The 115,343-nt window shown below is 56.7% G+C and carries 100 protein-coding genes, 2 tRNA genes and 1 other RNA gene (2 of these 103 running past the window's edge); 45 read left to right on the forward strand and 58 right to left on the reverse strand.

Features of this window, described 5'->3' with window-relative positions:
* Positions 1-727: the start of a hypothetical protein gene (locus tag ACOKCT_RS18365; RefSeq protein WP_420193757.1), read on the reverse strand. The gene continues 1,073 nt to the left of window position 1, outside the view; the window shows 727 of its 1,800 coding nt (coding positions 1-727); its start codon is at positions 725-727; its stop codon lies off the left edge, out of view.
* Between the two features lie 125 nt (positions 728-852).
* A tRNA-Sec gene (locus tag ACOKCT_RS18370) sits at positions 853-947 on the reverse strand.
* A 282-nt stretch (positions 948-1,229) separates the two neighbouring features.
* On the opposite strand from ACOKCT_RS18370, the gene ACOKCT_RS18375 reads away from it, so the two are divergent.
* Positions 1,230-2,624 (forward strand): glycoside-pentoside-hexuronide family transporter, encoded by a 1,395-nt coding sequence (locus ACOKCT_RS18375; protein ID WP_420193758.1) that lies wholly within the window; start codon positions 1,230-1,232, stop codon positions 2,622-2,624.
* Positions 2,625-2,636: 12 nt separating this feature from the next.
* Positions 2,637-4,955: an alpha-xylosidase gene (gene yicI / locus ACOKCT_RS18380; RefSeq protein WP_420193759.1), complete on the forward strand. Its 2,319-nt coding sequence runs from the start codon at positions 2,637-2,639 to the stop codon at positions 4,953-4,955.
* 353 nt (positions 4,956-5,308) lie between these two features.
* On the opposite strand, the gene ACOKCT_RS18385 is transcribed toward yicI, so the two are convergent.
* Entirely contained in the window at positions 5,309-7,009 is a 1,701-nt protein-coding gene (locus tag ACOKCT_RS18385) for an AsmA family protein (RefSeq protein ID WP_420193760.1), read from the reverse strand.
* A gap of 119 nt (positions 7,010-7,128) precedes the next feature.
* Positions 7,129-8,520, reverse strand: coding sequence for a nucleobase:cation symporter-2 family protein (locus ACOKCT_RS18390; protein ID WP_159340418.1), 1,392 nt, complete (start codon positions 8,518-8,520; stop codon positions 7,129-7,131).
* A gap of 225 nt (positions 8,521-8,745) precedes the next feature.
* Between ACOKCT_RS18390 and gltS the strand changes: the two genes are divergently transcribed.
* Positions 8,746-9,948: a sodium/glutamate symporter gene (gene gltS / locus ACOKCT_RS18395; RefSeq protein ID WP_156653678.1), complete on the forward strand. Its 1,203-nt coding sequence runs from the start codon at positions 8,746-8,748 to the stop codon at positions 9,946-9,948.
* On the opposite strand, the gene recG is transcribed toward gltS, so the two are convergent.
* From recG to gmk, 5 genes are read right to left on the reverse strand one after another with little or no spacing between them, the layout of a single operon-like run.
* Entirely contained in the window at positions 9,949-12,030 is a 2,082-nt protein-coding gene (gene recG / locus ACOKCT_RS18400) for an ATP-dependent DNA helicase RecG (protein WP_159340417.1), read from the reverse strand.
* A gap of 3 nt (positions 12,031-12,033) precedes the next feature.
* A complete protein-coding gene (gene trmH, locus ACOKCT_RS18405) occupies positions 12,034-12,723 on the reverse strand; it encodes a tRNA (guanosine(18)-2'-O)-methyltransferase TrmH (RefSeq protein WP_159340416.1) in 690 nt (229 codons plus the stop codon).
* Between the two features lie 4 nt (positions 12,724-12,727).
* Positions 12,728-14,839, reverse strand: a complete 2,112-nt coding sequence (gene spoT / locus ACOKCT_RS18410) for a bifunctional GTP diphosphokinase/guanosine-3',5'-bis pyrophosphate 3'-pyrophosphohydrolase (protein WP_103177696.1) — start codon at positions 14,837-14,839, stop codon at positions 12,728-12,730.
* Positions 14,840-14,858: 19 nt separating this feature from the next.
* Entirely contained in the window at positions 14,859-15,134 is a 276-nt protein-coding gene (rpoZ, locus tag ACOKCT_RS18415) for a DNA-directed RNA polymerase subunit omega (RefSeq protein WP_039030179.1), read from the reverse strand.
* A gap of 54 nt (positions 15,135-15,188) precedes the next feature.
* On the reverse strand, positions 15,189-15,812 hold the full coding sequence (gmk, locus tag ACOKCT_RS18420; protein WP_103177697.1) for a guanylate kinase: 624 nt from the start codon (positions 15,810-15,812) through the stop codon (positions 15,189-15,191).
* Positions 15,813-16,062: 250 nt separating this feature from the next.
* Here gmk and ligB point away from each other — a divergent pair, with 250 nt between their 5' ends.
* Entirely contained in the window at positions 16,063-17,733 is a 1,671-nt protein-coding gene (ligB, locus tag ACOKCT_RS18425; RefSeq protein ID WP_290567180.1) for an NAD-dependent DNA ligase LigB, read from the forward strand.
* On the opposite strand, the gene ACOKCT_RS18430 is transcribed toward ligB, so the two are convergent.
* The 3 genes from ACOKCT_RS18430 to ACOKCT_RS18440 form a co-directional block, all read right to left on the reverse strand.
* A complete protein-coding gene (locus ACOKCT_RS18430) occupies positions 17,730-18,347 on the reverse strand; it encodes a trimeric intracellular cation channel family protein (RefSeq protein WP_103177699.1) in 618 nt (205 codons plus the stop codon). The two genes, ligB and ACOKCT_RS18430, sit on opposite strands and share 4 nt — an antisense overlap.
* Positions 18,348-18,512: 165 nt before the next feature.
* On the reverse strand, positions 18,513-20,450 hold the full coding sequence (locus ACOKCT_RS18435; protein ID WP_159340414.1) for an acyltransferase family protein: 1,938 nt from the start codon (positions 20,448-20,450) through the stop codon (positions 18,513-18,515).
* 173 nt (positions 20,451-20,623) lie between these two features.
* Positions 20,624-21,487, reverse strand: a complete 864-nt coding sequence (locus ACOKCT_RS18440; RefSeq protein WP_103177713.1) for a YicC/YloC family endoribonuclease — start codon at positions 21,485-21,487, stop codon at positions 20,624-20,626.
* Between the two features lie 125 nt (positions 21,488-21,612).
* On the opposite strand from ACOKCT_RS18440, the gene rph reads away from it, so the two are divergent.
* Both rph and pyrE read left to right on the forward strand, forming a co-directional pair.
* A complete protein-coding gene (gene rph / locus ACOKCT_RS18445) occupies positions 21,613-22,329 on the forward strand; it encodes a ribonuclease PH (RefSeq protein WP_159340413.1) in 717 nt (238 codons plus the stop codon).
* Between the two features lie 67 nt (positions 22,330-22,396).
* Positions 22,397-23,038 (forward strand): orotate phosphoribosyltransferase, encoded by a 642-nt coding sequence (pyrE, locus tag ACOKCT_RS18450; RefSeq protein ID WP_103177715.1) that lies wholly within the window; start codon positions 22,397-22,399, stop codon positions 23,036-23,038.
* A gap of 70 nt (positions 23,039-23,108) precedes the next feature.
* On the opposite strand, the gene slmA is transcribed toward pyrE, so the two are convergent.
* From slmA to coaBC, 3 genes are all read right to left on the reverse strand, one after another.
* Positions 23,109-23,705: a nucleoid occlusion factor SlmA gene (gene slmA / locus ACOKCT_RS18455; protein ID WP_103177716.1), complete on the reverse strand. Its 597-nt coding sequence runs from the start codon at positions 23,703-23,705 to the stop codon at positions 23,109-23,111.
* A 116-nt stretch (positions 23,706-23,821) separates the two neighbouring features.
* Positions 23,822-24,280, reverse strand: a complete 459-nt coding sequence (gene dut / locus ACOKCT_RS18460; RefSeq protein ID WP_168191994.1) for a dUTP diphosphatase — start codon at positions 24,278-24,280, stop codon at positions 23,822-23,824.
* A complete protein-coding gene (gene coaBC / locus ACOKCT_RS18465; RefSeq protein ID WP_156655424.1) occupies positions 24,258-25,469 on the reverse strand; it encodes a bifunctional phosphopantothenoylcysteine decarboxylase/phosphopantothenate--cysteine ligase CoaBC in 1,212 nt (403 codons plus the stop codon). The genes dut and coaBC overlap by 23 nt, the downstream gene beginning before the upstream one ends.
* 174 nt (positions 25,470-25,643) lie before the next feature.
* On the opposite strand from coaBC, the gene radC reads away from it, so the two are divergent.
* The 4 genes from radC (at position 25,644) to mutM (ending at position 27,836) form a co-directional block, all read left to right on the forward strand.
* Positions 25,644-26,309, forward strand: coding sequence for a RadC family protein (gene radC / locus ACOKCT_RS18470; protein ID WP_156653683.1), 666 nt, complete (start codon positions 25,644-25,646; stop codon positions 26,307-26,309).
* A gap of 218 nt (positions 26,310-26,527) precedes the next feature.
* The gene (gene rpmB / locus ACOKCT_RS18475; RefSeq protein WP_002436699.1) at positions 26,528-26,764 is read left to right on the forward strand and encodes a 50S ribosomal protein L28; all 237 of its coding nucleotides are present in this window, start codon (positions 26,528-26,530) and stop codon (positions 26,762-26,764) included.
* A 22-nt stretch (positions 26,765-26,786) separates the two neighbouring features.
* Positions 26,787-26,954: a 50S ribosomal protein L33 gene (gene rpmG, locus ACOKCT_RS18480; protein WP_013094893.1), complete on the forward strand. Its 168-nt coding sequence runs from the start codon at positions 26,787-26,789 to the stop codon at positions 26,952-26,954.
* A gap of 72 nt (positions 26,955-27,026) precedes the next feature.
* Positions 27,027-27,836, forward strand: coding sequence for a bifunctional DNA-formamidopyrimidine glycosylase/DNA-(apurinic or apyrimidinic site) lyase (gene mutM, locus ACOKCT_RS18485; protein WP_103177718.1), 810 nt, complete (start codon positions 27,027-27,029; stop codon positions 27,834-27,836).
* Positions 27,837-27,876: 40 nt separating this feature from the next.
* On the opposite strand, the gene coaD is transcribed toward mutM, so the two are convergent.
* From coaD to ACOKCT_RS18520, 7 genes are all read right to left on the reverse strand, one after another.
* Positions 27,877-28,356: a pantetheine-phosphate adenylyltransferase gene (coaD, locus tag ACOKCT_RS18490; RefSeq protein ID WP_159340412.1), complete on the reverse strand. Its 480-nt coding sequence runs from the start codon at positions 28,354-28,356 to the stop codon at positions 27,877-27,879.
* A gap of 3 nt (positions 28,357-28,359) precedes the next feature.
* On the reverse strand, positions 28,360-29,130 hold the full coding sequence (locus tag ACOKCT_RS18495; RefSeq protein ID WP_159340411.1) for a glycosyltransferase family 2 protein: 771 nt from the start codon (positions 29,128-29,130) through the stop codon (positions 28,360-28,362).
* A complete protein-coding gene (gene waaA / locus ACOKCT_RS18500) occupies positions 29,130-30,404 on the reverse strand; it encodes a lipid IV(A) 3-deoxy-D-manno-octulosonic acid transferase (protein ID WP_103181012.1) in 1,275 nt (424 codons plus the stop codon). The genes ACOKCT_RS18495 and waaA overlap by 1 nt, the downstream gene beginning before the upstream one ends.
* Before the next feature lie 154 nt (positions 30,405-30,558).
* Complete coding sequence (locus tag ACOKCT_RS18505; RefSeq protein WP_159340410.1) at positions 30,559-32,193, reverse strand: sulfatase-like hydrolase/transferase; 1,635 nt, start codon at positions 32,191-32,193, stop codon at positions 30,559-30,561.
* Between the two features lie 18 nt (positions 32,194-32,211).
* Positions 32,212-33,183, reverse strand: a complete 972-nt coding sequence (locus ACOKCT_RS18510) for a glycosyltransferase (RefSeq protein ID WP_103177722.1) — start codon at positions 33,181-33,183, stop codon at positions 32,212-32,214.
* A gap of 8 nt (positions 33,184-33,191) precedes the next feature.
* A complete protein-coding gene (locus ACOKCT_RS18515; RefSeq protein ID WP_103177723.1) occupies positions 33,192-34,175 on the reverse strand; it encodes a glycosyltransferase in 984 nt (327 codons plus the stop codon).
* 124 nt (positions 34,176-34,299) lie between these two features.
* Complete coding sequence (locus ACOKCT_RS18520; protein WP_159340409.1) at positions 34,300-35,670, reverse strand: O-antigen ligase family protein; 1,371 nt, start codon at positions 35,668-35,670, stop codon at positions 34,300-34,302.
* Positions 35,671-35,926: 256 nt separating this feature from the next.
* Between ACOKCT_RS18520 and ACOKCT_RS18525 the strand changes: the two genes are divergently transcribed.
* Complete coding sequence (locus ACOKCT_RS18525) at positions 35,927-37,030, forward strand: glycosyltransferase family 4 protein (RefSeq protein ID WP_103177725.1); 1,104 nt, start codon at positions 35,927-35,929, stop codon at positions 37,028-37,030.
* Here the strand turns inward: ACOKCT_RS18525 and ACOKCT_RS18530 are convergent.
* Genes ACOKCT_RS18530 through rfaD form a run of 5 tightly spaced genes read right to left on the reverse strand, consistent with a single transcriptional unit; the run spans position 37,009 to position 42,179 of the window.
* Positions 37,009-38,118, reverse strand: coding sequence for a glycosyltransferase family 4 protein (locus ACOKCT_RS18530; RefSeq protein WP_103177726.1), 1,110 nt, complete (start codon positions 38,116-38,118; stop codon positions 37,009-37,011). The genes ACOKCT_RS18525 and ACOKCT_RS18530 overlap by 22 nt on opposite strands.
* Positions 38,115-39,218, reverse strand: a complete 1,104-nt coding sequence (gene rfaQ, locus ACOKCT_RS18535) for a putative lipopolysaccharide heptosyltransferase III (protein ID WP_420193761.1) — start codon at positions 39,216-39,218, stop codon at positions 38,115-38,117. The genes ACOKCT_RS18530 and rfaQ overlap by 4 nt, the downstream gene beginning before the upstream one ends.
* Positions 39,211-40,194, reverse strand: a complete 984-nt coding sequence (gene rfaC, locus ACOKCT_RS18540; protein WP_103177728.1) for a lipopolysaccharide heptosyltransferase RfaC — start codon at positions 40,192-40,194, stop codon at positions 39,211-39,213. Before rfaC ends, rfaQ begins: the two co-directional genes overlap by 8 nt.
* A gap of 3 nt (positions 40,195-40,197) precedes the next feature.
* Positions 40,198-41,244 (reverse strand): ADP-heptose--LPS heptosyltransferase RfaF, encoded by a 1,047-nt coding sequence (gene rfaF, locus ACOKCT_RS18545; RefSeq protein WP_103177729.1) that lies wholly within the window; start codon positions 41,242-41,244, stop codon positions 40,198-40,200.
* Between the two features lie 2 nt (positions 41,245-41,246).
* Positions 41,247-42,179 carry an ADP-glyceromanno-heptose 6-epimerase gene (gene rfaD / locus ACOKCT_RS18550; protein WP_103177730.1) on the reverse strand — a complete coding sequence of 311 codons (933 nt, stop codon included), beginning with the start codon at positions 42,177-42,179 and terminating at the stop codon, positions 41,247-41,249.
* Between the two features lie 215 nt (positions 42,180-42,394).
* Between rfaD and kbl the strand changes: the two genes are divergently transcribed.
* The 3 genes from kbl to ACOKCT_RS18565 all read left to right on the forward strand — a co-directional run bounded on the left by kbl (position 42,395) and on the right by ACOKCT_RS18565 (position 45,569).
* Positions 42,395-43,591 carry a glycine C-acetyltransferase gene (kbl, locus tag ACOKCT_RS18555; RefSeq protein WP_103824320.1) on the forward strand — a complete coding sequence of 399 codons (1,197 nt, stop codon included), beginning with the start codon at positions 42,395-42,397 and terminating at the stop codon, positions 43,589-43,591.
* A gap of 9 nt (positions 43,592-43,600) precedes the next feature.
* Entirely contained in the window at positions 43,601-44,626 is a 1,026-nt protein-coding gene (gene tdh, locus ACOKCT_RS18560) for an L-threonine 3-dehydrogenase (RefSeq protein WP_103177732.1), read from the forward strand.
* A 139-nt stretch (positions 44,627-44,765) separates the two neighbouring features.
* Positions 44,766-45,569 carry a glycosyltransferase family 2 protein gene (locus tag ACOKCT_RS18565; protein ID WP_103177733.1) on the forward strand — a complete coding sequence of 268 codons (804 nt, stop codon included), beginning with the start codon at positions 44,766-44,768 and terminating at the stop codon, positions 45,567-45,569.
* A gap of 21 nt (positions 45,570-45,590) precedes the next feature.
* Here the strand turns inward: ACOKCT_RS18565 and ACOKCT_RS18570 are convergent, their stop codons facing one another.
* The 3 genes from ACOKCT_RS18570 to gpmM are packed head-to-tail and all read right to left on the reverse strand — an operon-like array spanning position 45,591 to position 49,379.
* Positions 45,591-46,535 (reverse strand): divergent polysaccharide deacetylase family protein, encoded by a 945-nt coding sequence (locus ACOKCT_RS18570; RefSeq protein ID WP_103177734.1) that lies wholly within the window; start codon positions 46,533-46,535, stop codon positions 45,591-45,593.
* A 3-nt stretch (positions 46,536-46,538) separates the two neighbouring features.
* Entirely contained in the window at positions 46,539-47,822 is a 1,284-nt protein-coding gene (envC, locus tag ACOKCT_RS18575; protein WP_103177735.1) for a murein hydrolase activator EnvC, read from the reverse strand.
* 9 nt (positions 47,823-47,831) lie between these two features.
* Positions 47,832-49,379, reverse strand: a complete 1,548-nt coding sequence (gpmM, locus tag ACOKCT_RS18580) for a 2,3-bisphosphoglycerate-independent phosphoglycerate mutase (protein ID WP_156653693.1) — start codon at positions 49,377-49,379, stop codon at positions 47,832-47,834.
* Between the two features lie 248 nt (positions 49,380-49,627).
* Between gpmM and ACOKCT_RS18585 the strand changes: the two genes are divergently transcribed.
* The 5 genes from ACOKCT_RS18585 (at position 49,628) to cysE (ending at position 52,745) form a co-directional block, all read left to right on the forward strand.
* Positions 49,628-50,059: a rhodanese-like domain-containing protein gene (locus tag ACOKCT_RS18585; RefSeq protein ID WP_103177737.1), complete on the forward strand. Its 432-nt coding sequence runs from the start codon at positions 49,628-49,630 to the stop codon at positions 50,057-50,059.
* 14 nt (positions 50,060-50,073) lie between these two features.
* Positions 50,074-50,325, forward strand: coding sequence for a glutaredoxin 3 (gene grxC, locus ACOKCT_RS18590; protein WP_103177738.1), 252 nt, complete (start codon positions 50,074-50,076; stop codon positions 50,323-50,325).
* A 32-nt stretch (positions 50,326-50,357) separates the two neighbouring features.
* Positions 50,358-50,825, forward strand: a complete 468-nt coding sequence (gene secB / locus ACOKCT_RS18595) for a protein-export chaperone SecB (protein WP_032615746.1) — start codon at positions 50,358-50,360, stop codon at positions 50,823-50,825.
* Complete coding sequence (gpsA, locus tag ACOKCT_RS18600; RefSeq protein WP_420193762.1) at positions 50,825-51,844, forward strand: NAD(P)H-dependent glycerol-3-phosphate dehydrogenase; 1,020 nt, start codon at positions 50,825-50,827, stop codon at positions 51,842-51,844. Before secB ends, gpsA begins: the two co-directional genes overlap by 1 nt.
* Positions 51,845-51,923: 79 nt before the next feature.
* Positions 51,924-52,745, forward strand: coding sequence for a serine O-acetyltransferase (cysE, locus tag ACOKCT_RS18605; RefSeq protein ID WP_103177740.1), 822 nt, complete (start codon positions 51,924-51,926; stop codon positions 52,743-52,745).
* A gap of 39 nt (positions 52,746-52,784) precedes the next feature.
* Here cysE and trmL read toward each other — a convergent pair whose 3' ends face one another.
* The 8 genes from trmL to ACOKCT_RS18645 all read right to left on the reverse strand — a co-directional run bounded on the left by trmL (position 52,785) and on the right by ACOKCT_RS18645 (position 61,401).
* The gene (gene trmL, locus ACOKCT_RS18610; RefSeq protein ID WP_159340405.1) at positions 52,785-53,258 is read right to left on the reverse strand and encodes a tRNA (uridine(34)/cytosine(34)/5-carboxymethylaminomethyluridine(34)-2'-O)-methyltransferase TrmL; all 474 of its coding nucleotides are present in this window, start codon (positions 53,256-53,258) and stop codon (positions 52,785-52,787) included.
* A gap of 86 nt (positions 53,259-53,344) precedes the next feature.
* Positions 53,345-54,532 carry an FMN-dependent L-lactate dehydrogenase LldD gene (lldD, locus tag ACOKCT_RS18615; RefSeq protein ID WP_103177742.1) on the reverse strand — a complete coding sequence of 396 codons (1,188 nt, stop codon included), beginning with the start codon at positions 54,530-54,532 and terminating at the stop codon, positions 53,345-53,347.
* Positions 54,532-55,302, reverse strand: a complete 771-nt coding sequence (lldR, locus tag ACOKCT_RS18620; RefSeq protein WP_114316219.1) for a transcriptional regulator LldR — start codon at positions 55,300-55,302, stop codon at positions 54,532-54,534. The genes lldD and lldR overlap by 1 nt, the downstream gene beginning before the upstream one ends.
* Positions 55,299-56,954, reverse strand: coding sequence for an L-lactate permease (gene lldP / locus ACOKCT_RS18625; protein WP_103177744.1), 1,656 nt, complete (start codon positions 56,952-56,954; stop codon positions 55,299-55,301). The genes lldR and lldP overlap by 4 nt, the downstream gene beginning before the upstream one ends.
* Before the next feature lie 271 nt (positions 56,955-57,225).
* Complete coding sequence (locus ACOKCT_RS18630; protein ID WP_103177745.1) at positions 57,226-57,588, reverse strand: YibL family ribosome-associated protein; 363 nt, start codon at positions 57,586-57,588, stop codon at positions 57,226-57,228.
* A gap of 59 nt (positions 57,589-57,647) precedes the next feature.
* Positions 57,648-58,238 (reverse strand): mannitol operon repressor MtlR, encoded by a 591-nt coding sequence (mtlR, locus tag ACOKCT_RS18635; RefSeq protein WP_420193763.1) that lies wholly within the window; start codon positions 58,236-58,238, stop codon positions 57,648-57,650.
* Positions 58,235-59,398 carry a mannitol-1-phosphate 5-dehydrogenase gene (gene mtlD / locus ACOKCT_RS18640; RefSeq protein ID WP_420193764.1) on the reverse strand — a complete coding sequence of 388 codons (1,164 nt, stop codon included), beginning with the start codon at positions 59,396-59,398 and terminating at the stop codon, positions 58,235-58,237. Before mtlD ends, mtlR begins: the two co-directional genes overlap by 4 nt.
* A 95-nt stretch (positions 59,399-59,493) precedes the next feature.
* Positions 59,494-61,401: a PTS mannitol transporter subunit IICBA gene (locus ACOKCT_RS18645; RefSeq protein WP_103177748.1), complete on the reverse strand. Its 1,908-nt coding sequence runs from the start codon at positions 61,399-61,401 to the stop codon at positions 59,494-59,496.
* A 658-nt stretch (positions 61,402-62,059) separates the two neighbouring features.
* On the opposite strand from ACOKCT_RS18645, the gene ACOKCT_RS18650 reads away from it, so the two are divergent.
* The 5 genes from ACOKCT_RS18650 (at position 62,060) to selB (ending at position 67,599) form a co-directional block, all read left to right on the forward strand.
* Positions 62,060-62,416, forward strand: coding sequence for a DUF3302 domain-containing protein (locus ACOKCT_RS18650; RefSeq protein ID WP_103177749.1), 357 nt, complete (start codon positions 62,060-62,062; stop codon positions 62,414-62,416).
* A gap of 2 nt (positions 62,417-62,418) precedes the next feature.
* Complete coding sequence (locus tag ACOKCT_RS18655; protein ID WP_420193765.1) at positions 62,419-63,555, forward strand: HlyD family secretion protein; 1,137 nt, start codon at positions 62,419-62,421, stop codon at positions 63,553-63,555.
* 93 nt (positions 63,556-63,648) lie between these two features.
* Entirely contained in the window at positions 63,649-64,257 is a 609-nt protein-coding gene (locus ACOKCT_RS18660; RefSeq protein ID WP_103177751.1) for a glutathione S-transferase, read from the forward strand.
* A gap of 103 nt (positions 64,258-64,360) precedes the next feature.
* Positions 64,361-65,746: an L-seryl-tRNA(Sec) selenium transferase gene (gene selA, locus ACOKCT_RS18665; RefSeq protein WP_159340403.1), complete on the forward strand. Its 1,386-nt coding sequence runs from the start codon at positions 64,361-64,363 to the stop codon at positions 65,744-65,746.
* Positions 65,743-67,599 (forward strand): selenocysteine-specific translation elongation factor, encoded by a 1,857-nt coding sequence (gene selB, locus ACOKCT_RS18670; RefSeq protein WP_420193766.1) that lies wholly within the window; start codon positions 65,743-65,745, stop codon positions 67,597-67,599. The genes selA and selB overlap by 4 nt, the downstream gene beginning before the upstream one ends.
* Here selB and ACOKCT_RS18675 read toward each other — a convergent pair.
* A complete protein-coding gene (locus tag ACOKCT_RS18675) occupies positions 67,596-68,483 on the reverse strand; it encodes an ROK family protein (RefSeq protein ID WP_103177754.1) in 888 nt (295 codons plus the stop codon). The two genes, selB and ACOKCT_RS18675, sit on opposite strands and share 4 nt — an antisense overlap.
* A gap of 166 nt (positions 68,484-68,649) precedes the next feature.
* Between ACOKCT_RS18675 and aldB the strand changes: the two genes are divergently transcribed.
* Entirely contained in the window at positions 68,650-70,188 is a 1,539-nt protein-coding gene (aldB, locus tag ACOKCT_RS18680) for an aldehyde dehydrogenase AldB (RefSeq protein ID WP_103177755.1), read from the forward strand.
* Here the strand turns inward: aldB and ACOKCT_RS18685 are convergent.
* On the reverse strand, positions 70,158-71,147 hold the full coding sequence (locus ACOKCT_RS18685; protein WP_420193767.1) for a LysR family transcriptional regulator: 990 nt from the start codon (positions 71,145-71,147) through the stop codon (positions 70,158-70,160). The genes aldB and ACOKCT_RS18685 overlap by 31 nt on opposite strands.
* Positions 71,148-71,266: 119 nt before the next feature.
* On the opposite strand from ACOKCT_RS18685, the gene ACOKCT_RS18690 reads away from it, so the two are divergent.
* The gene (locus tag ACOKCT_RS18690) at positions 71,267-72,007 is read left to right on the forward strand and encodes a MipA/OmpV family protein (RefSeq protein ID WP_103177757.1); all 741 of its coding nucleotides are present in this window, start codon (positions 71,267-71,269) and stop codon (positions 72,005-72,007) included.
* A gap of 50 nt (positions 72,008-72,057) precedes the next feature.
* On the opposite strand, the gene ACOKCT_RS18695 is transcribed toward ACOKCT_RS18690, so the two are convergent.
* Together ACOKCT_RS18695 and ACOKCT_RS18700 are read right to left on the reverse strand one after the other, a co-directional pair.
* Positions 72,058-74,025, reverse strand: a complete 1,968-nt coding sequence (locus tag ACOKCT_RS18695; RefSeq protein ID WP_420193776.1) for a glycoside hydrolase family 127 protein — start codon at positions 74,023-74,025, stop codon at positions 72,058-72,060.
* Positions 74,026-74,035: 10 nt separating this feature from the next.
* Positions 74,036-75,436: an MFS transporter gene (locus ACOKCT_RS18700; protein WP_156653699.1), complete on the reverse strand. Its 1,401-nt coding sequence runs from the start codon at positions 75,434-75,436 to the stop codon at positions 74,036-74,038.
* Between the two features lie 226 nt (positions 75,437-75,662).
* On the opposite strand from ACOKCT_RS18700, the gene ACOKCT_RS18705 reads away from it, so the two are divergent.
* Together ACOKCT_RS18705 and ACOKCT_RS18710 are read left to right on the forward strand one after the other, a co-directional pair.
* Positions 75,663-76,481, forward strand: coding sequence for an AraC family transcriptional regulator (locus ACOKCT_RS18705; protein ID WP_114316205.1), 819 nt, complete (start codon positions 75,663-75,665; stop codon positions 76,479-76,481).
* A gap of 125 nt (positions 76,482-76,606) precedes the next feature.
* A complete protein-coding gene (locus tag ACOKCT_RS18710; protein ID WP_420193768.1) occupies positions 76,607-77,077 on the forward strand; it encodes a 4Fe-4S dicluster domain-containing protein in 471 nt (156 codons plus the stop codon).
* Between the two features lie 4 nt (positions 77,078-77,081).
* Here the strand turns inward: ACOKCT_RS18710 and avtA are convergent, their stop codons facing one another.
* Both avtA and ACOKCT_RS18720 read right to left on the reverse strand, forming a co-directional pair.
* Positions 77,082-78,338, reverse strand: a complete 1,257-nt coding sequence (gene avtA, locus ACOKCT_RS18715) for a valine--pyruvate transaminase (protein WP_420193769.1) — start codon at positions 78,336-78,338, stop codon at positions 77,082-77,084.
* Between the two features lie 172 nt (positions 78,339-78,510).
* Positions 78,511-80,541 carry an alpha-amylase gene (locus ACOKCT_RS18720; protein ID WP_420193770.1) on the reverse strand — a complete coding sequence of 677 codons (2,031 nt, stop codon included), beginning with the start codon at positions 80,539-80,541 and terminating at the stop codon, positions 78,511-78,513.
* 313 nt (positions 80,542-80,854) lie between these two features.
* Here ACOKCT_RS18720 and ACOKCT_RS18725 point away from each other — a divergent pair, with 313 nt between their 5' ends.
* Positions 80,855-81,682, forward strand: coding sequence for a protein bax (locus ACOKCT_RS18725; protein ID WP_420193771.1), 828 nt, complete (start codon positions 80,855-80,857; stop codon positions 81,680-81,682).
* A gap of 39 nt (positions 81,683-81,721) precedes the next feature.
* On the opposite strand, the gene xylR is transcribed toward ACOKCT_RS18725, so the two are convergent.
* From xylR to xylF, 4 genes are all read right to left on the reverse strand, one after another.
* The gene (xylR, locus tag ACOKCT_RS18730) at positions 81,722-82,900 is read right to left on the reverse strand and encodes a D-xylose utilization transcriptional activator XylR (RefSeq protein WP_103177765.1); all 1,179 of its coding nucleotides are present in this window, start codon (positions 82,898-82,900) and stop codon (positions 81,722-81,724) included.
* Between the two features lie 42 nt (positions 82,901-82,942).
* Complete coding sequence (gene xylH / locus ACOKCT_RS18735; RefSeq protein WP_103177766.1) at positions 82,943-84,124, reverse strand: xylose ABC transporter permease XylH; 1,182 nt, start codon at positions 84,122-84,124, stop codon at positions 82,943-82,945.
* Positions 84,102-85,643, reverse strand: coding sequence for a xylose ABC transporter ATP-binding protein (locus ACOKCT_RS18740; RefSeq protein ID WP_103177767.1), 1,542 nt, complete (start codon positions 85,641-85,643; stop codon positions 84,102-84,104). Before ACOKCT_RS18740 ends, xylH begins: the two co-directional genes overlap by 23 nt.
* A 71-nt stretch (positions 85,644-85,714) precedes the next feature.
* Positions 85,715-86,707, reverse strand: coding sequence for a D-xylose ABC transporter substrate-binding protein (xylF, locus tag ACOKCT_RS18745; RefSeq protein ID WP_420193772.1), 993 nt, complete (start codon positions 86,705-86,707; stop codon positions 85,715-85,717).
* Between the two features lie 370 nt (positions 86,708-87,077).
* On the opposite strand from xylF, the gene xylA reads away from it, so the two are divergent.
* From xylA to yiaA, 3 genes are all read left to right on the forward strand, one after another.
* Positions 87,078-88,400, forward strand: a complete 1,323-nt coding sequence (xylA, locus tag ACOKCT_RS18750) for a xylose isomerase (RefSeq protein WP_114316199.1) — start codon at positions 87,078-87,080, stop codon at positions 88,398-88,400.
* Positions 88,401-88,501: 101 nt separating this feature from the next.
* Positions 88,502-89,956: a xylulokinase gene (gene xylB, locus ACOKCT_RS18755; RefSeq protein WP_159340397.1), complete on the forward strand. Its 1,455-nt coding sequence runs from the start codon at positions 88,502-88,504 to the stop codon at positions 89,954-89,956.
* A gap of 202 nt (positions 89,957-90,158) precedes the next feature.
* Entirely contained in the window at positions 90,159-90,581 is a 423-nt protein-coding gene (gene yiaA, locus ACOKCT_RS18760; protein WP_371816480.1) for an inner membrane protein YiaA, read from the forward strand.
* Positions 90,582-90,661: 80 nt separating this feature from the next.
* On the opposite strand, the gene ACOKCT_RS18765 is transcribed toward yiaA, so the two are convergent.
* Positions 90,662-91,657, reverse strand: a complete 996-nt coding sequence (locus ACOKCT_RS18765) for an acyltransferase (RefSeq protein ID WP_263950078.1) — start codon at positions 91,655-91,657, stop codon at positions 90,662-90,664.
* A 183-nt stretch (positions 91,658-91,840) separates the two neighbouring features.
* On the opposite strand from ACOKCT_RS18765, the gene ACOKCT_RS18770 reads away from it, so the two are divergent.
* The 4 genes from ACOKCT_RS18770 to ACOKCT_RS18785 all read left to right on the forward strand — a co-directional run bounded on the left by ACOKCT_RS18770 (position 91,841) and on the right by ACOKCT_RS18785 (position 97,152).
* A complete protein-coding gene (locus tag ACOKCT_RS18770) occupies positions 91,841-92,143 on the forward strand; it encodes a YsaB family lipoprotein (protein ID WP_103177773.1) in 303 nt (100 codons plus the stop codon).
* A 159-nt stretch (positions 92,144-92,302) separates the two neighbouring features.
* Positions 92,303-93,214: a glycine--tRNA ligase subunit alpha gene (gene glyQ, locus ACOKCT_RS18775; protein ID WP_003860141.1), complete on the forward strand. Its 912-nt coding sequence runs from the start codon at positions 92,303-92,305 to the stop codon at positions 93,212-93,214.
* Positions 93,215-93,223: 9 nt separating this feature from the next.
* Positions 93,224-95,293 (forward strand): glycine--tRNA ligase subunit beta, encoded by a 2,070-nt coding sequence (glyS, locus tag ACOKCT_RS18780; RefSeq protein WP_159340394.1) that lies wholly within the window; start codon positions 93,224-93,226, stop codon positions 95,291-95,293.
* A gap of 239 nt (positions 95,294-95,532) precedes the next feature.
* Entirely contained in the window at positions 95,533-97,152 is a 1,620-nt protein-coding gene (locus ACOKCT_RS18785) for an ABC-F family ATP-binding cassette domain-containing protein (RefSeq protein WP_420193773.1), read from the forward strand.
* Positions 97,153-97,193: 41 nt separating this feature from the next.
* On the opposite strand, the gene ACOKCT_RS18790 is transcribed toward ACOKCT_RS18785, so the two are convergent.
* Complete coding sequence (locus ACOKCT_RS18790) at positions 97,194-97,484, reverse strand: HTH-type transcriptional regulator (protein WP_103177777.1); 291 nt, start codon at positions 97,482-97,484, stop codon at positions 97,194-97,196.
* 332 nt (positions 97,485-97,816) lie between these two features.
* Here ACOKCT_RS18790 and ACOKCT_RS18795 point away from each other — a divergent pair, with 332 nt between their 5' ends.
* Positions 97,817-98,527: a DUF3053 domain-containing protein gene (locus tag ACOKCT_RS18795; RefSeq protein WP_103177778.1), complete on the forward strand. Its 711-nt coding sequence runs from the start codon at positions 97,817-97,819 to the stop codon at positions 98,525-98,527.
* 348 nt (positions 98,528-98,875) lie between these two features.
* The gene (gene cspE, locus ACOKCT_RS18800) at positions 98,876-99,088 is read left to right on the forward strand and encodes an RNA chaperone/antiterminator CspA (protein ID WP_032615822.1); all 213 of its coding nucleotides are present in this window, start codon (positions 98,876-98,878) and stop codon (positions 99,086-99,088) included.
* A gap of 54 nt (positions 99,089-99,142) precedes the next feature.
* Here the strand turns inward: cspE and ghrB are convergent, their stop codons facing one another.
* The 6 genes from ghrB to ACOKCT_RS18830 form a co-directional block, all read right to left on the reverse strand.
* On the reverse strand, positions 99,143-100,117 hold the full coding sequence (ghrB, locus tag ACOKCT_RS18805; RefSeq protein WP_214421489.1) for a glyoxylate/hydroxypyruvate reductase GhrB: 975 nt from the start codon (positions 100,115-100,117) through the stop codon (positions 99,143-99,145).
* A 27-nt stretch (positions 100,118-100,144) separates the two neighbouring features.
* Entirely contained in the window at positions 100,145-101,425 is a 1,281-nt protein-coding gene (locus ACOKCT_RS18810; protein ID WP_103177780.1) for an MFS transporter, read from the reverse strand.
* Positions 101,426-101,521: 96 nt separating this feature from the next.
* Positions 101,522-102,460, reverse strand: a complete 939-nt coding sequence (locus ACOKCT_RS18815; protein ID WP_156653706.1) for a sugar kinase — start codon at positions 102,458-102,460, stop codon at positions 101,522-101,524.
* Positions 102,461-102,463: 3 nt separating this feature from the next.
* The gene (locus ACOKCT_RS18820) at positions 102,464-103,213 is read right to left on the reverse strand and encodes a sugar phosphate isomerase/epimerase family protein (RefSeq protein WP_114385542.1); all 750 of its coding nucleotides are present in this window, start codon (positions 103,211-103,213) and stop codon (positions 102,464-102,466) included.
* 102 nt (positions 103,214-103,315) lie between these two features.
* Positions 103,316-104,332: a LacI family DNA-binding transcriptional regulator gene (locus ACOKCT_RS18825; protein ID WP_420193774.1), complete on the reverse strand. Its 1,017-nt coding sequence runs from the start codon at positions 104,330-104,332 to the stop codon at positions 103,316-103,318.
* Positions 104,333-104,443: 111 nt separating this feature from the next.
* The gene (locus ACOKCT_RS18830; protein ID WP_103177784.1) at positions 104,444-105,106 is read right to left on the reverse strand and encodes an OmpA family lipoprotein; all 663 of its coding nucleotides are present in this window, start codon (positions 105,104-105,106) and stop codon (positions 104,444-104,446) included.
* A gap of 168 nt (positions 105,107-105,274) precedes the next feature.
* On the opposite strand from ACOKCT_RS18830, the gene ACOKCT_RS18835 reads away from it, so the two are divergent.
* Positions 105,275-107,602 (forward strand): molybdopterin guanine dinucleotide-containing S/N-oxide reductase, encoded by a 2,328-nt coding sequence (locus tag ACOKCT_RS18835; protein ID WP_103177785.1) that lies wholly within the window; start codon positions 105,275-105,277, stop codon positions 107,600-107,602.
* Here ACOKCT_RS18835 and ACOKCT_RS18840 read toward each other — a convergent pair.
* Positions 107,565-108,011, reverse strand: coding sequence for an N-acetyltransferase (locus ACOKCT_RS18840; protein ID WP_103177786.1), 447 nt, complete (start codon positions 108,009-108,011; stop codon positions 107,565-107,567). The two genes, ACOKCT_RS18835 and ACOKCT_RS18840, sit on opposite strands and share 38 nt — an antisense overlap.
* Positions 107,989-108,570, reverse strand: coding sequence for a DNA-3-methyladenine glycosylase I (gene tag / locus ACOKCT_RS18845; RefSeq protein WP_103177787.1), 582 nt, complete (start codon positions 108,568-108,570; stop codon positions 107,989-107,991). The genes ACOKCT_RS18840 and tag overlap by 23 nt, the downstream gene beginning before the upstream one ends.
* A gap of 179 nt (positions 108,571-108,749) precedes the next feature.
* Between tag and ACOKCT_RS18850 the strand changes: the two genes are divergently transcribed.
* The 6 genes from ACOKCT_RS18850 to dppA all read left to right on the forward strand — a co-directional run.
* On the forward strand, positions 108,750-109,454 hold the full coding sequence (locus tag ACOKCT_RS18850; protein WP_103177788.1) for an autotransporter domain-containing protein: 705 nt from the start codon (positions 108,750-108,752) through the stop codon (positions 109,452-109,454).
* Between the two features lie 205 nt (positions 109,455-109,659).
* Complete coding sequence (locus tag ACOKCT_RS18855) at positions 109,660-110,862, forward strand: MFS transporter (RefSeq protein ID WP_103177789.1); 1,203 nt, start codon at positions 109,660-109,662, stop codon at positions 110,860-110,862.
* 266 nt (positions 110,863-111,128) lie between these two features.
* Positions 111,129-112,820, forward strand: coding sequence for a kdo(2)-lipid A phosphoethanolamine 7''-transferase (gene eptB, locus ACOKCT_RS18860; protein WP_103177790.1), 1,692 nt, complete (start codon positions 111,129-111,131; stop codon positions 112,818-112,820).
* 91 nt (positions 112,821-112,911) lie between these two features.
* Positions 112,912-112,988 (forward strand) — tRNA-Pro (locus ACOKCT_RS18865).
* A 33-nt stretch (positions 112,989-113,021) separates the two neighbouring features.
* A non-coding RNA gene (locus ACOKCT_RS18870) (RtT sRNA) lies at positions 113,022-113,153 on the forward strand.
* 642 nt (positions 113,154-113,795) lie between these two features.
* Positions 113,796-115,343, forward strand: partial view of a dipeptide ABC transporter periplasmic-binding protein DppA gene (dppA, locus tag ACOKCT_RS18875; protein WP_103177792.1) — the 5' portion only. 60 nt of this gene lie beyond the right edge of the window; 1,548 of the gene's 1,608 nt are visible here — the first part of the coding sequence; it begins with the start codon at positions 113,796-113,798; the stop codon falls past the right edge of the window.

The following is a 115,343-nucleotide window of genomic DNA, read 5'->3' on the forward strand; positions in this document are numbered from 1 at the left end:
GACTCGCTAAAATACTTATAGGTGTTGAATTATTTTGGTTATTTGAGTTTAATGTATCCAAAATTTCAATGACGTTTTTTTCAAATGTTTCCCAATCCTTACATGGACCTCTCCAAATTGATGATTTAAAAGGATTGAGCCCGATAGTTTTATTATTTTTTCCGATTTCAGTACGGACTGCAGACATCATATAAGATTGATCTTCAAGAGGATCTAAAGATTCTGCTACGCTATTTCCTCCTAAAACTTTGGAGTCTGCTTTAAAGGTGTTCTTTCCATGTATTCCTAAAAGCCAAAGCATTTTAATGTTATCTTCATTAATGAAAAGGTGATTTAGATGCGATATTTCTACAGGATGTAGTTTTTCTAAGGAGGGGCTTTTAAAAAATGATCTGACAGAGTCTTTCATGCCTTTCTCAGAAAAATAAAAGGCAGCATATTTCCCTAAGGATACTGTTAACACAACATGGTTTTCTATATCTTGTATATCGCTTCTTTTAGTCCAGCTCGGGGTTTTACTTATTGAATAAGGTGTAATGAATACTGAAGCTTCGTTAATGATTTCAGATGAAGTTAAATACTCTTGTATCTCCCCTTCATTATAAATTTCTTTGTTTATGACTTTCATCACTGCTTCATGCAAAATTTCAGCTGCACAATATGATTTATTTAGGCCAACTAGAATCGAGAAAAAAGGCGAAAGATGTTCCTTTTGAATATGTTGCATAACGATCTCATTTATTATTTGGGAGTTGAAATGAGATGATTATAAAAATTTTAAGCTAATTAAAGTGATGACCATCACATAGATGATCTATATAGAATTAAAAAAGGGATCTAAAACAGCAATTTTGGCGGAAGATCACAGGAGTCGAACCTGCCCAGGACCGCTGGCGGCCCCAACTGGATTTGAAGTCCAGCCACCTCACCGGAGATGACGATCTTCCGCGCCTCGATTGCTACATGGAGGCGGGGCGCATTATAGCTACTTTCAATCATTTACCCCATCTTTTCCCTCACTTATTTCACTCCTTTTTTGACCTGTGTTATGCCGCCAGCGTAAACCTTAAGAAAATCCTCAGCTTACATTTTCCGCCTCCGCACTTTTACCGCGATCACAAAAAACAAGAAACGTAAAAAAGTAACCAGAAAACGCAATACCTGCCCGTGGGTGAATGGTTTACAAAAAATGTAACCGGTCTCAGCGCCCTACGCGTGAAGGAAAAACAATGAAAAGCGAAGTCTTATCCGTCAAAGAGAAAATTGGTTACGGCATGGGTGACGCCGCAAGTCACATCATTTTCGACAACGTTATGCTCTACATGATGTTTTTCTATACCGATATCTTCGGTATCCCCGCCGGGTTTGTCGGCACCATGTTCCTGCTGGCGCGTGCGCTGGATGCTGTCTCCGACCCCTGCATGGGGCTGATAGCCGACCGCACCCGCAGCCGTTGGGGTAAGTTCCGCCCGTGGATACTGTTCGGGGCGATCCCGTTTGGTCTGGTCTGCGTGCTGGCCTACACCACGCCGGACCTCAGCCTGAACGGTAAAATGATCTACGCCGCTGTCACTTACACCCTGCTGACCGTGCTCTATACCGTGGTCAACATCCCGTACTGCGCCCTGGGTGGGGTGATCACCAATGACCCAACGCAGCGTATCTCCCTCCAGTCCTGGCGCTTTGTGCTGGCGACGGCGGGCGGCATGCTCTCCACGGTACTGATGATGCCGCTGGTGAATATGATTGGCGGCGAGGATAAAGCACTCGGCTTCCAGGGCGGTATCGCGGTGCTGTCGGTGGTGGCGTTCCTGATGCTGGCGTTCTGCTTCTTCACCACCAAAGAGCGCATCCAGGTTCCGCCGAGCACCACCTCCATGCGCGAAGATCTGCGCGACATCTGGAAGAACGACCAGTGGCGCATCGTCGGGCTGCTTACCATCCTCAACATTCTGGCGGTCTGCGTGCGCGGCGGGGCGATGATGTATTACGTCACCTGGATCATGGGCTCGCCGGAGCTGTTTGTCGCCTTCCTCACCACCTACTGCGTCGGCAACCTGATTGGCTCCGCGATGGCGAAACCGCTCACCGACTGGAAATGCAAAGTCAGCGTCTTCTGGTGGACCAATGCCCTGCTGGCGGTGGCGAGCGTGGCGATGTTCTTCGTGCCGATGCAGGCCAGCATCATCATGTTCGGCTTTATCTTCGTGATTGGCGTGCTGCACCAGCTGGTGACCCCGATCCAGTGGGTGATGATGTCCGACACCGTCGATTACGGCGAGTGGACCAACGGCAAACGCCTCACCGGCATCAGCTTTGCGGGCACGCTGTTCGTGCTCAAGCTGGGTCTGGCGCTGGGCGGGGCGTTAATCGGCTGGATGCTGGCTGGCGGCGGCTACGATGCCGCAGCAAAAACCCAGAACAGCGCCACCATCAGCATTATCATCGCCCTGTTTACCCTGGTACCCGCCGCTTGCTACCTGCTGAGCGCGGTGATTGCCAAACGCTACTACAGCCTGAAGACGCCATTCCTGGTCAAAATCATGAACGATCTGGCGCAGGGCGCGCGACGTAACGAGCAGGAATTTAACACCCTGCCGGTCAGCAAAGAATTGCAGAACTAAGAGGACGAAAGCATGAAAATCAGTGATGGAAACTGGCTAATTCAACCGGGTCTGAACGTGACCTATCCGGTTCAGGTATTCGATGTGGAGCAGCAGGGCAACGACCTGGTGGTCTATGTGGCGCCACGCGACGTGCGCGAGCGCACCTGGCAGCTCGACACCCTGATGTTCACCGTGCGCCTGTTTGCGCCGCAGGAGGGGATTGTCGGGGTGCGTATCGAGCACTTCCAGGGGGCGCTGAATAACGGCCCGCACTACCCGCTCAACGTCCTGAAAGACGTTAACGTGCAGATTGAAAACAACGCGGAGTTTGCCGGGCTGAAAAGCGGCAATATCAGCGTGCGCGTCACCAAAGGCGAGTTCTGGTCGCTGGATTTCTTCCGCGACGGGCAGCGCATCACCGGCAGCCAGTTGAAAAACAACGGCTACGTGCAGGACGGCAATACCGATCGCAACTATATGTTTGAGCGTCTGGATCTGGGCGTAGGGGAGACCGTCTATGGCCTGGGCGAGCGTTTTACCGCCCTGGTACGCAACGGCCAGACGGTCGAGACCTGGAACCGCGACGGCGGCACCAGCACCGAGCAGTCATACAAAAATATCCCGTTCTACCTCACAAACCGCGGCTACGGCGTGCTGGTGAACCACCCGGAAAACGTCTCGTTTGAAATCGGCTCCGAGAAGGTGTCGAAAGTGCAGTTTAGCGTCGAGGGTGAATATCTGGAGTACTTCGTCATCGACGGCCCGACGCCGAAAGAGGTGCTGAACCGCTATACGCGGTTTACCGGGCGTCCGGCGCTGCCGCCAGCGTGGTCGTTCGGGCTGTGGCTCACCACCTCGTTCACCACCAACTACGACGAAGCGACGGTGAACAGCTTTATCGACGGCATGGCGGAGCGCGACCTGCCCCTGCATGTCTTCCACTTCGACTGTTTCTGGATGAAGGCCTTCCAGTGGTGCGACTTCGAGTGGGACCCGGTTACCTTCCCGGACCCGGAAGGGATGATCCGCCGCCTGAAGGAGAAAGGGCTCAAGGTCTGCGTGTGGATCAACCCCTACATCGGGCAGAAATCACCCGTATTTAAAGAGCTGAAAGAGAAGGGCTATCTGCTGAAACGTCCGGATGGCTCCCTGTGGCAGTGGGACAAATGGCAGCCGGGGCTGGCGATCTACGACTTCACCAACCCGGAAGCTTGTGCCTGGTACGCCGATAAGCTGAAAGGCCTGGTGGATATTGGCGTCGACTGCTTCAAAACCGACTTCGGCGAGCGCATCCCGACCGACGTGCAGTGGTTCGACGGTTCCGATCCGCAGAAAATGCACAACCATTACGCCTACCTTTATAACGAACTGGTGTGGAACGTGCTGAAAGAGACGGTGGGCGAGGAAGAGGCGGTATTGTTCGCTCGCTCGGCCTCGGTGGGGGCGCAACAGTTCCCGGTTCACTGGGGCGGCGACTGCTACGCCAACTACGAATCGATGGCCGAAAGCCTGCGCGGTGGGCTGTCGATTGGGCTCTCCGGATTTGGGTTCTGGAGCCACGATATCGGCGGGTTCGAAAACACCGCCCCGGCGCACGTCTATAAGCGCTGGTGCGCGTTCGGGCTGCTCTCCAGCCACAGCCGCCTGCATGGCAGCAAATCCTACCGGGTGCCGTGGGCGTATGATGACGAGTCCTGTGATGTGGTGCGCCACTTTACCCAGCTGAAATGCCGGATGATGCCGTACCTCTATCGCCAGGCGGCGCTGGCCCGCGAGTTCGGCACGCCGATGCTGCGCGCGATGATGCTCGAGTTCCCGGACGATCCGGCCTGCGACTATCTCGATCGTCAGTATATGCTGGGGGATGCGGTGATGGTTGCGCCGGTATTCAGCGAGGCGGGTGACGTGCAGTTTTACCTCCCGGAAGGGCGCTGGACGCACCTGTGGCATAACGACGAAGTGCAGGGCAGCCGCTGGCACAAACAGCAGCACGATTTCCAGAGCCTGCCGGTCTACGTGCGCGATAACACCCTGCTGGCGCTGGGTAACAACGACCAGAAACCGGACTACGCCTGGAACGAAGGCACCGCCTTCCAGCTGTTTAACCTGGCCGATGGCGCCACGGCAATATGCGAAGTCCCTGCGGCGAACGGTGATGTGGCCTTTACCCTGACCGCGACGCGCAGCGGCGATACCGTCACCCTGAAAGGGAGCGGCGAGGCGCGGAACTGGACGGTCTGCCTGCGCAATGTGCCGCAGATTAGCGGCGTGAAAGGCGCATCCAACATCGGTAGCGAGTGGGGCGTGGTGGTGAAAGCCGAAGGGGATGAGGTGGTGGTTCACCTCTGAGTTGTCTGGAAAAGCCCGGCGGCGCGTTGCTTGCCGGGCCTACGGGTCGTGCATGCTGTGGGTTTTGTAGGCCGGGTAAGGCGAAGCCGTCACCCGGCAATGCAGTGCGGTCTGTTGCCCGGTGGTGCTGCGCTTGCCGGGCCTACGGATCGTGCAGGCTGTGGGTTTTGTAGGCCGGGTAAGGCGAAGCCGCCATCCGGCAATGCAGTGCGGTCTGATGCCCGGCGGCGCGTTGCTTGCCGGGCCTACGGGTCGCGCAGGCTGTAGGTTGTGTAGGCCGGGTAAGGCGAAGCCTTCACCCGGCAATGCAGTGCGGTCTGATGCCCAGCGGCGCTGCGCTTACCGGGCCCACATTATGGTGCGGGTGGTGGTGCCACCGTATTTACCGCCCCGCCCGTCATCGTCTGGGTCACCTGTTGCTTATCCATATTTACCGCATTCAGCCTGCCGTTGACCGTCGGTTTCAGCGGGGAATCTTTCTGCACATTGCCGCTGGCGGTGAGCTGAAGATTGCCGTCGCCGGACACCGGCAGCGCTGGCCAGCCCCACTGCTGGATAATGTTCAACGGCACGCCGCGCCCGGTCAGATTAACGGTAGTCTGGCGCACCGGGGTCTGCGACACGCTGGCCTTCGCTTCCAGAATGCCTTTCTCCGTGAAGGCGCTCAGGTCGCTGATGGAGATGGTCGAGGCGTTAGCCGAGAGCGACAGCGACGGACGGCGCACGTCCACGCGGTTAAAGGTGGCGGCCGCGCCGTTCAGGGTGGCAGTGCCTGACCAGACTCCCCACTCGCGATCTTTCGCCAGTTGCAGGTTGGTGCCATAACCGTCGAGGGCGGTGATCTGCCACGGGAAGGTGGCGTCGACATCGATCACCAGGTTACGGCTCAGGCCAAATTTGCGCAGCGTGACGCTGTGCAGCCACTCCGGCAGGGTCGTCATCCACTGTGTTTTCCAGTTTTCCGGCAGGGTGTATTCCAGCCCGGCGACGGCGACATCATCCAGCATCAGTGCTTTACCGCTGCGCAACCAGTTGCCGGAGGTGCGTACCATCCCGCCTTCCCAGCGTGAGGTAAACTGGCGCAGGGCGATCCCCTGCGGGGAGAATTCAGCGTTCAGGATGGGATCGAACAGATGCAGTGAACCGTAGATAAACTCACTGGCGTTCATCGACAGGCGGCCATCCTCACTCTGCCAGTCGCCCTGGCTCAGGGTCAGGTTGCGCAGGTTTAAATCGAGATCGGTGACCGCCCAGTCCGGCCCCTGCAGGCGGGCGTCGGTCACATCCAGGCGGCCAATCTGCAACGACGGCAGCGTGGTGATGGGGGCGAAGAAGTCGGCAAGGGATTTATCGCTCTGCAGGCGGATATCGTTCAGGCGCATATTGTCCACCTTCCAGCCGCCGTTGGCGTCGCGACGCGCGGTGCCGGTGAGCGAGCCCCGGGCCATATCTGCGCCGATGGTGGTCAGCACCACCTCTTTACCGTTCAGTTCACCTTCAATCAGCACGTTGCTGGCCGGGACGCCGTTCAGCGTCAGCGACCCGGCGCTGATCTGGATCTGCGCTTTTTTCCCCAGCACGTTGCCCGCTTCGGGGTCCCAGGGACGCACGCCGCCGGTCACCTTCTGGGCGCTCAGATCCCATTCGGTATTCGGGCTGTTAAACGCCATGTTGTTTAACAGCAGGCGATCGGCCTGGAAGGGGAGCGGAGCGGTCTGGGGCGAGAGGTTCAGCGTGCCGTCAAACAGGGTGATGGTATCCATGTGCAGCGGATCGGTGAGCTGACGGCTGCTCACGCCGATATCCACCATTTTGGCGACCAGCGTCGCGGGTTGGCCGTCGCGCCCGAATGTGACGTTTTTCAGCACCAGGTGCGTGGGCGACGAGAAACGGTGATCCATCAGGTCGAAATTGAGTTCGTAATCGGTGTTTACCGTGATCCAGCTGCTGACCTGCGCCGCGCCCCAGCGCGTTTGTACAAGGATATAGAGCGCGAGGATCGCAATAAGCAGAACGGCCAGAATACCGACGAGAAGCTTTCCAATAAATTTCATGGTCTTCCATCACGTAAAACGAACATAAAGGAGTTATGCACGATTTATACGCAATGCTCAAGGCGGGAATGGTGTAATTACGTGTCACGGCAGCAGTTGCCTGCTGCCGTAAAGGGAGATCAGTTCTTTTCTGGCGGGAAAATCAGGTTCAGGACGATAGCGGTGATCCCACCGGCGGCGATGCCGGAAGAGAGCAGGTTCTTCACCCAGTCCGGGGCAAACTGCAGGATCAGCGGCTGCTGAGAAACACCCAGACCCACCGCCAGCGACAGGGCGATGATCATGATAGCGCGGCGGTTCAGCGGCTCGCGGGAGACGATACGCACCCCCGATGCCGCGATGGTGCCAAACATCACCAGCGTTGCGCCGCCCAGGACCGGCTCAGGAATGTGCTGCACAAAGCCGCTCACCGCCGGGAACAGGCCCAGTAAAACCAGCATCAGCGCCACGACAAAGCCCACGTAGCGGCTGGCAACGCCGGTCAGCTGGATCACGCCGTTGTTCTGGCCGAAGCAGGAGTTCGGGAAGGTGTTGAACACGGCGGAGACAAACGAGTTCAGACCGTTTGCCAGCACGCCGCCTTTCAGGCGCTTCATATACAGCGGGCCAGAGACCGGCTGCTCAGAGACGTCAGAGGTCGCGGTAATGTCGCCGATGGTTTCCAGCGAGGTGATCATAAACACCAGCATCAGCGGCAGCAGCAGGCTCCAGTCAATGCCCAGGCCGTAGTAGAGCGGCGTCGGCACCATGATCAGCGGGCTGTCGGTCGGCGCAACAGACTGCGGCAGCATGCCCATCGCCCAGGCGGCCAGGTAGCCTGCCGCCATGGCGATCACCAGCGAGGCGACGCGCAGGTACGGGTTACGCTGACGGTTAAGCAGAATAATGATCGCCAGCACGATGCCCGCCAGCAGCAGGTTTTTCGGGGCGCCGAAGGTGTGGTCGTTCATCGCCGCGTAGCCGCCGCCGATGGAGGTCAGACCCACCTGAATCAGCGACAGGCCGATAATCATCACCACTACGCCGGAGACCAGCGGGGTAATAATGCGGCGCGCCAGGTGCAGAACGCGGGAGATCACCATCTCGGTGCAGCTTGCCAGCATCAGGGTGCCGAACAGCGCCGCCATCATGGTAGGCACATCCGCGCCGCCGGTTTTCAGTGCCGTACCGCCCATGATCAGCGGGGCAACAAAGTTAAAGCTGGTACCCTGAATCGACAGCAGACCGGAGCCCACCGGCCCCCAGGCTTTAATCTGAATGATGGAGGCCACGCCCGAGGCAAACAGTGACATGCTGATAATGTGCTGGGTGTCCTGCGCCGGTAAACCGAGAGCCTGGCAGATCAGCAGAGCGGGGGTAATAACGGCCACAAACATCGCCAGCAGATGCTGACAGGCGGCAAACAAGGTCTGCGCCAGCGGCGGACGGTCTTCAAGACGGTAAATCAGTTCACTGTTTTGCGTCTGCGCAATCGGTTGCGCATCCTGCTGTTCAATGGCGTTAACGGACATCTGCTGCAAACCCCTGGAGGAAAAGCGGGCATTTTAGCCGAGTGGATGAGAAAAGCAAACGATTGCTAACAAAAAACGTTGATAAATTCACCCGTCCAGGACGGCTTTTTCTGTCCTGATGCGGCAAAGTTCATTACACTCCTGCTCCCGATTGCGCTTATAACACGCAAACGTTACAGGAAAACGCGCATGTTGATGGAGCACGTGCCTTAAAAGGAGCCCACTATGATTCATCTCGATACGTTGTCGACCCTCGTTGCGGCAACTCTCGTTTTACTGCTTGGCCGTAAACTGGTTCACAGCGTTCCCTTCCTCAGAAAATACACCATCCCGGAGCCCGTTGCGGGCGGATTGCTGGCCGCCATCGCGCTGCTGGTGCTGAAAAAAAGCATGGGCTGGGAAATCAACTTTGATATGACCTTAAAAGACCCGCTGATGCTGGCCTTTTTCGCCACTATCGGCCTGAACGCCAACCTCTCCAGCCTGCGGGCAGGCGGGAAGGTGCTTGGGGTGTTCTTAATTGTGGTGGTCGGTCTGCTGGTGATGCAGAACGCCATCGGCATCGGCATGGCGTCGCTGCTGGGGCTGGACCCACTGATGGGCCTGCTGGCCGGTTCGATTACCCTGTCGGGCGGTCACGGTACCGGCGCGGCCTGGAGCAAGCTGTTTGTTGAACGCTATGGCTTCCAGAATGCCACCGAAGTGGCAATGGCCTGCGCCACCTTCGGGCTGGTGTTGGGCGGCCTGATCGGCGGACCGGTCGCGCGCTTTCTGGTGAAGCGCTCCACCAACCCGAATGGCTGCCCGGACGATGAGTTGACGCCATCGGCATTTGAAAAGCCGGACGTCGGACGCATGATCACCTCCCTGGTGCTGATTGAAACCATCGCCCTGATCGCCATCTGCCTGACGGTGGGCAAGGTGATTGCGCAATTGCTGGCTGGCACCGTGCTGGAGCTGCCGGTCTTTGTCTGCGTATTGTTTGTGGGGGTGATCCTCAGCAACGGCCTGGCCCTGATGGGCTTTTATCGCGTCTTTGAGCGGGCGGTGTCGGTGTTGGGCAACGTCTGCCTGTCGCTGTTCCTGGCGATGGCGCTGATGAGCCTGAAGCTGTGGGAGCTGGCCTCGCTTGCGCTGCCAATGCTGGCGATCCTGATCGTGCAGGCCCTGTTTATGGCGCTGTACGCCATGTTCGTTACCTGGCGGATGATGGGTAAAAACTACGATGCGGCGGTGCTGGCGGCCGGCCATTGCGGCTTTGGTCTGGGGGCCACGCCGACGGCGATCGCCAACATGCAGGCCATTACCGAGCGTTTCGGTCCGTCGCATATGGCGTTTCTGGTGGTGCCGATGGTGGGGGCGTTCTTTATTGATATCGTCAACGCGATCGTGATTAAGCTCTATCTGATGCTGCCTATCTTCGGCTGATCAGGCGTTCGAGTAACGCCCGGTCTCTGGCATCCAGCGATCGATTAACGCTGCCGCCTGTTCGGGGTAGCGTTCATGAATATGGCGTGCCAGACGCTGAACTTCGGGGATCATGCCCTGATCGCGCATCAAATCTGCTACTTTAAACTCGGCGTTACCGGTCTGACGGGTGCCGAGCAACTCTCCCGGCCCACGGATCTCCAGATCCTGTTGCGCAATCACAAAGCCGTCATTGCTGTCGCGTAACACCTGCAAACGTTTTTGCGCTGTTTTCGACAGCGGGGCTTTATAGAGCAATACGCAGTGCGAGGCCACCGCGCCACGTCCGACGCGGCCACGCAGCTGGTGCAGCTGCGCCAGACCCAGACGTTCCGGGTTTTCGATGATCATCAGGCTGGCGTTAGGCACGTCCACCCCCACTTCAATCACCGTGGTGGCAATCAGCAGATGCAGTTCGCCCTGCTTGAAGGCCTGCATCACCGCCTGTTTTTCCGCAGGTTTCATCCGGCCATGCACCAGCCCGACGTTCAGCTCCGGCAGGGCCAGCTTTAACTCTTCCCACGTGGCTTCTGCCGCCTGCGCTTCCAGCAGATCGGACTCTTCAATCAGGGTACAGACCCAGTAGGCCTGACGCCCTTCCTGCAGGCAGGCGTTGCGCACCCGATCGATGATGTCGCTGCGGCGCGTATCCGGGATGGCGACGGTGGTCACCGGCGTGCGGCCCGGGGGCAGCTCGTCGATAACGGAGGTATCGAGATCGGCATAGGCGGTCATCGCCAGGGTGCGGGGAATGGGCGTGGCGGTCATGATCAGCTGGTGCGGATGATAACCCTGCTGGAGACCTTTCTCCCACAGCGCCAGACGCTGATGCACACCAAAACGGTGCTGCTCGTCGATAATCACCAGCGCCAGACCGTGGAACTGCACCTGTTCCTGGAAGATGGCATGGGTGCCGACAATCATCTGCACCTGACCGCTGGCAATCGCCTCCTGCTGTGCCTGTCGCGCTTTACCTTTTTGTTTACCGGCAAGCCAGCCCACCTCCACGCCGAGCGGTGCAAACCAGGCGCGGAAATTGTTGGCGTGCTGTTCGGCCAGCAGTTCGGTAGGCGCCATCAGGGCGACCTGTCTGCCGTGGGCAATGGCGCGTAATGCGGCCAGGGCGGCCACCAGCGTTTTGCCCGAGCCTACGTCGCCCTGCACCAGGCGCATCATCGGTACGTCCAGCGCCATATCATGCTCGATCTCGGCGGTGACGCGGGCCTGCGCCCCGGTGGGTTTAAACGGCAGCGAGGCCAGAAGCCTCTCTTTTAAATCGTTACGGGCCGGGAGCGGCAGGGCGTGAAAACGCTGTGCCCCGGCGCGCAGCGCCAGCATGCTCAGGTTGTGCGCCAGTAGCTCTTCGAGAATAAGACGTCGCTGCGCCGGGTGTTGCCCGCTCTCTAAATCGCTCAACAGCAGTGAGGGCGGGGGGCGATGGAGAGTACGCAACGCATCCGGCAGGCTCATCATCCCCTGCGCCAGCTCCGGCGGCAGAAGTTCGGCAATGGCACAGGTGTCCAGCAGCTCCAGCGCCTGATCGGTCAGCTTGCGCAGCGTCGCCTGCTTAACGCCTTCGGTGGTCGGATAGACCGGCGTCAGCGTCTCCTGCATCTCCGGCGTGCTGAGATCGCCCTGCACGCGGTACTCCGGGTGGATCATCTCCGCGCCATATTTCCCGCGTTTGGCTTCGCCATAGGCCAGCACCCGTCGTCCAGTGGCGAGGCTGTTTTTCATTGCCGCATTGAAGTTAAAAAAGCGCATCGTCAGGATGCCGGAGCCGTCGCTGATCTGGCAGGTCATCATCCGGCGACCGCCGAAGGTGATGTTGCAGTTCAGGACTTCGCCTTCAACGGTGGCGTAAATGCCAGGCAGGAGTTCACCAATCTGGTAAAGCTGAGTGCGGTCTTCGTAACGCAGGGGGAGGTGCAGGAGGAGATCCTGCACGGTATGCAGGCCAATTTTCGCCAGTTTGCTGCTCTGGGCTGCGCCAACACCCGTCAGGGAATTGAGCGGCACAGCATCCAGCAGACGGCCCTGCATAATTTACTTCGCCGCCTGCATCGTCGCCCACCACGTCGCATCGGCTTCAATCTCGCCCTGCAGATTCACGTGGGGGTACGGTAATTTTTTCTGCTTCGCCACTCTGGCCAGCACCGGATAACCGCCTTCAAACAGCAGGCGCTGCTGCTCATCGTCCGGCAGCATACTGTTCTCGCGTTTGTACATCCCGGCATTTTGCCGCTGACGCTGGGCTTCATACAGAATGAGGGCGGAGGCCACGGAGACGTTCAGCGACTGCACCATGCCGATCATCGGAATGATGATGTCCTGATCCGCCAGATCTAAGGCTTCCTGGGTGATCCCCGTCTTCTCCTGACCCATCAGAATGCAGGTCGGGCGGGTGTAATCAATTTCACGGAAATCGACGGCTTTGTCGGAAAGGTGGGTCGCCAGAATCTGCATGCCGCGCCCTTTCAGATGCGAAATGGCTTCGCCAATAGTGTCGTGGGCTTTGACCTGTACCCAGCTGTTGCTGCCTGCGGCAGCCGAGGCCATAGGACGCATCCGCGTCCCCTTCCAGACGGCGTGCACTTCATGCACGCCGACGGCATCAGCGGTACGGACGATAGCAGCAACGTTATGAGGTTTATGCACCTGCTCCATGCACACCGTCAGATCGGGCTGACGCCTGGCGAGCATTTCGCAGATCCGGGCATAACGCGTTGAATTCATAAAACTAGTTTCGGTTACGGGTGACTTTAATGACGTCAGCCATCACGCGGATTTTACGCATGATATTCGCCAGATGCACACGGTCCCGCGCGGTCAGACGAATAAAGGCGCTGTAGACCCGGCCATCTTTCTCTTCCGTATTCAGGCTATGAATATTGGAAGAGGCGGTATTGATCGCCGCGGTCAGGTTCGCCAGCGCGCCCTGGTGGTTGAACATATCTACCTTGATCTCGGTGATAAATTCCTGCTCGGTCTCTTTATCCCACTCGACCGCCATAAACTTCTCTGGCTCTTTCTGGTAGCCGCGGATGTTACGACAGGATTCGTGATGGATAACCAGACCTTTACCCGGGCTGACGTGGGCGATAATCGGATCGCCAGGGATAGGGCGGCAGCACTTGGCAAAGGTGATCAGTACGCCGTCGGCGCCCTTGATCGGCAGGTGCCCATGGCTGGTTGATGACGGCTGCGGCACAGAGGTTTCGCCCTGCTGCAGGTTCTTCGCCACCACCACGCTCATCGCGTTGCCAAGACCGATCTCTGCCAGCAGGTCATCAAGCGAGGCGAGCTTCATACGCTCCAGCTCGTGCTGAATGCTCTCTTTCGGGATTTCAGCCAGCTTGCGGCTGCCACCCAACGCGTGGTTGAGCAGACGGCGACCCAGGCTGACGGAGTCATCGCGTTTGAGGTTCTTCAGCAGCTGGCGGATCTTGGCGCGTGCTTTCGAGCTTACGACGAAGTTGAGCCACGCCGCGTTCGGACGCGCGCCTGGGGCAGTAATGATTTCCACCGTCTGGCCGCTGGTCAATGGCTGTGACAGCGGGTAAGGCTGCCTGTCGACACGTGCCCCCACGCAGGCATGACCGATATCGGTATGCACGGCGTAGGCGAAGTCGACCGGCGTGGCACCAGCAGGCAGCTCGACAATGCGCCCTTCTGGTGTGAAAACGTAAATCTCATCCGGGAAGAGATCGGATTTAACGCTCTCGATAAATTCAAACGAGCTACCGGCGCTCTGCTGCAGCTCCAGCAGGCTCTGCATCCAGCGCTGGGCGCGGATTTGCGCGGTAGTGCTGGTTTCGCCGTGCTCTTTGTAGGCCCAGTGCGCGGCAACACCCATCTCCGCCATCTGATCCATATCTTCGGTACGAATTTGCACCTCAACCGGCACGCCGTGCGGGCCAATCATCGAGGTGTGCAGAGACTGATATCCGTTCGCTTTTGGAATGGCGATATAGTCTTTCATTCGGCCCGGACGCGGCTTATAGAGGCTGTGCATCTGACCGAGCACGCGATAACAGGTGTCGGCGTCATGAACGATCACGCGGAAGGCGTAGATATCCATGATCGAGTGAAAACGCTGCTCTTTAAGCACCATTTTGCAGTAGATAGAGTACAAATGCTTTTCGCGACCGCTGACGCGACAGGGAATACCGGCTTCCTGCAAACGCCCTTCGATTTCCGAGAGGATCTTCTGAATCATCTCTTTACGGTTGCCACGCGCGGCTTTCACCACCTCTTTGATCACACGGAAGCGGTTCGGGTACAACGCTTCAAAACCCAGCTCTTCCAGCTCGGTTTTAATGTGATGAATACCTAAACGGTGCGCCAGTGGGCTGTAGATTTCGAGGGTTTCACGGGCAATACGGCGACGTTTGTCCGGGCGAAGCGAGCCCAGCGTGCGCATATTGTGGGTACGGTCGGCAAGTTTGATCAGAATGACGCGGATATCCTGCACCATCGCCATGATCATCTTGCGAAAGTTTTCGGCCTGCGCCTCTTTCTTGTCGCGGAAATTCAGCTTGTCAAGCTTAGAGACCCCTTCCACCAGTTCGGCAACGCTTTTGCCAAACAGCTGTTCCATATCCTGGTAGGTGGCAGGGGTGTCTTCGATCACGTCATGCAGCAGGGCGGCCATCAGTGTTTCATAGTCGAGTTTCATCTCGGCCAGAATACAGGCCACCGCTACCGGGTGCGTGATATAGGGTTCACCGCTTGAACGTGTCTGACCCTCGTGAGCGTCACGTGCAACGAGATACGCCTGCTGGAGACGTTTAATCTGATCTACCGGCAGGTAGGTTTGAATCAGTTGATTCAGGCTTTCAAACAGATACAAGGGCGACCCGCAGGTTTAATTAACGACGACCTTCAGCAATGGCGGTAACGGCCTGCAGTTCTGCGGCTTCCTGCTCTTGCTGCTCCTGGCGCTCACGAACATCGAGGATCTGGCTGTTGATCAGGCCTTCTTCGATTTCGCGCAGTGCGATAACGGTAGTTTTATCGTTTTCTTCCGGTACCAGTGGATCTTTACCGCCTGACTGCATCTGACGAGCGCGACGCGCGGCGACCAGCACCAGGTCAAAACGGTTACCAATTTTCTCTACAGCGTCCTGAACAGTTACGCGTGCCATACTTAAAATGCTCCACAGATGAAGAAATGACTGGGCATGATACTGAATGTGGGTTCAGTCTGCCAACAGTTTGGTGATTAATGCGTCATGTCGCTGCTTCTGGCGGCTCATACGCAGACGTTCGGCGCGAAGGATAGTTTTGAGATCGCTCAGGGCGGCGTCAAAATCATCATTCACAATCAGGTAATCATATTCGGCGTAATGGCTCATTTCCGCAACTGCCTGGGCCATACGTTTTGCGATAACCTCTTCGCTATCCTGGCCGCGGCCACGGAGACGGCGATCCAGCTCATCTTTCGATGGCGGCAAAATAAAAATGCTGCGTGAATCGGGCATTTTCTGGCGAATCTGCTGCGCGCCCTGCCAGTCGATATCCAGGAATACGTTTACGCCGGTCGACAGCACTTGCTCGATGGTTTCACGCGAGGTGCCGTAATAGTTACCGAAGACCTCAGCGTGTTCAAGAAACGCATCTCTGCCAATCATCGTTCTGAATTCATCGTGATCGACAAAGAAATAGTGTTCACCGTGTACTTCACCCGGACGCGGCGCGCGCGTGGTGTGAGAAACAGAAACCTGCGTATCGTACAACGGTTGGGTTTTTAACAGCGCCTGAATCAGGCTGGATTTACCCGCGCCACTTGGGGCAGAAACAATATAAAGCGTGCCTTGAGCCATGAGAGTCTTTGTATGTTGATAGCGTTGAAGTCCTACATACGGGCTTATTATACACGTCGCCGCTTCGTGACGTAGCCTTTGTCACACTTTTTCCGCATTCCGGTTGATTTTTGCGTACCTTTTTCCGGTTTTATGGGGCGTTTGCTGCAACAAAGATTTAATTCTGAGATTGCCTCGTAAAGTCGTTTTTTGCCTCTCGCCTGCGGCTGTGCTTCGCGTTATACCCCCTGCAAAACAGGGAGGAGTGACGATGTGGCGATATTTTAGCGTGCTGTTAGCAATCTGGAGCAGTGCCGGTCAGGCGATATGCCCGGTCTGGTCGCCTACCCAGGCAGAGCAGGAGATAGCCAGGCTCAGCGCGCAAATAGCACGCTGGGATAAGGCGTACTGGCAACAGGGCACCAGCGACGTCAACGACGAAGTCTATGACCAGCTGGCGGCAAGGCTTAAACAGTGGCGGCACTGCTTTGGCGACGAACAGGCGGCAGACGTACCGGTGGCTGCGGGTGGTTCGGTCAGGCACCCGGTCGGCCACACTGGAGTCGCGAAGATAGCCGATAAAACAGCGCTCCGCCAGTGGATGCAGTCGCGTCGCGATCTCTGGATCCAGCCAAAAGTGGATGGTGTGGCGGTCACGCTGGTCTACCGCCAGGGTCAACTGGTGCAGGCCACCAGCCGTGGCGACGGACTTAAAGGCGAAGACTGGACGGAGAAAGTAAAACGCATCGCCTCGGTTCCCGGGCAGGTAAAAGGCCCGCTTGCCAACAGCGTGTTGCAGGGGGAGCTCTTTTTACTGCGCGATAACCATATCCAGAAGCAGATGGGTGGGATGAATGCGCGGGCAAAAGTCGCCGGGACGATGATGCGACACGATACCGGCGCAGGGCTGGATAAGATCGGTATTTTCATCTGGGCATGGCCGGACGGCCCCGCCTCGATGCCTGAACGGCTACAGGCATTAACCCAGGCAGGGTTCACCCTTACCGGGTTATGGACGCATAAAGTCAGTTCGCTGGAGTCAGCAGAAAAAATACGCGAACGCTGGTTTACATCGCCCCTGCCGTTTGTGACCGATGGGGTCATCATCCGCTCGGCGCAGGAGCCTCCGGGTCACCGCTGGCTTCCCGGCGAGGGCAGTTGGGTCGTGGCGTGGAAATATGCGCCGGTCGCCCGGGTTGCCGAAGTTCGGGCCATCAATTTCACCGTGGGGCGTACCGGCAGGATCGCGGTGGTTGCCATCCTGGAGCCCGTACAGCTTGATGATAAGCAGGTGCAGCGCGTAAACCTCGGGTCAGTGGGACGCTGGCAGGCGCTGGATATTGCGCCGGGGGATCAGATCCAAATTAGTCTGGCCGGGCAGGGGATCCCGCGCGTGGATAACGTCGTCTGGCGGGGGAGCGATCGCCGCAAACCCGTGCCGCCAGAAAGGCGTTTTACCCCGCTCACCTGTTTTTATGCCGCGCCGGAGTGCCACGGGCAGTTTATGGCCCGGCTGAAGTGGCTGAGTTCGTCGTCGGTGTTAAATATCGCCGGGCTGGGTGAGGCTGGCTGGCAGTCGCTGCATCAGGCGCACCACTTTGAACATCTCTTTTCCTGGCTGGCGCTCAGTCAGGAGCAGTTGCAACACACACCCGGCATAACGTCAGAGCGGGGCCTGCGGCTCTGGCATCAATTCAATCTGGTTCGCCGTCAGCCTTTTACCCGCTGGCTGGATGCGCTTGGCGTTCCCCTGCCGCGAAGGGCCCTGCGCGCGCTTAGCGATCGGCAGTGGCAGCAGTTACTGGAGAGAGATGCGTTACGCTGGCATCAGGTGCCGGGCATCGGCCCGGAAAAGGCGCACAGGCTGGTGGATTTTGTTCATCATCCCACCGTTAACGCCCTGGCTTCCTGGCTGGGTGAACAGGGCGTAGAGGGCTTTTAGTGACTATCGTGGGTGTAATAAAAAACGGGTAATCCCAGTTTCAGACGCAGCGCCAGCATGCGGGCGGTAAAGCCAAATAAGAGCGTGGAGATGATCACCACATCCTGATTGCTCACGTAATGCTGCAAAGCGACATAGAGCACGGCGGAGGCGAAAGAGACGCCAGCGTAGAGTTCTTTCTGAAAGACCAGCGGGATGCGTTTACAGAACATATCGCGCAGCACGCCGCCAAAGACGCCGGTGATCACCGCCGCGATAGTGGCGATCACCGGGCCCTGGCCCATATCCAGCGCGACCTGGGCGCCAATAATGGAGAAGACGATCAGGCCGAGGGCATCCAGCACCAGAAACAGACGGCGCAGATGGGGCATAACCGGGGCGGCAATGGTGGTCAACACGGCGGCGACGGCCACAATAATCACATACTCAGGATGTTGGACCCAGCCGAGCGGATAGTGGCCCAGCAGGATATCCCGAACGGAGCCGCCACCCAGCGCCGTGGCAGTGGCAATAATAATGACGCCGAAGGTGTCCATACGACGACGTCCGGCGGCGAGGGCGCCGGTCATGGCTTCAGCGGTGATACCGATCAGATACAGGATATGCAGCAGCATGTTACCCCCAGAAATAAGAGCGTCAGGGTAACGTTTTGTGCTCTGGCTCACGATTTAGATTTTCTTGTGCGATCGAATATGCATTAGATTATCTAATGCAACTTTGGCTTAAAGAGGTCTATTACCTGTTTTTAACATAGATATTGCATTAGATTAATTTGGCCTTTAACGCTGCTGGGGGCTAAAAATCTGCCGGAACATCGGCACCAGCATCTTATTCCCGGTTTCGCTGAGGTGGTTATCGTCGAAATACCATGGTTGTAAATTCTTACTGCCCATGCAGCGGCCCGCCGTACAGAGCCAGGCGGTGGGATCGAGCACCTGAACGCCACACTGTTTTGCCGCCCGCGCCTGCGCCTGCAAAATAACGGCGTTTTGTTTGGCGTAAGTCGCGACGGGTATGGATAAGTCGTGCGTGGTTTTGCCGGTCATCAGGCGATGAGATAACGTGCGGGGAACGTTTTGCGCCATCTCGGGGATCGGATTCACCAGATAAACAGGACGCGTACTGTTGAGCGAGCATGCCATATCAACGATGGCATCAGAGTACTGACGCAGGTAGTCCTGCTTGTTTTGCTGCCCGGCCCCGAAGGTGACAAGCTGCTTTTCGGCATAGTGCGTCAGGCGGTTCACAATCACCACCGGTACGTCCGGCGCGTAATCCTTCAGCCTTGAAGGGAGAGAGCGGTTAAATTCCCCGCATCGATTGCGCGCCCCCAGTTCGCCCCTTGCCAGCGTCGGACAGCCAGAGTAGGTGATCCCGATAACAGAGCCCCTACCTTGCGCCGCTTCTGCCAGCGCGGTTGCGGTGGCTTCCGCATGGCTGTCGCCAATGATGATGGCGACGGGCTTCCCTGTGCCATAGGCGCTCAGGTGCGTTTTAGGATTGGCAGCGTAGTTTTTGTTGGTGGCTTCCAGCGCGATTTTATTGACGAGCGGGTCGGGCTGGCTGACCACGATCTGGTTTTTCACCAGATAGCTGAACAGCCAGGCGACACCTACGCAGGCAAAGAGGATCAACCAGAAAGCGCGGCTTGAACGCTGGCTAAGGTAATTTTTGCCGGGTTGCTCAATCAGCACCCACGACAGCCAGCCGATGGCGAAGGAGAGCGCAATCGCGCTCATGACCCACAGCCCGTTGTGCAGCTTTCCGCTGTAGAGCAGAACCACCGCCACAGGCCAGTGCCATAAATAGACGGAGTACGAGCTCAGCCCCGCCCAGCGAAAATTACGGTCGAACAGGCTCACCAGCGGCTGGTAGTCGCTGTAGATCACCAGCATCGCGCCCGCGACGGGCAGTAAGGTCAGCGGTCCTGGCCAGGCATGCTCAGCGGTGATGAAAAAGAGTGACAGCAGGATCAGCGTGTAACCCGCGATTGCCGCAACCGGGCGAAGCATCAACGGCATCACAAAGCGCTGCGAGGCATACCACACCAGCCCACCGCATAACATCTCCCAGGCGCGATAAGGCATCAGGTAGAAGCTGGTGGCCGCAGCGTTGGGCGTGTGGGTGACACTCACGATAAACGACGCAACGGTGAGTATGGCCAGGCATAAACCGGTGTTCAGTTTTTTTCTGAGGGGATAGAGCCCCATCATAATGAAGGGTAACACCAGATAAAATTGCCATTCGACGGACAATGACCAGGTATGTAAAAACCAGTTCTCATGGGAGTCGGGAGCAAAATAGTCCCCGGACTCTTTGTTAAGTTTCAGATTGGATATAAATAAGGCAGCATAGCCAATATAATTTCCGAGTTTCTGGTACTCATTTGTTGGCAACCAGAAAAAGGTCGTCGCGGCGACGATCAGACACATCGCCAGCAGCGCGGGAATTATTCTTTTACAGCGCGCGGCATAAAACTGAATAAGGTTGAAGCTATTTCGCTCAAGGCCTGTGGCGATGATTTTGGTCATCAAGAAGCCGGAGATAACGAAAAACACATCCACACCAGCGAAACCGCCGGGCAGCAGGGTGGCGATAAAGTGATAAAACACTACAGAAAGAATGGCTATTCCGCGCAGCAGGTTAATGTCCTGCCGGAAATCGCGGTCAACTGAGAGGCTGGAGGCTTCCTCTAAGGATAAGTTGATGTTTGCCATTATGTTTCCTGAGAGGAAAGATAAGAATATTGAGTGCGGCGTGCATTCTAACAAAAATAGAAAAGGAGTTCTTATATTCTGATGCGCAGGTGGGATTCAGGACATACTTAAAGTCATTAATTGACAATGGTCCCTTAGCGGGACCATTAATAGCGAAAAACGCGCGCTAATGTTTATTCGATATTCTGAATCTGTTCGCGCATCTGCTCAATAAGCACCTTCAGTTCAATCGCAGAGTTAGTGACTTCGGCGTTGATAGACTTGGACGCCAGCGTGTTCGACTCGCGGTTGAATTCCTGCATCATAAAGTCGAGACGACGGCCCACGGCCTCTTTCTTCTTCAGGATGTTGTAGGTCTCTTTGACGTGCGCTTCCAGACGATCCAGCTCTTCCGCCACATCGATACGCTGGGCCATCAGCACCAGCTCCTGTTCGAGACGGTTGTTTTCCAGCTGGACTTCGGCATCTTCCAGTTTGGCGACCAGACGCTCACGCTGCCACTGCAGAATCTCCGGCATATGGGCGCGGACTTTCGCCACTTCACCGCTAACGCCTTCCAGGCGTTGCTCGATCAGCGCTTTCAACGCCTGACCTTCGGTTTCACGGGCTAAAATGAAATCGTCCAGCGTGCTGTCCAGCGCGGTAAGGATCTCAGCGGTAATGGCGTCCAGATCCTGTTCGCCTGCCGCCATCACGCCAGGCCAGCGCAGAATATCCACCGGGTTAATTTCGCCTTCGTCGCTCTGCATTTTGACCCAATTAGCGGCGTTCACCAGCTGTTTAGCCAGTTTCTCGTTCAGGATCAGCTCACCTTGCGCGCTCGCATCGGGCTCAAAACGCAGGTTGCATTCAATCTTTCCGCGGGTCAGGCGAGCGCGGATACGCTCACGCACGACAGGCTCAAGGCTGCGGAACTGTTCTGGCATACGGAAATAGGTTTCAAGATAGCGTTGGTTTACCGAGCGCATTTCCCAGGTAGCGCTGCCCCAGCTACCCTTGATTTCACGGCGGGCGTAGGCGGTCATACTGCGGATCATAGACTTTTCCGTTTTCAGAGGAGAGATGGGGGGATTATAGCTTTCGGGGCTTTCTCAGGATAGGAATAAGCGCGTTTAATCCGTATAATGCGCAGCCACATTCGTTTCAAGCCGGAGATATCATCATGCGTCCATCAGGTCGTAGCGCCAACCAGGTGCGCCCCGTCACCCTGACCCGTAACTATACAAAACACGCTGAAGGTTCCGTGCTTGTTGAATTTGGTGACACCAAAGTCCTGTGCACCGCCTCCATTGAAGAAGGCGTACCGCGCTTTCTGAAAGGCCAGGGGCAGGGCTGGATCACTGCCGAATATGGCATGCTGCCACGCTCCACCCACACCCGTAACGCCCGCGAAGCGGCGAAGGGCAAGCAGGGCGGTCGCACCATGGAGATCCAGCGTCTGATCGCGCGTGCGCTGCGCGCCGCTGTTGATCTGAAAACCCTGGGCGAGTTCACCATCACCCTGGACTGCGACGTGATCCAGGCGGACGGCGGCACCCGTACTGCCTCTATTACCGGAGCCTGTGTGGCGCTGGCCGATGCCCTGAACAAACTGGTTGCGACCGGTAAACTGAAAGCGAACCCGCTGAAAGGCATGGTGGCGGCGGTATCAGTAGGTATCGTCAATGGCGAAGCGCTGTGCGATCTGGAGTACGTTGAAGACTCCGCGGCAGAGACCGACATGAACGTGGTGATGACCGAAGATGGTCGCATCATCGAGGTACAGGGCACGGCAGAAGGCGAGCCGTTTACCCACGAAGAGCTGCTCTCTCTGCTGGCGTTGGCCCGAGAGGGGATCGAATCTATCGTAACGACGCAGAAGGCGGCGTTAGAAAATTGATTTTAAAGGCGACTGATGAGTCGCCTTTTTTTTGCCTGTAAGAGAGAAAAGAGAAAGGAGCGAATCCATGAAACCGTATCAGCGCCAGTTTATTGAGTTTGCGCTTAGCAAGCAGGTACTTAAGTTTGGCGAATTTACGCTGAAATCCGGGCGCAAGAGCCCCTATTTCTTTAACGCCGGGCTGTTTAATACCGGGCGCGATCTGGCACTGTTAGGCCGCTTCTATGCCGAAGCGCTGGTGGATTCCGGGATCGAATTCGACCTGCTGTTTGGCCCGGCGTACAAAGGTATTCCGATTGCGACCACCACCGCCGTGGCACTGGCGGAGCATCACGATCGCGATGTGCCGTACTGCTTTAACCGCAAAGAGGCCAAAACCCACGGCGAAGGCGGTAATCTGGTCGGTAGCGCGTTGCAAGGTCGGGTGATGCTGGTAGACGATGTGATCACCGCAGGCACCGCCATCCGTGAATCGATGGAGATTATCCAGGCGAATAACGCCACGCTGGCGGGCGTGCTGATCTCGCTGGACCGCCAGGAGCGCGGACGTGGCGATATCTCCGCCATTCAGGAAGTGGAGCGTGACTACAACTGCAAAGTGACCTCAATCATCACCCTGAAAGATCTGATTGCCTGGATGGAAGAGAAGCCGGAGATGGCAGAGAGCCTGGCGGCAGTGCGCGCCTATCGCGAAGCGTACGGCGTATAAGTCAATGGCCCGGTGGCGCGACGCTTACCGGGCCTACGAAAACCGTAGGCCGGATAAGGCGGATACAGGGTTACTGCAACTGCGCGGCCACGAGCGGCCAGCGGGCATCAAAATCGTCCGTCGGACGATATTTGAATTCACTGCGCACAAAGCGGGAGAGCATCCCTTCACAGAAGGCCAGAACTTGCCCGGCAAGCAGTGATTCATCCGTGGTGAAGCCTTCCCCTTCGCGCATTTTCTTTTCGCGTAATACCTGGCGCAGCTGCGCCTCAATACGTTCGAAAAGCTGGTTAATACGCCCCTGCAATCTGTCCTGTTCAAACATCAGCGCGTGGCCGGTCAGGATACGGGTTAACCCCGGATTGCGCTCGCCGAAACCGAGGATCAGCAGGACAATCAGACGCAGCCGTGCGGTGGTGTCTTTTTCATCCTTCAGAATCAGGTTGATACGCGTGATCAGGCTATCTTCGATAAACTCGATCAGGCTGTCGAACATCCGCGTTTTGCTGGGAAAATGACGGTACAGCGCCGCTTCCGACACGCCCACAGAGGCGGCCAGTTTTGCGGTGGTGATGCGTTGACTGCCATCGCTGGATTCAAGCATCAGAGCCAGAGATTGAAGTATTTCTTCGCGACGATTCCTTTTCGCTGTTTGTTTTTCTGCCATGTTACAAAATACCCCTGAAAATAATCACTAGTCAGGCTGACGTCCACACAACGACCGCAAACGGCTGTTTGCGGTTTGTTATTACGTTATACGTTGTGGGATGCGTATAGCCGGGTTTATTTACGCCCGGAATGGCCGAAGCCGCCTTCGCCGCGATCGGTCGCGTCGAAATCTTCTACCAGATTAAATTCAGCCTGTACCACCGGGACGAACACCATCTGGGCGACACGCTCGCCGGGTTGAATGGTGAAGCTCTCCTGGCCACGGTTCCAGACAGAAACCATCAGTTGACCCTGATAGTCAGAATCGATAAGACCCACCAGGTTGCCCAGCACGATACCATGCTTATGACCCAGGCCGGAACGCGGCAGGATCACCGCCGCCAGAGAGGCGTCGGCAATGTGGATCGCAAGGCCGGTCGGCAGCAGCGTGGTAGCGCCGGGTGCCAGTTCTACGGCGTCGTCGAGGCAGGCACGCAGGTCAAGACCGGCAGAGCCGGAAGTGGCATAGGTCGGCAGTGGAAATTGCTGACCAACACGCGGGTCCAGAATCTTAACGTCGATTTTTTTCATCATAACGGGTAACGATCTCGTCCAGTAATTGTTGGCCCAGGAGTTCCTTGCGCTCAAGCGGTAAGACTTTATCTCCATCCTGCCAGAAAAGGTGCAATGCGTTGCTGTCGCTGTTGAATCCTTGTGAGGCCAGCGATACGTCGTTCGCGCAAATCAAATCGAGGTTTTTGCGGGTACGTTTTTGCCGGGCATATTCTTCCACATTATTCGTTTCAGCGGCAAACCCAACGACGTAAGGGCGGCGATCTTTTAATGCCGCGACCCCGGCTACGATATCGGGGTTTTTCACCATTTTTATCGTGATTTCATCGCCTTGCTTTTTGATTTTCTCATCGGCTATGGCGGCAGCACGATAGTCCGCCACGGCAGCACAGCCGATAAAAATCTGCTGCTGCTGCGCATGGGCCTGAACCGCGGCGTCCATTTCCAGCGCGGTAGTGACGTCGATGCGCTGCACCCCTGGAGGCGTTGGCAGCGAAACCGGGCCGCTCACCAGCGTCACCTTTGCCCCGCGCGACGCGGCGGCGGCGGCAATCGCAAAGCCCATCTTGCCGGAGCTTTGGTTGGTGATATAGCGCACCGGATCCAGCGGTTCACGCGTCGGACCCGCGGTAATCATGATGTTGAGATGTTGCAGATCGTTGACAGGTGAAAAATGACTCGCGGCCAGATCCACAATCGCCAGCGGATCCAGCATGCGGCCCGGACCCACATCGCCACAGGCCTGGCTACCGCTATCCGGCCCCCAGATTAACAGCCCGCGAGAGGCGAGGGTCGCCAGGTTATGCTGCGTTGCCGCGTTGCGGTACATCTGCTGGTTCATGGCCGGGACCACGGCAACGGGCGCCGGAGTGGCCAGGCAAATAGTGGTAACCAGGTCGTTAGCCATGCCGGCGGCAACGCGGGCGATGAGATCGGCGGTGGCGGGGGCGAGGATGACTAAATCGGCCCATTTACCCAGCTCAATATGGCCCATTGCGGCTTCTGCCGCCGGATCGAGCAGGCTGTCCGACACCGGGTAGCCTGAAACGGCCTGCAGGCTCAGCGGCGTAATGAACGCTTTGCCCCCTTCGGTTATTGCCACCCGCACGTCCGCCCCGCGCTCGCGTAAACGGCGCACCAGTTCCGGCGTTTTATAGGCTGCAATGCCGCCGCTCACGCCAAGAACGATTTTTTTACCGGCCAGGCTCATCATGATTCTTTCCTGTTGGGTTCAGCTGAGAGGCGGGCATTTTATCACAATCCGAAAAGCATCGTGCTGTTGTCCATCCGCCACTTTGCGAGGCGCTACGCAATACGAAAAACAGAGCCTCGTGAGGCGACAGGTGCTGTGGCAGCATAGCGTGGTGATGGAGAAGGAGAGGGTATGGAGACACTATCCCCGCTGCTGCCGCGGGAGAAAATGCTACGGGATGGCGCGACACGGCTGACGGACGAAGAGCTGCTGGCGCTCTTCCTGCGTACCGGGACGCGGAGTAAAAACGTGTTTGCGCTTGCCAGAGATCTGTTGCAGCATTTCGGCTCGCTGCACGGTTTGTTATCCGCAGAGCTGAAGGATTTCAGGCGGGTCGAGGGAATTGGCCTGGCGACATTCGCCCAGCTGAAAGGGATTGCGGAGCTTGCCCGCCGTTATTACTGCTCGGGGATTCGGAGCATCAATCCGCTAAAAGACCCGCAGATGACCCGGGAGTTTGTGCGCAGCCAACTGGCGGAAGAGGAGCGCGAGATCTTTATGGTTATCTTCCTCGATAACCAAAACCGGGTGCTGAGCCACAGCCGGTTATTTTCGGGAACCCTGCGCCACGTTGAGGTGCATCCCCGGGAAATTGTGCGCGAAGCGATAAAAGTGAATGCCGCGGGCGTGATCCTCGCGCATAATCACCCCTCAGGGCGCGCCGAACCGAGCAAAGCCGACAGAGACGTGACCGCACGCATCATTAAATGCTGTCAATTCATGGACATTTGTGTTCTTGATCATCTGGTCATTGGCCGCGGAGAGTACGTTTCGTTTGCCGAACGTGGGTGGATTTAAGCCATTTCTCGCGATCCATCGGGATCTTTGTCTGTTCGGGACTTGAGCACATCCGCGAGTCAGCGTATACTACGCCACCTTTGAGAATCTCGGGTTTGGCAATTGGGCCTGGCAATCGATGGTTCACTAAGAACTACGCGATGACCGGGCTGTAAAGCCTGACGAGGCGCCGATACCCCATACGAAGCTCGAGCTAATTTGATTTTTGGAGAATAGACATGTCCCGAGTCTGCCAAGTTACTGGCAAGCGTCCGGTGACCGGTAACAACCGTTCCCACGCACTGAACGCGACTAAACGCCGTTTCCTGCCGAACCTGCACTCTCACCGTTTCTGGGTTGAGAGCGAGAAGCGTTTTGTCACCCTGCGCGTATCTGCTAAAGGTATGCGTGTAATTGATAAGAAAGGCATCGATACAGTTCTGTCTGAACTGCGTGCCCGTGGCGAAAAGTACTAAGTACTTAAAGAGGAAATAAATCATGGCTAAAGGTATTCGCGAGAAAATCAAGCTGGTTTCTTCTGCTGGTACAGGTCACTTCTACACCACCACGAAGAACAAACGTACTAAGCCGGAAAAACTGGAACTGAAAAAGTTCGATCCAGTTGTACGCCAGCACGTTATGTACAAAGAAGCTAAAATCAAATAATTTTAGATTCCTTGTATTGAAAAACCCCGCATCTGCGGGGTTTTTTGCATTCTGCATCTCAACGGAGGAACCATGCCTGAATTACCTGAGGTAGAGACCAGCCGCCGTGGCATTGAGCCTCATCTGGTCGGTGCGACCATTCTTCACGCTGTTGTCCGTAACGGTCGTCTTCGCTGGCCGGTCTCTGACGAGATCCATGCGCTAAGCGATAAACCGGTTCTCAGCGTACAGCGCCGCGCAAAGTACCTGCTGCTTGAGTTGCCTGACGGTTGGATCATCATCCATCTGGGCATGTCCGGGAGCCTGCGCATCCTCAGCGAAGAGTTGCCCGCAGAAAAACATGACCATGTCGATCTGGTGATGAGCAACGGCAAAGTGCTGCGCTATACCGATCCGCGTCGTTTTGGCGCCTGGCTGTGGACCAAAGAGCTGGAAGGGCATAATGTGCTGGCGCACCTCGGGCCGGAGCCGCTCTCTGACGCGTTTAACGCGGAGTACCTGAAGGCGAAGTGCGCGAAGAAGAAAACCGCCATTAAACCCTGGCTGATGGATAACAAGCTGGTGGTCGGCGTGGGCAATATCTACGCCAGCGAATCGCTGTTTGCCGCCGGGATCCATCCCGATCGGTTAGCCTCATCTCTGTCGTCGCAGGAGTGCGAGCTGCTGGTGCGGGTGATCAAAGCCGTACTGCTGCGTTCGATTGAGCAGGGCGGAACTACCCTGAAAGACTTCCTGCAAAGCGACGGCAAGCCGGGCTACTTTGCTCAGGAGCTACAGGTCTATGGCCGTAAAGATGAGCCGTGTCGGGTCTGTGGCACACCGATTGTGGCAACGAAGCATGCCCAACGGGCAACGTTCTATTGCCGTCAGTGCCAGAAATGATGCGGAGGCCCGGTAAGCGCAGCGCCACCGGGCAAAACCCTTATTTCAGCTTGTCCATCAGCGCCTGATGCACGCTGGCGGGTAAGAAATGGGTGACGTCACCTGCGTGGCGCGCCACCTCTTTGACCAGCGAAGAGGAGATAAACGACCACTCTTTGGACGGCATCAGAAAGACACTTTCCAGCTCGGGCATCAGATGGCGGTTCATGTGCGCCAGCTGCATCTCATATTCAAAATCGGCCACCGCGCGCAGTCCGCGAATCAGGATATTGGCCTGCTGAGCGCGGGCAAAGTTCGCCATCAGATCGCTAAAGCCCACCACGTCAACATTGGTCAGATGTGCCGTTGCGGCTTTCGCCAGCGCAACCCGCTCATCGAGATCGAACAGGGGCTTTTTGCTGGGGCTGGCGGCAATCGCCAGAATCACCGTATCAAACATGTTTGCGGCACGCGTGACGATATCGATATGGCCGTTGGTGACAGGATCAAAGGTACCCGGATAAATCGCTTTTGTGCTCATGGCTCACGCTTTCTCAGAGTAGCCGCGGCTCAGCGCCCACAGCTCGGTGTATTTATTAAAAGTATACTGGGCATTAACCACCGCCAGTAACCAGCCCTGCTTACCGTCCAGCACGCCGCCACGTAGCACCAGCGTCTTCAGAAACGCGCCGACGGTGTGGCTGAAAATCCCAGCCAGCGAGGTTTTCTTGCCGCGCTGATGGCGCTCCTGGGCCCACGCCGTGGCGTAATTAAGCTGTTTACGCTGAAAGCTGGCGAAATCACGGCAGGTCAGATGCAGGAGGTCGCCATCGAGGGCAGTCACTGGCGCACCGTCGCAGGCCAGCGACTCATGAACCAGGTTATCGTTGTACTGATAGCGCGTCCGCGGATAAAGACGCATAACGCGATCGGGATACCAGCCGCTGTGACGCATAAAGCGGCCAAGGAAATAGTTTCGCCGGGCGATGCTGTAGACAACATCAGGCTGAGGGGCCGCCAGTACGCGCTGGATGGCCTGTTTAAGCTCTGGGGTCACGCGTTCGTCGGTGTCGAGCATCAGGACATAATCGCCGGTGGCGAACTGCTGCGCCCGCTGGCGCTGAATACCATAACCCTGCCAGTCGGCATCGATATGGACCTGTACGCCGGCTGCGCGGGCGATGTTAACCGTGTCGTCGCTACTGCCGGAGTCGAGCAGGATCAGCTCATCGGCCCATGCCACAGAGGCGAGGCAATCCGGCAGCAGGTCGGCGGCGTTTTTGGCGATCATCACCACCGACAGACGCGCAGACATCAGTGGCTCCGCAGGGGCAGGTAAGGTTGCAGCAGTTGCAGCAGGCGGGTCAGCGCCCCCTGGTTCTGATGCAGCACTTCGACAGCGTGACGGCCATACCACAGACGATAATCTTCGTCGGTCAGCAGGTTTGAAACCTCTTTTTCGATGGCGTTCGCATCGGTGACGGTAATCAGCCCGTCCGCCTGCTGCAGTTTGGCGCAGATATCTTTGAAGTTGAAGGTATGCGGCCCCATCAGCACCGGGATGGCGTGCGCTGCGGGCTCCAGCGGGTTATGCCCGCCACGCTCCACGAGGCTGCCACCCACAAAGGCCAGATCGGCAATACCGTAAAGCAGCATCAGCTCACCCATGGTATCGCCAATCACTACCTGGGTGCTGGCGGACGGGATCTCACCGCTGCTGCGCATCGTGAAGCTGAATCCGCCCTTTTGCACCATCTCGCGGGCATCTTTAAACCGTTCAGGATGACGAGGCACGAGGATCAGCAGCAGGTCCGGGAAGCGTTCAAGAAGCTGGCGGTGCGCCTGCAGGATAATCTCTTCTTCACCGTCGTGGGTACTGGTGGCGATCCACACTTTGCGGCGCGGCGCCCACTGGCGACGCAATGTGACTGCCCGGGCAGCCAGCTCCGGGGTAACAGAAATATCAAACTTCAGGCTGCCGGTGACCGCCAGCTGGTTGCGCTTCAGGCCCAGCGACAGGAATCGCGCGCCATCTTCTTCGTTTTGTGCCGCAATCAGGGTGATCTTGCTCAGCAGGCGGCGCATAAAGTTGCCCAGCTTGCCGTAGCCCTTCGCGGAGCGTTCTGACAGGCGAGCGTTAGCCACCACCAGGGGAATTTTGCGGGCGTGCAGGGCAGAAATCATGTTCGGCCACAGTTCGGTTTCCATTACGATCACCAGCTTAGGGCGCACGGTGTTAAGGAAACGGTTCATGGCACAGGGTAAATCATACGGCAGATAGACGTGATGCACATCTTTGCCAAAAGCGGACATGGCGCGTTCGGAACCGGTAGGCGTCATGGTGGTGACGGTGATCGGCAGCGACGGATAGCGGTGGCGCAGGGCGCGGACCAGCGGAATGGCGGCCAGCGTTTCACCCACCGAAACGGAATGGAGCAGGATACCGTCCGGCGCAACTTTGTTGCGGCAATAACCATAGCGTTCAGCCCAGCGTTTACGGTAGGCAGGCGCTTTACGGCTACGCAGCAGCAGTCGTAGCCACACCAGTGGCTGAATAATATAGAGCAGAGCGGTATACAACAATTCCAAGCGATTATCCGTTTTTTCAGTTTCGGCGGGCAAATTCTAAGCATTTAGGCCGTTTAAAGCTATCCCTTTGGCGCGTTTGCTCAGCCATTTGCCTGCGTTACGTGCGTTCACAGATAAAAAAACGGGCATTCGCTGCCCGTTTTTTTGTTTCTGCTTAACGTTCCGCTTCCGGCAACGCGTTCAGGTGGTAGGTGACACGCTCCGACAGTCCCCGAATATCACCCCCGGTGATAAAGTAGCTGTCGTCTTTCTGGTTCGGATTACTGACCGTATACCCCAGCATTTTGTTGATCAGCGTCGCCATCTGGTAATGGTTGAGCGGCATCTGCGGGCTGATGGCGCTCATCGCATACGCCGGATCGTTACTGAAGTAGAGGAACGGCACCTGGGCAATCGGCATCTCGACGATAGAGTGACCAAACAGACCGCCATCACCCACGCGCTCCCCGTGATCCGAGGTGATAAAGACCAGCACCGGCAGCTTTGATTTCGCCATGGCGGTACGGATCGCCGAAGCCAGCTCTCTGTCGTACAGGCGAACGGCATCATCGTACTCGTTTTTCTTCTGCGCCACGTCGTCATCGAGACGTGGGGTAGAGAATTTGGCGAAGCCTTGCGGGATGTTGCGCTCGTAAGGGATGTGCGGCGCACGGCTGTTCAGCACCATCAGGAACGGTTTGTTCCAGTCCAGCTTAGCCTGCTCAACCGAAGGGGTCAGCACCACATCGGCACCCACGTCCGGCGCCGGGCGGATCTGCGTATCTTCCCACAGGTCAATGTCGTGAATACCGATCCAGTTGCTCAGCCCTTCCAGGCCCTGGGCGGAGATAAACGCCGTCTGGTAGCCCTGTTTTTTGGCATTAGTGAAGATATTGGTCGACTTCGACTTATAGGCGCCGTAGTTATCCGGCTCACGCAGGTTGTTCACCAGCATCGGGATTGCCACGCGGGTCGAGACCGCGTTAGAGACGATCAGACGCCCGGTCCCCTGATACTGCTGCATCAGCGCTTTCAGCTCCGGGGTGGTGTCACGTTCATAGCCCAGGGCGCTGACGTGGTGCGGGTTCAGGCTCTCACCAATCGCCAGGATGATGGAGTATTTCCCGGCCTGACTACCCTCAACCGGCGTGACCTTATAGGGCGCATAATGCGTGAGGCTCTGGTTTTCGCCGGAAATGGCTTCCGGGATCAGGCGAATGGCACTGAAGCTCATGGCGGACAGACCGTTACGCAGTAAGGAGTGGCGCAGATCCGGGTTGAATTTATACATCTGCCCGTCGATGGCTTTATAGAACTGGCCGACAAACATCACCATGATAGCCAGCAGGCAAGGCATGGCGACCCACTTATGCCACTGCGGCGCGAGGCGGCGGGTAAAGACCAGCGCAAAGAGCACCGCGACGGCCATGATGACAAAGTAAATCCCAAGCGATCCGAGGCTGTCCGTAATGCCGCTGGCGATATCTTTGGTTTCGACAAAGGCCAGCCATACTTCGCTCGGGCCGTAAAACTGACCGTAGAACTGGTAATAGACCGCTTCCGATATCTGGACGATAAAGGTGACGGCCAGCAGTAGCCGGGTCAGGAAGAAGCGGGCGCTAATGGCCGCCAGCAGGGAGATAATCAGGTACAGCGACATGTCGCTGGATTTCGGCTGATAAACATGGTCTTTCAGCAGGATGATGATTTCACAGAGTGAAAACAGCACCAGGAAAACCAGGGTTAACACCACGGTGCGCAGGATATTGCGGCGCGGCGTGAGGGGCGAGAGTAAGGATGCTTTAAACATGAACGGACTCAATGTAACTCAAAACTTTTTAGTGAGCGGGCGAATGGCTTTACCAAAACCAAAACGCAGGGCGCGGATCAGAGTAGGGCGTTTATGCAGTCCTTTACGCCAGATATCCTCAAACAGATTAAACCAACGCGCGGCGACCGCTTCGCGGGAATAAACCTGCAGACGTTTATCGCCCTGTTCACGCATCTGACGATAGAGTTCAGGGGTATTCTTCAGGCGCATAATGGCCTCGAAGGCTTCATCAGGCGTTTTGGCGATCAGGTAATCAAGCTCACTTTCGCGGATAGCACGGTACGAGGGTTCGTCATCGCAGATCATTACCGTTTTGCCGAGCCAGTTGTTAATCAGCTTGCTGGCAGGTTTACGCGTCAGCTTATGGTCATGGGATTTACGGAAGCTGATACAGACGTCGACGTCCTGATAGTTGGTCCAGTTATCGAAGGAGATGCGCAGGTCGATGCCCTGTTCAGCAAGGCGCTGCTTAAATTCGTCGCTACGGAAGGCCTCCGGGAAGCTGTCCACGCGGCCAAAAAAGGCCACGGTTTTGACAGTTTCATCGGTACGTTCGCGCGGTTTCACGCCGGGTTGCGGCCAGTAGGGTACAAAGACGCCATTGCTGCGGTTGCCCGCTTCCGGATTCTGATCCACCACCACGTCGGCGCCAATCACCGGTGGACGATCGGCACGGGCGACGACGGTGACGCCACGCCAGGGTTTAACGCGCGATCCAAAATCATCGTTATGCATCAGGTTGATGGCATCCGGGCGACACTCTGAGCCAAAAGAACACTCAATATCGTCGCCGTAATAGTGCTTCAGCGCCAGGGTGGTCTGGAACGTCCAGCCGCCGCGCCCGCCGCAGTAAAAGCGCTCCGGGATGGTGTCCGGGTTCACGCGGTTATCCAGCAGCGTCTGGAAATCTGCGTAGTTTTTAGCGATGAAATCAGCGCGGGAGACTGCGTGTAATTTAAGTTTGCTCATAATATCCGTTAGCCGATGATTTTCTTAAGGCGGAAGTAACGACGTCCCAGACGCCAGCGCTGGCGTAAGCCGCGCGCGTTTTGCCAGATCATCGACCAGATGCCGCGATCGAACAGTTCCTGAGTAATTTCGCGTTTCTTCGCGCTGTCTTCGATATTGTTAATGCTATGCAAAATACCCAAACCCTCTTTGGCGATTTGCCACTGACAGGCCGGGACACGCTTTACCTGCTCCGGGTAGCGCTTATTGATGGCGTCCAGCATTTCGAGGATCTTCATATAGTGACGTGACGAACGCATGCGGGTGTCGTCGGTACCTGGCGTATGGGAGACCGATGCAGAGTGGATCAGATAGTCGTAATAGACTTCGTCAATGTATTGCACCCGTTTCGCGGTCAGCAGTACTTCCGTGGTCCAGGGGATATCCTGATGGCGCAGGCCATGTTCGAAGGTAAAACCCTGTGCCTTGATAAAGGCGTGGCGATAAATATTCAGCCAGGTGACATGCAGGAATTTGCGCGAGGCCAGCGCCATCTGCAACCATTCGGGGCCATCCAGTACGCCAGTGGAGGCCAGCTTATCGGACGGGAAAATTTTTTTCGACGGACGGCCATCGTCATAAATATAGGTGCCGTTGCAGGTCGCGACATCCAGCTGGCCCGCAAAGGCGATCTCCAGCAGGCGCGGGTACATGCCAGGGTAAATAACGTCATCAATATCCGGGAAGGCAACGTATTCGCCGGCCGCCGCGGCCAGACCGGTGTTGCGCGCGGCTGATACGCCGCCATTAGCCTGGTCGATAACCTTAAAATGGGTAAATTCGTTGGCGTAGCGGGAAATAATTTCAGCTGAGCGATCCGTCGATCCGTCATTAACAATAATCAATTCCAGACTGGATAAATTCTGCTGTTTAATGCTGTCAAAAAAAGCGCTCAGGAATTTTTCGCCGTTATAAACGGCAACGATGAGACTTAATTGAGGCGTTTCAGACATGCTTTCTCCGTAAAAATACGCAACAATAAAAGGGTATAACCATCACATGCAACGGCATTTCGACAGCCGGCAGGCTAAAGCGTTCCACGCCAGGGTGTTAAACACCGCTGGCGTGACGTCTTCATCAGGATGTTAACTTCTCGGTCGGTGCAGGGCGTAGGGCGCACATACCAACCAGCAGGCCGGTCAGCAGCATATACTGCTCAAGGTAGTGATCTTTAAGGTTGTGATCGACCATGGTCCGGCAGAAGAAGCCGACGGTAAAGAGCAGCAGGAACATCCCCACCATCATGTTGCCGCGACGAAACTCCCGCCAGCCGATATACCAGCAGCCCACCAGCAGGATCAGCCAGCCGGCGATACCTATCACACCATTCTGAATACCAAATTCGATCAGGCCGTAGTGGCTATGGGGGATATTAATACGGTTATCCTGGGTATCCCGGCGTAATACATAACGGAAGGCCTCTTTTCTGGCCCCCATGCCTGCCGGATGTTCGGCAATCAGTTTCCAGCCCTGATGGAAAAAGCTGGCCCGACAACCATTGGAATGGTTCATAGGTACACCGAGACTGTTAACCGGTACCGTTCCGTCTGTTTTATTGTAACAAAAGCTAGTAAAGGGAGCGTTCCAGCCCGCTATGGCATCACTTTCCAGATTTTGCCAGCGTGGGTCTGTTTTCCAGGAAGCGTAACCGAGTAACACCGAGGCAATAGTAATGCCCACAAGAATGCCACCTGTAACGATAACCCGGCTGCGCCGCATGTTGTGCATGCTCAGCAGGATAAAGGTAGAGAAAATGCTGCCGACCAGACCGATGGTGCCCCAGCGGGTGTCCACCAGTGCGGTACACACCAGATTACTTAACAGCATTAACGCCAGTACTGAGGTTTTCAGGCGCAGGAAGCGTTGATGCAACAGACCACGCGCCAGCAGCTCGGCCATCAAAAAGCCGGTGATCATGTTGACCTGGAAGCTCATGCGGGTGCGGTTATAAACAATCCGTGTTTCACCCCAGTGTATATAGCCGTCGCGCCAGTAGAGCCAGAGTGAATCCAGCAAATGAACGCAGACCACGCCCCAGAAAAAGAGGATCACCAGCGTAAAGAAGCGGGCGGCGGTGATGGAGGGATAGGTTCGTTGGATCGCCGGTAATAATACCAGCCCTGCACAGAACAGTAATACCGGGCGTAGCCACTGACCGCTCCAGGCAGAAACCATCTCTTTAATATCTGGTGCGACAAAAAAACCATTAATCACAATAAAGAAAGTTAACGCCCATACCACGATAAGAACGAACTTAATTTTGCTTAAATTCAGCCGTTGTCTGGTTGCGTTATTGCTAAAAAAGAGACCAAGAGCGACCGCGACAATGGGATAAATCAAACCATTACGGTGAAACGGCAGCTGATCGTTAGGAATAGGCCAGACAAAACATAAGGCCAGTACAGCAAGGACTAACAGGCCTGTCAGAATGTTACGAGTATTTGTCATATTTTTTGGGCTGGTTAAGGATTTTTCGGTTCTTGACCGGCTGGTTAACAAGGCAGTGAGTGATTTCCACGGTTTTTCAGTGGGAAATAAAAAGCCAGAGAAAATTATCACAAATACCTGACCTACAGAAGGACAATGTTTGTAAGCAAGAATAATCCATATCACGCTTTCCAGTGCCTGGGCTTTATGTATTACCGGGGCTGTAACGTATATAATTTGTTGTTATGCCAGCTAATGCACAATAACCAGGAAAAGTATGCATATTGTTCACACTGAAGCCGACGGGGGTAAGGGCGGCCAGCCGTTACGCATTATTAATGAGTCCCTTGGGATGATTCAGCGTGGCCATCAGGTGACCATACTTTGCCCGGAGAGTGCGCCGCTGCATGGCCTGGCGCGCGATGCCGGGTTAACGGTGGTCACCATGCCGCTTCGGCGCAAGAACCTTCAGAACCTGCAGCAGCTGCGCGGCTGGCTGAAAGAGAACCGTTCATCCATTGATGTCATAAATAGTCATAATTCCGCCGATACCTGGCTGGTGGCGCTGGCCAATCTTACCCTCTCAAACCCGGTGCCGCTGGTGCGTACCCGCCATGCTTCCGGCGTGCCGCGCAACAACTGGACTACCCGCTGGCTGTTTCGTAAAGCCTGTTCGCATATCGTCACTACCGGGGAGGCGCTACGCCAGCAGATGGCCGATATCGGCGTGCCGATGAACCAAAGTACATCTGTACCGAGTGGCGTGGATACGCAGCGTTTTCATCCGGCGGATAAGCAACAGGCCCGCGCATACTGCGGCCTGTCGCAGGGGGATTTCTGGCTGGGGGTGGTGTCACATCTGCGGCCTAATAAAGGCCATAGCGTACTGCTACGCGCCCTGGCCGCCATTGATCATCCGCAGATCAAACTGGCGATAGTGGGAGAGGGGCCGCATAAAGCGACGCTGGAGCAGGAGATTATCGACCTGGGATTACAGGCGCGCGTAGTGATGGCGGGGCACCGGAGCGATCCTGAGCGCTGGTTCCCGGCGTTTGATGTTGCGCTTAGCCCGTCGCACGATATGGAAGGCGTCCCGCAGGGGGTGCTGCAGTCGCTGGCCTCGCGGATCGCCACCATCGCCACCGATGCGGGCGGCACGGCAGATGCCGTGATCGACGGCAAAACCGGTATTTTGATCGCCCAGCGCGATGAAACGGCGCTGCGCGAGGCGATTGTGAAACTGTATGAGGATGCTTTGCTGCGCCAAACGCTGGCGCAGCAGGGCTATGATTACCTGTGCCGCCATTTCACTCGTGAATGTATGCTTGCCTCAATGGAAAAGGTCTTTTCCAACGCGGCTCAACGCAGCAGTTCGCGATAGAGCGCCTGCAGCGCTTTCGCCATCCGCTCCAGGGTATAAGGCTCAGCAGTAGCGCGTGCTGCTGCTGAATAATCCACACCCTGGTCACGGCCCTGAAGCCAGAGGCTTATCGCCTGCTGATATCCGTCACTGTCGAGCGCGTCGCGCACCCAGCCGTTCACCCCTTCTTCAATCCACTCTGCCGCGCCGCAGCCATGGCTGGTGAGCAGCGGCAGGCCGCAGGCCAGCGCTTCGACACAGACATTCGGGAAGGGATCGTAGAGCGTCGGCAGGATCAGCGCGTCGGCGGTGCCGTAGACCTGGCGCACATCGGCGACCGGCCCCAGAAAACGCACCCGGGAAGCGACGCCGAGCGTCTGCGCCAGCTTTTCGAATTTGTGGGCGTGCTTGTCCCGCCCGGCAACCAGCAGCCAGACCTCAGGGTGAGGCACAATGGCGCGCAGCGCCGTCGCCACCCCTTTACGGCTGAAGCCGGAGCCGACATAGGCCAGAACCGGCGCATGCTGCGGAATACCCAGGACGTCCCGCTGGGAGAGCGTGCGCACATCCGGGCTGAAGTGGGTCGTATCCACACCGTTGTAGATCACCGTCAGCTTGTCATCGGCCAGGCCAAAACGGCGGGCGATATCGTCCCGCACCATTTTCGAGTTGCAGATCACTTTGCGCAGCGCAGGATGGGTAAACATCTGCGCTTCCGCCCGCAAAATATAGCGATGGTAGCGGCTCAGGGACTGCGCCCAGCGCGCCAGCGGCGACTGGATGCGGTTGTACTGCTCAAGCCAGGTTGCGTGTACGCCATCCCCGGCGCGGAAGATGGTCGCCCCGGGAATACGTTCGTGGCTCTGCACGATATCGAACTGCGTAAACTGCGCCGCCGCGGCGTCGGCAAAACCCGACTCGCGATCGAGACGGTTACGGAATGATGGATTAACCGTCAGCGTTTTCCAGCCGGCGGCATCCTCCCACTGGCGGGCGATCAGCGTGACGTCGAGAGCCGTATCCTGCGCCAGCACGTTCAGCGCGCGGGAGACGAAGCGCTCCGCGCCGCCGTTGGGGTTATAGGTCTGTCGGACGATAGCGAGCTTCATGCCGGGTTTTCCAGCAGCAGCGTATCGATGGCGCTCAGCACCATTTGCGGGGTGATCGCCGTAATGCAGTCGGAGACGCCGCTGTCGCCGCAGCCCGCTTTACCGCACGGCTGGCAGGTAAACCCAGCCACAATCACGCGGTAGTTCACTCCCCACGGCGCCCACTTAATCGCTCCGGTCGGGCCGAAGATGGCGACGGTCGGTGTGCCCACCGCGCTGGCGAGGTGCATCGGCATGGAGTCAACGCCGAAGTAGATCCGCGCGTGCTTCATCAGCGCGCCCAGCTCTTTCAGGTTTAGCTGACCGCTTAAATCAAACACCGGCTGGGTGAGCGCAGCCCGCAGCGCATCCATATAGTCGGTCTCTTCTTTTGACGGCGCGGCGGAGAGGATAACCGGCAGGCCGCGGGCCGCCAGGTTATCAATGGTCGCCGCCAGCTTTTGGATATCCCAGGCCTTAAACATCCAGCGCGACGTGGGGTGCACCAGAATGTAAGAGCCGCTGCTCAGCCCAAAGCCGGCCAGTTTTTCGGCAATCGACGCTTCCGCCGCATCGCCCGGTACAAACAGGGTGTGCTTGTCTGCATCGGTCTGGGGATGGATGCCGATCCGCCGCAGCGCATCGAGATTCACCTCCACCATATGGCGGCTGTTATCCTGGATCGCCGGGTAGAGGGTGGTGAAGGATTTCACCCAGCGGCGACGCGCCAGTCCGCCGCGTTTATTGGGCTTAAAGCCGACGGAGACGCGCGGCTTCAGACGGCGCGCCAGACGCGCGCCGTGCCAGTGTTCGGTGAGGTTGATCAGCACGTCATACTGACGCGCTTTCAGGGTCTTCAGCAGCGCACGATACAGACGGAACTGCGCGAACCAGCCCTTTTTACGCCAGTTACGCCCGATGGTATGCACCTGGTCGATAAACGGATGGCTGGTGAGCATCGCCTGGGTGTCGTCATACACCAGGGCATCCACTTCCACATCGGGATAGTTCGTTTTCAGTACCGTAAAGACCGGCGAGGTCAGCAGGACGTCACCGTGGTGACGCAGCTTTACGATCAGCACGCGCTTCGGTGGGCGCTCCGCTGAGAAAAAATCAGACATAGGCTCTCTCTGCTGCCAGCAACGGCTCTAATTGCGCAAAAACCGCAGCGGCGGAAAGGTCGCTCAGCTGCGATGAATGTTCCGGGCGGCAGATATATTGATTTTTGCCATAGCCGCCAATCAGACCCGGGTCCGTCGGGCCGTAAAGCGTAATATTAGGACGATCCAGCGCCGCCGTCAGGTGGCTGAGACCGGTATCCACCGACACCACCGCCGTCGCGCCCGCCAGCTGCTGCGCTACGCCATCCAGCCTCATCCGGGGCAGCACGTCCACGTAATCAAAGCCTTCCGCCAGACGCTTCGCCCGCGCCTCTTCGTGCGGGGCGCCCCACGGCAGCCTGATGCGCAGGCCCGCACTGCTCAGCAGGCCGATAAGATCGCGCCAGTGGGCTTCCGGCCAGTGTTTGTCATCCCGGGTGGTGGCGTGCAGGAAGATAAGATAAGGCGCGTGTGGCTTTGCATCGTGCAGGAAATGCTGCGAAATGGCGTAATCCCCCTGCAGTTGCGGTTTTGCATAGCCAAGGCTCTTTGCGAACAGCTCCCGGGTGCGCTCCACGGCATGCTGCTGCTTCGCGATCGCGTGGCGACGATTGTAGAACAGGCTCGCCAGCGGTTCACGGGCGCTCTGCCAGTCCATACCGTGCTTTATGCCGTGGGCCAACCGGGTGACCAGCGCCGCGCTTTTTACCAGCCCCTGGGCGTCGATGATCGCATCGTAATGGTGGGCCTGCAGCGCGTCGCGAAAGGCCTTACGCTCGGCCTTAATCGGTGCGGAAAACCACGCTTTGCGCCAGCGGCGGATCGCCACCGGTATAACCCGATCTACGGCAGCATGCCAGGTGGGGATCTGGGCGAAACCCTCTTCCACCACCCAGTCGAAACGGATACCCGGAATAGCCTGCATGGCGTCAGTGAGCGAGGGCAGGGTATGCAGCACATCGCCCATTGAGGAGGTTTTAACGATCAATACCCGCATCCGTTATCCTTCTTCGCTCAACAGCAGTTCGTTAAGCTCGTCGAGGACACGCTGCGGAGTGATGTCGATCAGGCTCTGGTGGTAGCCTTCAGCGGCGTCACCTTTACGGACTTTGTGGTAGCCGGTGATCAGGCGGATCACGCGCGCTTTATGCGACAGCGGCGGCGTGAAGTCCGGGCTGCTCGGGCCGTACAGCGCCACCAGCGGGCGGTTCAGCGCTGCGGCAACGTGCATCAGGCCGGAGTCGTTCGTGACCACTGCCTTACAGGCTGCCAGCAGGATCACCGCCTGCTCCAGCTGGGTCTCCCCGGCCAGATTGCGGCACCAGGCCTGCTGCTCGATGCTCAGCGCGGCGAGGATTTCATTGCCCACCTCGTGATCTTTCGCCGAGCCGAACAGCACAATCTGATAGCCTTCGTCGATCAGCTGCTTCGCCAGCTCAGCGTAGTGATAGTGCGGCCAGCGCTTCGCCGGGCCGAACTCCGCGCCCGGGCAGAAGCCGATGATCGGGCGATCGGCCTGCAGGCCAAAAGTATTGCAGATCTGGGATTTCTCACCCTCGTTAACCTGAAGCTGCGGCCACAGCAGCGGCTGCGGCAGGTCTTTCGCGCTGCGCATCACCCCTTTGTCGTAGGCCAGCGCCACGTAGCGCTCTACCATCAGCGGCCAGGCCTCTTTATCCAGTACCCGCGCGTCATTCAGCAGGCCGTAGCGCATCTCGCCGCGCCAGCCGGTGCGGTGCGGAACGCCCGCAAAGAAGGGAACCAGGGCAGATTTAAAGGAATTCGGCAGTACATAAGCGCGATCGTAGCGCTTGTCGCGAAGGCTATGGCCGAGCTTGCGGCGTTCGCCAATTTCCAGCGCCCCGTGGCCGAGCGGCATCGGGATCGCTTCGTTCACTTCCGGCATCCGCGATAACAGCGGACGACACCACGCGGGTGCCATCACGTCAATTATCGCCTGGGGATAGCGCGCCTTGAGCGTGCGATAGAGACTTTGCGACATCATCATGTCGCCCACCCATGACGGGCCTACCACCAAAATTTTCATACTTACGCGTCGCGGTTCAGCCAGGCCATATATTCCGTTACGCCTTCGGCAACGGTCTTGAACGGCTTGTCATAGCCAGCGGCACGCAGGTTGGTCAGATCCGCCTGGGTGAATGCCTGATAGCGGCCTTTCAGCTTGTCCGGGAACGGGATGTACTCAATGGTGCCTTTCTGGTGATACGCCAGCGCGGCGTCAGCCACCGCCTGGAAGGATTCTGCGCGGCCAGTGCCCAGGTTGAAGATCCCGGAGACGCCGTTTTCCCAGAACCACAGGTTCACTGCCGCCACATCGCCCACATAGACGAAGTCACGCTTGAAGCCATCGCTGCCTTCGAACAGTTTCGGACTTTCGCCATTATTCAGCTGGGTGTTGAGGTGGAATGCCACGCTCGCCATGCTGCCTTTGTGACCTTCGCGCGGTCCGTAAACGTTGAAGTAGCGGAAACCGACGATCTGGGAGTTCGCTTCTGGCAGCACCTGGCGCACGTATTCGTCGAACAGGAACTTGGAGTAGCCGTAGACGTTCAGCGGCTGCTCATATTCGCGGGACTCGATAAAGTCTGAGGTGCGCCCGCCGTAGGTCGCCGCGGAAGAGGCGTACAGGAACGGAATTTCGCGCTCCAGGCAGTAGTGCAGGATCTCTTTGGAGTACTGATAGTTGTTGTCCATCATGTACTTGCCATCCCACTCGGTGGTGGAGGAGCAAGCACCTTCATGGAAGATTGCGTCGATATCGCCGAACTCTTCGCCCGCCATAATCTGGATCAGAAAATCTTCTTTATCCATGTAGTCGGCAATGTTCAGATCCACCAGGTTAACGAACTTGGTGCCGTCTTTCAGGTTATCCACCACCAGGATGTCGGTGATGCCTTTGTCATTGAGAGCCTTAACAATATTGCTGCCGATAAAGCCCGCGCCGCCGGTAACGATAATCATAACTGTAACCTTTGAAGTGTGGAGCCCGGGGACAATCCCGGGCACTGATATTCATATCATATCATTAGTATGACCACCCTTCAGCCATTCACCGACTTAGCGCAGGGGTACACGTGATTTATGCTGCAAAAACGATAACTGTTAAAGCGTCATCTCGTATCGGGGTATAGCTTTGGGTAATATGTGCCGAAATTTGCCGAGTCTGGAGAATTGCAATGCGTGGTGATTTTTATAAACAGTTAAACAGTGACCTGGAAACCGCGCGGGCGGAAGGGTTGTTCAAAGAAGAGCGAATCATTACCTCCGCTCAGCAGGCAGATATCACCGTTGCCGACGGCAGCCAGGTGATCAACTTCTGCGCCAACAACTACCTGGGTCTTGCGAATCACCCTGAGCTGATTGCCGCGGCGAAAGCGGGCATGGACACCCACGGTTTTGGCATGGCCTCCGTGCGTTTCATCTGCGGTACCCAGGACAGCCATAAGGCGCTGGAGAGCAAGCTGGCCGCCTTCCTCGGAATGGAAGATGCGATTCTGTACTCCTCCTGCTTCGACGCCAACGGCGGTCTGTTTGAGACCCTGCTCGGCGCGGAAGATGCCATTATCTCCGACGCCCTGAACCACGCTTCCATCATCGACGGCGTGCGTCTGTGTAAAGCGAAGCGTTTCCGCTACGCCAACAACGATATGGTTGAGCTGGAAGCCCGTCTGAAAGAGGCCCGCGAGGCTGGCGCGCGTCATGTGCTGATCGCCACCGACGGCGTCTTCTCGATGGACGGCGTGATCGCTAACCTGAAAGGCGTCTGCGACCTGGCGGACAAATACGATGCGCTGGTGATGGTCGATGACTCCCACGCCGTCGGCTTTGTCGGCGAAAACGGTCGCGGCTCCCACGAATACTGCGACGTCATGGGCCGCGTGGATATCATCACCGGTACGCTGGGTAAAGCGCTGGGTGGTGCCTCCGGCGGCTACACCGCCGCGCGTAAAGAGGTGGTGGAGTGGCTGCGTCAGCGTTCCCGTCCGTACCTGTTCTCCAACTCCCTGGCGCCAGCCATCGTTTCCGCCTCCATTAAAGTGCTGGAGATGGTGGAGTCCGGCGCCGATCTGCGCGACAAACTGTGGGCTAACGCCCGTCTGTTCCGCGAAAAAATGACCGCCGCTGGCTTTACCCTGGCCGGTGCCGATCACGCCATTATCCCGGTGATGTTGGGCGATGCCGTCGTGGCGCAGAACTTTGCCCGTGAGCTGCAGAAAGAGGGGATTTACGTCACCGGTTTCTTCTTCCCGGTGGTGCCAAAAGGTCAGGCGCGTATCCGCACCCAGATGTCTGCGGCGCATTCTCCTGAACAAATTGAGCGTGCGGTGGAAGCCTTTACCCGCATCGGCAAACAACTGGGCGTGATTGCCTGAGGACGCATAATGAAAGCACTATCCAAACTGAAAGCGGAAGAAGGCATCTGGATGACCGACGTTCCAGAGCCGGAAGTCGGTCATAACGATCTGCTGATTAAAATCCGTAAAACCGCCATCTGCGGCACTGACGTGCATATCTACAACTGGGACCAGTGGTCGCAGAAAACTATCCCCGTGCCGATGGTAGTGGGCCACGAATATGTTGGCGAAGTGGTAGGCATTGGCCAGGAAGTAAAAGGCTTCAAAATTGGCGATCGCGTCTCTGGCGAAGGCCATATCACCTGCGGCCACTGCCGTAACTGCCGCGGTGGCCGTACCCACCTGTGCCGCAACACCGTAGGTGTGGGCGTCAACCGTCCGGGCTGCTTCGCAGAATACCTGGTGATCCCGGCGTTCAACGCCTTCAAAATCCCGGACAATATCTCTGACGATCTCGCCTCCATCTTCGACCCGTTCGGTAATGCGGTACACACCGCGCTCTCCTTCGACCTGGTGGGCGAAGATGTGCTGGTGTCTGGTGCAGGCCCAATCGGCATCATGGCAGCAGCCGTGGCGAAGCACGTCGGTGCGCGTAACGTGGTGATCACCGACGTGAACGAATACCGTCTGTCGCTGGCGCGTAAAATGGGCGTTACCCGTGCGGTGGATGTCTCTAAAGAGAGCCTGAACGACGTGATGGAAGAGCTGGGCATGACCGAAGGCTTTGACGTCGGTCTGGAGATGTCCGGTGCGCCACCGGCGTTCCGCACTATGCTCGACACCATGAACCACGGTGGCCGTATCGCGATGCTGGGTATTCCGCCGTCGGATATGTCCATCGACTGGAATAAAGTGATCTTCAAGGGGCTGTTCATCAAAGGTATTTACGGCCGTGAGATGTTCGAAACCTGGTACAAGATGGCAGCGCTGATCCAGTCGGGTCTGGATCTCTCTCCGATTATCACCCATCGTTTCTCCATCGATGAGTTCCAGCAGGGCTTTGACGCGATGCGTTCCGGCCAGTCAGGAAAAGTTATTCTGAGCTGGGATTAAGTTAGAAAGCGCCTGCGGGCGCTTTTTTTCGCTGGTCTCACGTTTTTACGTCCACAAACGGATTGATACTAACTTTTCTTCGCTTTTTTCGCCCTGCGCTTATAGAGTTGGCTAAGGTTTACTTAACTTTACAGCGCATATGTTCAAGCTCACCGTTTGTTTGTTGACCTGTAATTCCGCCCGGCTGCTCCGTGAAGTGCTGCCTCCGTTGATCGTCGTCGCCGATGAAATCATTGTTCTCGACTCAGGCAGTCACGACGGCACATTAGCGATTTGCCAGGAGTATGGCATCACCCCTCATCACCACCCCTATGCCATGCATGGCGTACAGATGAATCACGCCATCGATCTGGCGAGCAATGACTGGGTGTTATGCATGGATAGCGATGAAATTCTGGATGCGGAGACCGTGGATTTTATCCTGCGTCTGAAAGCAGGTGATGAACCCCACCCACAGCTGGCATGGCGTATCGCCCGCTACTGGCATGTGCTGGGGGAAGAGGTGCGCACCATTTATCCCATCTCCTCACCTGATTTCCCGGTGCGGCTGTTTAACCGGACTCAGGCGCGTTTTAATCAGCGTCCGGTGGATGACAAAGTGGAAGGGGTGATCCAGTCGGCGAAAATACCGGGCCGCGTTCGGCACGACACCTTCTATTCCCTGCATGAGGTGTTCAACAAGCTCAACAGCTACACCAGCCGTCTGGTGAAGTACCAGACCATAAGGCCATCGATTGCCCGTGGCGTCATCAGCGCCATCGGCGCGTTCTTTAAGTGGTATCTGTTTAGCGGCGCGTGGCGTCAGGGAAGAGTGGGGGTGGTGACCGGTCTCTACGCTACCTTTTACAGCTTCCTGAAATATTTCAAAGCCTGGTATCAACACCAGGAGCAAAAAGCGTCCGCGGACAAAAAAAAGCCCGCGGACTCTCGTGTCATTGAGTAGGCCATCCCGCCTGAGGCGGGATTAGCTTTTCTTACCCCAGCCCTGCCACTGCAACTGAACATATTTCACCAGCGTGCTCTGGCTGATGCTTTCGCTAATCACCGAGAAGTAGCGGGTGACGTAAACCGGCTCTGGCGGCTGTTTAGGCGCACAGAGCGTCACGCCACGGAAAGGGTTACGCGGTTTTGTGCCAGGCGCAGCGCCAGCGGGCGGCGTGCTGACCGGTCGGGAGGTATCCACCTGCGGCTCATTGAGCAGGCTGCTCGCCGGTACCAGGGTAATATCCGCAGGCAGGTTGGGCAGCATCTGCTGCAACACGCGAACGGTGGACGGGTGAGGATGTCCGATGGCGATCGCCGAACCCGATCGGCGGGCCACCTGTACGGCACGGTTAAACTGGAAGCGGATATCGGCTTCGTTTTGCGTGTCATCGAGGAACACTTTGCGCTTAATCACCTTCACGCCGGTGCCCTGCGCGGCGCGCATCGCCTGGCTGTTGCCAATGGTCATGCTGTCCAGGAAATAGAGGTTATAGCGCGCCAGCGACTGCATCACTTTCTGCATGCCAAACAGGCTGGAAGTCATGGCGCTGCCCATATGGTTATTCAGCCCCACGGCATAAGGGACTTTGCCATAGGCTTCGCGGATAATGCGTTCGATCTCGTCGCTGGTCATCTCCGGGCGCAGCGTATCTTTTTCCAGCGGCTGTTTACTGAGCGGCGCCATCGGCAGGTGGATCAGCACTTCATGCCCGCTGTTATGGGCTTTGGTGGCCATTTCATGCGCATGAGGCGCGTTCGGCAGGACGGCGACAGAGATGGCGGAGGGCATCGCCAGGACCTGATTTTCTGTGTGTGGACGATAACCGAAGTCATCGATAACGATAGCGAGTTTACCTGCGTAAACCGGCATCGCCAGCGCCAGTGCGCTGACGAGGGGAAAAACCATACGACGAAATTGAAGCAAAACTTATCTTCCCAACCACGGCTGTGGATTGACCGCCTGACCCTGGCGACGAATCTCGAAATAGAGTGACGGGCGGCCCTGACCGCCACTGCTGCCCACAAGGGCGATAGCCTGACCGGCCCGCACCTGGGTACCAACGCTGACCAGCGCGCTCTGGTTGTAGCCGTAAAGACTCATGTCGCCTTTACCGTGCTCTACCACCACCACCAGGCCGTAGCCCTGTAGCCAGTCGGCGAGGATCACCCGGCCATCGGCGATAGCTTTGACTTCGCTGCCTTCCGATGCACCGATCACAATCCCCTTCCAACGTAGCTCACCCTGCAGCTGTTCGCCATAGCGATGCAGAATAGAACCGCGTACCGGCCAGTAGGCCTGGCCGCGCGGTGAGCCTAAGCCGCCGGTGCGGGACATCAGCGAACGTTCGTTTTCGGTCGGTTTATAGGTGGTACCTTTGCGGGAGGCTTCCTGCTGCTTGTCACGCACGGCCTGCGCTTCGCGGGCCTCTCTTTCGGCGCGCGCTTTCGCTGCCGCCTCTGCACGGGCGATGCTGTTGCGCAATTTCGATTCGTTAGCGCGCATTTCGCTCAGCTGGCTCTGACCTTCCTGAATGGAGGATTCGAGACCGGCAAGGGTTTTCTTACGTTCGTTGCGCGCCTGCTCCAGCTTGGCTTGCTGCGCCTGCTGATCGTAGAGCAGGGTCTGCTGCTGGCTCTGTTTCTCTTCCAGCTCCGCTTTCTGCGTGGTGACCTCTTCGCGCGTCTGCTTCAACTGGGCGATGGTCTCCTGGCGGGACTGGTTGAGGTAACCGAAATAGGCCTGCAGGCGCTGGCCGCGCTGGCTCTCTTCGCCGCTGAGGATCAGCTGAACGCCGGTGTGTTCGCCCTGGCGAAAGGCTGCGTCTAACTGCGCCGCAAGGTTGCGCTCCTGAGCCGCGCGCTGGCGCTCAAGTTTGGCGATAGACGCATTCATCTCGTCTATTTGTTTATTGAGCTGGGCGAGGGTGTTCTGGGTTTCACGTAGCTGACGTGCGGCCGCGGAGATGGCCTCTTCCTGCTTTTTGAGTTGCGCAAGCAGCGACGAGCGTTGCTGCTGCTGTTGGCGTACCGCCCGCTCTTTAGCGGCGATATCCGCCTGAATGCTTTTGAGCTGATCGCGCTCGTCCGCCTGGGCGGATGCCGCGCACAACAATACGCCAGCGCTGAGTGCGCTGGCGTACAGTAAAGGCCTGACTGATAACCGTAACGGCTTCACGACCCATGTGAATGAAACAATCGCCTTTCCCCTCATGGGGAGGGATTATTCCACGATGAACAGCGGCTTGCCAGTCATCTCTTGCGGGATTTCCATGCCCATCAGGGTCAGCATGGTCGGGGCGATGTCCGAAAGCTTACCGCCATCAACGGATTTCACGGATTTATCACCGACATAAATCAGTGGTACCGGCAGGTTAGTATGCGCGGTATGCGCCTGGCCGGTGGCCGGATCGCGCATCTGCTCGGCGTTACCGTGGTCAGCGGTGATCAGCATCTGGCCGCCTGCGGCTTCCACCGCTTTGGTAACCTGTTCAATGCACAGATCCAGCGCTTCAATGGCTTTGATTGCCGCTTCCATTACGCCGGTATGGCCCACCATGTCGCCGTTCGGGTAGTTACAGATGATGGCGTCGTATTTGCCGCTTTCGATAGCAGCAACCAGCTTCTCGGTCAGCTCGGCGGAGCTCATCTCTGGCTGCAGATCGTAGGTTGCCACTTTCGGGGAGTTGATCAGGATGCGATCTTCGCCTTTGAAGGACTCTTCTACGCCGCCGTTAAAGAAGAAGGTAACGTGGGCATATTTCTCGGTCTCGGAGATGCGCAGCTGGGTCTTGTCGTGCTTCGCCATCCACTCGCCGAAGGTGTTCGCCAGGGAAGAGGGCGGATAAGCGCATGGCGCTTTAATGTCGGCGGCATATTCGGTCAGCATCACGAAATCGCCGAGCTTAACCTCTTTTTTACGGGCGAAGCCGTCGAAATCGGCATTCACGAAGGCGCGAGTGATTTCGCGGGCGCGGTCAGCACGGAAGTTCATGAAAATCAGCGCATCGCCATCTTCCATCGCGGCATCAGCCTGGCCTTCAGCACGGATCACGGTCGCTTTCACGAATTCGTCGTTTTCATCGCGGGCATATGCGGCTGCCAGCGCGGCAACGGCGGTATCTGCCTGGAACTCGCCTTTGGCTTCTACCAGCAGATTGTAGGCCTGCTCTACGCGATCCCAACGGTTGTCGCGGTCCATGGCGTAGTAGCGGCCAATGATAGAGGCTACGCGGCCTTTGCCCAGTGCGGCAAACTTCTCTTCAAAGGCTTTCAGGGAGGATTCAGCGCTGCGTGGTGGGGTATCGCGGCCATCCAGGAAGGCGTGCAGATAGATTTTGTCTGCTCCTTTCTCTGCTGCCAGCTCCACCATCGCCATGATGTGATCTTCATGGCTGTGAACGCCGCCCGCGGAGAGCAGACCCATAATATGCACCGCTTTGCCCGCGGCCGCCGCTTTCTCAACCGCGCCAGTCAGCACCGGGTTAGCAAAGAAGGTGCGTTCTTTAATTTCAACATCCAGACGGGTCAGGTCCTGATAAACAATGCGGCCTGCGCCCAGGTTGACGTGTCCAACTTCGGAGTTGCCCATCTGGCGATCGGGCAGACCCACTTCCAGGCCGGAAGCATCAATCAGGGTGTGCGGACGTTTTGCCCACAGCGCATCCATGACCGGGGTTTTAGCGTTGAAAATGGCGTTATCCTGCTGATCTTCGCGATAGCCATAGCCGTCAAGAATCACCAGTACCATAGGTTTTTTAGAAACCGACATTGCGACAACCTCTTTGCTCAAAAGACAAAAAATTTGCGTAATTTTACTACAGCTGAATCGATCAAATAGCCGCAGAAGATCAAAGAAACCGCGGGGGCAGGGCTAAGGTTAGGCCATTTTTGCTCTTTTTTTTCGTGGCAGTACGCAGAAAATGGATTAGCTTATTGTCGCTGGCTGTATTTGCCACAACGCACAGGTATACTCCTGTCCTGGTTTTTTATTCACTCAGTCGGGAGTCGTTACCCCCCATGCAAGAAATTATGCAATTTGTCAGCCGCCACCCCATACTTTGTATCGCGTGGATTGGTCTACTGGCGGCAGTACTTTTCACCACGTTCAAAGGCCTCACCTCGAAAGTGAAGGTGATCAACCGCGGCGAAGCAACGCGTCTTATCAACAAAGAAGATGCAGTGGTTGTCGATCTGCGTCAGCGCGATGATTTCCGCAAAGGCCATATTGCAGGGGCGATTAACCTGCTGCCGACCGACATCAAAGCTAATAACCTTGGCGAACTGGAAAAGCATAAAGATAAACCGATTATTGTCGTTGACGGCACCGGTATGCAGGCTCAGGAGCCCGCAAACACGCTCGTCAAAGCTGGCTTTGAGAAAGTCACTGTCCTGAAGGACGGTATCTCTGGCTGGAGCGGCGAAAATCTGCCTCTGGTTCGCGGTAAGTAAACAGGAGTCTGAACATGGCCAATATCGAGATCTACACCAAAGCGACCTGTCCGTTCTGCCATCGTGCAAAAGCGCTGCTGGACAGCAAAGGCGTTACCTTCCAGGAACTGCCGATTGATGGCGACGCTGCAAAGCGTGAAGAGATGATTAAACGTAGTGGCCGTACGACGGTTCCGCAGATTTTTATCGATGCGCAGCACATTGGTGGCTGTGATGACTTGTATGCGCTTGACGCGCGTGGTGGACTCGATCCGCTGCTGCGCTAAGGCGTTTTAGGACAATTAAAAAGGGCTTTTCCATGTCAGAACAAAATAATACCGAGATGACTTTCCAGATCCAGCGCATCTACACCAAAGATGTCTCCTACGAAGCACCTAATGCGCCGCACGTTTTCCAGAAAGACTGGCAGCCAGAGGTTAAACTTGATCTGGATACCGCTTCCACCCAGCTGGCGGAAGATGTGTATGAAGTCGTGCTGCGTGTTACCGTAACCGCCTCTCTGGGCGAAGAGACTGCATTCCTGTGTGAAGTACAGCAGGGCGGCATCTTCTCTATCGGCGGCATCGAAGGTAATCAGATGGCGCATTGCCTGGGCGCATACTGCCCGAACATTCTGTTCCCGTATGCCCGCGAATGCATCACCAGCCTGGTTTCCCGTGGTACGTTCCCGCAACTGAACCTTGCGCCAGTGAACTTCGATGCGCTGTTCATGAACTATCTGCAGCAGCAAGCTGGCGAAGGTACTGAACAACATCAGGATGCCTGATGAGTACTGTCAATGCGTCAATGACTGTGATCGGTGCCGGCTCTTACGGCACCGCTCTTGCCATCACCCTGGCAAGAAATGGACACGAAGTGGTTCTCTGGGGCCACGATCCCAAACATATCGCGACGTTACAAGCCGATCGCTGCAACGTCGCGTTCCTCCCCGATGTGCCTTTCCCTGACTCACTGCATCTTGAAAGCGATCTTGCGACGGCGCTTGCCGCCAGCCGCAATATTCTGATCGTGGTGCCAAGCCACGTGTTTGGCCTGGTGCTGCGACAGATTAAACCGCTGATGCGTGACGATGCGCGTGTGGTATGGGCGACTAAAGGGCTGGAAGCCGAAACCGGACGCCTGTTACAGGATGTCGCCCGCGAAGCGCTGGGCGATGCCATTCCGCTGGCGGTGATCTCCGGCCCGACCTTTGCGAAAGAGCTGGCGGCAGGGCTGCCGACGGCCATTTCACTTGCCTCGACCGATGAGACCTTCGCTGACGATCTGCAGCAGCTGCTGCACTGCGGTAAGAGCTTTCGCGTTTACAGCAACCCCGATTTTATCGGCGTACAGCTGGGCGGCGCGGTGAAGAACGTTATCGCTATCGGCGCGGGCATGTCCGACGGCATCGGCTTTGGCGCCAACGCACGTACCGCTCTGATCACCCGTGGTTTAACTGAAATGTCCCGTCTTGGCGCGGCGCTCGGTGCCGATCCGGCCACCTTTATGGGGATGGCAGGGTTAGGCGATCTGGTGCTGACCTGTACCGACAACCAGTCCCGTAACCGTCGTTTTGGCATGATGCTCGGCCAGGGCATGGATGTGATCGGCGCGCAGGAGAAGATCGGCCAGGTGGTGGAAGGCTACCGCAATACCAAAGAAGTCCGCGAGCTGGCACACCGCTTTGGTGTCGAAATGCCAATAACCGAGGAAATTTATCAGGTATTGTATTGCGGAAAAAATGCGCGCGAGGCAGCATTGACCTTATTAGGTCGTGCACGCAAGGACGAGCGTAGCAGCCGTTAACCGCAGGAAAGCGTTGTCCCCTGAATGACCCGGCCGGCAAAGAACTGGCCGGTCATTATTATTACGTCTGGAGTAAGCAATGCCGTGTGAAGAACTGGATATCGTCTGGAACAATATTAAAGCCGAAGCCCGGGCTCTGGCTGACTGTGAGCCCATGCTGGCCAGCTTCTACCACGCGACGCTACTCAAGCACGAAAATCTCGGCAGCGCCCTGAGCTATATGCTCGCCAATAAACTGGCTTCACCGATCATGCCGGCAATCGCCATCCGTGAAGTGGTGGAAGAGGCCTACGCGGCTGACCCGGAGATGATCGCCTCCGCCGCCTGCGATATTCAGGCGGTACGCAACCGCGACCCGGCGGTGGACAAATACTCCACGCCATTACTCTATCTGAAAGGTTTCCACGCCCTGCAGTCCTACCGTATCGGCCACTGGTTATGGAACGAAGGTCGCCGCGCGCTGGCCATCTTCCTGCAGAATCAGGTCTCGGTGAGCTTCCAGGTGGATATTCACCCGGCGGCGAAGATTGGCCGCGGCATCATGCTCGACCACGCAACGGGTATTGTGGTGGGTGAAACGGCGGTGATTGAAAACGACGTCTCAATCCTGCAGTCCGTTACCCTGGGCGGGACCGGGAAAACCAGCGGCGACCGTCACCCGAAAATCCGTGAAGGGGTGATGATTGGCGCAGGCGCGAAGATCCTCGGCAATATCGAAGTTGGGCGCGGCGCGAAGATTGGCGCCGGTTCGGTGGTGCTGCAACCTGTCCCGCCGCATACCACCGCGGCTGGCGTTCCGGCGCGTATCGTCGGCAAGCCAGACAGCGACAAGCCAGCGATGGATATGGATCAGTTCTTCAACGGCATCCACCATACCTTTGAGTATGGCGACGGGATTTAACCTGTAGGCCGGGTAAGCGAAGCGCCACCCGGCAAGAAATCAGCTACGTAATATCGCGCCAGGGTATCCCAGCTGGCGCCAGGCTTCATACACCACCACCGACACCGCATTCGACAGGTTCATACTGCGGCTGTCCGGCATCATCGGAATACGAATTTTTTGTTCAGCAGGCAGGGCATCAAGAATGGTGGCCGGCAGGCCGCGCGTTTCCGGGCCAAACAGCAGATAATCCCCTTTCTGATAGCTCACGGCGCTGTGGGCAGGCGTGCCTTTCGTTGTCAGGGCAAAGATCCGCTCCGGCTTTTCCGCGTCCATAAAGGCAGCCAGATCCTGATGGCGCACCACGGCGGTGAATTCGTGGTAATCCAGCCCGGCGCGGCGCAGGCGCTTGTCGTCCCACGTAAAGCCCATTGGCTCGATGATATGCAGACGGAACCCGGTATTGGCGCACAGGCGGATGATGTTGCCGGTATTAGGTGGAATTTCTGGTTCGAATAGAACGATGTTAAGCATGCTGCCCCCTTAAATAGCGCGGGCAGAATATCATCCCCTCTCCCCTTTGGGGAGAGGGTCAGGGTGAGGGATCAGACCGCACTCATCTACGCCGCGTTCCCCTGCGCCAGCGGCGCCAGCCCGGCAGGGAGTTTACTCAACTCCTGCACCAGCATCTCCTTGCTGATTTCCGGGATGGTTTTCGCTCCGGTGAGCGTCATCGCCACCTTCATCTCTTTCTCGATCAGGTTGAGCAGATTGGCAACGCCTGCCTGGCCGTGGGTCGCCAGCGCATACAGATAGGCTCGGCCCAGCAGGACGGTATCGGCCCCGAGGGCAATCATACGCACCACGTCCAGGCCGTTGCGGATGCCGGAGTCCGCCAGAATCGCGATATCGCCCTTAACCGCATCGGCAATGGCGGGCAGGGCGCGGGCCGAGGAGAGCACGCCGTCGAGCTGGCGGCCGCCGTGGTTCGACACCACAATCCCGTCGGCGCCGAAACGGACCGCATCGCGGGCATCTTCCGGATCGAGGATCCCTTTGATCACCATCGGGCCATCCCAGAACTCGCGGATCCACTCCAGGTCTTTCCACGAGATGGACGGATCGAAGTTATTCGCCAGCCAGCCAATGTAATCTTCCAGCCCCGTCGGCTTACCCAGATAGGTGGAGATATTCCCCAGATCGTGCGGGCGGCCGTTGAGCCCCACATCCCACGCCCATTGCGGATGCGTTACCGCCTGCCAGTAGCGGCGCATCGCCGCATTCGCGCCGCTCATTCCGGAGTGAGCATCGCGATAGCGTGCGCCGGGGGTCGGCATGTCCACGGTAAAGACCAGGGTGGAACAGCCTGCCGCCTTCGCCCGCTCCAGCGCATTGCGCATAAAGCCGCGGTCGCGCAGGACGTACAGCTGGAACCACATCGGGCGCTTGATAGTCGGAGCCACCTCTTCAATCGGGCAGACCGAGACGGTTGAAAGCGTAAACGGAATGCCCTTCGCATCCGCGGCGGCGGCGGCCTGCACTTCACCCCGGCGGGCATACATGCCACACAGCCCGACCGGGGCGAGGGCGACCGGCATGGAGAGCGTTTCATTGAACAGCTTCGTCTCAAGGCTCAGGTCGGACATATTCTTCAGCACGCGCTGGCGCAGGGCCACTTCCGACAGGTCTTCCACGTTGCGACGCAGGGTGTACTCGGAATAGGCCCCTCCATCGATATAGTGAAACAGGAACGGTGGCAGGATGCGCTGGGCGGCGGCGCGATAGTCACTGGCTGCGGAAATGATCATCAGTTCTTCTCCCTGGAAATAACGGTATCGCCCGGTAGGCGGGTAATACGCGCCTGCCGGGCCTGATCTTCATCAAATTGTTTAATGGTGGTATGGACAAAGCCCAGATGCGCCATCATCGCTGCGCGTGCGGCTTCGGCATCACCTGCCAGAATGGCGTTGAGGACCGCTTCGTGCTGCTCGGTCAGCCGGGCAAAAACCGGCGGCACCAGATACATGCGCTGGCGACTCTGCTTTACGGACGATTGCAGCAGGTCGAAGAAGCCGCGCATGGTCTGGAGCAACACGACATTGTGTGAGGCCTCGGCAATGGCCAGATGAAACCGGACGTCCGCCTGCGAGGCGATATCCGGATCGCTGCTTTGGGTGGCCTCGAAGCAGGCTTTGAGCTTCTCTTTATCCGCTTCGGTTGCCCGCATAGCCGCATGCCAGGCGGTGCTGGTTTCTATGGCGTGACGGGCTTCGAGGATGTCAAAGCTGTAGTCCGGGTCGTTCTCCATCAGAGTTTTCAATGGCTGAACAATGTTCTGCCCGGACCAGTCATCGTCCTGCCAGCGCACAAAGGTGCCGCCACCGCGACGGCTCACCAGCACCCCTTCGCTGACCAGGGTCGCCAGGGCTTCGCGCAGCGAGTTACGCGATACGCCAAGCCGGGCGGCAAGCTGGCGTTCGGCGGGCAACTTCATGCCCGCTTCCAGCTGCATCTCTTCAATCAGCGCCCGCACGCGAGTAGCAATCTCGTCGGACAGGCGTCTGGGCATCACTATCATGGGATCATCCAGGTTAAGACATAGGCCTGCAGGGTGGTGATGACCCCGACCATGCAGGTAAATATCAGGCTGTGTTTAACGGTAAAGCGGAACAGGTCGGACTCTTTCCCCACCAGGCCTACCGCCGCACAGGCAATGGCGATGGACTGCGGGGAGATCATCTTGCCGGTGACGCCCCCGGTGGTGTTGGCCGCCACCAGCAGAACATCCGACACGCCAATCTGCTGCGCGGCTGTCGCCTGCAGGGCCGCGAACAGGGCGTTCGATGAAGTATCTGACCCGGTCAGGAAGACCCCCAGCCAGCCGAGGAACGGCGAGAAGAAGGTGAAGGCTGAACCGGTATGGGCCAGCGCCAGGGCCAGCGTTGACGACAGGCCGGAGTAGTTCGAGATAAACGCGAACGCCAGCACCATGCCGATGGAGTAGATCGGCAGCATCAGCTCTTTAAGGGTCGCGGCAAAGGTCTGCACCGCGGCAACAGGCTTCATGCGCAGCCACATCACGGAAAGGAGGGCGGCAAACAGAATGGCGGTACCGGTGGCCGAGAACCAGTCGAACTTGAACACCGCCGCGTACGGCGTGGCGTCATGTACCACCGGCGGCATACGGGCAACCATCTTGTCGAGGAACGGCACGGAGATATTGACCACCATGTCATACAGCGCGCCGTTCGGAGCGAACAGGGCTTTAAACGGCGGGATACTCCACAGCGTCACGGTCGCGGTCAGGAACAGGAACGGCGACCAGGCGCGGACGATTTGTCCTGCGGTATAACCCGTGCGGGCCAGAGTCTGATCCACGTGCGAGGCGCCCATATCGGCAAAGCGGAAGATACGCACCGGCTGCCAGCGTTTCAGGAACAGCGTCAGGCAGACCAGCGAGACCAGGGAAGAGATAATGTCCGGCAGTTCCGGGCCAAGGAAGTTAGAGCTCAGGTACTGGGCGATGGCGAACGAGCCACCCGCGACCATTACCGCAGGCCAGGTCTCTTTAATGCCGCGCCAGCCGTCCATAATCGCCATGATCCAGAACAGCACGATAATGGTCAGGAACGGCAGCTGGCGGCCCACCATCTGGCCGATCTCGAAACTGTCCAGGCCGGTTACCTGCCCGGCCACCAGAATCGGAATGCCCATCGCACCAAACGCCACCGGCGCGGTGTTGACGATCAGGCACAGACCCGCGGCATAGAGCGGATTGAAGCCAAGACCGACCAGCAGGGCGGCGGTGATCGCCACCGGGGCACCAAATCCGGCAGCCCCTTCCAGGAACGCGCCGAAGGAGAAGCCGACAATCAGCATCTGCAGACGCTGGTCCGGGGTGATGGAGAGGATCGACGAGCGGATAATGTCGAACTGCCCGGTCTTCACCGAGATTTTATAGACAAAGACCGCTGCAATGATGATCCAGGCGATGGGCCACAGGCCGTAGAAGAAGCCATATACCACCGAGGCCAGGGCACGATCGACCGGCATTTTGTAGAAGAACAGCGCTACCAGCAGGGCGATGGCAACGGTGTACGTCGCCGCAAGGTAGCCCTTCAGCTTGAGCTTAATCAGCGCGAAGAAGAAGAACAGAATAGGTAGCGAGGCGATCAGGCTAGATAGCCAGATATTTCCTGCCGGATCGTAGTTTTGTTGCCAGAGGCTCATTGCAGGTCTCCCGAGGACCACACCTTCTGTGAGGCGGTGAGTCTGTGCTCATCTCTGCGTCACATTATGTGTAAAAGTGGTCCTGCCAATAGTGTGATGTAGGGTTAATGACAACAAATGGTTAACCAAATGTTATTGTTCGGCAATATGTTTGTGAGCAAAGATTATAGAAATGTGAACCAAGGAAGGGTTGTTCAGTGAATTGGTAGGGCCAATGTGGAGAGGGAAGAACGCGGTAGGCCGGGTAAGCATCGCGCCACCCGGCAAAAAATCAGAACTCGGTCTTACTGAAACCGGTCATCTCTTTCAGACCCATTTCACGACCCAGCTCGGTCATCGGATGGACAACCACCAGGCCGCGCACGCTTTTCTTCAGCTTGCCCATATCGGCCTGCTCTTTCTTGGTGATCGCACGGCGGAACGGCAGCTTAGTGAGCTTTTGCGCCTCTTTGCTCAGCTTCTGGCTGTGCACGCTGCGCAGACGCTCGATCTCAGTTTCCAGCGTCGCTTTCTCTTTTTCTAGTTCGGCGTACTTCTCTGCGGCATCAACCAGAGAGAGGCTGGCCTGCTGGTGGCGGATCAGATCCAGACGATCGCTCAGACGTTTAATTTCACTCTTTTCGACTTCTTTCATAACAAATGGCTCTAAAAACAGGGGGAATTACCACAAAGGATACACGAATGTGCGCAGGCTTACTTCTGAAACGCTTTTTTTAAGCTGATTCGGGAAATCAGCTCGGTCAGGGAGAGTACCATGGTGGAGCGAACAATCTGCTGATAACGCTGTTTCTGCATGGCGTAAAGCTCAGGATCGCTGGTATCAAAATGCGGCGCCGGGGGCAGGGCGGTAACGCAATGCAGCTCGCCCAGCGGACCGAGGATCTCGTCGTCGGTAAACGAATAGTCGTTGCCGTCGTGATTGAGCTCCTCGCGCAACGCCATCAGCAGTTCCGCATCTTCATACTCGTGACGGCTGATGACGCCCAGGCCATAGATCAGTTTCAGACGCACGGATAAATCGCCCAAGGGGCCGTCGCCGTCGAGCAACGGTTCAACTGCGTATTTCACTGCGTAGTCGTCTTTGCGAAACACCTGAAGTACCTGGATATTCACCGCCTCGGTTAATAACTCGACGGCGGATATCAGGAAACTTCGAACGGTTTTGCCAGCATTCAGACGCTCCAGCACACGGTTTTCAAAGGCCTGGGTTTGTTCCATTATTGCCTGCATATCTGACAATCTATCTTCCGGGCGCAGGATGACCTGCGCCAGTTCCTGCATCATTTGGTTGCGTTATAGTCGTTCACCGCCTCCACGACCACGTCGCTGTTGGCATCCAGACCGGATACCTGCGCCAGCGCGGCCTGTGGACCTTTCTCAGCAATCAACTGCGCCAGTTCCTGCGCCTGCGGATCTTCTTCGCTGCGGTAGTGCATCGCGGCAGCAATGCCTTTGACCAGGTTGGCGTGCGGCAGACCATATTCCAGGGTGCCGAGCAGCGGCTTAATCAGGCGATCGCCCGCACTCAGTTTGCGCAGCGGCTGACGGCCAACGCGCTCAACGTCATCTTTCAGATACGGGTTTTCAAAACGACCGAGGATTTTCTGAATGTATGCCGCGTGCTTATCGGCATCAAAACCGTAGCGTTTAATCAATACCGCGCCGCTCTCATCCATTGCACCTTTTACCACGGCGCGGACCTTCTCATCGAGAATGGCGTCACGAATGGTCTGATGACCGGCTAATTTACCGAGGTAGGCGGTTATAGCATGCCCGGTGTTCAGCGTGAAGAGCTTACGTTCGACAAATGCCATCAGGTTATCAGTTAATTCCATGCCAGCAATGTCAGGCAGTGGGCCTTTAAACTGGGTTTTGTCGACGATCCATTCGCTGAAGGTTTCAACGGTCACTTCCAGCGGATCGTGAGTGGCAGAGGCGGACGGTGGCACAATACGGTCTACGGCGGAATCAACAAAGCCAACGTGCTCTTCAAGCCAGGCTTTATCTTCATCGGCTACCGCGGCCATCACGTGGCCTTTCAGCTGGCTGGTGCCACGCACCATGTTTTCACAGGCGATGATGTTCAGCGGGGTGTCGTTACCCTGGGCCTTACGTTTGGCCAGACCTTTCGCCACCGCTGGCGCGATGCGCTCCAGCACCACCGGACCGACGGCGGTCGTCACCAGGTCAACCCCGGCAATCAGATCGATAACGTCGTCGCCAATGCTGCTGACCGCGTTGACGCCGGTCACGGTTTCAACCTGCTCGTTTTCGCCAACCACATGCACCTGATAGCTATGACGTGCATTCAGGGCATCAAGTACCGTCTGATTGACATCGGCGAATGTCAGCGTAATGCCCGCATCTGCCAGCAGTTTGCCGATAAAGCCACGACCGATGTTACCTGCGCCAAAATGTAATGCTTTCATAGTATTAACCTTCATCAATGTTTTTACCCGAGAGGGCTGGGGTGAGGAACCACGCGAATTTCCCCTCACCCTAGCCCTCTCCCCAACGGGGAGAGGGAGGTTTGCTTAACTTACTTGTTCAGCAGCGCCAGAACTTCTTCTACGCTGGTGGTGTTAGCCAGACGTTCGATAACACTCTCATCGTCCAGGGCATTGGTCAGGCTGGTAATCACCTGAATGTGCTCGTTGTTACGGGCCGCGATACCAATTACCAGACGGGCGATGTCATCTTCTTCTTCACCGAAGCGCACGCCTGCCGGGTACTGACAGAACACCACGCCGGTTTTCAGAACGCGATCTTTCGCTTCAACCGTACCGTGCGGTACCGCAATGGATTCGCCCAGGTAGGTCGGGGTCAGTTTTTCACGTTCCAGCATCGCTTCAACATATTCTGGCTGAACGTAGCCGCCTTTCACCAGCTGCTCACCGGCAAAGCGAATCGCTTCTTCTTTATTGCTCGCGGTACGGCCAAGGAAGATGTTCTCTGCACCCAGACGGAACAGGTGGCTGTTGCTCTCGTCAAAGCTGTCCTGCAGGCTGGTACGCACTTTCACTTCGTTTTCTTCGTGACGCTGTGCCGCTACCAGGCGTTCGGTCAGGCTGGTATACAGGCCGCTGTCGAGGAAGTTGGTCAGCGAAATGTGCTGCGCCTGCGGTACCTGGCGCATCGCACGCTCGGTCAGGTCGCGGTGGGTGATGACCAGGTCAACATCCGGCGGCAGGCTGTTAATGGCGCTGTTGGTGACGGAGATCTGAGACAGACCGGCATCCGCCACTTTCTTACGCAGTACGCCTGCACCCATGGCGCTGGAGCCCATACCGGCGTCGCAGGCGACGATGATTTTACGTACGTGGCTCAGGTCGTTAGAGACATCGCCCGCAGCCAGCGGCGTTGCGCCTTTAGACTGGGCTTTCATGTCCTGCATACGACGGGTTGCCGCTTCGATATCGTCCTCTTCTTTCACCTTGCTGGTTTTCAGCAGGATAGACGCCACGATGAAGGAGACTGCCATAGCTGCAAAGATTGCCGCGAGGTTAGCGAAGTAAGCACCTTTCGGGGTCATCGCCAGTACTGCCAGGATAGAACCCGGAGAGGCCGGAGAAACCAGACCGCCACCCAGCACGCTCAGGGTGAACACACCGGTCATACCGCCGAGGATAACGGCGAGGATCAGACGTGGGTTCATCAGCACGTACGGGAAGTAAATTTCGTGGATACCACCCAGGAAGTGGATGATTGCCGCACCGCCCGCAGACTGTTTCGCACTGCCGCGACCGAAGAAGATGTACGCCAGCAGGATGCCCATACCTGGACCCGGGTTCGCTTCAATCAGGAAGAAGATAGACTTGCCGAGATCGTGAGACTGCTGAATACCCAGCGGTGAGAAGATACCGTGGTTGATGGCGTTGTTAAGGAACAGAATTTTCGCCGGTTCAACAAAGATGGACGCCAGCGGCAGCATGTCGTGGGCAACCATGAAGTTAACGCCCGCCGCCAGCAGTTTGGAAAGTACTTCAACTGCAGGGCCAATGCCGAGGAACGCCAGAATCGCCAGGATCATACCGATGATGCCGGCAGAGAAGTTGTTCACCAGCATTTCGAAGCCGGATTTGATCTTGCCATCAACCCAGACGTCAAATTTCTTAATTGCCCAGCCGCCCAGTGGACCGGCAATCATTGCGCCGAGGAACATCGGCATATCCGCACCGACAATAACACCCATGGTGGTGATAGCACCGACCACGCCGCCACGGTCACCGCCAACCAGACGACCACCGGTATAACCGATGAGCAGCGGCAGTAGATAGGTGATCATTGGGCCTACAAGTTTTGCCAGCGTTTCGTTAGGCAACCACCCTGTCGGAATAAATAACGCGGTGATGATACCCCACGCGATAAACGCGCCGATATTTGGCATCACCATGTTGCTGAGGAAACGACCAAAGCTTTGAACTTTGATCTTGAAATCGGATGACATAAAACACCCCTTCTTTTTGTTTACGCAGGCCTTCGGCCCGAGGTTTGTTGTGAATGCGGTGGCAGAGGTAGCCTGCACTGTTCTGATGTCGTGAAATCTGGCACTTAATTGTTTCACTGTCCAGATGGGCAAAATTTATGTGATCTGAATCACGTAAATGTGGGGGGTGTGGTGAGGAATGGCGTGATGAATATCACAAAATTGATGTGTAAAAAAAATACAATGGACGTGAAGGCGACAATATAACCCCTTAAATGTGAAGTAAATCACATTTAGAAGTCGCGAGTTTGTTTCTGGAGTGTGATCAAAACCACAAAAAATTTTTATGCGGATTTCTCTGGATGTGATCGCAGACAACTTCTGCTTTGGCGAACAGCGCCAGGATGTAAGTCAACAACACTTATCGCCAAAATTAAATATCTGTGATGTGGTGTGGCAAAAAGTTATAAGCTAAAGTAATCCATATTGTAAATTTAAGTCTATTATTATTCAGGATATATTTTGTCACGCTTATAAACTTGCATGGAGATATAACGAAAAACCATACTCCCCGGCTCTGAAATATTAATATCACGATCGTGTACTTACCAGTGAATTAATATGCTTGCTTACCATTTAATTACTTAAATGAGTTGTTGATTTATTTAGCGAGGCAAATATGTTTCTCAACTATTTTGCGCTGGGTGTGTTGATTTTTGTTTTCCTGGTTCTTTTCTATGGAATCATCGCTATCCATGACATTCCTTATAATATGGCCAAAAAGCGCAACCATCCTCATGCCGATGCGATCCATACGGCGGGATGGATTAGCCTGTTTACGCTCCATGCCATCTGGCCATTTTTGTGGATTTGGGCCACGCTCTACCAGCCAGAGCGCGGCTGGGGAATGCAGAACCACATTCAGCCCCCGGACCGTAGCCCCGACGTAGATGCGCTGGCGAAGCGCGTAGCCGAGCTGGAACAAAAACTGGCCGCCGTGCCGCCCGTTGCTGACAAGAATACGCCGGAGCGATAATCATGGATCTGTTGATCATATTGACCTATGTCGCGTTTGCATGGGCCATCTTTAAAATATTCCGTATCCCGGTAAACCAGTGGACGCTGGCGACCGCAACGTTAGGCGGCGTATTTATCGTGGCCGGCCTTATTTTATTAATGAACTATAACCACCCCTATACGTTTACGGCGCAGAAAGCGGTTATCTCAATTCCGATTACGCCGCAGGTTACAGGGGTAGTAACTGAAGTGACTGATAAAAATAACCAGCTCATTAAAAAGGGCGAAGTGTTATTTAAAATCGACCCGGGCAGGTATAAAGCGCGCGTCGATCGGCTCCAGGCCGACCTGGTGACGGCGACACACAATATTGATGTTCTGAAAGCCCAGCTTACGGAAGCACAATCGAATACCAACCGCGTCTCCGCCGAGCGTGACCGTCTGTTCAAAGACTATCAGCGTTATGTGAAAGGCAGCCGGGCGAAGGTGAATCCGTTCTCTGAAAGCGACATCGACAACGCGCGGCAAAACTACCTGGCGCAGGACGCCATGGTGAAGGCGTCGGTGGCGGAACAGGTGCAGATCCAGAGCCAGTTAGAAAGCATGTCTAACGGCGAACAGTCGCAAATCGCCTCTCTGCGCGCCCAACTGGCCGAAGCCACCTACAACCTGGACCAGACCATCATCCGGGCGCCGAGCAACGGCTACATCACCCAGGTGCTGATTCGTCCGGGGACCTATGCGGCTTCACTGCCGCTGCGTCCGGTGATGGTGTTCATTCCTGAGCAGAAACGGCAGATTGTGGCGCAGTTCCGCCAGAACTCGTTGCTGCGTCTGAAACCGGGCGATGAAGCTGAAGTGGTATTCAACGCCCTGCCGGGCCAGGTGTTCTCTGGCAAGCTCACCAGCATTCTGCCGGTGGTGCCGGGCGGTTCTTACCAGGCGCAGGGCTCGCTGCAGTCCCTGACGGTAGTGCCGGGTACCGACGGCGTGCTGGGCACCATTGAACTGGAGCCGAACGCCGACGTGGACGCTCTGCCTGACGGTATCTATGCCCAGGTGGCGGTTTACTCCGATCACTTCTCGCATGTTTCCGTGATGCGTAAGGTCCTGTTGCGTATGACCAGCTGGATGCACTACCTCTATCTCGACCATTAATCCTCTGAAAGGCAGGCATGCGCGATGCATCGCCTGCCTTTTTTCTTTGCCTGAGCCATACTTATGCTTTTGTTGGCGGATAAGGAGCAGGCAATGAAACTCATCGGCAGTTATACCAGTCCCTTTGTACGTAAAATCTCAATTCTCCTGCTGGAGAAAGGCATCACTTTTGAATTTGTTAATGAACAGCCCTATCAGGCTGAAAGCGGTGTCGCGCAGTACAATCCCCTGGGCAAAGTCCCGGCGCTGGTAACCGATGACGGTGAACACTGGTTCGATTCCCCCATCATTGCCAGCTATATCGAACTGCTGGATATCGCCCCGGCGATGATCCCCCGTGAACCGAAAGCGGCGCTGGCTATCCGGCAAATCGAGGCGCTGGCGGATGGGATCATGGATGCGGCGTTAGCCTCCGTGCGTGAACAGGCCCGCCCGGCGGCGCAGCAATCCGAGACCGAGCTGCTGCGCCAGCGCGAGAAAATCGCTCGCAGTCTCGATCATTGTGAGCAGCTGATCCGCGACGGGAAAATTGCCACCGACAGCGTCAATCTGGCGACCATCGCCATCGCCTGCGCCATCGGCTACCTCAATTTCCGCCGGGTTTCACCGGGCTGGTGCGTCGATCGTCCGCAGCTGGTTAAGCTGGCGGAAACCCTCTTCCAGCGCGAAAGTTTCGCCCGTACCGAACCGCCAAAGGCTTGATGTCGTCGATAACACTTCCTTGCCGGACGCGGTACAATCGCTCCTGACATTGACTCCCTCTCCCGTCGGGAGGGGGGAAAATACCTAACCGTCAGGCATATTCATGACTACTCAGCACGCTCTCTACAGCCAACTCCCCGCGACCGATCGTCTGCTTCGCGATGCCCGTCTTACTGCCATTATTGCCCGGTTTGGTCACAGCCGAACGGTGGAGACCTTGCGTCTGTTACAGGACGAAGCCCGCGCCGGGATCCGCGCCGACAACCGCCTGCCTGCCTGGTGCGACGACTGGGCCCAGGAGACCGAAAAGCGGCTGGCGCAGGATGACGCCACGGGCCTGCGCCCGGTCATCAACCTGACGGGCACCGTGCTGCATACCAATCTGGGGCGCGCGCTGCTGGCAGAGGAGGCGGTTGCCGCGGTCACCCAGGCGATGCAGGTGCCAGTGACCCTGGAGTACGATCTCGACGGTGCCGGACGCGGCCACCGCGACCGCGCGCTGGCGGCGCTGCTATGCCAGCTCACCGGGGCGGAAGATGCCTGCATTGTGAATAACAACGCTGCGGCGGTGCTGCTGATGCTGGCCGCGACGGCAAGCGGTAAAGAGGTGGTGGTCTCCCGCGGTGAGCTGGTGGAGATTGGCGGCGCGTTTCGCATCCCGGATGTGATGACCCAGGCCGGGTGCCAGCTTCGCGAGGTGGGCACCACCAACCGTACCCACGACCGGGATTACGCCGCAGCCATCAATGAAAACACCGCTCTGCTGATGAAGGTGCATACCAGTAACTACCACATCGAAGGCTTTACTCATGCCGTCGACGAAGCCGAGCTGGTGCGCATCGGACAGGAGAAAGAGGTGCCGGTGGTCGTCGATCTGGGCAGCGGTTCGCTGGTGGATCTCAGCCGCTATGGCCTGCCGAAAGAGCCGATGCCCCAGGCGCTTATTGCCGCCGGTGTCAGCCTGGTGAGCTTCTCGGGGGATAAGCTGTTAGGCGGTCCGCAGGCGGGGATTATTGTCGGTAAGCGCGAGCTGATTGCCAGATTGCAACAGCATCCACTGAAACGCGCCCTGCGGGCGGATAAAATGACCCTCGCCGCGCTGGAGGCGACCTTGCGCCTCTATCTTCATCCGGAGACGCTGGCCGAACGGCTGCCGACGCTGCGCCTGTTGAGCCGCGATGCCGCCTCCATTCACCGTCAGGGGGAGCGGCTGCTGACAGACATTGCTGCACACTACCCTGACTTCGAGGTGCGGGTGGAAGATTGCCTGTCGCAGCCGGGCAGCGGGTCGCTGCCGGTGGATCGTCTGCCCGGCGCGGCACTGACCTTTACCCCGCGTGACGGGCGCGGCGGCCAGCTGGACGCGCTGGCATTGCGCTGGCGCTCGCTGCCCGTGCCGGTGCTCGGACGGATCAAGGACGGGCGCCTGTGGCTGGATTTACGTTGCCTGGAAGATGAAGCACTGTTTCTGGAGATGTTGTTGAAATGATTATTGCCACTGCCGGTCATGTTGACCATGGCAAAACGACGTTGTTGCAGGCGATCACCGGCGTCAACGCCGACCGACTGCCGGAAGAGAAAAAGCGCGGTATGACCATCGATCTGGGTTATGCCTACTGGCCGCAGCCGGATGGCCGGGTGCTGGGGTTTATTGACGTGCCGGGGCACGAAAAGTTTTTATCCAACATGCTGGCGGGGGTGGGCGGTATCGATCACGCCCTGCTGGTGGTGGCCTGTGATGACGGGGTGATGGCGCAGACGCGCGAGCATCTGCAGATCCTCAGTCTGACCGGCAACCCGCAGCTGACGGTGGCGCTGACCAAAGCCGATCGCGTCGATGAGGAGCGGGTGGAGGCGGTGCGCGAGGAGGTGCTGGCGACCCTGCGCGATTATGGCTTCGCGGATGCCACGCTGTTTGTCACCGTCGCCACCGAAGGGCGGGGAATCGATGCCCTGCGCGATCATCTGCAACAGCTCCCTGAGCGCGCCCATGCTGACCATCACCGTTTTCGGCTGGCTATCGACCGCGCCTTTACCGTGAAAGGGGCGGGGCTGGTGGTGACCGGCACGGCGCTGTCTGGCGAGGTGCGGGTGGGTGACAGCCTGTGGCTGACCGGGGTTAACAAGCCGGTACGTATTCGCGGGTTGCACGCGCAGAATCAGCCTGTCGAACAGGCGCACGCCGGACAGCGTATTGCCCTGAACCTGGTGGGTGATACGGAAAAAGCTGAGCTGAACCGCGGCGACTGGCTGCTGGCCGGGACGCCGCCGGAGCCGGCCACGCGGGTGATTGTCTCCCTGCAGAGCGATGTACCGCTCGCGCAGTGGCAGCCGCTGCATATTCACCATGCCGCCAGCCACGTGACGGCACGTGTCTCGCTGCTGGAGGGGGCGCTGGCGGAGCTGGTCTTTGACACCCCTCTGTGGCTGGCCGACAACGATCGGCTGGTGCTGCGCGATATTTCTGCCCGCGTCACCCTGGCCGGGGCGCGGGTCGTGACGCTTAATCCCCCGCGTCGCGGAAAGCGTAAGCCGGAGTACCTGAACTGGCTGGCGACGCTTGAGACGGCGACGGATGACCGCAGCGCCCTGCTGGCGCACCTGGAGCGTGGGGCGGTGAATCTGGATGACTTTGGCTGGGCACGCCAGCTCAGCGGAGAAGGACTGCGTCAGCTGACGCAGCAGCCGACGTTCATCCAGGCCGGAAACAGTCTGTTAAACACCCCGGTTGCCGCACGCTGGCAGCGTAAAATTCTCGATGTGCTGGCAATCTATCATCAGCAGCATCAGGATGAACCTGGCCCCGGGCGCGAGCGCCTGCGTCGCATGGCGCTGCCGATGGAGGATGAAGCCCTGGTGCTGCTGCTGATCGAGCGGATGCGCGAGAGCGGGGAGCTACACAGCTACCACGGCTGGCTGCATCTGCCGGATCATAAAGCGGGCTTTACCCCGGAGCAGCAGGCCGTCTGGCAAAAAGCGCAGGCGCTGTTCCGCGACGACCCCTGGTGGGTACGCGACCTGGCGCGTGAAACCGCCACTGACGAACAGACCATGCGTCAGGTGCTGAAGCATGCGGCGCAGCAGGGGCTGATCACCGCGATCGTCAAAGACCGTTACTATCGCCACGATCGCATCGTCACCTTTGCGAATCTGATCCGGGCGCTGGATAGCGAGCGCGGCTCCACCTGCGCGGCGGATTTCCGCGATCGGCTGAACGTCGGGCGTAAACTGGCGATCCAGATCCTGGAGTATTTCAACCGCATTGGCTTTACCCGCCGTCGCGGTAACGATCATCTCCTGCGTGACGCGCAGCTCTTTACCGGCGAGTCGCCGCAGCCTTAAGTCTCGCTTCTGGCAAGTTTCTGTTTTGCCAGCCATACGGCTCCCAGCCTGCCCGCCTGGTTACCCAACTGGCAGGGCAGGATGGGCACCTGCAGCGCCTCCCACTCTTCAAAGGTCTGCAGGTGTCTGTCGAGCAGCTTATAAATTTTCTCCTGCTCGCTGATGCCGCCGCCAATCAGCACCACCTGCGGATCAAACATGGAGATGACGCTGTAGACTCCGCGGGCCAGAAACAGGGCCCACTCTTCGACGGCTTCGCGCAGATGCAGGTCGTTCTCCATACGCTCGAACAGCTCTTCGCCTTTCGGCATCTCCTCTTCGGAGACGGCCAGCGCCCGGCGGCAGGTCTCCATCAGCCCTTTGGCCGAGGCGACGATATGCATCCCTTCGCCGTTCTTGCCGACCGGGATCACCCCGAATTCCCCGGCGCGGTGGTGCGAGCCGCGCCAGAGATCGCCCTCCACCACAATGCCGCCGCCGATCCCGGTACCGAGCGTAATGCAGACAAAGTTTTCATATTCACGCCCCGCGCCGCGCCAGCGTTCGCCCAGCGCAGCGCAGTTGGCGTCATTCTCGGCGATAACCGGCAGGTCCGTCAGCTCTGAGAAAAGCGCATACAGGTTGACGTTGTCCAGATAGTCGAGCGCGCCCGCCTTTGCGGCTTCGCCGGTATGGGTATTGATGTGGCCAGGAAAACTCACGCCGATAGCCGCGATCTCGTGTTCATTCTGGTAAGCCTCGACCACCTCGCGCCACTGTTGCTTAAAGCTCTCCTCATCCTCTGGGGTATCAAACTGATCGGTGGCGATTTCGTTGCCGTTCTCGTCGATCACGCCGTGTTTAATGTGGGTTCCGCCCACGTCAAAGCCGATAAAAAGCCGCATTTATCCTTACCTCCGCCCGGGTTGTGCGCTTTAAGTATGGCTCAGCGCCGAAAACCAAACGTAAAGTAAGGTAATGCGTGAAGGGGCTCGCAAAGCAGGCGACGACTGGCGATGTTTTCACCGCCGCGGTCTACCTTTGAAAGACACTACACACAAGGAGACAGTCATGACGAATAACCCTCCATCAGCACGTATCCTTCCTGGCGAATATGGTTTTCCTCTCAAACTTAAAGCCCGTTATGACAACTTTATCGGCGGCGACTGGGTTCCTCCGGCCGACGGCGACTATTATCAGAACCTCACCCCGGTGACCGGCCAGCCGCTGTGCGAGATCGCCAGCTCCGGGAAACGCGATATCGACCTGGCGCTGGATGCCGCCCATAAAGCGAAAGAGAAGTGGGCGCACACCTCGGTACAGGATCGCGCGGCGATCCTGTTCAAAATCGCCGATCGTATGGAGCAGAATCTGGAGCTTTTAGCCACGGCGGAAACCTGGGACAACGGTAAACCGATCCGCGAAACCATGGCCGCCGACGTGCCGCTGGCTATCGACCATTTCCGCTACTTCGCCTCCTGTATTCGTGCGCAGGAAGGGGGGATCAGCGAGGTGGACAAAGATACCGTGGCCTATCACTTCCATGAGCCGCTGGGTGTGGTCGGACAGATCATTCCGTGGAACTTCCCGCTGTTGATGGCCGCCTGGAAAATGGCGCCCGCGCTGGCGGCAGGCAACTGTGTGGTACTGAAACCGGCGCGCTTAACCCCGCTGTCGATCCTGCTGCTGATGGAAGTGGTGGGCGACCTGCTCCCGCCGGGTGTCGTGAACGTGGTCAACGGCGCGGGCGGGGAGATTGGTGAATATCTGGCGACCTCCAAACGGATCGCCAAGGTGGCCTTTACCGGCTCCACCGAAGTGGGCCAGCAGATCATGCAGTACGCCACCCAGAACATCATCCCGGTCACGCTGGAGCTGGGCGGAAAATCCCCGAACATCTTCTTCGCCGATGTGATGGATGAAGAGGATGCCTTCTTTGACAAGGCGCTGGAAGGATTTGCGCTTTTTGCCTTCAACCAGGGTGAAGTCTGTACCTGTCCAAGCCGGGCGCTGGTGCAGGAGTCCATTTACGAACGCTTTATGGAGCGCGCCATCCGCCGCGTGGAGTCGATCCGCAGCGGTAACCCGCTGGACAACGGTACCCAGATGGGGGCCCAGGTCTCGCACGGACAGCTGGAGACGATCCTCAACTACATTGATATCGGTAAGAAAGAGGGGGCGGATATCTTAACCGGCGGGCGGCGCAAGATGCTGGACGGGGAGCTGAAAGAGGGTTACTACCTTGAGCCGACCATCCTGTCCGGTAAAAACAACATGCGCGTCTTCCAGGAGGAGATCTTTGGCCCGGTGCTGGCGGTGACTACCTTCAAAACCATGGAGGAGGCGCTGGAGCTGGCCAACGATACCCAGTATGGCCTGGGCGCAGGCGTCTGGAGCCGCAACGGCAATCTGGCCTATCAGATGGGCCGCGGGATCCAGGCCGGACGCGTATGGACCAACTGCTATCACGCTTACCCGGCCCATGCCGCGTTTGGCGGATATAAACAGTCAGGTATTGGCCGCGAAACGCACAAGATGATGCTGGAACATTACCAGCAGACCAAGTGCCTACTGGTGAGCTACTCCGACAAGCCGCTCGGGCTGTTCTGACCCTTCAGCGCAGGTCGCCGCTGGGTGGCCTGCGCTATCTGCTTACGCAGGGTATTCAGCACGCCGTCGAGTACATACTGCACCCGCCACGGTTGATAGTCACGTTTACGGAAGATAGCCACCAGATCCAGCCACCACTCCTCCTGATGCGCGAAGCAGGGCACCAGAACACCCTGTTCGATCTCTTTCTGCAGGCTCTGTTTGGGCGCAAAAACGATCCCCAGATGATTGCGCGCCAGCTCCAGCGCCGTCTGGGTGTTGTCGCAAATATAGTTCCCGGTGACTTTATAGTCATGTATCTGATTGCTGTGATTCGCGCGGAAACGCCAGATGTTGGCATCGTCGATAACCATTGAATCAATAAGAATGCAGGAGTGGTTAATTAAATCCTCAGGATAACTAATAGGATGCTTTTTAATATATTCCGGGGTGGCGAAAGCGGTAACCGAATATTTGGTTAAGGTCGTGGCGACCAGACTTTCATCTTTGGGTTGGGCATAGGTAATTAAAATATCACAATCGTCGGGGAACACGACGCCTTCGAGAAACTCGCTGCCATTCAGGTTATAGGTTTTCAGGCTAATGTGAATATCGCCAATATTGTCGATCTCATGAATCACATGGCGGGCCAGCCAGGTAATGATACCCGTTGGCCCGTAAATAGTCACTTTACCGCGTTTTTCATGCTTATAATCTGCAATAAAATTAACCAGTTGTTCGTTCTTTTCCAGCGAAGCGTTGATAAAGGGCAGCAGCGACTGGCCAAACTGGGTCAGCGCCAGGTGACGGGTGGTGCGCTCGAAAATCTTCAGCCCGACGCGAGTTTCGAAATCCGAGAGATATTTACTGACGTTGGCCTGGGCCATACCCAACAACGCGGCAGCATCTCCAATGCTGTGAGTGGCGGCAATGACGGAAATAATTTTTAATTCGCGCGGTTTGATTTGCAGCTTGTGCATTGCCTGATGCTCATCTATATGAATTTATATATAATATTATACAAATATCAAAATTGCATTGCGATTTTTGTAACCATTATTATGCGCCGGGTCGCAGGAAATTTAATGGATTACAAACAATGACGTTTAAAAAGAGTTTACTCATCGCCACGGTTTTATTTGCGGCTGCTCCCGCAATGGCGGATGAATTTTCAGTTGGCGCGGGCGCCGTTTTTAATGAGTCACCGTATAAAGGTTATAACGAGAATGTTTTCGCTGTTCCATTAATGCACTACGAAGGGGAACATTTTTACGTGCGTCAGGCTACCGGCGGCTGGATTGTCTGGAAAGATGCCAAAAACGAACTCAGCCTGACCGCCTCCTGGATGCCGCTGCACTTTGATCCGGACGATAACGACGACTCTGCGATGAAGCAGCTGGACGAGCGCAAAGCCTCCGCGATGCTGGGCGGCGCCTATTATCACCATGAAAGCTGGGGTAGCCTGAAGTTGGCGATTGCCGCCGATGCGATGGATGAGAGCGGCGGCGTGATGGGCGAAATCTCTTATTTCCGCCCGTTCCGCATGGCGCGCCTGACCCTGACGCCATCGGTGGGGGTCTTTTACTACGATGAAAGCTTCAACGATTACTACTACGGCGTCTCGCAGAAAGAGTCCCGTCGCAGCGGTTTAAAGCAGTACAACGCAGGCGAAACCGTGACCCCTTATGTGGGTGTGGCAGCTAAATACCCGCTGACACAGAATCTCTCTCTGAATGCCAGCGCCGTCTATACCGTGCTGCCTGACGATGTGAAAAACAGCCCGATGATCGACCGTGACGACAGCTTCGCGCTGATGACCGGTCTCTCCTGGACGTTTTAAGGTAGTAAAAATCAGCCCTCTGAGATGAGGGCTGATTCTGTTTTCCGGCTTTAGCGTGCGGCGTTCGCCTCATCCACCCAGATCCGCATCTCCCCTTCGCCCCGGTTAGCCCAGCTAAACCACGGAATAAAGGTCAGCGTCTGCGCCTGTTGCGTGGCGGGGGCACGATCGTACTGCCACAGCGGTTGGTGTTCAGCGTCCGCGGCGTGGCGGGCATACCCTTGCGTCTGGATCAGCATCTTATGGGCAAAAATCCCTTTGCCTTCAACGAGTCTGAATTCGCTGTCGGCTGGCAGGGTAAGGTTGTGCAGCCCCGCGCCGTTATCCGCCTCTTCAAGACAGTAGACCAGTGGCCCGCGCTGCAAAGCCACTTTTCCGGCCTGCTGGCGCACCTGCGGATTACCGTAAACCCGGCGGACCGGCATCGGCAGGGTTAACACCAGCTTATCGCCTTCCTGCCAGCGGCGGGTCAGGTAGATATAGCCCTGACGCATCTCACCCGTGATGGGTTTGCCATTCAGCGTGAGCTGTGGATTGTCGCACCAGTCCGGCGCACGTAAGGCCAGGGTATAGTCGACGTCCACCGAGGAGGCGATTTCGATGACGACCTGCTCCTGCCACGGGTAGTTGCCGCTGATCCGCAGCTGCAACTCCTGCTCACCCACCGGGAAAGCCATGCTGTTGCCGATGTAGAGGTTGATAAACAGGGCATCGTCGCGAACGGTATAGATGTAGTGACCAATCGAGGCCAGAACGCGGGCGATGTTTGGCGGGCAGCAGGCGCAGCCGAACCAGCGCTGGCGAACCGGCTTCACGTGATCGTAGACATGGTTAAATTTCAGCGTCTTCGGATGCACTTCCAGCGGGTTGACGTAGAAGAAGTGTTTCCCGTCCAGCGCCATGCCGCCAAGCACGGTGTTGTACAGCGCCCGCTCCATAACGTCGGCGTACTGGCTGTTGGCTTCCATTTCCAGCATGCGACGGGCAAACATCATCAGGCCGATGGAGGCGCAGCTTTCAGCATAGACGGTGTCGTTCGGCAGATCGTAATCGCTGCTGAAGGCTTCGCCGCTGCTCTGGGAACCAATCCCGCCGGTGATATAGAGCTGGCGCTGGGCCATGTTATTCCACAGGCGCAGGCAGTCCTGGCGTTTACTCTCATCCTGACTTAAACGGGCCAGGTGCGCGACGCCGGTCATCAGATAGACGAAACGCACCGCATGACCAATCGCCGTTTGCTGTTCCGCCAGCGGCTGATGCGCCTGGCTGTAGGCTTTATCCTGTACCATCCACGCCGGGCCGTAGGTGTTCCAGTACGAGGTTTTGCCCCGCTTTTCATATTCGATGTCGTAGAAGTGCGGCTGGGTGCCACGCGCTTCAACGAAATATTTCGCCAGCGCCAGGTAGCGCGGCTCCTGGGTGACATCAAACAGGCGCATCAGCGCCAGCTCGATCTCCGGGTGGCCGGGATAGCCGTGTAGCTGCTGCTCGCCCGGACCAAAAACACTGTCGATATGGTCGGCCAGCTTACAGACCACCTCCAGCAGACGGCGTTTGCCGGTGCCCTGGAACCAGGCTACGCCCGCTTCAATCATATGCCCGGCGCAGTAAAGCTCGTGGCACTCCGCCAGGTTTGTCCAGCGCTCCTCCGGCGCTTTTACCGTGAACCAGGTATTGAGATAGCCATCGTCGCACTGAGCGGCGACTACCAGTTCAATCACCTCATCGGCGGTTTTTTCCAGCTCCGCGTCGGGTTTCTGGCATAGCGACCAGGCGACCGCCTCCAGCCATTTCGCCACGTCGCTGTCCTGAAAGACCATCCCGTAGAATTCACCATTTTGCTGACCCGCCGCGATGCGAAAGTTGCTGATGGCATGGCTCGGTTCCGCCTCCTCAATGCGATCGTTCAGGGCATCCCACTGGTAGGGGATGACCACATCGCGCACCAGCTGTTGATACTGACCCAGAAACGGGTCGCTGATTTTCAGTTTATGCAGGTCGGGTTCCATTATGGACATCATGTTCTCCTCAGGCGTGAGCGTGACGCTGGCGCAGGTCGGTGGCAATGCGCGTCATCATCGGGTTATTGAGTCGGCACTTGCGGATCGCCAGCGCCAGCAGCAGATGGAAAAGGGCGGGCAGCAGGGTCTCCATGGCGGTAATGCCCTGTAATGAGGCGGGCGTCTGGTTGCCTGCGCCCGGCTGGTAGGCGACGAAAATAAACACCAGGCTGATGATCCCGGCGCTGGAAGCCCAGGCCAGCTTGATGAAAAAGAGGTTAAAGGCGAAGTTCATGCCGGAGGAGCGTACGCGGGTTTTCCACTCGCCGTAGTCGTCAGCAAAGGCCATCAGTGCGAAGTGCAGCGGCAGGGTAAAGCCGAGGATCACGCCGTTCGCCAGAATGACCACCAGCCACAGAGTCTGGTAAGCCGGGCCGCCGGGCAGGAACCACATCCCCACCGCCAGGGCTGCCAGCACCAGGTTGGTGTAGTAGTAGAGTTTGACGGTGTCGCTGCGACGTGACAGCAGGTTAACGATCACCGCGCCCAGAATAGAGGCAAAGGTCACCATCGTGAAGAAGAGCGAGGTGTAGGCGGTGCTCCCTTCCAGCACGTAAGTGATGAAATACATGTAGCCGCCGCCACGAATGTTGAAGACGTTAATCAGCAGGAAAGACATCACCAGCATCAGCAGCAGCTGGTCGTTGTTACGCAGACCGGCGAGGTGCTCCTTAAGGGTAAATTTTCCCATCATCGCCAGCGGTACGCGCTCGCGAACCCAGAAGAAGCAGCACAGGAACATCACCACCGCAATGGCGCACAGCACACCCACGCCGAACTGATATCCCTGCGCCACGTTGCCCTGACCGAGAAGTTCAACCAGCCACGGCAGGCCAACGGAGACCAGAAAACCGGCCACGCCGCACAATACAAAACGCCATGACTGGCAGGAGATCACTTCGCTGTGGCGGGTGGTCATGGTGTTGATCAGCGCGCAATAGGGCACGTTGATGGCGGTATAGCCCACCGAGAGCAGCAGATAGGTGCCGAAGGCCCAGGCGATTTTGACTCCCATGCCCGCCTCCGGCACGGTGAAGGTCAGCACGCCGATAATGCCAATCGGCAGGGCGACCCACAGCTGCCAGGGGCGAAAGCGTCCCCAGCGGCTCTGGGTACGGTCGGCGATGATCCCCATCACCGGGTCGGATATCGCGTCGAAGATGCGCAGGGCGATAAACAGCGTGCCGACCAGCGCCGGGGTTAAGCCAAAGACATCGGTATAGAAAAAAGTGAGAAAGTTCATGATCAAACAGGTGATCACCGTGCCGCCGGCATCACCCAGGCCGTAGCCTATTTTTTCTCGCACCGTCAGGCGATCGTTGATGGCCTGCTGGGCGATCTCTGTCTGTGTAATCGGGGTGGAAGTCATGAGGTAACTCCTCGGGTTATTGGATTTTTTATGTTGTTTTGCAGAGTACCTGACTAATTTTGCACTGTTCCCTGGGGGCAACAAGGGAAGGGAAAAGTATAAAAAGGTGAGGATTCCGACCTTGTTCGTAAAATGTGATTTTGATCGGGATGAATAAAAAATAGCTGTTAATAATCAGTGATAAAGAGAAAGAATCTGCTCATAAATAGCGAGAAATTGAATAACCATGCTCGAATTATCCATAGCGCTTCCGATCAGGGTGCAGAATGGCGGCTATTTTATCTCCCGGGGCGTCGGGCGACATCCGGCGCGCAGGCTCGACTCCTGGGAGGTCATCTTTGTGGAAAAGGGGACATTAACGATCCAGGAGGATACGACGCTATTTGAGGTCCATGCTGGAGAAAGTCTGCTCCTGTGGCCCCACCGCCGACACAAGGGGATTGAAGATTTTCCTGCCGATTTACGCTTTTACTGGCTGCATTTTGAAGTTGACGAGCAGGCCGCGCCGTCATCCCTGAGTACGCTGCTGTCGGTGCAGCAGCACGGCAAAACCGGCGATCCGCAGGCGATGATTGCCCTGTTCCGGCAATTTCTGACCGAACAGGAGAAGCTCCAGCGCAGCCCGGCGCTGGAATTTATTCTGCTGCTGATCCTGCAACAGCTCTCAGTCATGCCCGGGCAGGAGCTCGCCCCGGACGAAGCGGGCGTCAGCCTGGCGTGGAAGGCGCGGCAGCTGATCAGCACGCAGTTTCACCGGCCGCTCTCCACGTCGCAGCTTGCCCGGGAGCTGCACTGCAACGCCGATTATCTGGGGCGGGTGTTTCGTCGGGTCTTTCATCTGACGCTCACCGAGGCTATCCACCGTCAGCGCGTCAGGGCCGCGGAAAAGCTACTCCTCAACGATGCCGTGTCGCTCAAGGAGGTGGCGGTGCGCTGCGGGTTTAACGACACCGGATATTTCCGGCAAATTTTTCGTAAGCATACCGGGTTAACGCCCGGCGTCTGGAAGCGCCGCTACTGCAAGGAGCACATCAATTCCGCCTGAGCACTGTGGCAAATGGCCAGTATTCGCGGCAGGACGCACAAAAGTGACTTTTTGCCCCGTCTGATCAAAGCGCGTGCCCTGAACACTCTGGCAACCTGACTTTTTCAACAAGGATGGAGCAGGCGATGAACCCGTTTATTGTTGCGGACCCGGCGAAATGTATTGGCTGTCGCACCTGCGAAGTGGCCTGCGTGGTATCGCACCAGGAGAACCAGAATTGTGCCGCTGTGACGGCAAAGACCTTTACCTCCCGCATCCGGGTGGTGAAAGGCGGGACGTTCACTACGGCGGTCACCTGCCACCAGTGTGAAGATGCCCCCTGCGCCAACGTCTGCCCGACGCAGGCGATCCAGCGTGAGCAGGGGGTCTGGCGGGTGGAGCAACACCGCTGTATCGGCTGTAAAAGCTGCATGATTGCCTGCCCGTTCGGGGCGATGCAGGTTACGGGAGAAGCAGAAGCGGTGCAGGCACTGAAGTGCGACCGTTGCGCGCACCGCGAAGGTGGACCCGCATGCGTGGAGGCCTTTCCAACCCGCGCGTTAAGTTGCGTCGATCCTGCCAGATTACGTGCCGAACGGCTGCGTTATCTGGCATAAATCATTACTGACCGTTTTCCCGCCAGGCGAGGTCGATCTCCTCGGCGAGGATCTTCACGCCCGCTTCGATTTTTTCTGGGTCCGGGACATAGTTCATGCGCATGCACTGGTGGGTGTGCGGCCACGGCTTGTCCAGCCCCGGGAAGAAATAATCCCCCGGCACCATCAACACCCCGCGCTTTTTCAGACGCTGATAGAGCAGTTCGGTGGTGATCGGCAGATCCTTAAACCACAGCCAGAGGAAAATTGCCCCTTCGGGTTTGTGGATCAGACAGCGTTCTTCCGGGAGATAGCGGCGGATAGTCGCAATGGTCTCCTGGACGCGCTTATAGTAGAAGGGCTTAATCACCTCGTTGGACAGGCGCAGCAGATCGTTGCGCTTAATCATCTCGCACATCATTGCCGGGCCGATCCCGCCAGGGGAGAGGCTGATGATGCCGTTCATGTTGGTAATGGCGGTGATAATTTTCTCATTGGCGATGATAATCCCGCAGCGGCTACCCGGCAGACCCAGCTTGGAGAGGCTCATGCACAGCACAATGTTCGGGTTCCACAGCGGACGCGCTTCGCTGAAGATAATGCCCGGGAAGGGAACCCCGTAGGCGTTATCGATCACCAGCGGAATATCATGCTGGTTCGCCAGCGCATCCAGCTTAATCAGCTCTTCATCGGTGATGACGTTGCCGGTCGGGTTGGTGGGGCGCGAGACGCAGATCATCCCGGTCTCTTCGCCAATATGCAGATGCTCAAAATCGACGTGATATTTGAACTGGCCTTCCGGCAGTAGCTCGATGTTCGGGCGCGCGGCGACGAAAAGATCGTCCTCAAGGCCGGAGTCGGCATAACCGATGTACTCCGGCGTCAGCGGGAAGAGCACTTTTTTGGTGGTGCCGTCGGCACGTCGTCCCGCGAAGAGGTTAAATAAGTAGAAAAACGCGCTCTGGCTGCCATTTGTCAGAGCAATGTTCTGTGGATCAATCTCCCAGCCGAGGGTGTCGCGCAGCATCTCAGCCAGGGCAGCAAGCAGCTCGGTTTTGCCCTGTGGGCCGTCGTAATTGCACAGCGCATCTCTGGCTTTGCCATTTTCCAGCATGTCCGCGAGGAGCGTCTGAAAATAGGCGTTCATCTCAGGGATTTGTGCCGGGTTACCGCCGCCGAGCATGATGGCGCCCGGTGTGCGCAGCCCGTCGTTGAGATCCTCCATCAGGCGGGTAATGCCTGAATGGCGGGTGAATTTGTCGCCGAAAAGTGAAAAAGTCATAGCAGGTGATCTGTCGAGCGTGTTCTAAGTGTGGCTCACCATAACGCTACAACTGCGCAGGTGCAAATCAGCGTCGAAACGAAGATGTGTGACTTTATGTTGTTAGTTTGCTATCAGGTAGCAATTTATCCTGCACCCCTCTCCCGTAGGAGAGGGATTTTGCCCCAGCCGATCAGCGATTACCCGCCCACACCACCACCACCTTGTCGCCCTGATGCTCGCGGACAAAGCCGTAGCCCTGAGGCATCGTCAGCGTGGTTTGTCTGCCTTCACCGATGGCCGGATGGCGGGCGCGGAACTGCCCGAGCCGCTGCCAGTGGGCGACGGTTGCAGCCTGCGAGCCGTTGATATCCTGCCAGTTCATGTCCGAGCGCGTGCCCTGTAAGGGATCGGAGCCCGTCGGGCCGAACGGTCTTGCAGATTCATCGCCATAAAAGATCTGTACGCTGCCTGGCGCCAGCAACAGCAGCTCTGCCGCACGCTGGTCACCCTCGCGGAACAGACGGGTATCGTGAGAGGAGAGATAGCTCAGGACGTTAAAGCTCTGCAGCTTTTCCGCCATCTGCTGCCAGGTCAGGTCAATGTCCGCCAGACAATCTACCGCTTTGGCCGCCTGCTCCTGGTAATCAAAATTGATCATCGCATCGAAGCCGTGACGGTAGTAATCGCTCTGCATTACCCCGTGCCCCCAGGATTCACCGGTCATCCAGAACGGGGCATCGTCGAGTTTTTTCTCCGGGTTGGCCGCTTTCCATGCTTTAAGGGCATCGCTGGCCTGGTCTTTCAGCTGCTGCCAGCCCGCCAGCTCAACATGCTTGGCGGTATCAACGCGGAAACCGTCGATGCCGTATTCACGCACCCACTGACTCAGCCAGTGGGTGAGGTAATCCCGGGGCGTGTAACCGTCAATGGCCTTCGCCCGGGTGTCGGGCTTGTGGCGATAGAAATTCGGTAAGCCTGATGGGGTGGTCGATTCCGTCTTCAGGTCCGGCAGGAAGGCCAGCGACATGGTCAGATCGTCGAAGCCGGGGTTGTCATAATCGCCGATATCGGTGCGTACCCACTTCTTGCCCCACCAGTTTTCCCAGCCCGCTTTATCGCTGAAGTTGATGTAGTCATTAAAGCTGTGCCAGCTCTGGCCGGCCCCCGGTTTCCAGTCAGTCCAGCGTTCGCCCAGGGTTTTCTTCAGCTCTTCGCCCTGCAGATAGAGCGATCCGAACTGGTACGCCTGCATGTCCGCCAGCGTCGCGTAACCGGTGTGGTTCATCACCACGTCAAACAGGATGCGGATCCCCCGGCGGTGAGCTTCATCCACCAGCTGACGTAAATCATCCTCCGTACCCATGTTGGCATCGAGCCGGGTCCAGTCCTGGGTGTAATAGCCGTGATAGGCGTAATGCGGGAAATCGCCTTTCGTTCCGCCCCCGACCCAGCCGTGGATCTGCTCCAGCGGGGAGCTGATCCACAGGGCGTTAACGCCAAGCTGTTGCAGATAATCCAGCTTGCTGGTGAGCCCTTTCAGGTCGCCGCCGTGGAAGGTGCCGATCTCCTGCATACCATCTTTATGGCGCCCGTAGCTGTTGTCGTTGCCCGGATCGCCATTTTCAAACCGGTCGGTGAGAACAAAATAGACGGTGGCGTTTTGCCAGCTGAACGGGGCGGGCTTGTCCGTTTCTGCCCGCTCCAGTAACAGCAGGCCGTTACTCCCCGGTGCGGGTTGCAGGGTAATTTTACCCTGCTGCACCGTCGCGGTCTGTTTGCTGTAAAAATCACGCACCACGCTTCCTTCCGGGAAGGTATTGCTGACATCGAGCGTCAACGGTTTGCCGTCCCATTTGGGGCACTGGCGCACTACCGATGCCACCGCCTGTTCGCTGGCGCTGGCAACGGTCAACATCAGCGTTGGCGTGCCGGAGCGGGTATCAATTCGTGCCTGATAATCCCCGTCGCGGAAGATGCGCCACTGCGCCGGATCGCCCTCGCACGGCTTCAGTGACATCATCTCGTTGAGTTTTATGGCGTTAGTGGGTTGCCAGCACGCCTTGTCAAAACTCAACGTTAGCGGGCGGGTACCCTTCGTCAGCTTTGCCTGTGCCGTGAAGACCCCCGATCCTTCAGCGGTAAAGGCTGGAAAGCCGGGGGCGGACCAGTCGGCGCTGGCCAGTGCAGGCAAGAACAGAAGAGCGAGAGCAGAACGTTTCATACCATTTTCCTGTCACAGCATTTTGCTCAGTTTGCCATCTATTCTAGTGGGCAAACTCATCCCCTGGCGCTATCGCGCAGGGAGGAGCAACGAGGGTGAGTGATCTCACGCTAAGTACGCTATTTAACTGCGATATTGAGCACGTTTTCGCGAGAATGATGCTGAAACGCGCAGATTCCAGGTGACAGGGTTTCGGATTTGGACTATTTCTAATGGTGCTCTTCTCGTCTATTTTTGCTAGGATTTGAGATTCGCCTCTCAATTTTCGAAAAAAATAAGGTGTTGGAATGTTTCTATCCGACCAGGAGACCTAATGATATCGACTCCCATTCGACGATATGGGGCTGCGATACTCATGTTACTCACCACGGCATTTTCTGGTGGGGTGCTTGCAAAGACGCACACGGATACAACGAGTAAGAAAGCCCACGTCATAAAGACGACAGCAAGTAGTAAGGTTAGCAGTAAACAAGAGTATTCTCGCAATAGTGCAAAGAGTAGTTCACTTCCTGATTTGCGAAAATACCCTTCCGGAACACCAAGGAAAAAAGCGTTTCTCCGGACGGTAATGCCTTACATTACAAGTCAAAATGCCGCGATTACGGCGGATCGTAACTGGCTTATTTCCAAGCAGTACGACAGCCGTTGGTCGCCATCCGAGCGTGCGCGCCTGAAAGAGATAGCCAAAAACTATAAAGTGAGCTGGAACGGGAACACACGTCGTGTACCGTGGAATACCTTGCTTGAGCGTGTGGATATCATCCCAGGCAGCATGGTCGCAACGATGGCAGCAGCCGAAAGTGGCTGGGGTACCTCTAAGCTGGCTCGTAGCAATAACAACCTGTTTGGCATGAAATGTGCGAAAGGTCGTTGTAACAATGCGCCGGGCAAAGTGAAAGGTTACTCGCAGTTTGAATCGGTAAAAGATTCCGTGAATGCGTATGTTGTGAACCTGAACACGCATCCGGCCTATAAATCCTTCCGTAAGTCGCGTGCGCAGCTGCGTAAAGCAGACCAGGAAGTGACGGCGAGCAATATGATCCACAAGCTGAAAGGTTACTCAACCCAGGGCCAACGCTATAACAACTATCTGTTTGCGATGTACCAGGATAACCAGCGCTTAATTGCCGCTCATATGTAATCTTAAAAAAAGGCCTTCCATCCGGAAGGCCTTTTTTATTTATATCAGTACTTCACTGTAGCGATCGCGATACTCTTTCGGCGTGGTGTCATACTCTTTTTTAAAGACCGAATAGAAATACTGCAACGACGGATAACCGCACATCTGGGAAATCTCATTAATGGAGAGCGAGGTCGAAATCAGCAGGCTGCGGGCTTTCTCCAGTTTCTCTGCATGGATAACCGCATGGATCGTCTCGCCCACCTCTTCTTTAAAGCGCTTCTCCAGATTTGAACGCGAAATCCCTACCGCATCCAGCACCTGATCCACTTTGATGCCTTTGCAGGCGTGGTTACGAATGTAGTGCATGGCCTGAATGACGGCAGGGTCGTTCAGCGAGCGGTAATCCGTTGAGCGTCGCTCCACCACACGAACTGGCGGCACCAGCAGACGTTGCAGGGGAAGATTTTCGTTATCCAGCAGCCGGTGCAGCAGCTTGGCCGCCTGATAGCCCATCTGACGTGTTCCCTGCGCCACGGACGATAGCGCCACGCGTGACAGGTAGCGGGTGAGCTCTTCATTATCGATCCCGATGACGCACAGCTTTTCCGGCACCGGAATATGCAGATGTTCGCACACCTGCAGCACGTGCCGGGCGCGGGCATCGGTCACGGCGATAATGCCGGTCTGCGGCGGCAGGGTTTGCAGCCAGTCGGCGAGACGGTTCTGCGCGTGCTGCCAGTTTTCCGGGGCCGTTTCCAGCCCCTGATAAACCACGCCGCGATACTTCTCCTTTGCGACCAGCTGACAGAAAGCATATTCCCGTTCCGCCGCCCAGCGTTTTCCGCTGGAGGTGGGCAAACCATAAAAGGCGAAGCGGTGAACCCCTTTTTCTTTGAGATGTAGAAACGCGCTCTCTACCAGGGCGTGGTTGTCGGTGGCGATATAGTGAACGGCAGGGTAGTGTTCCGGCTGGTGGTAAGAGCCGCCGACGCCGACGATGGGGACGTCGACATCGACAAGCAGTTGCTGGATAACGGCGTCGTCAAAATCCGCGATGACGCCGTCGCCCAGCCAGTCTTTGATATTTTCGATTCGCGTGCGGAAATCTTCTTCGATGAAAATATCCCACTCGGATTGCGACGCCTGCAAATATTCCCCAACGCCCTCGACGACCTGACGGTCATAAGCTTTGTTGGCATTGAATAACAACGTAATGCGGTGACGCTTCTCAAACATGGCGCTATTTTTCCAGTATCAGTGACAGATGAAAAGGCATCCTCAGGCGCGCCGTTTGGTAGCGGAATCCATCCATACCGCCAGCAATAAAATGGCACCCTTGACGATATACTGCCAGAATGTCGGGACGTCCATCATACTCATTCCGTTATCCAGCGACGCCATAATAAATGCCCCCATAACTGCCCCTGCGACGCTACCGACACCTCCGGCAAGACTGGTTCCGCCGATGACACAGGCGGCGATGGCATCGAGTTCGGCAATATTCCCGGCAGACGGCGAGCCCGCACCCAGACGCGAGCTTAAGATCAGGCCCGCTACGGCAACCATCAGGCCATTAATGGCAAAGACGGCAAGTTTGGTGCGTTCAACATTAATACCTGACAGACGTGCGGCTTCAAGGTTGCCGCCGATGGCATAAATACGCCGGCCAAAGGCGGTGCGGGTCGCCATAAACATGCCTGCCAGTAATAACAGAACCAGTATCAGCACCGGCGTTGGCACGCCACGATAGTCGTTCAGCAGCCAGATTGCCCCCAGCACGATCACCGCCGTCAGCGCCTGACGCCCAACGACAGAGGTGGAAGGCGTTGTGGCTAACCCTAACGCCTGCCGGCGCATTCTGCCGCGCCATTGCCAGGCGACAAACGCCATCAGGCCAATCGCGCCGAGGGTAAAACCGACTCCGCCGGAGAGATAGCTCTGCCCAATCTGCGACATGGAGGCGCTGGTGGGGGAGACGGTGGTGCCGTTGGTGATACCAATCAGAATGCCGCGGAAGGCCAGCATTCCCGCCAGCGTGACGATAAACGACGGTACTTTGCGGTAGGCCACCCACCAGCCGTTCCAGGTGCCGAGCAGTAGACCGAGTAACAAGGTGACGACCACGGTGAGCGGCAGCGGCCAGCCCAGCCAGACGTCGAAAATCGCCGCCACGCCCCCCAGCAGGCCCATCATTGAGCCCACGGAGAGGTCGATTTCCGCGGAGATAATCACAAACACCATCCCCACCGCCAGAATGCCGGTAATGGCGGTCTGGCGCAGCAGGTTGGAGACGTTACGCGCGCTGAGATAGGAGCCGTCGGTCATCCAGGTGAAGAACAGCATGATCGCCACGATAGCGGCAATCATGACAAACACCTGCAGATTGAGCGCTTTTAGCCCGGAAAACAGACCCGGTGCGGGTGCCGTGACTTTTAACTCAGAGGGGTTGCTTTTCGACATGGCGTTCGCTCCTTAGTGCGGCTTCCATCACCTGTTCCTGCGTCAGGTTCTGGTTTATCAGGTTGGCTTTCAGTTTTCCTTCGTGCATCACCAGTACCCGGTCACTCAGACCCAGCACTTCGGGAAGCTCCGAGGAGATCACAATCACGGCGATACCCTGCTGGACCAGCTGGTTGATCAGCTTGTAGATTTCGTATTTCGCACCGATATCAATCCCGCGGGTCGGTTCATCGAGGATCAGAATGCGCGGGTTGAGCAACAGGCAGCGGGCGAGGATCGCCTTCTGCTGATTGCCCCCGCTCAGGCGGCCAATCGCCAGCTCCGGGGAGGAAGTTTTGACTTTCAGCTGCTGTAAAGAGTGAAGAATGCAGTGCTGTTCCGCGGCATCATCCAGACTGCTCAGCGTGCCGCTGAACTGATCTAATGCGGCAAGGGTGATGTTTTTGCCCACCGCCATCACCGGTACGATGCCATCTTTTTTGCGATCTTCCGGCACCATCGCGATACCCTGGGCGATGGCCTGCTGACAGTTTTTGATCTCTACCTGCTGCCCATCAATAAAGATGCTGCCCTCCCAGCGGCCAGGCCAGACGCCGAACAGACACTGCACAGCCTCGGTGCGCCCGGCGCCAACCAGCCCGGCCACCCCCAGGATCTCACCGCGATGCAGCGAGAAAGAGACATCATTGACCCGTTTAATATGGCGATTCACCGGATGCCAGGCGGTAAGATGCTCCACGCGCAGCACCTCTTCCCCCAGGGTGTGGGGTTCGTTCGGGTAGAGCGCGGTCAGCTCACGGCCCACCATCATGGTAATAATGTCGTCCTCGCTCATCCCCTGCGCTTCCCGGGTGCCGATATGCTGCCCGTCGCGAATTACGCATACCGTGTCCGAAATCGCTTTCACTTCGTTGAGCTTGTGGGAGATATAAATGCAGGCAATCCCGTGGTTTTGCAGGTCACGAATGATGTCCAGCAATACCGCGGTTTCCTGTTCCGTCAGCGATGCTGTTGGTTCATCGAGGATCAGCAGACGCACCTGTTTGTTCAGGGCCTTGGCGATCTCCACGAGTTGCTGCTGTCCCAGACCTAAATCGCCCACCCGGGTGTCGGGGGAGATCGTCAGACTGACCTGCGCCAGCAGCTTCTCGCAGCGCAAGGTCATGGTGTCGTAATCCAGGACGCCGTGGCGGGTTACCTCGGCACCGAGGAAGATATTTTCCAGCACGGTCAGATGCTTCACCAGCGCCAGCTCCTGGTGAATGATGGCGATCCCTTTGCGCTCGGTGTCGCGGATATGCGTGGCCTGCAGCGTTTCGCCGGAAAAGACAATTTCACCCTCGTAGCTGCCGTGAGGATAGATGCCACACAAAACCTTCATTAAGGTGGATTTGCCCGAGCCATTTTCGCCGCATAACGACATGATCTCGCCGGGGTTTAAGCGCAGGCTGACGTTGTCGACGGCCTTCACCGCGCCAAACGCTTTGGTGATACTTTTCATTTCAAGTAAATAAGACATAACTGCTCCACATGACCCGAAGGAAAACAGTACAAGTCGATGTGCCCCCGCAAGCCGGGGGCGATGATGGATTACAGTTCGCTCTTTTTATGGAAACCGTCTTTCACAACGGTGGCGTCAATGTTCTCTTTATTGACTTCGATAGGGGTAAGCAGTCGGGAAGGCACATCTTTCAGGCCGTTGTTTAAGCTGGTGTCCGCTTTAGGCTGTTGGCCATTGCCAAGCTCAACGGCAATTTCTGCGGCGGTAGTGGCAAGCTCGGTGATCGGCTTATACACCGTCATGGTCTGGGTACCTGCCACAATACGTTTCACCCCGGCGAGGTCCGCATCCTGTCCGGAGATCGCCACTTTTCCGGCCAGCCCCTGGGCGCTGAGTGCCTGAATAGCGCCGCCTGCGGTCGCATCGTTAGAGGCCACCACGGCATCGATTTTGTTATTATTGGCGGTGAGGGCGTTTTCCATAATTTTTAACGCGTTTTCAGGTAACCAGCCGTCCGCCCACTGATCGCCAACGATCTTGATTTTGCCTTCATCAATATAGGGCTTCAGCACCTTCATCTGTCCGGCGCGGAAGAGTTTGGCATTGTTGTCCACCGGGGAGCCGCCCATCAGGAAGTAATTGCCCTGTGGAACTTTGGCGACCAGGCTTTGCGCCTGTAATTCGCCGACCTTTTCATTGTCGAAGGAAATATAATAATCAATGTCCGCATTATTAATCATGCGGTCGTAGGCCAGCACTTTAATCCCTTCGCGCTTGGCTTCTTTTACCACGTTACTTAAAACCTGACCGTTATAAGGAATAATAACCAGCACATCGACGCCGCGGTTTATCATATTTTCGATTTGCGACATTTGCGTTTCTTCATTGCCATTGGCAGACTGGACGAAAACTTTCGCGCCTAATGCTTCTGCCTTATTGACAAAAATATCGCGATCTTTTTGCCAGCGCTCCAGACGGAGGTCATCTATCGCCATGCCGATTTTAACTTCTTTTGCATGACTCGCCGTACTCGCCAGCAGCAGCGATGCACAAAGAGTGAGGCACAGGTTCTTTATCTTCATAATTGTATTGCCTTTTGTAGGGTTAGGTTGCTGAGATAAAAGAAACAATCATTGCAAGAGACGTAGCAAATTCTTAACGGGGAATGGCAGGCTGGCAATTACAGATTTTTATCTTCTCGTTATGATATTTGGTTTATTTTCGAATTTATGACCGCGATCGAATTTTAAATTACATAAGCTCTTAATTACACGTGATTATGGAATTTGTGCAGTGAAATTTGTTTGTCTGCAAATTGATTTTGCGAGCCAGCGCACGTTTGTGCATTCTCTCAATAGCAGTGTGAAATAACGTAATTGAGCAACCTGCGATCCCTATTCAGTATTACTCCAGTATCAACTCTTTGCTGTATCCCTGATTATGGAGCTCACTATGCAAGCTTATTTCGATCAACTCGATCGCGTTCGTTATGAAGGTCCGAAATCCTCAAATCCTTTAGCGTTTCGTCATTACAACCCGGACGAGCTGGTGCTGGGTAAGCGCATGGAAGATCACCTGCGTTTCGCTGCCTGCTACTGGCACACCTTCTGCTGGAACGGTGCCGATATGTTTGGCGTGGGCTCATTCGATCGTCCGTGGCAGCAGCCAGGTGAAGCGCTGGAGCTGGCAAAACGCAAAGCGGATGTCGCCTTTGAGTTCTTCCACAAGCTGAATGTCCCTTATTACTGCTTCCACGATGTGGACGTTTCACCGGAAGGCGCTTCGCTGAAAGAGTATCTGAATAACTTTGCGCAGATGGTCGATGTGCTGGCCGAAAAACAGCAGCAGAGCGGCGTGAAGCTGCTGTGGGGCACCGCCAACTGCTTTACCCATCCACGCTATGGCGCAGGCGCTGCCACCAACCCGGACCCGGAAGTCTTCAGCTGGGCGGCCACGCAGGTGGTGACGGCGATGAATGCCACCCATAAGCTGGGCGGGGAAAACTATGTGCTGTGGGGCGGACGTGAAGGCTACGAAACGCTGCTCAATACTGACTTACGTCAGGAGCGCGAGCAAATTGGCCGCTTCATGCAGATGGTGGTCGAGCATAAACACAAAATCGGCTTCCAGGGTACGCTGCTGATTGAGCCAAAACCGCAGGAGCCGACCAAGCACCAGTATGACTACGACGTGGCGACGGTGTATGGCTTCCTGAAGCAGTTCGGGCTGGAAAAAGAGATCAAGGTGAATATCGAAGCCAACCACGCGACGCTGGCGGGTCACTCGTTCCATCACGAGATCGCCTCCGCTATCGCGCTGGGCATTTTCGGCTCCGTAGATGCCAACCGCGGCGATCCGCAGCTCGGCTGGGATACCGACCAGTTCCCGGTCAGCGTGGAAGAAAACGCGCTGGTGATGTACGAAATTATCAAAGCGGGTGGCTTCACCACCGGCGGCCTGAACTTTGACGCCAAAGTGCGCCGTCAGAGCACCGATAAATACGATCTCTTCTATGGTCATATCGGGGCGATGGATACCATGGCGCTGTCGTTGAAAGTGGCTGCCCGCATGATTGAAGATGGCGAGCTGGATAAGCGCGTGGCGAAACGCTACGGCGGCTGGAACAGTGAGCTGGGTCAGCAAATTTTGAAAGGCCAGTTATCACTGACCGAACTGGCGAAGTACGCTGAACAGCATAACCTTGCGCCGCAGCACCAGAGCGGTCATCAGGAACTGCTGGAAAATCTGGTGAATCATTATCTGTTTGATAAGTAACCGGGTATTGCCGGGCAGCGCGACGCTTGTCCGGCTTACGGTTAGCCCAGGCCCGGAACCGCTGCAAGCGTCCGGGCATTTCTGTTAAAGGAGTCACCGCAATGTATATCGGGATCGATCTTGGCACATCGGGTGTGAAAGCCATTCTGTTAAATGAACAGGGCGACGTGCTGGCAACGCAAACAGAAAAACTGCACGTTTCACGGCCACACCCGCTCTGGTCTGAACAGGATCCTGAAGCCTGGTGGCTGGCCACGGATCGCGCCCTGAAAGCGCTTGGCGAGCAACACTCTCTGCGCGAGGTAAAAGCGCTGGGCATTGCCGGACAGATGCATGGCGCCACGCTGCTGGATAAGGATAACCGCGTTTTGCGCCCGGCGATTTTATGGAACGATGGCCGCTGCGGTGAAGAGTGCGCCCTGCTGGAAGAACGTGTCCCGGCCTCGCGGGAGATCACCGGCAACCTGATGATGCCGGGCTTTACCGCCCCGAAACTGCTGTGGGTGCAGCGCCATGAACCCGAAATTTTTAGCCAGGTAGCGAAGGTACTGCTGCCGAAAGATTATCTGCGGTTGCGCATGACCGGAGAGTACGCCAGCGATATGTCCGATGCCGCTGGCACCATGTGGCTCGACGTGGCAAAGCGTGACTGGAGCGAGACGATGCTCGACGCCTGCCATCTCACCCGCGACCATATGCCAGCGCTGTTTGAAGGCTGTGAGCAGACGGGCACGCTGCTGCCGTCGGTGGCGCAGCAGTGGAATATGCCGGCCGTTCCGGTCGTGGCGGGGGGCGGGGATAACGCCGCCGGCGCGGTTGGCGTGGGCATGGCCGATGCCGGGCAGGCGATGCTGTCGCTGGGCACCTCCGGCGTTTATTTCGCCGTGAGCGACGGCTACCGCAGTAACCCTGACAGCGCGGTGCACAGTTTCTGCCATGCGCTGCCGGGCAAATGGCATCTGATGTCGGTGATGCTCAGTGCGGCGTCCTGCCTGGACTGGGCGGCGAAACTGACCGGATTAGAGAGCGTGCCGGCCCTGCTCGATGCCGCGCAGCAGGCAAATGAAAACGCCGATACCGTCTGGTTCCTGCCCTATCTGTCCGGCGAGCGCACGCCGCATAACAACCCCCAGGCGAAAGGGGTGTTCTTTGGCTTAACCCATCAACACGGCCCGGCTGAGCTGGCGCGAGCGGTGCTGGAAGGGGTGGGCTATGCGCTGGCCGATGGGATGGATGTGGTGCATGAGTGCGGGTTACAACCATCCAGCATTACGCTGATTGGCGGGGGAGCGCGTAGCCCTTACTGGCGCCAGATGCTGGCGGATATCAGCGGGCAACAGCTCGATTACCGTACCGGTGGGGATGTCGGGCCTGCGCTGGGTGCGGCGCGGCTGGCGCAAATTGCAATGAATCCGGGCAAGCCGCTGGCGTCGCTGTTGCCACAGCTGGCGCTTGAACAGCAGCACACCCCGGACCCCGATCGTCATGCCCGCTATGCCGGGCGTCGCGACGTGTTCCGCAAAATCTATCAGCAGCTTCTGCCACTGATGTCGTGATACAGCGCCGGGTAGCGGCTTCGCCTAACCCGGCCTATCCATCTCTATATTTTAAATAATTGATTCTAAATAATTATTTATTTGTATGGTTTTTTTCCGAATTCATACTTCTCCGTGTCCTTCATTGCAGTGGATCGCAAGACTTCATCCATAATGCCTTGTTCAGTTCCCTGGTGAGGTTTACGTGAAAATGGAAAGAGACGTGACAAATAGCTCCCCTGCTTTTAATGCCGTATCCTGGCTTGCGCTTCTTGGTGGGATCATTAGTTATCTGGTTGGTTTATGGAATGCAGATATGCAGCTCAATGAGAAAGGGTATTACTTTGCGGTCATTATCCTTGGCTTGTTTTCTGCAGCCTCTTATCAGAAAACCGTTCGTGACAAATATGAAGGGATCCCGACGACGTCGCTCTACTATATGACGTGCCTTACGGCATTCATTATCGCCGTCGCGCTTTTAGTGGTGGGTTTGTGGAATGCCACTCTGTTGCTAAGCGAGAAGGGCTTTTATGGTCTTGCGTTCTTCTTAAGCTTATTTGGTGCGGTGGCCGTGCAAAAAAACGTGCGGGACAGTGCGGTGCAGACTTCGTCTGATACGATCGCAGAAGAGAAAGAGATCGCCTGATACAGCGCCCGGTGGCGCTTCGTTTGCACAGCCTTGCTTGCCCGGCAAGCGAAGCGCCGCCGGGCAAACAAGCCGCACACTCAGCTCACAAACCTGCGCGTATCAATGCGCTGTAGCAGCATCGACAGCAACAGGCTGACCGCCACCGTTATGGAGAAGATCCAGACGATATCCAGAAGCGGCCAGCTTTTTAACTCCACGCCACGGGTGCGCAGAGCGTGGATCACCAGCGCGTGAAAACCGTAGATCCCAAGCGAGTTCCGTGAAATTAACCCCAGCAGCGGCAGGGGGCGCGCATTGAGCGTGTTTTTCACCAGGGTAAATAACGAAACCGCGCAGATAAAGACCATCGGGCCGCAGTAGAGATACCAGGTATCGGCGAAGGTGCCACGCCACTGCAGTTCATGCAGCGTACCGCGGGAGATTATCGCCACCGCGGCAATAAACAGGGCGGCGCACAGGGCATTCAGCCAGCGTTTGCGGGTATCCATCATACCCAGGGCGCGGCCCAGCATGCCGTACAGCACGTAATAGAAGGTGTCGCCGTTGATATAGAGATTGATGGGCAGCCATTCAAACCCGCCCATTTTTTGCGAGACCGTATTGGGGTTCGCCACGATGCCAATCACGACCATCAGCGCCAGCAGCATTTTGCCGCTCGTGCTTTTCACCTGCACCAGCGGGGAGAGCAGATAAATCACGATAATGGCAAAGAAAAACCACAGGTGATAGAAGACCGGCTTTTGCAGCAGGTATTTCAGCGACAGCTCGCTGTTGATCGAGGTAAAGAGCACGATATAAAGGAACGCCACGGTGCTGTAAAACAGCAGGCACAGACCGATGCGTAAAAAGTGGCGCGGTTGCGCGCTGCGTTCGCCAAAAAAGAGATAGCCGGAGATCATAAAAAAGAGCGGCACGCTCACCCGCGAGGCGGAGTTGAGCACGTTGGCGATATCCCAGTTTATAAGACTGACGGCGGGGGCGTTGGTGATATACCAGGTGGTGGTATGGATCATCACCACCATCAAACAGGCGATTCCCCGCAAATTATCAATCCAGTTAATTTTTTCCTGCATCCATCCCTCTGTTTACACATTAAAAAGAGTCTGACTGTGATATTGATTCAGACGCTCGTTGGAAAATTCTGAGTTTGCATAGTCCTGCTTGTGCCGGGGCGGTGAGATTCGCAGAATGCCGGGCCATAATCTATAAAGTTTAGAGTTTAAAAATAACAGCCACAGCAGAGGGCGGTAATATAAATGATGATGCGTGCGATATGGCTTTTGCTACCCGCGCTACTGGCCAGCTGCGCGGCTCAGGAGACCACCCCGGCGCAAAAAGCGCAAACCCAAAAAGTCAGCCCGGAGCGTTCCCTGGATATGGAACAGCTGTGTAAGGATCGGGCGGCCCAGCGCTACAATACCGGCGCGCAAAAAATCGACGTCACCGCCTTTGAGCAGTTTCAGGGCAGCTATGAGATGCAGGGCTTCACTGCCCGCAATGAGAGTTTCATCTGTTCTTTTGACGCAGATGGCCATTTTTTACACCTTTCGATGCGTTGAGATAGTCGCTTAATGTGGTGGCTGCGTCAGCAGGGCGCTGTCAGCTATGCTTATTTCCCAATTTTCCCTAAACAACCCCGTTTCGTACTGTATATCTTGCACTCAGCGGGTATACTGAACCCTTCCATTTAAAACCACACGTATCCAGCACGAAATACTATGCAAAAGTTTGATACTAAGACCTTCCAGGGCCTGATCCTGACCTTACAGGATTACTGGGCTCGCCAGGGCTGCACCATTGTTCAACCTTTGGACATGGAAGTGGGCGCCGGCACTTCACACCCGATGACCAGCCTGCGTGCACTGGGGCCAGAGCCGATGGCTACCGCCTATGTACAGCCATCCCGCCGCCCGACCGATGGTCGCTACGGTGAAAACCCGAACCGTTTACAGCATTACTATCAGTTCCAGGTGGTGATTAAGCCATCGCCAGACAACATTCAGGAACTGTATCTCGGGTCGCTGAAAGAGCTGGGTATGGATCCGACCATTCATGACATTCGTTTCGTGGAAGATAACTGGGAAAACCCGACGCTGGGTGCCTGGGGTCTGGGTTGGGAAGTGTGGCTGAACGGAATGGAAGTGACGCAGTTCACCTACTTCCAGCAGGTTGGCGGTCTGGAATGTAAACCGATTACGGGTGAAATCACCTACGGTCTGGAACGTCTGGCCATGTATATTCAGGGCGTAGACAGCGTTTACGACCTGGTCTGGAGCGACGGCCCGCTGGGTAAAACCACCTACGGCGACGTGTTCCATCAGAACGAAGTGGAACAATCCACCTATAACTTTGAATACGCGGACGTGGACTTCCTGTTCACCTGCTTCGAGCAGTATGAGAAAGAAGCCCAGCAGCTGCTGGCGCTGGAGACTCCGCTGCCGCTGCCTGCCTACGAGCGTATTCTGAAGGCCGCCCACAGCTTCAACCTGCTGGACGCCCGTAAAGCGATCTCCGTGACTGAACGTCAGCGCTACATTCTGCGCATTCGTACCCTGACCAAAGCCGTTGCAGAAGCTTACTATGCGTCCCGTGAAGCCCTTGGCTTCCCGATGTGCAACCGAAACAAATAAGAGGCGGCCATGTCTGAGAAAACTTTCCTGGTGGAAATCGGCACCGAAGAGCTGCCACCAAAAGCCCTGCGCAGCCTGGCTGAATCTTTCGCTGCGAACGTGACTGCCGAGCTGGATAACGCTGGCCTGGCACACGGTAAAATTGAGTGGTTTGCTGCCCCGCGTCGTCTGGCGCTGAAAGTGGCTAACCTGGCGGCGTCTCAGCCCGATCGCGAAGTTGAAAAGCGCGGCCCGGCGATTGCCCAGGCGTTCGACGCTGAAGGTAAACCAAGCAAAGCGGCAGAAGGCTGGGCGCGTGGTTGCGGGATTACCGTTGACCAGGCCGAGCGTCTGACCACCGACAAAGGCGAATGGCTGCTCTATCGCGCCCATGTGAAAGGCGAGAGCGCAGAAGCGCTGCTGCCGAACATGATTGCCACCTCGCTGGCGAAGCTGCCGATTCCAAAACTGATGCGCTGGGGAGCAAGTGACGTGCACTTCGTGCGTCCGGTTCACACCGTGACTCTGCTGCTGGGCGATACCGTTATTCCTGCCACCATTCTGGGCGTCGCGTCCGATCGCGTGATCCGCGGCCACCGCTTTATGGGCGAGCCGGAGTTCACCATCGACAACGCCGATCAGTACCCGGAAATCCTGCTGGAACGCGGTAAAGTCATTGCTGACTACGAACAGCGTAAAGCCAAAATTAAAGCCGATGCGGAAGAAGCGGCCCGCCAGATTGGCGGTAAAGCCGATCTGAGCGACAGCCTGCTGGAAGAAGTGACCTCTCTGGTGGAATGGCCGGTTGTGCTGACCGCGAAGTTCGAAGAGAAGTTCCTCGCGGTTCCGGCGGAAGCGCTGGTTCACACCATGAAAGGTGACCAGAAGTACTTCCCGGTCTATGCCAACGACGGCAAGCTGCTGCCGAACTTCATCTTCGTGGCGAACATCGAATCGAAAGATCCGGTGCAGATCATCTCCGGTAACGAGAAAGTGGTTCGTCCACGTCTGGCGGATGCGGAGTTCTTCTTCAATACCGACCGTAAAAAGCGTCTGGAAGATCACCTCCCACGCCTGCAAACCGTGCTGTTCCAGCAGCAGCTGGGTACCCTGCGCGACAAGACCGACCGTATCGCAGAGCTGGCCGGCTGGATCGCCCGTGAAATCGGTGCCGACGTTAACCACGCTACCCGCGCCGGTCTGCTCTCCAAGTGCGACCTGATGACCAACATGGTGTTTGAATTTACTGACACCCAGGGCGTGATGGGCATGCACTACGCGCGTCACGATGGCGAAGCGGAAGATGTGGCCGTGGCCCTGAACGAGCAGTATCAGCCGCGCTTTGCCGGTGACGATCTGCCGTCCAACCCGGTAGCCTGTGCCGTGGCGATTGCCGACAAGATGGACACCCTGGCGGGTATCTTCGGTATCGGGCAGCATCCGAAAGGGGATAAAGACCCGTTTGCGCTGCGTCGTGCTGCGTTGGGCGTGCTGCGTATCATCGTTGAGAAGAACCTGAACCTCGATCTGCAGACCCTGACGGAAGAAGCGGTGCGTCTGTACGGCGACAAGCTGACCAACGCCAACGTAGTGGATGACGTGATCGACTTTATGCTGGGCCGTTTCCGCGCCTGGTATCAGGACGAAGGCTATAGCGTGGACACTATTCAGGCGGTGCTGGCGCGTCGTCCGACCCGTCCGGCCGATTTCGATGCCCGTATGAAGGCGGTCTCCCACTTCCGTAGCCTGGAAGCGGCATCTGCCCTGGCGGCGGCCAACAAGCGTGTCTCCAACATCCTGGCGAAGTCCGATGAAAAGCTGAACGAGCGTGTGAACGCCGCGACGCTGAAAGAGCCGGAAGAGATCGCCCTGGCGATGCAGGTTGTGGTGCTGCGCGACAAGCTGGAGCCAGTCTTCGCAGAAGGTCGCTACCAGGAAGCGCTGGTGGAACTGGCCGAACTGCGTGATGTTATCGACGCCTTCTTCGAGAAAGTGATGGTCAACGTAGAGGATAAAGATCTGCGTATTAACCGTCTCTCTATGCTCGAAAAACTGCGCGAGCTATTCCTGCGCGTGGCGGATATCTCGCTGCTGCAGTAAGGGCTTTTGCCCGGCGGCGCTACGCTTGCTAAAAAAACCCGCTTCGGCGGGTTTTTTTATGGCGTGCCGTTGAAAATTTAACCTTGAAACCCTGAACAAAAACCCGCTATCCTGTCCCCGGTTACTTTTTTCCCTCTGGAGCGCCCCCCAAAAATGAACAAACACGACTGATGAATTTCGATCCTTGCTAAACGCCACCGCGTCGGCAGGGGATGTTTTGATTTCATTCAGGAGTGCTTATGGCTCATTTTGCGCAATCCCCTTCTTTTATTTTGCATCAGGTCACCTGCCAGTTTCCGACAGGCGATACCCTTTTTGGCCCGCTGAATCTCTCGCTGGAGCCATCCCTGTGCGCGCTGGTTGGCCGTAACGGCAGCGGCAAGACCCGTCTTCTGCGCCTGCTGGCCGGGCTGGACGTGCCTGCCAGCGGCCATATCGAACGTTTCGGCACGCACCGCTATGTGGCGCAACAGCACGATATTTCCCCCCACACCACGCTGGCTCAGCTGCTTGGCTATGAAGGCCTTTTCGCGGCCCGCAGGCGTATCGACAGTGGTGATTATCTGCCTGAGGATCTGGAGCGTCTCGACGGTTACTGGGATTTAACGGAACGACTGAGCGAGGCGTTTATCGGCGCCGGGCTTGCGCCGTTTGATCCCGACAGGCTGGCCGCTGAACTGAGCGGCGGCGAGCGGGTTCGCGCTCTGCTGTGCGGCGCGTTTACGGCGAATGCGGACTCTCTGCTACTGGACGAACCCACCAACCACCTCGACAGGCAGGGGCGGGCGTGGTTTTACGAGCAACTTGCCCGGCATGCCGGTTGCGTGCTGGTCGCTTCACACGATCGTGAGCTGCTGGCACAGGTGCCGCGCATACTGGAACTCAGCGCGTCGGGGTTACACAGCTACGGTGGCAATTACGCGGACTATCAGCGCCAGCGGAATGCGGAGCAGCAGGCCGCCCGCGCGGCACTGGAGCATGCAACCACCGAGCGCAAACGCACCCGCGCCCGTCTACAAAAGGAGCATGATGACAGCCTGCGCCGGTCGGCGAAAACCCTGCGCACGGTGGATAGTCTTAATATCGCCTCGTTTGAGCGCGTTAAGTATAAAGGGGCAGCAAAGGAGCGTCCGGGCGCGTGGCGCAAACAGCATCATGAGCAACAGGATGCGATGAACGCGGCGGTCACTCAGGCGCGGGAGCGGGTGGAAGAGGAAAATCCGGTGATGTTTACCCTGCCAGGCAGCCAGATTGCGGAGGGGAAACAGGTGCTAGTGCTGGAGGATCTGGTGCTGCCGCACATCACGATGGCGCCGCTTAACTGGCGCATGGATGGGCCGATGCGGGTGGCGTTGCGGGGGCCGAATGGCTGCGGGAAATCCACCTTGCTGAAAGCCATCCTCGGCCAGTGCCAGCCTGTTTCGGGACATTGCCGGACGTCGGTCACGGTGGCATATCTCGACCAGCACTTATCGCAGCTGGATCTGACGCAATCCGTTATCTCCCACCTCAATTTGCATAACACGCCGCTGGAGGAGGGGATACTCCGCAGCCGTCTGGCCCAGCTGCAGCTGGGCGCCGATCGGGTGACGCTCCCGCTTTCAGCGCTCAGCGGCGGCGAACGCTTAAAAGCGGCGCTGGCCTGCGTGCTGTGGCGGGAAGAGGCGACGCAGCTCTTGCTGCTCGATGAACCGACTAACCATCTGGATCTGGCCTCGACACGTGCTATCGAGGCGGCGCTGGCAGGCTTTACAGGCGCACTGCTGGTGGTATCGCATGACGACGTTTTTCTGGATGGGCTGAAGCTGACCCATGAACTGGCGTGGCTGAACGGAGAGTGGCGTGGTAAAAGGCGGTGATAGAAACAGAAACCCCCGCAAATGCGGGGGCTAAAATATAACTATTCAGTCAACTGCTTGCGGAGTGCCGGGTTAGCCTGAATCAGGCTCATCAGCTTCAGCTCGGTCATGGAGGGCTTCACTCTTTTTGATTCCCACTCTTGAACCATCGCTACGCTGACACCCATTGCTCGTGCGAAATCATCGGTTTTCATCCCTGTCCCTTTGCGTAAGCGCTCAAATTCCGTAAAGGGGTTGGACTTTTGCGAACGGGTAACCGTCTGCGGTGCATCCTTAAAAACAATCTGTTCCAGACTGCTTAGCAGATCAAACATAGGATCTTTTAATTCCATTGAGAACTCCTCATAAATCACACTGCGGGATCGTGAACATTAGAGAGCAATTTAAGAATAGTCGCTAAAACTGAGAACAGATCGTAACGTGCGTGATTAATTGTTAGAGATACGTTTCGCTGGCTCGCTTTGCGAACCGACTGAGTATGCTAATGACTTGATTATTCTGTAGCGCCATAGCATCAGGTATTTTTTTGTAAATGGTAAGAATTTATATGGCAATAGTCGTTTTACATGAAAAGGGTATCTTGCGGGCCTGACCTGGACTATTCTGTCACCGTTGGGCACGCGTGTGCCGGTGTGCGCTTTTTTGGGTGAAAGGAGTAATAACAATGGCGACAGGAAAGCCCTGCTCTCGCTGGTTTGCGCCGCTTGCGGCGTTGTTAATGATAGTTAGCCTGAGTGGGTGTTTCGATAAGGAAGGGGATCAGCGCAAAGCGTTTATCGACTTCCTGCAAAATACTGCGATGCGTAGTGGCGAGCGTTTGCCAACGCTGACTGCGGATCAGAAAAAACAGTTTGGTCCCTTCGTTTCTGACTATGCCATTTTGTATGGTTATTCACAGCAGGTGAACCAGGCGATGGACGCCGGACTGCGTCCGGTGGTGGATAGCGTGAATGCAATTCGCGTACCGCAGGATTACGTGACCCAGCGCGAACCGCTGAGCCAGTCAAACGGCGCACTGGGTGTGCTGGGCCAGCAGCTGCAGAACGCCAAAATGCAGGCCGATGGCGCGCGCTCTGCGCTGAAGCAGGGCGAAGATCTCAAGCCTGTGTTCGACAAAGTGTATGAAAAAGTGGTGACCAAACCTGCCGAAGCTCTGCAGCCGCTTATTCCAGCAGCCCAGATCTTTACACAGCAGCTGGTGCAGGTAGCAGATTATATTTCCCAGCAGGGCACCCAGGTGAGCTTTGTCTCCAACGGCATTCAGTTCCCGACCTCGCAGCAGGCCAGCCAGTACAATGCGCTGATTGGGCCGCTGGCCGCGCAGCATCAGGCGTTCAGCCAGGCGTGGAGCGCGGCGATGGCCGCAACGGAATAACGTCTGAAAACGTACTCGCATTTTGCCAGGCCATGCTGCGTTTAGCTGGCCTACAAATCTGTAGGCCCGTGCAAGCGAAGCGCCGCCGGGCGCATTCCAGAATAAAAAACCCCGCTGCAAAGCGGGGTTTTTTATCTTCTCTGAAAATAAAGCTTGTCTTTGATCCGCGAACTATGTCTTAATACACCTCGTCGGTTTGTTACACAGACCTAGAGCAGTTTAGTTAAGCAGTCCAGATGCGTTATCTTAGATACCCTTCGTAGTGACCCTTCCTTCATCGCTTAAAAATCTGTAACACATTCCATCATCGCGCCGGAAGGCAAAACAAATTTTTAAAAGGTAATATCTATGTCTGGTAAAATGACTGGTCTGGTAAAATGGTTCAACGCTGATAAAGGTTTCGGCTTCATCACTCCTGACGATGGCTCTAAAGACGTGTTCGTACACTTCTCTGCTATCCAGAACGATGGCTACAAATCTCTGGACGAAGGTCAGAAAGTTTCCTTCACCATCGAAAGCGGCGCTAAAGGCCCAGCAGCTGGTAACGTTGTAAGCCTGTAAGCTTACAACTCAGCGCAAGAATTTAAAAACCCGCCTCTGGCGGGTTTTTTTCGTTTAAGGCTTAACTTGTGGATTGACGCAGTTTTTATCCACCTTGCCCTGCAGGGCGTCGATCAGGTTTTCCACCGCACAGGCCGCCATGTTATAGCGCGTTTCGTGGGTGGCGGAGCCAATATGCGGCAGCGCGACCACGTTTGGCATTGTCAGCAGTTCCGAGCTGACCGATAGCGGCTCCTGCTCAAATACGTCCAGCCCCGCGGCGTGGATCTCACCGTTTTTCAACGCTGCAATCAGCGCCTGTTCATCCACTACCGGTCCGCGTCCTGCATTAATAAAGATGGCGGATTTCTTCATCTTCTCAAACTGCGCTTTGCCGAACATATGGTGAGTTTCATCGGTCAGCGGCAGGATCAGGCAGACAAAGTCCGCTTCCTGCAACAGGGTATCCAGGTCACAGGGGCGGGCGTTAAAGCGTTCTTCAGCCTCTTTATGCTGGCGGCGCGCGTTATACAAAATCGGCATGTTGAAACCGAAGTGGGCGCGCTGGGCCAGCGCCATGCCGATGCGGCCCATCCCGACAATGCCCAGCGTTTTGCCATGCACATCGACACCAAACCAGTCCGGACCGATGCTTTTGGTCCACTCGCCGGCTTTAACGCGCTCGGCCACTTCCACCACGCGACGCGCGCTGCTGAGCACCAGCGCCATCAGCGTATCCGCCACGGTTTCGGTGAGTACGGTTGGCGTGTGCATCAGCAGGATGTTGCGGGCATTCAGCGCATCGACGTCAAAGTTGTCATAGCCTACCGAGATGGTCGAGGTTGCACGCAGCGCAGGCATTTTTTCCAGCAGCGCGGCATCCACCTTTTCGCTGGAGCCCAGCAGCCCGACGGCACCCGCGAACGCCTCAGCATGCTGCTGTACCGTCTCCGGGCTCAGGTTGTTAACCCGGGTAACGGTGAAATGCTCTTCAAGGCGCTGCTGCAGGGCATCAGGCAGGGCTTTATACAAAATGATGGACGGCTTCATGCTAATCTCCGTTGATTTTAAAAGGATTCAGGCGTGGCGTGCGCCGACGGGAATATTTTGATTATTAGCAGGCTTAACAATTAAAGTAAGCCACACCGAGGCAAAAAGCGCCACCCCCATAAAGATGTACGAGGCTGACGGGCCGCCGGTCACACCGTTCAGATAGCCCACGAACCATGAACCAAAGAACGAGCCCAGCGCACCCATGCTGTTGATGAGTGCCATCGCGCCGCCCGCCACGTTACGCGGCAGCATTTCCGGGATGATGGCAAAGAACGGACCATACGGGGCATACATCGCCGCACCGGCGATCACCAGCAGCGTATAGGAAACCCAGAAGTGGTTCGCGCCCACCGCCCACGAACCGATAAAGGCACAAGCGGCAATCAACAGCAGCGGCCAGACGAACAGCTTGCGGTTTTGCAGTTTGTCCGACGCCCAGGAGACCACAATCATGGCGATGGTTGCAGCCAGATAAGGCACGGAGGAGAGCCAGCCCACTTCAACCATGCCGAGGTTATCGCCCGCGCTACGGATGATAGACGGCAGCCACAGAACAAAACCGTAAACGCCGATACTCCAGGTGAAATATTGCATGCACAGCAGTACCACGTTGCGGGAGCGGAAGGCTTCGCCGTAGTTACGCACCGCTTTCAGTCCCTGCTGCTCTTTATCCAGCTGCGCCTGCAGGGCCGCTTTTTCATCTTCAGAGAGCCATTTGGCCTGGGCCGGTTTGTCTTTCACCAGCACCCACCAGCAGAAGGCCCAGATAATGGCCGGCACACCTTCAATAATGAACATCTCACGCCAGCCGAAGGACTGGATCAGATATCCGGAGACCACCGACATCCACAGTACCGTGACCGGGTTGCCGAGAATAAGGAAGGTATTGGCGCGCGAGCGTTCGGATTTGGTAAACCAGTTGCTGATGTAGATCAGCATCGCGGGCATGACCGCCGCCTCCACTACGCCAAGAATAAAACGAATGGCCGCCAGCGCCGGGATGTTATTCACCACCCCGGTGAGGGAGGCGCAGGCACCCCAGAGGATCAGGCAGATGAAGATCAATTTGCGGACGCTGCGGCGTTCGGCATAGATGGCGCCAGGGATCTGGAAAAAGAAGTAACCGAGGAAGAAGAGGGCCCCCAGCAGCGAGGAGACGCCTTTGGTGATCCCCAGGTCTTCCGTAATGCCTGCGGCAGACGCGAAGCTAAAGTTCGCACGATCAAGGTACGCCAGGCTGTACGTGATAAACACGACAGGCATGATGTACCACCAGCGTTTTACTGCGTTTGTTGCATTGTTCATAGGCTTGCCTCTGTCGTTGAGGGGGTTACCGCCGTTGTCTGTAGGGTACACGGTGGTTTAATCGTTAGCCCACTCTCCCCTGTAGGGAGAGGGAAGTTATGCGTCCAGTTGCGCCCGGGTGGGTAATCCTTCGCTGTCGCCCTGAACCTGGATCGCCAGCGAGCCGATAACATTGCCGCGCGTGACGGCCTGATGCAGCGTTTTGCCTTCCAGCAGGGCGCTGACCACACCAACAGCAAAGCCGTCTCCCGCGCCGACGGTATCGACGACGTTCTCGACCTTCACTGCCGCCACGGCACCCTGCTCGCCATCGGCGGTTTTATACCAGGCGCCGTCGGCACCGGTTTTCAGGATCACGGCCTTCACGCCCCGGTTCAGGTAAAAATCGGCGATCCCTTCCGGGGTGTTTTCCCCGGTCAGGATGAGGCCCTCTTTCAGGCCGGGTAGCACCCAGTCGGCCTGGAAGGCGAGGTGGTTCAGCTTCTCCACCATCTCCGCTTCGCTTTTCCACAGCACCGGGCGCAGATTGGGATCGAACGAAAGGGTTTTCCCCGCGGCTTTCATGGCGCCCGCCGCGTGATCGAGCAGGGCGTAAGAGCTGGCGGACAATGCGGCCGCCACGCCGCTCAGGTGCAGATGTCTTGCGGCGGTAAACCAGATCGGATTGAAATCTTCAACGGAGAGATGGCTGGCTGCCGAGCCTTTGCGGAAATACTCCACAATGGGATCGGTTCCATCGGTGACTTTCGATTTGAGCTGGAAGCCCGTCGGATAACGGTCGTCTATGGTCACGCCTGCGGTCTCGATCCCCTCTTTCTTCAGGGTGTCGAGCACAAACTGGCCGAAGCTGTCATTGCCGACGCGGCTCACCCAGCTCACCTTCAGGCCCAGGCGCGCCAGGCCGGTGGCGACGTTCAGCTCGGCACCCGCGACGCGCTTCATAAAGCGATCGACTTCGCTTAAGTCGCCGGTGTGGGTAGCCACAAACATGGCCATCGCTTCACCAATGGTGATGACATCCAGACTATTCGGCATCGCTTACGCCTCCCGCAGTAAATTGACGTAATGACGGGTGACCGCCGTCAGATCGGGCCCTTCAAGCGGAAACTCGATCCCGCGTGGGACATCGCCGGGCAGTTGCTCCAGCAGGGCCTGCCAGCGGGTGCTGTCCTGGTCCGGCGGTACGGCGCGATACTGCTGCTGATGAGGAACGGCGGCCTTAACGTGGATATAACTCACCGCGGGCGCCAGATGCTTCGCCGCTTCTTCCGGTGACTCACCCACCCACAGCCAGTTGCCCATATCGAATGTCAGCGTGACCGGCAGGCTCATTACCCGGCAGGCCGCCTTGAAGCGCTGCATCGGCGCCAGCTGGCCGCAACGCGTCTGGTCGTTTTCCACCACCAGCGTCATGCCGGTGTCATCGAGCAGGGCGCGCAGCGCATCGAGCTGCTGCTTATCGCTGAAGTTGCCGAGGGAGACTTTCAGCCACAGGGCGTTGAGCGTCGCGGCCTCGGCAAGGTAGCGGGGCAGCAGTGGGTTGAGGGTGCCATCCGCGCTAAACAGTGCATCGGGGGCGGAGTAGCAGGCCAACAGGCCGAGCAGTTCAATGGACTCGGCAAGGGTGGGTAAGGTTGCCAGTTCGGCATCGCTGAATAACTCCCGGCGGATCTCGACGCCATCGGCACCTGCCCCGGCGATAACCGGCAGCATGGCGCGCTGCCCACCCGCTTGCCGTACCTGGTCAGCGCCATACGCGGCGGTGACAACAATAATTTTTCTGCCCATCGGCGGACTCCATCACGTAGCTGATACTCTTTACGCTAGATGGAACCGGTTCCAAAGAAAAGTTCAGGATGCCGGATTTATGATCGCCATCACGAAGGGGAATTAACGCGCCGTGGAACCGCGCACGATGAGCTCCCCGGAGAAGACCTGCTCCCGGACCGCTTCATCGGCGCCGTTGATCCGGCGAATCACCTGCTCGACGGCGGCGAAGCCAATCTGCCAGGTGGGCTGTTTGAGGGTGGTGATGCCGACACCGGCCAGCTCGGCCCACTCCAGCTCGTCAAAGCCCAGCAGACCGATATCGCTGCCCCAGTGCAGGCCGATGCGCTTAAGCGATCGGGCGACCTGTAGCGTTAAGGCGCCGTTAGCGGAGATGACTGCCTTGCGCATGCCGCGATGACGGGTATGGAACTGGCGCAGGGCACTGTCCATCTGTCCGGCTTCATGGAGGGGGATTTCGACGTTCTCAGCGATCACGCCAGTATAACGGGCGAGGGTCGCGCGAAACGCGCTGAGGCGCTCGCGACGGGTGTTGACCATCCCCAGCGGTTCGCTCAGGAACAGAATCGCTTCAAAGCCTTGTTCTATCAGGTGTTCCGTGGCGGTGGTGGCGGCCTGGGTGTTGTCCAGCCCTACCACATCACAGGCGAAATCCGGGATTTTGCGGTCAATCAGCACCATCGGCAGGGCGGACTGTTGCAGGCGGTTCAGTCCCTCTTCACGCATTCCCACGGCGTTAACCACAATGCCCTCTACCTGATAGCTGCGCAGAAGATCGAGGTAGTGCAGCTCCTGGTCAAGTTCGTTGTTAGTGTTACACACCAGCGGGGTGAAGCCTTTTTCCCGGCAGGCGGCTTCGATGCCGCTGAGGACGTTAACAGAGTAGGGGTTGGTGATATCGGCGAGGATAAGCCCGATCAGGCGGGTTCGCCCGCGCTTCAGTCCCCGGGCCATCAGGCTGGGACGATAGTCGAGTTCGGCGATGGCCTGTTCAATGCGGGCTAACAGCGCGTCGGACAGCAGGTGTTTTTCGCCGTTGAGGTAACGGGAGATGCTGGTCTTACCGGTTTTTGCGGCTTTCGCCACATCGCTGATGGTGGGCCGTGTTGATTTGCTCATCGCTGGTTTCCTTGCCTTGGGTGAGCATACCTTAGCGCGAAAATGCCCGGTGGCGCTACGCTTACCGGGACGACTGGCCGGGCAGGGCGATGCCGCTACCCGGCACACCCCTTACTGAATCGGGCTTAAGGTGATCTCAACGCGACGGTTCTGCGCCTTGCCTTCCGCCGTGCTGTTGCTGGCGATCGGATTCGCCGGGCCCATACCGCTGGTGCGAATACGGGTCGCCGCTACGCCCTGGGTGATCAGCGAGCTGGCCACCGCATCAGCACGTTGCTGGGAGAGACGCATATTCAGATCCTGGCTGCCGGTGCTGTCGGTATAGCCCAGCACGTTCACCGCAGTTTTTTCGTACTCCTTGAGCACCATCGCCACGCCGGTCAGGGTATTGGCCCCCGCCGGTTTCAGCGTTGAGCTGTTGCTGTCGAAGGTGACGTTGTTTGGCATGTTCAGAATGATGTTATCGCCACTGCGGGTTACGCTCACGCCGGTGCCCTGCATTTTGTCGCGCAGCTTCGCTTCCTGCACGTCCATGTAATAACCGACACCGCCGCCCAGGGCTGCTCCTGCTGCGGCGCCAATCAGCGCCCCTTTGCCGCGATCTTTTTTCGAGGAGGAGAGTGCGCCAACACCTGCGCCGACCAGGGAGCCGAGGCCTGCGCCAATGCCTGATTTACCCGCTTCGCGTTCGCCGGTGTAAGGGTTCGTTGTGCAGCCTGAAACAACCAGTGCGCCGCTCACCACGGCGGCAATCATAAGTGCGCTTTTTTTCATCTTCTTTCCTTAAGCTTTTTTATTCTTTGCCACGATGGGCGTGGCGGTTGATTATGACGTCCAGTTACGGAGAAAATTCCGGGGATAACTCTTAAATTTGTGTCTAATCATAAACAGCCTCAATGAAGGCTGAGAAAACCTGCAACCGGCAATCCAGGAGCACACGCTGTGACCACTTCAACGAAAACCATTCTGACTGCAGCCCACTGGGGGCCCATGCTGGTCGAGACCGACGGCGAGACGGTGCTGTCATCCCGCGGCGCGTTGCCGACAACCTATCCCAACTCCCTGCAGACCGCGGTGCGCGACCAGGTGCACAGCAAAACCCGCGTGCGCTGGCCGATGGTGCGTAAGGGCTTTCTCGCCTCGCCGGATAATCCGCAGGGGGTGCGTGGGCAGGATGAGTTTGTGCGCGTAAGCTGGGATGAGGCGCTGACGCTTATCGATGCGCAGCATAAACGTATTCGCCAGAGCTATGGCCCATCGTCCATTTTCGCCGGTTCGTACGGCTGGCGTTCCAATGGCGTGCTGCACAAAGCCGCAACCCTGCTCCAGCGCTATATGAGCCTGGCGGGCGGCTATACCGGCCATCTGGGGGACTACTCCACCGGTGCGGCGCAGGCCATCATGCCGTATGTGGTGGGCGGTAACGAAGTGTATCAGCAGCAGACCAGCTGGCCGCTGGTGCTGGAGCACAGCGAGGTGGTGGTGCTCTGGAGCGCCAACCCGCTCAACACCCTTAAGATCGCCTGGAACGCCAGCGATGAGCAGGGCATCCCCTATTTCGACGCGCTGCGTAAAAGCGGCAAGCGCCTGATCTGCATCGATCCGATGCGCTCCGAAACCATGGATTTCTTTGGCGAGCGCGCCGAGTGGATCGCCCCGCATATGGGCACCGATGTGGCGATGATGCTCGGCATCGCCCATACGCTGGTTGAGAATGGCTGGCAGGATGAGGCGTTTCTTGCCCGCTGTACCTCCGGGTATGAAAAATTTGCTGACTACCTGCTTGGAACGACGGACGGTATCGCCAAAACCGCCGAGTGGGCCGCCGACATTTGTGGCGTTCCGGCAGATAAAATTCGTGAACTGGCGGCGTTATTCCACAATAACACCACCATGCTGATGGCGGGGTGGGGGATGCAGCGCCAGCAGTTTGGTGAGCAAAAACACTGGATGCTGGTCACCCTCGCGGCGATGCTCGGCCAGATTGGTACGCCGGGTGGCGGCTTTGGCCTGTCGTATCACTTTGCTAATGGCGGTAACCCGACGCGTCGGGCGGCGGTGCTGGCCTCGATGCAGGGTTCGGTCAAGGGCGGTACCGACGCGGTGGATAAGATCCCGGTCGCCCGCATTGTGGAAGCCCTGGAAAATCCCGGCGGTTTTTATCAGCACAACGGCCTGGATCGCCACTTCCCGGATATCCGCTTTGTCTGGTGGGCAGGCGGGGCTAACTTTACCCATCATCAGGATACCAACCGCCTGATCCGCGCCTGGCAAAAACCGGAGCTGGTGGTAATCTCCGAATGTTTCTGGACGGCGGCGGCGAAGCATGCCGATATCGTGCTGCCGGCGACCACCTCGTTTGAACGCAACGACATGACCATGACCGGCGACTACAGCAACCAGCATATGGTGCCGATGAAGCGGGTTGTGGCGCCGCGCGATGAAGCGCGTGACGATCTTGATGTGTTTGCCGAGCTGAGCGAGCGCTGGGAGCCGGGCGGCGGCGAGCGTTTCACCGAAGGTAAAACCGATCTGGAGTGGCTGGAGACGTTCTATGAGATTGCCGGGCAGCGCGGCGCGGCACAGGGAGTGACCTTAGCACCCTTCGCCGAGTTCTGGGAAGCCAATGATATCGTCGAAATGCCGGAATCTGAGGTGAACGCCAGATTCGTGCGCTTCGCGGATTTCCGTCGCGATCCCGAGGGCCATCCGCTTAAAACCGAGAGCGGCAAAATCGTGATTTACTCCGAGCGGATCGCCAGCTTCCAGTATGCCGACTGTCCGCCGCACCCGATGTGGCTGGCGCCGGACGAGTGGCATGGCAATGCTGAGCCGGGGCAGTTACAAATTCTCTCTGCCCATCCGGCGCATCGTCTGCACAGCCAGTTGAACTACTCCTCACTGCGCGAGCAGTATGCGGTGGCCGGACGCGAGCCGGTGACGCTCCACCCGGATGACGCCAGCGCGCGCGGTATTGCCGATGGCGACGTGGTCCGCGTCTGGAACCATCGCGGGCAGGTCCTGGCAGGCGCGGTGGTCAGCGAGGGCATCAAGCCGGGGGTGATCTGCATTCATCAGGGGGCATGGCCGGATCTGGATCCTGATAACGACGGGATTTGTAAGAACGGGGCGGTCAACGTGCTGACCAAAGATCTCCCCAGCTCGAAGCTGGGGAATGGCTGCGCGGGAAATACTGCGCTGGCGTGGCTGGAAAAATATCAGGGGCCGGCGCTTACGCTGACGGCGTTTGATCCGCCTGCCAGCTCATAAGCCAGGTCGGGTGTTGGGTATCTTCCTGCCAGGCGCTGTCTTCAATGCGAAAGCCCTGAGCGTGGTAGAAATTCACCGCCCGATTGTTCTTCTGGTAGACCTCGAGACTTAAAGAGGGGTAGCGCTGCTGAACATGTTTTATCAGCGCATGCCCGATCCCTTTGCCCGCAAAGGCCGGATCGACAAACAGCGCGCCGATAAACCGGGATTCCATCACGCTGATAAACCCGCGAAGCTGGCCTTTCTCTTCCCATACCCATGTCTCGGCCGACGGCAGGTAAACCTCTCGCACCACCGCTTTGCTCTCCAGCCAGTATTGCGCATCGATAAAGGGATGGGCGACGGTGGTGCTCTCCAGCCAGAGTGTCAGCAGGGGCTCGACATCGTCATTGAGCCATTTGCGGATCATGTTGACCTCCGGGGTGACAGTGGCAGGCGGTGACGTGATCGTTGACCAGCCCGCAGGCCTGCATAAAGGAGTAACAGATGGTGGTGCCCACGAATTTAAAGCCGCGCTTTTTCAGCGCCTTCGACAGGGCATCTGAGGCTGGCGTAGAGGTGGGGATCTCTGCAAGCGTCGCCGCCTGGGTCACCTGCGGGATGTTATCGACAAAAGACCAGACGAAATCGGAAAAGCGCTCGCCGTTCTCTTCCATCGCCAGATAGGCCCGGGCGTTGCCGATAATGGCTTCGATTTTGCCGCGATGGCGGATAATCCCCGCGTCCAGCACTAACCTGTCGACATCGGCAGAGGTCATCCCGGCGACAAGGACCGGATCAAACTGGTGAAAGGCCTGACGATAGTTTTCCCGTTTTTTAAGCACGGTGATCCAGGATAAACCGGCCTGCTGACCTTCGAGACAGATCATCTCGAATAAATGCTTTCCGTCAGTTTCCGGTACGCCCCACTCTTGATCGTGATAGGCGATATAAAGCGGATCCTGGCTAACCCAGCCACAACGTTGCATCGTTTCTCTCCCTATTTGCTCCTGAAATTACAAAAATTTCAATCGACCCGGCTTGACGTGTCACCTAAAGAGACAATAGTTAATACAGGTTGATACGCAACATCCCTCATGTTGCAACCTGGCCTCAATTAAACAAACACAAATATCGCCGAACTCGGCTCTTCTCTGGAGTCGCTTTGATGATGATAAAAAATATCAGTGGCCGCCATGCCGTGACAGGTATGGCGAGCTTGTTGGCCTGTCTGATTTCAGGCAACACAGCAAACGCCTGGCAACAGGAATATATCGTTTCGGATACAAAAAGTAATACCACCGAGCGTTATACATGGGACGACGATCACCAACCGCGGTATGAGGACATTCTCAAAGAGCGGATCCTCTCCTCGCAGAATACGCCCGGTTTAGCGCTGAATTTACCTGATTCCTCTCCTGTGGAGGCTACCAGCTCAATGAGTGTGGGCTGGAGTATTCCCGTGGCCCGCCGTTTCACGACCGGACCGGTTGCCGCCTGGCACTATGACGGCTCCACGCCCAATATGTACAACGAGTTTGGCGATAGCGTGAACACGCAGTCGCTGATCGACCCGCTGTGGCACGCCAGCGTAAGTACGCTCGGCTGGCGCGTGGATACGCGCGTGGGCGATGTGCGACCGTGGGCGCAAATCAGTTATAACCAGCAGTTCGGTGATAATCAGTGGAAAATGCAGTCCGGCCTGGGACGCCTGGTGCCGTCCACCCAATATGGTAACTGGATGGATGTCACCGTCGGGGCCGATATGCTGATCAATCCTCATATGGCGGCCTATGCCTCGATGTCGCAGGCTGAAAATATGACCACCGGCGAGGATTACCTTTATACCCTCGGCGTCAGCGCCAGGTTCTGAATTAGGCACGTAAATCGCCTGTGCAGCGCCGGAAGCGAGCCTTCTCCGGTGCGGTTCAGACGGTTGTCCAGGCCATTCATTCCTGATTTTCGGCATTTCATTCCACGCCCTCTGCATTTCATGCCGTTTTACCCCTGGTAAGGTAAGGTTTTGGATATCGTTGTCAGCAGTGAATTTCCCTTTTTTCTGCTGCAGGACAACTGCCATGAACACTTCAACTTACAACCGCACCCGCTGGCTGACCCTCTTCGGTACTATCGTGACCCAGTTCGCTCTGGGGTCGGTCTATACCTGGAGCCTGTTTAACAGCGCCCTTTCCGACAAACTCAATGCCCCGATAAGCCAGGTGGCTTTCTCCTTTGGTTTGCTGAGCCTGGGCCTGGCGCTCTCTTCGTCCATCGCCGGTAAATTACAGGAACGCTTCGGCGTGAAGCGCGTCACGATGGCTTCCGGTGTGTTGCTGGGGCTGGGCTTCTTCCTGACCGCCTATTCCAACAATCTGATGATGCTGTGGCTGAGCGCCGGGGTGCTGGTCGGGCTGGCGGATGGTGCAGGCTATCTCTTAACCCTGTCGAACTGTGTGAAATGGTTCCCGGAGCGTAAAGGGCTGATCTCCGCCTTTGCCATCGGTTCTTATGGCCTTGGCAGCCTGGGCTTCAAATTTATCGACAGCCAGTTACTCGCCACCGTCGGCCTTGAAAAGACCTTTATGATCTGGGGCGCAATCGTGCTGGTGATGATCCTGTTTGGCGCTACCCTGATGAAAGATGCGCCGCAGCAGGAGGTGCAGACGGTCAATGGCGTTGTCGAGAATGACTTTACGCTGGCCCAGTCGATGCGTAAGCCGCAGTACTGGATGCTGGCTGTGATGTTCCTGACGGCCTGCATGAGCGGTCTGTATGTGATTGGCGTAGCGAAAGATATCGCCCAGGGGATGGTAAAACTGGATGCGGCAACAGCGGCCAACGCGGTAACCATTATCTCTATCGCCAACCTCTCTGGTCGCCTGGTGCTGGGGATCCTCTCCGATAAAATTGCCCGTATCCGTGTCATTACCCTCGGCCAGGTGGTTTCCCTGGTGGGAATGGCGGCTCTGCTTTTCGCCCCGCTCAACGAAGTGACCTTCTTTGCGGCTATCGCCTGCGTCGCGTTTAACTTCGGCGGCACCATCACCGTCTTCCCGTCGCTGGTCAGTGAGTTCTTCGGCCTGAATAATCTGGCGAAAAACTATGGCGTTATTTATTTAGGTTTTGGTATCGGCAGTATTTGCGGTTCGCTTATTGCTTCGCTGTTCGGCGGTTTTTATGTGACTTTCTGCGTAATATTCGCCTTACTTATCCTGTCTCTGGCCCTGTCCACCACTATTCGCCAGCCGCAGCGTGAAGTGTTGCAACAAGCGCATGCTTGATTAAAACTACCTCTAAGGGCCGGATATTCCGGCCCTTTTTGTTTTTATAAACTGTAAAGAACAGGCCGGTTGTAGGCCATCGGACTTGTTTTTTTGTAAATATTTGCAGGGATCACATTCTCTGCTGCCACTTTTTCTTTTCCCTGTGGTCTACTTACCGCGCTTAAAGACGTTTCTTATAACGTACTCCCAGGCAATGAAATAACCTGTTCACTTTTTGACCAAGAGTGAAGCGGCTCTACTTTACCTTTTTCCAGGTTGCATTAATGAAATATATCAAAGCGATGACGCAACAAAAGCTCAGCTTTTTACTTGCGTTGTACATCGGTCTGTTTATGAATGGCGCGGTTTTTTTCCGTCGGTTTGACGGTTACGCGCAAGACTTTACCGCCTGGAAAGGAATCGCTGCGGTCGTTGAACTGGTTGCTACTGTACTGGTTACCTTCTTTTTACTGCGTTTGCTGTCGCTGTTTGGCCGCCGTGTCTGGCGGGTACTCGCCACGCTGGTGGTGCTGTGCTCGGCAGGTGCCAGCTATTACATGACCTTTATGAACGTGGTGATCGGCTACGGCATTATTGCTTCGGTGATGACCACAGATATCGACCTCTCGAAAGAGGTGGTCGGTTTACACTTTATTCTCTGGCTGGTTTGCGTCAGCATCCTGCCGCTACTGCTTATCTGGAACAACCGCTGCCGCTATACGTTGTTGCGCCAGCTGCGTACCCCCGGACAGCGCACCAGAAGCGCTGCGGTGGTGGTGCTGGCAGGCTTAATGGTCTGGGGACCTATCCGCCTGCTGGATTTACAGCAGAAGAATGTCGAGCGTACCTCCGGCGTGGATATGCCGAGCTATGGCGGCGTGGTGGCGAACTCCTATCTGCCTTCAAACTGGATCTCCGCGCTGGGGTTATACGCCTGGGCGCAGGTGGATGAATCTTCCGACAATAAATCGCTGTTGAATCCGGCGAAGAAATTCACCTATCAGGCGCCTTCGGATCTGGATGACACCTACGTTGTCTTCATTATCGGTGAAACCACGCGCTGGGATCACATGGGCATTCTGGGCTATGAGCGGGATACCACACCGAAACTGGCGCAGGAGAAAAACCTTGTCGCCTTCCGCGGTTACTCCTGCGATACCGCGACCAAACTCTCGTTGCGCTGCATGTTCGTGCGTGAGGGCGGGGCGAGCGATAACCCACAGCGAACGCTGAAAGAGCAGAACGTTTTCTCAGTGCTGCGTCAGTTGGGCTTTACCTCCGACCTCTATGCGATGCAGAGCGAGATGTGGTTCTACAGCAATACCATGGCCAACAACATTGCCTACCGTGAACAGATTGGCGCTGAGCCGCGTAACCGCGGTAAAAGCGTGGACGACATGCTGCTGATCGACGAGATGCAACGCTCGCTGGAGAGCAACCCGAACGGTAAACATCTGATTATCCTGCATACCAAAGGGTCGCACTTTAACTATACCCAGCGTTATCCGCGTAGCTTTGCGAAATGGACGCCGGAGTGTAAAGGCGTGGATAAAGACTGCAGTAAACAGCAGCTGATCAACTCTTACGACAACTCGGTGACCTATGTGGATCACTTTATCGACAGCGTGATTGACCAGCTGCGCGATAAGAAAGCCATTGTTTTCTATGCCGCCGACCACGGTGAGTCGATTAACGAGAAAGAGCACCTGCATGGTACGCCGCGCAAGATGGCCCCGCCGGAGCAGTTCCGCGTACCGATGATGGTGTGGATGTCTGATAAGTATCTGGAGAACCCGGAGAAAGCCAAAATGTTTGCGCATCTTAAAGCGCAGGCGGATATGAAGGTGGCTCGTCGTCATGTGGAACTGTACGACACCATTCTCGGTTGCCTCGGTTACACCTCGCCGGACGGCGGGATTAACGAGAATAACAACTGGTGTAAAGTGCCGGACAGCGCCGCGAAAGCCGCAAAGTAACGGGCCTGGCGACTTTATAGCCGATCGAAAGGCTTTTGCAAAATAAGGGATTGACGGAGGCAGAGCGTAGCAGTAAGATGCGCTCCGCATTCGGCGAGTAGCGCAGCTTGGTAGCGCAACTGGTTTGGGACCAGTGGGTCGGAGGTTCGAATCCTCTCTCGCCGACCACATTCGAAACCCCGCTCTTTGAGCGGGGTTTTTTGCATCTGAAGGTTATGAGGATGAGAACCTCCGGGGCAGGAGGTTCGACTCGAGCGAAGCGAGAGAACGTTGCTTCAGCAACGGCCCGCAGGGCGAGTCACGGAGTGACGAGTTATCCTCTCTCGCCGACCACATTCGAAACCCCGCTCTTTGAGCGGGGTTTTTTGCTTTTATGGGTTACAGTAATACACCCCATCAGAACGTTATTATTCAAAAGTAATTAAAATAGCGGTTACCGCGCTTTCCCCCTGCCTGTTAACGATTATGTGACATATTCCATTGTATTTTTTTATATATGGAATGATCTTTTTTCGCGTTGCTTATACATAACCTCAGCATTTTCCCCTGTGCGTTTTAACGTTCACGGCATTTAGTGCGCAGATAATCGCCATTCTGTAAGAAAATTTACCTCGGTTGAATAAATGTTAATCACTGGTTGTAGCAGAATGCATAGAGAGTTGTGCTGCATCATGGCGGGTAGCATAAATTTCCCTGCTGAAAATAGGCCCCGGTGGTTTTTTTAATCTTTGTTTGCCAATTCTCACACTTAGCGTAAATCCCCGTCACCTGTATTGACGTTTTCACATTCTGTTGACAGATTGTAGGGCACGAGGGGCATTTCAGGGAGGATCTGCGCTGCAACTCAGTCGCTCTTCTGAAAGGAATCTCCATCCCTTATCACGCCTTAGGGCAACACCGACCAGACCGGGTAAAAAAAAATTAAAGGTCAGGCGGAGTAACACAACAAAAACATCACATTGGAGCAGAATAACAATGAGTATTTCCTTGAAGAAGTCAGGGATGCTGAAGCTTGGTCTGAGCCTGGTAGCCATGACTGTCGCAGCAAGCGTACAGGCAAAAACCCTGGTCTACTGTTCTGAAGGCTCGCCGGAAGGCTTTAACCCACAGCTCTTTACCTCTGGTACAACGTACGACGCAAGCTCTGTACCTATCTATAACCGTCTGGTTGAATTCAAAACCGGTACTACGGAAGTTATTCCGGGTCTGGCAGAGAAGTGGGACATCAGCGAAGACGGCAAGACCTACACCTTCCACCTGCGCCCGGGCGTGAAGTGGCAGGACAGCAAAGAATTTAAACCTACGCGCGACTTTAACGCCGACGACGTGGTGTTCTCCTTTGACCGTCAGAAAAATGCCCAGAACCCGTACCACAAAGTATCCGGCGGCAGCTATGAATACTTTGAAGGGATGGGTCTGCCGGATCTGATCAGCGAAATCAAAAAAGTGGACGACAACACCGTTCAGTTCGTGCTGACCCGTCCGGAAGCGCCATTCCTGGCTGACCTGGCTATGGACTTCGCCTCTATTCTCTCTAAAGAGTATGCGGACAACATGCTGAAAGCTGGCACCCCGGAGAAAGTTGACCTGAACCCAATCGGTACCGGTCCGTTCCAGCTGCTGCAGTATCAGAAAGACTCCCGCATTCTTTACAAAGCGTTTGAAGGTTACTGGGGCACCAAGCCGCAGATCGACCGTCTGGTCTTCTCCATCACGCCTGACGCCTCCGTGCGTTACGCCAAGCTGCAGAAGAACGAGTGCCAGGTTATGCCGTACCCGAACCCGGCTGACATCGCGCGCATGAAGCAGGATAAAAACATCAACCTGATGGAGCAGGCGGGTCTGAACGTCGGCTATCTCTCCTTCAACACCGAGAAGAAACCGTTTGATGACGTGAAAGTGCGTCAGGCGCTGACCTACGCGGTGAACAAAGAAGCGATCATCAAGGCCGTTTATCAGGGCGCTGGCGTTGCCGCGAAGAACCTGATCCCACCAACCATGTGGGGCTACAACGACGACGTTAAGGATTACACCTATGACGTTGAGAAAGCGAAAGCGCTGCTGAAAGAAGCGGGCCAGGATAAAGGCTTTACCGTTGAGCTGTGGGCGATGCCAGTACAGCGTCCTTACAACCCGAACGCGCGCCGTATGGCAGAAATGGTTCAGGCTGACTGGGCGAAAATCGGCGTTCAGGCCAAGATCGTGACCTACGAGTGGGGCGAGTACCTCAAGCGTGCTAAAGCGGGTGAGCACCAGGCTGTGATGATGGGCTGGACCGGTGACAACGGGGATCCGGATAACTTCTTCGCGACCCTGTTCAGCTGCGCCGCGGCGAAAGATGGTTCTAACTACTCTCGCTGGTGCTACAAGCCGTTTGAAGATCTGATTCAGCCGGCGCGTGCCGCAGAAGATCACAACAAGCGTATCGAACTGTACAAACAGGCTCAGGTTGTCATGCATGAGCAGGCGCCAGCGCTGATCGTGGCTCACTCAACCGTGTACGAACCAGTGCGTAAAGAAGTT

It is taken from the genome of Leclercia sp. M-A074-M, from assembly GCF_965195605.1.
Taxonomy (GTDB): Bacteria; Pseudomonadota; Gammaproteobacteria; order Enterobacterales; family Enterobacteriaceae; genus Enterobacter.

Bases quoted from the DNA above. Each gene is read 5' to 3' on its own strand.
- ACOKCT_RS18385 (WP_420193760.1), bottom strand. From the start codon at position 7,009: ATGAAATTTATTGGAAAGCTTCTCGTCGGTATTCTGGCCGTTCTGCTT.
- ACOKCT_RS18525 (WP_103177725.1), top strand. From the start codon at position 35,927: ATGCATATTGTTCACACTGAAGCCGACGGGGGTAAGGGCGGCCAGCCG.
- mtlD (WP_420193764.1), bottom strand. From the start codon at position 59,398: ATGAAGGTTAATACTATGAAAGCATTACATTTTGGCGCAGGTAACATC.
- glyQ (WP_003860141.1), top strand. From the start codon at position 92,303: ATGCAAAAGTTTGATACTAAGACCTTCCAGGGCCTGATCCTGACCTTA.
- ACOKCT_RS18795 (WP_103177778.1), top strand. From the start codon at position 97,817: ATGGCGACAGGAAAGCCCTGCTCTCGCTGGTTTGCGCCGCTTGCGGCG.
- ACOKCT_RS18810 (WP_103177780.1), bottom strand. From the start codon at position 101,425: ATGAACAATGCAACAAACGCAGTAAAACGCTGGTGGTACATCATGCCT.
- ACOKCT_RS18440 (WP_103177713.1), bottom strand. From the start codon at position 21,487: ATGATCCGCAGTATGACCGCCTACGCCCGCCGTGAAATCAAGGGTAGC.
- ACOKCT_RS18505 (WP_159340410.1), bottom strand. From the start codon at position 32,193: ATGTTTAAAGCATCCTTACTCTCGCCCCTCACGCCGCGCCGCAATATC.
- yicI (WP_420193759.1), top strand. From the start codon at position 2,637: ATGAAAATCAGTGATGGAAACTGGCTAATTCAACCGGGTCTGAACGTG.
- ACOKCT_RS18770 (WP_103177773.1), top strand. From the start codon at position 91,841: ATGATGATGCGTGCGATATGGCTTTTGCTACCCGCGCTACTGGCCAGC.
- envC (WP_103177735.1), bottom strand. From the start codon at position 47,822: ATGAGGGGAAAGGCGATTGTTTCATTCACATGGGTCGTGAAGCCGTTA.
- secB (WP_032615746.1), top strand. From the start codon at position 50,358: ATGTCAGAACAAAATAATACCGAGATGACTTTCCAGATCCAGCGCATC.
- ACOKCT_RS18675 (WP_103177754.1), bottom strand. From the start codon at position 68,483: ATGCGGCTTTTTATCGGCTTTGACGTGGGCGGAACCCACATTAAACAC.
- xylF (WP_420193772.1), bottom strand. From the start codon at position 86,707: ATGAAGATAAAGAACCTGTGCCTCACTCTTTGTGCATCGCTGCTGCTG.
- ACOKCT_RS18515 (WP_103177723.1), bottom strand. From the start codon at position 34,175: ATGTCTGAAACGCCTCAATTAAGTCTCATCGTTGCCGTTTATAACGGC.
- eptB (WP_103177790.1), top strand. From the start codon at position 111,129: ATGAAATATATCAAAGCGATGACGCAACAAAAGCTCAGCTTTTTACTT.
- ACOKCT_RS18695 (WP_420193776.1), bottom strand. From the start codon at position 74,025: ATGTCCATAATGGAACCCGACCTGCATAAACTGAAAATCAGCGACCCG.
- lldD (WP_103177742.1), bottom strand. From the start codon at position 54,532: ATGATCATTTCCGCAGCCAGTGACTATCGCGCCGCCGCCCAGCGCATC.
- ACOKCT_RS18820 (WP_114385542.1), bottom strand. From the start codon at position 103,213: ATGGGCAGAAAAATTATTGTTGTCACCGCCGCGTATGGCGCTGACCAG.
- rfaQ (WP_420193761.1), bottom strand. From the start codon at position 39,218: ATGTCTGATTTTTTCTCAGCGGAGCGCCCACCGAAGCGCGTGCTGATC.
- ACOKCT_RS18855 (WP_103177789.1), top strand. From the start codon at position 109,660: ATGAACACTTCAACTTACAACCGCACCCGCTGGCTGACCCTCTTCGGT.
- ACOKCT_RS18840 (WP_103177786.1), bottom strand. From the start codon at position 108,011: ATGATCCGCAAATGGCTCAATGACGATGTCGAGCCCCTGCTGACACTC.
- selB (WP_420193766.1), top strand. From the start codon at position 65,743: ATGATTATTGCCACTGCCGGTCATGTTGACCATGGCAAAACGACGTTG.
- mutM (WP_103177718.1), top strand. From the start codon at position 27,027: ATGCCTGAATTACCTGAGGTAGAGACCAGCCGCCGTGGCATTGAGCCT.
- ACOKCT_RS18705 (WP_114316205.1), top strand. From the start codon at position 75,663: ATGCTCGAATTATCCATAGCGCTTCCGATCAGGGTGCAGAATGGCGGC.
- ACOKCT_RS18565 (WP_103177733.1), top strand. From the start codon at position 44,766: ATGTTCAAGCTCACCGTTTGTTTGTTGACCTGTAATTCCGCCCGGCTG.
- ACOKCT_RS18510 (WP_103177722.1), bottom strand. From the start codon at position 33,183: ATGAGCAAACTTAAATTACACGCAGTCTCCCGCGCTGATTTCATCGCT.
- ACOKCT_RS18725 (WP_420193771.1), top strand. From the start codon at position 80,855: ATGATATCGACTCCCATTCGACGATATGGGGCTGCGATACTCATGTTA.
- avtA (WP_420193769.1), bottom strand. From the start codon at position 78,338: ATGACTTTTTCACTTTTCGGCGACAAATTCACCCGCCATTCAGGCATT.
- coaBC (WP_156655424.1), bottom strand. From the start codon at position 25,469: ATGAGCCTGGCCGGTAAAAAAATCGTTCTTGGCGTGAGCGGCGGCATT.
- recG (WP_159340417.1), bottom strand. From the start codon at position 12,030: ATGCAGGGCCGTCTGCTGGATGCTGTGCCGCTCAATTCCCTGACGGGT.
- gpmM (WP_156653693.1), bottom strand. From the start codon at position 49,379: ATGTCGGTTTCTAAAAAACCTATGGTACTGGTGATTCTTGACGGCTAT.
- lldR (WP_114316219.1), bottom strand. From the start codon at position 55,302: ATGATAGTGATGCCCAGACGCCTGTCCGACGAGATTGCTACTCGCGTG.
- ACOKCT_RS18740 (WP_103177767.1), bottom strand. From the start codon at position 85,643: ATGTCTTATTTACTTGAAATGAAAAGTATCACCAAAGCGTTTGGCGCG.
- slmA (WP_103177716.1), bottom strand. From the start codon at position 23,705: ATGGCAGAAAAACAAACAGCGAAAAGGAATCGTCGCGAAGAAATACTT.
- ACOKCT_RS18825 (WP_420193774.1), bottom strand. From the start codon at position 104,332: ATGAGCAAATCAACACGGCCCACCATCAGCGATGTGGCGAAAGCCGCA.
- glyS (WP_159340394.1), top strand. From the start codon at position 93,224: ATGTCTGAGAAAACTTTCCTGGTGGAAATCGGCACCGAAGAGCTGCCA.
- ACOKCT_RS18685 (WP_420193767.1), bottom strand. From the start codon at position 71,147: ATGCACAAGCTGCAAATCAAACCGCGCGAATTAAAAATTATTTCCGTC.
- ACOKCT_RS18645 (WP_103177748.1), bottom strand. From the start codon at position 61,401: ATGTCATCCGATTTCAAGATCAAAGTTCAAAGCTTTGGTCGTTTCCTC.
- ACOKCT_RS18720 (WP_420193770.1), bottom strand. From the start codon at position 80,541: ATGAAACGTTCTGCTCTCGCTCTTCTGTTCTTGCCTGCACTGGCCAGC.
- ACOKCT_RS18390 (WP_159340418.1), bottom strand. From the start codon at position 8,520: ATGTCCGTTAACGCCATTGAACAGCAGGATGCGCAACCGATTGCGCAG.
- pyrE (WP_103177715.1), top strand. From the start codon at position 22,397: ATGAAACCGTATCAGCGCCAGTTTATTGAGTTTGCGCTTAGCAAGCAG.
- rfaC (WP_103177728.1), bottom strand. From the start codon at position 40,194: ATGCGGGTATTGATCGTTAAAACCTCCTCAATGGGCGATGTGCTGCAT.
- xylB (WP_159340397.1), top strand. From the start codon at position 88,502: ATGTATATCGGGATCGATCTTGGCACATCGGGTGTGAAAGCCATTCTG.
- rpoZ (WP_039030179.1), bottom strand. From the start codon at position 15,134: ATGGCACGCGTAACTGTTCAGGACGCTGTAGAGAAAATTGGTAACCGT.
- radC (WP_156653683.1), top strand. From the start codon at position 25,644: ATGGAGACACTATCCCCGCTGCTGCCGCGGGAGAAAATGCTACGGGAT.
- rpmG (WP_013094893.1), top strand. From the start codon at position 26,787: ATGGCTAAAGGTATTCGCGAGAAAATCAAGCTGGTTTCTTCTGCTGGT.
- ACOKCT_RS18660 (WP_103177751.1), top strand. From the start codon at position 63,649: ATGAAACTCATCGGCAGTTATACCAGTCCCTTTGTACGTAAAATCTCA.
- xylH (WP_103177766.1), bottom strand. From the start codon at position 84,124: ATGTCGAAAAGCAACCCCTCTGAGTTAAAAGTCACGGCACCCGCACCG.
- ACOKCT_RS18495 (WP_159340411.1), bottom strand. From the start codon at position 29,130: ATGTCTGCGCGTCTGTCGGTGGTGATGATCGCCAAAAACGCCGCCGAC.
- gltS (WP_156653678.1), top strand. From the start codon at position 8,746: ATGATTCATCTCGATACGTTGTCGACCCTCGTTGCGGCAACTCTCGTT.
- ACOKCT_RS18690 (WP_103177757.1), top strand. From the start codon at position 71,267: ATGACGTTTAAAAAGAGTTTACTCATCGCCACGGTTTTATTTGCGGCT.
- ACOKCT_RS18700 (WP_156653699.1), bottom strand. From the start codon at position 75,436: ATGACTTCCACCCCGATTACACAGACAGAGATCGCCCAGCAGGCCATC.
- ACOKCT_RS18520 (WP_159340409.1), bottom strand. From the start codon at position 35,670: ATGACAAATACTCGTAACATTCTGACAGGCCTGTTAGTCCTTGCTGTA.
- cspE (WP_032615822.1), top strand. From the start codon at position 98,876: ATGTCTGGTAAAATGACTGGTCTGGTAAAATGGTTCAACGCTGATAAA.
- ACOKCT_RS18530 (WP_103177726.1), bottom strand. From the start codon at position 38,118: ATGAAGCTCGCTATCGTCCGACAGACCTATAACCCCAACGGCGGCGCG.
- rph (WP_159340413.1), top strand. From the start codon at position 21,613: ATGCGTCCATCAGGTCGTAGCGCCAACCAGGTGCGCCCCGTCACCCTG.
- grxC (WP_103177738.1), top strand. From the start codon at position 50,074: ATGGCCAATATCGAGATCTACACCAAAGCGACCTGTCCGTTCTGCCAT.
- rpmB (WP_002436699.1), top strand. From the start codon at position 26,528: ATGTCCCGAGTCTGCCAAGTTACTGGCAAGCGTCCGGTGACCGGTAAC.
- gmk (WP_103177697.1), bottom strand. From the start codon at position 15,812: ATGGCTCAAGGCACGCTTTATATTGTTTCTGCCCCAAGTGGCGCGGGT.
- selA (WP_159340403.1), top strand. From the start codon at position 64,361: ATGACTACTCAGCACGCTCTCTACAGCCAACTCCCCGCGACCGATCGT.
- ACOKCT_RS18790 (WP_103177777.1), bottom strand. From the start codon at position 97,484: ATGGAATTAAAAGATCCTATGTTTGATCTGCTAAGCAGTCTGGAACAG.
- ghrB (WP_214421489.1), bottom strand. From the start codon at position 100,117: ATGAAGCCGTCCATCATTTTGTATAAAGCCCTGCCTGATGCCCTGCAG.
- coaD (WP_159340412.1), bottom strand. From the start codon at position 28,356: ATGAGCACAAAAGCGATTTATCCGGGTACCTTTGATCCTGTCACCAAC.
- ligB (WP_290567180.1), top strand. From the start codon at position 16,063: ATGTGGCGATATTTTAGCGTGCTGTTAGCAATCTGGAGCAGTGCCGGT.
- tdh (WP_103177732.1), top strand. From the start codon at position 43,601: ATGAAAGCACTATCCAAACTGAAAGCGGAAGAAGGCATCTGGATGACC.
- mtlR (WP_420193763.1), bottom strand. From the start codon at position 58,238: ATGATGCAGGAACTGGCGCAGGTCATCCTGCGCCCGGAAGATAGATTG.
- ACOKCT_RS18815 (WP_156653706.1), bottom strand. From the start codon at position 102,460: ATGCCGAATAGTCTGGATGTCATCACCATTGGTGAAGCGATGGCCATG.
- ACOKCT_RS18655 (WP_420193765.1), top strand. From the start codon at position 62,419: ATGGATCTGTTGATCATATTGACCTATGTCGCGTTTGCATGGGCCATC.
- cysE (WP_103177740.1), top strand. From the start codon at position 51,924: ATGCCGTGTGAAGAACTGGATATCGTCTGGAACAATATTAAAGCCGAA.
- rfaD (WP_103177730.1), bottom strand. From the start codon at position 42,179: ATGATTATCGTTACCGGCGGCGCGGGCTTTATCGGCAGCAATATTGTT.
- xylR (WP_103177765.1), bottom strand. From the start codon at position 82,900: ATGTTTGAGAAGCGTCACCGCATTACGTTGTTATTCAATGCCAACAAA.
- ACOKCT_RS18430 (WP_103177699.1), bottom strand. From the start codon at position 18,347: ATGCTGCTGCATATCCTGTATCTGATCGGTATCACCGCTGAAGCCATG.
- ACOKCT_RS18785 (WP_420193773.1), top strand. From the start codon at position 95,533: ATGGCTCATTTTGCGCAATCCCCTTCTTTTATTTTGCATCAGGTCACC.
- tag (WP_103177787.1), bottom strand. From the start codon at position 108,570: ATGCAACGTTGTGGCTGGGTTAGCCAGGATCCGCTTTATATCGCCTAT.
- lldP (WP_103177744.1), bottom strand. From the start codon at position 56,954: ATGAGCCTCTGGCAACAAAACTACGATCCGGCAGGAAATATCTGGCTA.
- ACOKCT_RS18375 (WP_420193758.1), top strand. From the start codon at position 1,230: ATGAAAAGCGAAGTCTTATCCGTCAAAGAGAAAATTGGTTACGGCATG.
- kbl (WP_103824320.1), top strand. From the start codon at position 42,395: ATGCGTGGTGATTTTTATAAACAGTTAAACAGTGACCTGGAAACCGCG.
- trmL (WP_159340405.1), bottom strand. From the start codon at position 53,258: ATGCTTAACATCGTTCTATTCGAACCAGAAATTCCACCTAATACCGGC.
- xylA (WP_114316199.1), top strand. From the start codon at position 87,078: ATGCAAGCTTATTTCGATCAACTCGATCGCGTTCGTTATGAAGGTCCG.
- ACOKCT_RS18850 (WP_103177788.1), top strand. From the start codon at position 108,750: ATGATGATAAAAAATATCAGTGGCCGCCATGCCGTGACAGGTATGGCG.
- ACOKCT_RS18765 (WP_263950078.1), bottom strand. From the start codon at position 91,657: ATGCAGGAAAAAATTAACTGGATTGATAATTTGCGGGGAATCGCCTGT.
- rfaF (WP_103177729.1), bottom strand. From the start codon at position 41,244: ATGAAAATTTTGGTGGTAGGCCCGTCATGGGTGGGCGACATGATGATG.
- dut (WP_168191994.1), bottom strand. From the start codon at position 24,280: ATGATGAAAAAAATCGACGTTAAGATTCTGGACCCGCGTGTTGGTCAG.
- ACOKCT_RS18435 (WP_159340414.1), bottom strand. From the start codon at position 20,450: ATGGCAAACATCAACTTATCCTTAGAGGAAGCCTCCAGCCTCTCAGTT.
- ACOKCT_RS18710 (WP_420193768.1), top strand. From the start codon at position 76,607: ATGAACCCGTTTATTGTTGCGGACCCGGCGAAATGTATTGGCTGTCGC.
- ACOKCT_RS18650 (WP_103177749.1), top strand. From the start codon at position 62,060: ATGTTTCTCAACTATTTTGCGCTGGGTGTGTTGATTTTTGTTTTCCTG.
- ACOKCT_RS18630 (WP_103177745.1), bottom strand. From the start codon at position 57,588: ATGAAAGAAGTCGAAAAGAGTGAAATTAAACGTCTGAGCGATCGTCTG.
- ACOKCT_RS18830 (WP_103177784.1), bottom strand. From the start codon at position 105,106: ATGAAAAAAAGCGCACTTATGATTGCCGCCGTGGTGAGCGGCGCACTG.
- ACOKCT_RS18585 (WP_103177737.1), top strand. From the start codon at position 49,628: ATGCAAGAAATTATGCAATTTGTCAGCCGCCACCCCATACTTTGTATC.
- gpsA (WP_420193762.1), top strand. From the start codon at position 50,825: ATGAGTACTGTCAATGCGTCAATGACTGTGATCGGTGCCGGCTCTTAC.
- aldB (WP_103177755.1), top strand. From the start codon at position 68,650: ATGACGAATAACCCTCCATCAGCACGTATCCTTCCTGGCGAATATGGT.
- trmH (WP_159340416.1), bottom strand. From the start codon at position 12,723: ATGAATTCAACGCGTTATGCCCGGATCTGCGAAATGCTCGCCAGGCGT.